This window comes from Sphingomonas sp. Leaf30 (assembly GCF_001422525.1).
Lineage (GTDB): Bacteria > Pseudomonadota > Alphaproteobacteria > Sphingomonadales > Sphingomonadaceae > Sphingomonas > Sphingomonas aerolata.
The window spans coordinates 495,971-578,280 of the sequence record NZ_LMKZ01000002.1 but is presented as its reverse complement, the minus strand read 5'-3'; the positions used below and the strand labels follow the sequence as shown (position 1 = coordinate 578,280).

Below are 82,310 nucleotides of genomic sequence, written 5' to 3'. Positions count from 1 at the left end.
TCTCTGCCGTCGCGCTCGCGGCCACCGTCATCTTCTGGCTATGACCAATGAGTCCTGACCCTAACCGAAGATTCGACCAGGGCCTTCACCATGAATGCTCGAGCAACTGCTGGGCGTCCTTGCGCCAGTTCGCGAAGTAGTTCGCTGTGGACTACGGCTGTTTCGCAATCCGTTAAAGCTCGAATATCGTGATCGGCAGCAGCCAGAAACAGGTTGGGTAGGTCCAGAGCGTCTCCGGGTATGGCGAGTGAGACGATCTGCCTCGCATTGAAGCAAGCCAACTTTTGGCAATATGCCAAGCCATCGATCAGTACCGAAAAGGTACTTGAAGCAGTTCCCTCACGAGCGATATAGCCGCCGGCTGGTATCCTTTTCTCCGACACCGGAAGTGAAAGAATGCCCTCCCGGTCGAGCTCTTCCAAGGGGGACAACATCCCCAAATGCTCGACGAAAACTGATAACGTCACGAATTCCCCTGTCCAACGCACGCACGATTCCAGGAGGAATCAGTACGGCCGTTAAATCTCAACAGGGCTGCGTTTAACGGATAATATCCTTTTTAGCGAGTGGCTTAGGAGTATTTTATAGCCGCCCTGGCGAAATGCATATGGCACAAATTGCCGTTTTTAACGGCACACCCAATGGATTAGCTTAGCTCTCGCAAGGGTCTGCCATGGCTACCGATGGTCCGAAAATCGGACGGTCTGTATTCTTTTCCTTCACGACATCCATGTCGGACGATTGTTCGCTAAGCTCAGTCAGCGCGGGGATGAACGAACGTCTGAAGCTGGGGAACGGGGAAGGGTTTGTCCGTGTGTAGGTTTGGATCGCACACGCAATTCCTATAGTCGATTTCAGGATATACCAGGGCTTTCCCGTCCCGTTCGAAGGTTCCGTTGATCAGTTTGGGGAAACAGCAACTTGGCAGGAATTTTGGGGAACCCGTTACCGGAACCCGTTACCGGAATCCGCTTACCGGACACTGGACCCGCCTGCTTAACCGGCGTCGTGGCGAGGCCATCGACGTAAGTGATTGGGGCGCCTAAACGGCCGTCATAGACCATTCGGGGTACAGGTTTATGGTGACAGGGTCCGCCAGGATACGATTTGCGACCATCGCGGCGCCGGGCGGGATGCCACCGGTGATCTGGTTAGGGATCACAATCATTCTCACGATCGTCGACGCCTTTGGCGTCTCTACGGCGTTCGGATCTGTACTCGCGCTCGCTTTTTGGGGCGCACTGGTCGGCTTAAACATGCTCGGCTGGTCCGCTTGGCGACGATCACTGCCGGGGAAGCGTGAGGGCGCAGGCCGCATGGCGCTGGGAGCCTTCGTCCTCAACTTGTTGCTCGCGATCGAGGTGCCGCTGCTCTATCGCCTGATGGGGCAGGGCGACGCCACAGTCGATTGGAAACCCTTCGCCTATGGTCTGCTGGTGACGGGTTTCGTCACGGTCCTGCTCCGCGCCACGCGAGTGCGGCACACGCCGGCCGGGCAGGACGACGACGTGTCCGACACTGCTGGCGCGCCAGCGATACCGACCACGAGTTTCGGCATCCTCGCCCGCGCCGGCATTGATCCGGCCGACCTCCTCTCGGTTCGCGCCGAAGATCATTACTGCCGCCTCGCGGTGCGCGGTGGGGGGACGGTGTTGGTGCACTATCGTTTCCGTGATGCAGTCGGCGACCTCGCCAACGTTCAGGGTGCACAGGTCCATCGCGGGGCCTGGGTCGCGGATTTCGCCGTCACGGGCAGTGAGCGCACCGGGCGACGCTGGTCGCTTCACCTCGCCGACGGGTCACGCGTGCCGGTCAGCGAGACAAGCGTCTCGCTGTGTCGAGCGCGTGGCTGGCTGGACCGCGGCGAACTCGCGTAACGCCAAACCGGTTTCGCGAAATCTGTGCCTATCCGGCGCAATCACACCTTACCGAACCGCGATCCGCCGACCATCACCGATCCTGTATCGGGGATAGGGAACGGACGATGGGTGGGATATCGGCAATCGGCGCGGCGCATGTCGCGATGGGAAGCGTAGCGCTTGTCAGCGGCGCCGTCGTGTTGATGCTGCCCAAGGGGACACGGCGGCACAGACGTGTTGGCAGGATCTATGCCGCCGCGATCCTCGCAATCAACGGCACCGCTTTGTCGATGTACGACCTCACCGGGACGCCCAACGTCTTTCACGTCATCGCGCTCGTCAATCTCGCGACGTTGGCGATGGGACTGCTGGCGCTACGCCGTTGGCGCCGGACGCGCGAGCCCGGTGATCTTGTCACTCACCAGCGACGGATGGCAATGAACTATGTCGGCCTGTGGATGGCCTTCGTCACCGAACTGCTGGTCAATCCAATGCTGGGCGTCAGCCGGATCAGCGACCCGCGGAGTCACTGGCCCCTGATGATCGCACTAAACCTCGCGCTGTTCGGCGTTGGTGGCTGGCTGGTACGGACGCGCCTAATCGCTCCGACGGTGCGGGCATGACGCCGCGGTCGTCTACCGATCCGCGCGCGCCACTCGCAGACGTCGTCGCATTGGCGGCGCTGGCGTGGGTCGCGGCGGCCTCGCTACACGAGGGGATGGGCCACGGCCTCGCCTGCACCGCGATGGGGGGCGATCCAACGAACTGGAGCACCTTCCACTTCGGCTGCAACCAAGAAGCCATGCCGCTGTGGGGCAGGCGGATCGTCGCAGGAGCGGGAACCGCGGTCAACGTCACCCTCGCCGCGCTTGGCTGGCTCGTCTGGCGAGGAAGCGGCTCGCTGAGGGGGCGGCTCGCTGGTTGGATCGTGTTCGCACTAAACGGATTGACCACCTTCGGCTATCTCGTCTTCTCCGCAGTCTTCGGCATCGGTGATTGGAACGGGCGCGGAGTGATGGCGGGGGTGACCGATCCTGTTCTCACGCGTGTTGCGCTCGCGGTCGTCGGCATCGCCGGTTACTATGCCGTCGTCCGCCTCGCTGCGGGAATGCTGTCGCGCGTGCTCAACGGTGAAGGTGTGGCGGCGCAGGCACGGCGGTGTGCGGTCATTGTGTGGATGACGACAGGGGTGATCTCGCTGACTGCGGCGCTGGCAGCGGGTAGTGATTGGCGGTCTACGATCGGCGCGTCGATTGGGGTCGCACTCGGCGGTAATGCCGGCCTGTTGAGCATGGGGCGGTTCGTTAAGCCAACGGCTGCCGCATCGGCGACCACACTTTCGCCAAGTTGGCTGCTGCGCGTGGCTGCTATCGTCGGGACGGTAGCGTTTGTTGCGATCCTCGGGCCGGGGATTGCCTTGTAACGCAACGGACTAGGGGCTTCGCTAAGCAGTCAGGGCACTGCCTGCGGCACTACCTCGCCTAGGACATGAATGAGTGTCTGAAGTTGAGAAGCGGGGAAGGGCACTCGAATGGCGGCGTATGGGTCATTAGATCGCGTCTGCTTGACGACGCCCCGGGATTAACTGGTAGCGCCAAGACCGGTTTAGGCGGCATTCAGCGACGTGATGGCTTCGTATGTCCTTCCAGATCACAATCTCGTTCGCAACGTCACACCGTATGTTGCCGGATCGCCGGGCGTGTAGGTCACTGCGCCTGTGTTCGCGGCTGAACGCGTAAGCGCGTAATGTGTATCGAACACGTTTCGTCCCCACGCCTGGATGTCGAACAGTCCGTCATGGGTGCGCAGACCGATACGAAAATTGGTCAGATCGTAAGCAGCGACACGCGAATAGGAGGAGAGGTTCGCAGTCGTGTAGAATGACGAGCGGTAGCTGTGGTCGCCACCGGCATAGAGTTCGACGTCACGTCCTGCGAACCGGCCGACACCGCCGTGCGCCTCGCCACCGGCGGACCCCGACCATTTGCTGACGCCGGGCAGGCGCGCACCGCTCAGGTCGCACAGCACCTGGCCGGTGGTTTCGATCGGGCAGGGGGAGTTCGGGTAGGAGACGTATCGCGCATCGTCATAGGTGCCCGATGCATATAGCGACAGCCAGCGGGCAGGCGTGGCACGGGTGTCGACTTCGATACCGCGAGACCGGATCGCACCGACATTGGTGAAGAAGCTGGCACCGTTGCGCTCGACGTCGACGATCGTCGACTGGTAATTGCGGTCGTCGGTCCAGAATGCTGCCAGATTGGCAATCAGATGCCCATTCGCCCAACTCGTCTTCAGGCCGATCTCATAACTGTCGATGGTCTCGGGTCGGATGACCGGATCGGCGGCAAGCGCGCCGACGACGTTGATGTTGGCAAGGTTCAGCCCGCCGAACTTGTGCCCGCGCGCGTAGGTCGCATAGCTCAGGGCGTCCGGCGTTATCTTGTAGGCCAAGGTCGCCTGCCCTGAAACGCGGCCGGCGCTCGTATGCGCGGTGTAGCTGTTGGCGACGCCGTAGCGCGCCCGGATCGCCTGCGCCGCCACCTGTTGCGCGGCGGTCAGCGTCGAGAGATCCGTCCCGCTCGCGGTCTGATCGAAATAGCCGCTTTTGTCTTCATACGTGTATCGCAGCCCGCCGGTCAGATCGAGCGACGGCGTGATATGCCAGATGCCCTGGGCAAACGCGGCGTAGCTGTTCGTAACCGGACTGGAATCGCTGACATAGGTGTAATTGTTGAGCGCGGCGGCACCGACGACCCGGTCCACCGTCGGAGCGAGGAACCAGTCGGCCGCGCGCGTTCCATAGGCATTGACCGCGTTCGCCTTGATCTCCTGCCACAAATAATACACCCCGGCGACGTAATCGACCCTCCGCTCGCCCTCGGAGGCGATGCGAAGCTCTTGGCTGAACTGCTGCTGTTCGTTGCTCTGATGGAAGTCGCGACCGGCGTCGAGCGAGGTGCTGTCGCCGTCATTATGCGGATACCAATGCCAGTAGCGCCACGCGGTCACCGAGGTCAGCGTGTTACCCGGCAGGCTTAAGTCCGCGATTGCCGATACGCCGCCCTGGTTCATTTTATACCGCGGGTCGGCATCGACATCGACCACGCGTTCGGTGGTGCTGAAGGGGGCGGGCGTATAGCCGAGCCGGGTCGCGCGATCGGTGTAGTTGTTGGCGAAGTTCGTGCCGTTGTCATAGCTCCGGACGACCCGCTCGAGCACGGCGGCTGCAGTCGTCGCATGCTGGCGCCCGTAGTCGCCGATCACGCTCAGCTTGAAGGCGTCGGTCGGTTTGAACAGCAGCTGCCCGCGCAGGCCGAGATCGTGATAATCCTGCGTCCTGCTGCCGTCGAACCGGTTGTGGTTGAAACCGTCGCGTTCGGTCTTGCTGAACGACAGCCGTGCGGCGAGCGTATCGCCGGCCAGCGGGCCACTGAGATAGGCGTGAACCTGGCGGAAATCGTAATTGCCGAGTGTCACATCGCCGCCCGCTTCCGGGGTGAAGCTCGGCGCGCGGGTCGAGATCACGACCGCGCCTGCCGACGTGTTCTTGCCGAATAGCGTTCCCTGCGGACCGCGGAGCACTTCGATCCGGTCGACGTCGACCAGATCGAACACCGTCTGACCGGGGCGCGCAAGATAGACCTGGTCCAGATACACCCCGACCGCGGGCTCGAGTCCATCATTATAGACTGATACGTTGTTGCCGAGCCCACGGATGTTGATGCTGGTGTTGCGCGGGTTGGTGGTGGTCACGACGAGGCTGGGTGTCAGTTGCTGGAGGTCGCGCAGATTATAGGTTCGGGTCGCCTCCAATTGCGCGCCGCCGAATGCGTTGACCGCGACCGGTACGTCCTGGCTGCGCTCCTCGCGACGACGTGCGGTAATGAGGATCTCGACGGATTGGCCGGGATCGTCGGTGGCCGCACCCGGGCTCGGTGTTGCGCGGGGCGTTGTGCGGGGCGGTGCGTCGTCGGCTGTCGCCGGGGCGGCGATCGCGGGAGTGGCAACCATCGCCACGCAAAGCGCGATCCAGGATAAATTCGTGTGCGTCGTCATGATGCGTCCCCGATCGTGGCCGGGTGCCGGGCTCGCTTGCGTCCGTACCGGTCCAGCGAGGGCGCGGCTTATGGACCCGACAACAGACACGCCTGATCGGAATTGATCAACGAGGCGCTAAATCCGATCTATAAAATATCCTTGCGAGTTAGCTAAGCTGCGAGTTCGTTAAGTATCTATAGGCCAATGCTTTTCAATCAACGATATCCCGGTTTAGCGTCCTTAGTCCGTAAGGCAGTCAGAAAAGTAGAAGGCCTAAAAGTGACCAATTTTTGCTTTTACCGCCGTAAGACGAGCGCATTTAAACCGGACATTGCCGACGCAAGAAGCGCGAGATAGATTCTAGCCATGTGGACATTGTTCCCTTGAAATATTGCGGCTCTGGGCATCCAGGCTTTCCGCTGCGGGCCTTCCGGGTGCGCTTCGGATTACCGGACCAGTCGGTAAGCTCTCCCGCCGTATGAGGCGGAACGGGGGCGGCTGGGGGGCAACTGACTCAAAGGATATAGATTGTTGGTGCGAGTTTCCTAACTTAAGTCTACGAAAGCTACCATCAACGGCGTTCCGTTGGCTGAGAGACGCTGGAGTGCTCCCGCTTATCTGGGGGAGTGACCAATGTTCCGTTTCGATCTGCAGCCTGCGATACCGCTTCTGACGGTCACCCAGAAAGGCGTTTGGACAGCCGCGACGGTGGCGACGTTTGAGCCGGCATTTCGGCAAGAGCTGAAACGGCTTCTGGTCTCGGGGCGGCCGACATCGCTGATTGTCGAAATCAGAGCCACGGTGCCCAGGGATCTTCTTGTCACCGAGGCGCTGCGCGCAATGGTTGCGCGACTTGGACATCTCAACGCGGACAGAACCGCCGTGGTGTCGTCGTTGGGATTTGCAGATCTGCAAGCCGGGCGCATTTCCGACCCAAATACACGGATTTTTACGTCGATCGTCCAGGCAAGGGACTGGGTGACGAACAAACCCGCGGAAAACCCAGGTATGACGTCCGGCAACGAGCCGAGCGATGCTAGCCCAAAAGGGTCTGTCGTCCATGTACGCGGTCCTGCAGACGTGGACTTTGTGCTTACCCCGGCCGCCGCGCTCGAAACGGCTAGGCGTATCAGCGATGCAGCGGTGGAAGTGCTTCTCGAAACCGCGAGCGCGACGGCTCAGCGCGTCATTCCGATGTGAGCAGTTCCAAAGCCCGGACGCTTGATTTGGTGCCAGCACTGGAGTGGCGCTGAGGATGGAAAGCCTCTGCATCGCATCATTGTTTGATCATGACACGCGCACTTGGCGCCACCGGCCTGAGGGGCGCCACGGTGAACCTCAGGCCGGGTTGTGTGCGCTGGGACCGGAAATTTCGAATGTCACCTGCCGAGCGCTTTGGCGATCGCCGCGGTCGCGAGGGGGCGCATGACGGCATAGCCCTGCGGGGTCGGGTGGACGCCGTCGGTTGCGTAGCCGGGCTTCATCGCCCCCGCCGGCGTCGAGAGTGCGGCGTGATAATCGACATAGGTAAAGCCATTGGCTTTGGCATAGCCGCGCAGCCAGTCATTGAGCGCGGCGATCTGCGGGACCGGGCGTTTGTCGGGGCTCCAGGGAAAGGCGGCGGCGGGGGGAACCGAGGCGAGGATCACCTTGATCCCGTGCGCGCGCGCGAGTTCGGCCATGCTCCGGATATTGCCTTCGACCGTCTCGATCGTCGCGGCGCCCGTGTTGCCGGCGATGTCGTTGGTCCCGGCCATGATGTGGACTGCCCGCGGTTTGAGCGCGATGACATCGCTGCGAAACCGGACGAGCATCTGCGGGGTCGTCTGTCCGCTGATCCCGCGATCGACCACGCCGTTCGAGAACAATGCGGCGTCGGCATGGACCCAGTTGTCGGTGATTGAATCGCCCATGAACACGACGCGGACCGTCTTGCCGGAGAGTGTGCGATTATCCGCCGCGTAACGGCACAACTGTCCAAAATCGCGGGTCAACATATGCCGTTTCCACGTTGCCCAGCCGGCTGCATCGGCCGGTGCCGGATGTTGCGGGCAGGGGTCGGCGACGATACCCACCGGATCGCTGGCATAGGGCGTGTCTGCGTCACTCGTCTGCGCGGCGACGGTGATTGGCAACACAACAAGTATCATTGGCAAGAGCCAGTGTTTCATCGCCATGCAGTGGATCCTTTCCAGTGTCCTGCGGCGCCCTCGACAGGCGCGATTATATAATTACCGCAATTTATCATACAAACCTTGTTACCGCTATCGGATCAGGCAATACAGCGGCGCTACGCGACCGGAGCTTATCGGTTGCGAGGCTAGAGGGGACGGGACTGGTGGGGAAGAGGGTGGTCTTGACGAGCGCGATCGCGTTGCTCGCCCTGTCGGCGCATCCCCGTCCCGCAGCGTCGCACGCCGAGGTTTCTCCGGCTCGCGCGCCCTATGCGTGGCGCAACGTCCGGGTCGGTGGCGGCGGCTTCGCGCCCGGCATCATCTTCAGCACTGTCGAGCGTGGGCTCGCCTATCTGCGTACCGACATGGGCGGCGCCTATCGCTGGGACGCGGTCCGGCGTGCGTGGCTGCCCTTGCAGGACGGCAATGCCGTCAGCAGCTATATGGGGATCGAGAGCATCGCTGCAGATCCGGTCGATGCGGATGTCGTCTATCTCGCGGCGGGCATGTCGGCGCGGGGCGAAGCGGCGATCTGGCGATCGGACGACCGTGGCGCGCGGTGGCGGATCACGCCGGTACCGTTTGCGATGGGCGGCAACGAGGATGGCCGCGGCCTTGGCGAACGGCTTGCGATCGACCCGCATCGCCCGGCGACGCTGATGTTCGGGTCACGCCATGACGGGCTGTGGCGCAGCGACGATTCGGGTGCGCATTGGCGAAAGGTCGACAGCTTTCCGGTCGCGGGGCTCGGCAAACCGGTACAGTCCCGCGCAACGCATGGCGGGCTGAGTTTCGTCTTGTTCGATCGCGCGCATCGCGGGCGGATCTTCGTCGGCCGGGCGGACTCGGGCGCGCATCTCTTCCGGTCCGATGACGGTGGTGGGTCGTGGCGCACCGTGTCCGGAGGGCCGGATGACAGCATGTGCGCGGTGAAGGCCGTGCTCGGCGCGGACGGCGTCCTGACGATGACGTTTTCCGACGCGATCGGGCCGAACGGGATCACGCGAGGCGGTGTCTGGCGATATGATCCCGCGACCAATGTCTGGACCGACGTGACCCCCGACAGGCGCCCGGATGCACCGCCGGGGGGCTATATGGGCGTGGCGGTGTCGGCGCAGGATCCGCGCGTCATCGCCGTCAGTACCGTCAATCGCTATCGCCCCGTCGACACCGTGTGGCGATCGAGCGACGCTGGCGCACATTGGGACCAGCTCTACCAGCGCAGCACGCGGGATGTGACACAGACTCCGTTCCTCGCGTTCGACGGCCCGGCGGATTTCGGGCACTGGATCGCTGGGCTTGCGATCGATCCGTTCGACCCGGGCCACGCCGCCTATGTGACCGGCGCGACGCTGTACGAGACACGCGCTTTCGACCAACACGGTGCCATGCCGTGGAAGCCCTGGACACGGGGTATCGAGCAGACCGCGATCATCACGCTGATCAGCCCGACGGGGGGCGCACCGTTGATCTCGGGGTTCGGCGATATTGCGGGGTTTCGCCACGACGATCTGACGGTTTCACCGCCCAACAGCCACCGTAATCCCTATCTGACCAACACGAACACGCTCGATTATGCAGGACTGGCGCCGGCGGTGGTCGTCCGCAGTGGCAGCAGCCATAGTCGCGAGGTCTCTGGCGCCAGTCTGGCTTGGTCGCAGGATGGGGCCCGGAGCTGGCGACCGCTCGTCACGCCGGGCAGGGGCGCGTCCGAACGGACCGGCGATGCGCCGATCATCGTGTCGGCAGACGGTGCGGCGTTTATCGTCGAGACCGAACAGCCAGTCCTGACCCGCGATCGCGGGCAGACCTGGGTCCGGATCCAAGGTCTTCCGGCGAGGCTGCGGCCGGTCGCCGACAAGGTCGACCCATCCCGGTTCTACGTCGTCGACACGCTGAACAACCGCGTGTTGCGCAGCACGGACGGCGGCGCGCATTTCATGCCCGTCGCCGCACAGGGCCTCCCCGCTGACCTTTCGAGCGCGCAGGGCCGCAACCGGGAGGCGCAGAGCCCGCTGCTCGCGACGCCGGGCACTGCGGGCCTGCTGTGGCTCAATCTCGGCGGCGACCTGTATCGCTCGGTCGACGGCGGCGTGCACTGGGTGCGGGTCGGGGCAGGGTTGCACGTCGCGCAATTCGGTCTGGGCAAGGCGGCACCCGGCGCCCGCTGGCCGGCGCTCTACGCGATCGGCCAGCAGGCCGGACAGGATGGAGTGTGGCGATCGATCGACGGCGCGACGACGTGGCAGCGGATCAACGACGACCGGCATCAGTGGGGACTGCGCTTCCGCGTGATCAGCGGCGATCCGCGGATATTTGGCCGCGTCTATATCGGCACCGACGGCCGCGGCGTCGTCTATGGCGATCCGGTCGCCCGGAACAAGAAGAGCTGAGGGGATGACGATGAAACGACAGGCTCTACTGCTTGCGTGGACGCTGTCCGCGCTGGTGACCGCCGCACATGCGCAACAGGCGACGCCGGTGCCACATGTCGAGACGAAGAACGGCCGACATGCGCTGATCGTCGACGGCGCGCCCTTCCTGATGCTCGGAGCGCAGGTCAATAATTCGAGCAACTATGCCTCCGCGCTGCCGAAGGTCTGGCCGATGCTCGAGCGGATCCATGCGAACACCGTCGAGGTCCCCGTTGCCTGGCAACAGATCGAACCGATCGAGGGGCAGTTCGATTTCTCGTTCGTCCAGACGCTGCTCGATGAGGCACGCACGCATGACAAGCGGGTCGTCCTGCTCTGGTTCGGAACGTGGAAAAACACCGCGCCGGGCTACACGCCCGACTGGGTCAAGCTCGACAATCGCCGCTTTCCCCGGATGAAAGACAAGACGGGGCAGGATCATTCCGTCCATACGCCGCTCGCCCGGTCGACGCTCGAGGCCGACAAGCGCGCCTTTGTACGCCTGATCGGCTATCTCAAGGAGCATGATCCGCAGAATACGGTCATCCTCGTCCAGCCCGAAAACGAGGTCGGCAGCTACCGCGTCCCGCGCGACTATAGCCCGGCGGCGAACGTGCTGTTCGCGAAGCCCGTGCCCGCGGCGCTGACGCGCAAGCTCGGCAAGCCCGCAGGAACGTGGACCGCGTTGTTCGGGGCGCAGGCCGACCGTGCCTTCAACACCTGGTACACGGCACGATATGTCGACGAGATCGCCGCGGCGGGCAAGGCCGTCAAGCCGATCCCAATGTACGTCAACGCATCGCTCGCCGGACCATCCAACGTGCCCGATCCGACCGGCGTCGCCAGTGGCGGGCCGCAGCAGGACGTGCTCGACATCTGGAAGGCGGCAGCGCCGTCGATCGATTTCGCCGCGCCAGACATCTATGACCGTGCGAGCGAGAACGTCGCGCAATATCTCGATAAATATGCGCGCTCCGACAATGCGCTGATGGTCCCCGAAATCGGCAATGCCCGCGAATTCGCGCGCTATTTCTACGGTGCGCTGGGTCGTGGCGCGATCGGCTACGCGCCGTTCGGGATGGATGATACCGGCTACGTCAACTATCCGCTCGGCGCGCGGTCTCTGGACGAGGCGACGCTCGATGCGATCGCCAAACCCTATGCCCTGTTCGCCGGCATGGCGCGCGAGTGGGCGAGGATCGCGTTCGAGCGTCCGACCCGGGGCGTTTTCAAACCCGACGACAATACGCCCCGGTCGACCGTGATGGGCGACTGGACGATCGCTGCGACCTGGGGCGAATGGCAGTTCGGTCAGAAGGACTGGACCTGGATCAAGACCGAGCCCGCGCCATGGGGCAACGAGCCCGTTGGCGGCGCGGCGATCGCGCACTTGTCCGCCAATGTCTTCTTGGTCGCCGGCGATCATGTCCGGCTCAACTTCGGCGCGCGATCGGGCGGCCCTGCAAACGGCCTCATCCTGCGCGTGGAGGAGGGGCATTTTCGGGACGGTGTCTGGGTGCGCGACCGGATCTGGAACGGCGACCAGACCGATTACGGGATCAACCTGATCGAGCCCGTGCTGCTTCGCGTCACGATGGGCGGATATCGCTGAAACATTACCGATCGACGCGCCGCTGGCGGCGTCGGCATTGCTGGAGAGTAAGATGACCAAGCCATTCCTGACCCTGTTGCTGGCGAGCAGCGCGATCGCCTCCGCGCACGCCGCTGCACCCGGCGGGTACGAGAAGATCGACGGCGGCGTTGCCGTGACCCCCGCGGGCGGCGCGACCGCGCGCGTAGAGGTCACGGTGCACGGCGACGGGATCATCCACGTCGTCGCCGCCCCGACGAGTTCGATCGGCGTGACCCGCACCACGAGCCTGATGGTGCCGAGCCCCCCAAAGGCGGGCGCGTATACGGTGACGGAGCGGGCAGGGCATGTCCTCATCAAGACGGCGCGGGATACGGCGGACGTCGACCTCGCGACCGGGCATGTTCGGTTCCTCGACGCTGCCGGCAAGACGGTCCTCGACGAGGCCAATACGCGCCGCTTCCTGCCGAAGACGGTCGACGGACGGCAATATGTCACGGCGTCCCAGCAGTTCAACCGCGGTACCAGCGAGGCCTTTTACGGGCTCGGCCAGCACCAGAATGCGCAGATGGATTATAACGGCGAGGACGTCGAACTCGCCCAGCATAATATGGACATCGCCGTCCCCTTCCTGGTTTCGACCGGCAAGTACGGCATCCTGTGGGACAATGACGGGATCACCCGGTTCGGTAATCCCGAGCCTTATGACCTGGTCGGCGCGGGAACCGACACGGGCCTGCGCGTGACGAGCAACGGCAAGCCGGGCTTCACCGCCAACTATTATCTCGACGGCAAGCTGGTGGTCACGCGCCAGGAAGCCACGATCAACTATCAGTATATCAAGGATCAGGCGAACTGGCCCGAGGCGGCCAAAGCCCGCACGGTGGCGGCAACCGGCGGCCAGAACACGGCCGGCAACGCGGCCCAGACGCAGCGGGTCGTATGGACCGGCCGCGTGACGCCCGAACAGACGGGCGATCATAAATTTCAGCTCTATGGCTCGAGCTATTTCAAGGTGTTCGTCGACGGGCGCGAGGTGCTCAACCGCTGGCGGCAGAACTGGAATCCCTGGTACGCCAATTTCGACCTGTCTATGACCAAAGGCAAGGCGGCCGAGATCCGCATCGAATGGGATCCGAACGCGGGATACATCGCGCTGCTCCACAATGATCCGCTGCCCCAGGCCGATCGCCACTCGGCCTGGTTCACCAGCGACGTCGCGCGGTCGGTCAATTATTGGTACGTGCCCGGCAGCGATATGGACGACGTGATTGCGGGCTATCGCAAGCTGACCGGCAAGGCCGTCATGATGCCCAAATGGGCCTATGGCTTCTGGCAGTCGCGCCAGCGCTACAATACGCAGGACGAGGTCGTCGACGTGGTCCGCAAGTATCGCGACCTCCGCATCCCGCTCGACAACATCGTGCAGGACTGGTTCTATTGGCCCGAAAACGCCTGGGGCAGCCATCAGTTCGACAAGACGCGCTTCCCGGAGCCGCAGAAGATGGTCGACCAGCTCCACGATTTGAACGCGAACTTCATGATCTCCGTCTGGCCGAAATTCTATCCGACCACGGACAATTACAAGGAGCTGGCGGCCAAGGGTTTCACCTATGACGGCAATCTGAAGATGGCGAACAAGGACTGGGTCGGGCCCGGCTATGCCAATACCGACTATGATCCCTATGCGCCCGAGGCGCGGACAATCTTCTGGCGGCAGATGCGCGACAGCCTCGCCAAGTTCGGGGTCGACGCCTGGTGGCTCGATGCGTCGGAGCCGGACATCCATTCGAACCTGTCGATCCCCGAGCGGATCGCGGCGATGGGGCCGACCGCGCGCGGGCCGGCGGAGGAATTCTTCAACAGCTTCCCACTGGTCCATGCCGGCGCGGTCTATGACGGCTGGCGCCAGTACAAGCCCGATGTCCGGCCGTTCATCCTGACGCGCTCGGGCTTTGGCGGACTGCAGCGCGAGGGGGCCGCGATCTGGTCAGGCGATGTCGCCAGCCGCTGGTATGACCTGCGCGCGCAGGTGTCCGCCGGCGTCAACGCGTCGATGTCCGGCATCCCGAACTGGACGCACGATATCGGCGGCTTTGCGCTCGAGGACCGCTATGCGAGCAAGACGCCCAAGCCGGCCGATCTTGACGAGTGGCGCGAGCTCAACCTGCGCTGGTTCCAGTTCGGCGCGTTCAGCCCGTTGTTCCGCAGCCATGGTGAGAGCCCGTACCGCGAGATTTACGAGATCGCGCCCGAGGGCACGCCGATGCGCGCCTCGATGCTCTGGTATGATCAGCTGCGCTATCGTCTGATGCCGTATATCTACACGCTGGCAGCGGAAACGTGGTTCAAGGACGGCAGCATCATGCGGGGCATGGTGATGGATTATCCCGACGACGTGAAGGCGCGCCGGATCAACGACCAGTATATGTTTGGCCATGCGTTTCTGGTCGCGCCCGTCACCGACTACAAGGCTCGGTCGCGGTCGGTCTATCTGCCCGGCGCCGCAACGCTCTGGTATGATTTCCAGTCCGGCCAGACGTATCGCGGCGGACAGACGATCACCGCGCCCGCGCTCTATACGCGCATGCCGCTGTTCGTGAAGGCGGGTGCGATCGTGCCGATGGGGCCTGTCCGCCAGCACGTCGATGACCTGCCCGACGCACCCGTGACGGTGACCGTCTATACCGGCGCCAATGGGCAGTTCAGCCTGTACGAAGATGACGGTCGGAGCGAGCAATATCGCGGCGGTGCGTTTGCGCGCATTCCGATGCGGTATGACGATGCAGCGGGCACGCTGTCGCTCGGTGCGCGCGAGGGCAAGGGCTTCAAGGGCATGGCGACATCCCGCACGATCAACGTGCGCTGGATCACGCCCGGCAAGCCGGTGACCGACGCCGATACCGCCGATGCGACGGTGACCTATGCGGGCAAGGCGATCACGGTGCAGCGCCCGCGTTGATGGCCGCGCGAGGAGGCACGGACGCGAAATCCCTTCGGGTCTGAACAGTCGCGGCGGGCATCTGGACGCCGCAACGAATGCCGGGCTAGATCGGGCGAAACGAGACTAGGCGGGACGGCATGCGCCGCCCGTCTAGAGACGGCATGTAGAGAGAGAGAAATGTGATGATGACGCGCGGTACCCGATCGCTCCTGAACGTCTTGCTGCGCAGCGCGGTGCTGGTCGGTGTAATTGGGGTTTCGCCCGCGCTGGCGCAGACGACGAACAACGCGCCCACGGCGGCGGCGGCGAAGACCGATGCGCCAGTCGCGCGGCCATGGATGGATGCGGGTCTCGATCCGTCCGCCCGCGCCGATCTCATCCTCAAGGAGATGACGCTCGACGAGAAGCTGCAACTGACCTTCGGCTATTTCTCGACCGATGCCGCCTGGCTCAAGACGCCGACCAAGAACTGGGAGTTTCCGAAGGACGGCTTGCCGGGATCTGCCGGCATCGTTCCGGGCATCGCGCGGCTGGGTATCCCGAGCCAGTGGCAGACCGATGCGGGCGTCGGTGTCGCCAGCCAGCGCAGCGCAACCCCGCGGCTGCGGACGTCGTTGCCATCGGGAATATTGACCGCGGCGACGTGGAACCCGGCGCTCGCCGAAGCCGGTGGCGCGATGATCGGCAACGAGGCGTTCCTGTCGGGCTTCAACGTGCAGCTGGCGGGCGGCATGAACCTGCTGCGCGAACCCCGGAACGGCCGCAATTTCGAATATGGTGGCGAGGATCCGCTGCTCGCGGGCGTCATGACGGGGCATGCGATCAAGGGAATCCAGTCCGAGCATGTCGTCTCGACGATGAAGCATTACGCGTTCAACGGGCAGGAGACCAACCGCTTCACGATCGATCACCGGATCGGCGAACAGGCGGCGCGCCAGTCGGATCTGCTGGCGTTCCAGATCGCCAACGAGATCGGCCAGCCGGGTTCGGTGATGTGCTCTTACAACCGCGTCAACGGCCACTACGCGTGCGAGAACAACTGGCTGCTGAACACGGTCCTGAAGAAGGACTGGGGGTTCAAGGGCTATGTGATGTCGGACTGGGGAGCTGCCCATTCGACGACGGAAGCCGCCAATGCCGGGCTCGACCAGCAGTCGGGCTGGGCGTTCGATCGGTCGCCCTATTTCTCCGAAGCGCTGCGCGAGGCGGTCAATAACGGCCATGTCAGCACGGCGCGTGCCGATGACATGGCCCGACGCGTGCTGTGGGGGATGTTCTCGGTGGGCGCATTCGACACGCCGGTCCGCGGCGATCGCGCGACGACGATCGACTATGCCGCGCACGCGGCGGTCACGCGCAGCGATGCCGAGGAGGGCATCGTCCTGCTGAAGAACGACGCCAATCTGCTGCCCCTGGCGAAAACGGCGAAGTCGATCCTGCTCATTGGTGCGCATGCCGATGTCGGCGTTTTGTCGGGCGGCGGATCGTCACAGGTCTATTCGCCCAACGCGCCGACCAGCGGCCTGATCGTGCCGGACGAGTTCAACAAGGGCTTTCCCGGCCCCAAGACCTATCACGCATCGTCGCCCATGACCGCGCTGCAGGCCCGCACCGGTGCCCGCGTCACCTATCTCGACGGCAAGGATCCGCGCGCGGCCGCAGCGGCGGCGCGCAAGGCCGATATCGTGATCGTCTTTGGCGAACAGTGGACCGGTGAGTCGATCGACGTCCCCGATCTGGCGTTGCCCGATGCGCAGAATGCCCTGATCGACGCGGTCGCCCGCGCCAACCGCAAGACCGTCGTGGTGCTCGAGACGGGCGGCCCGGTTGTCATGCCGTGGCTGTCGAAGGTCGGCGCGGTGATCGAGGCCTGGTATCCGGGCACGGCGGGCGGCGAGGCGATCGCGCGCATTCTGACCGGCGAGGTCAATCCGTCGGGTCGCCTTCCCGCGACCTTCCCCGCGTCGCTGTCGCAACTGCCGCGCCCGGTTCTGGAAGGCGACCCGAAGCTCGACCGCGACGCACATCCGATGGGCAATTACGACATCGAAGGCGCCGCCATCGGCTATAAGTGGTTCGACAAGACCGGCCGCAAGCCGCTGTTCCCGTTCGGCTACGGCCTGTCCTATACCCGGTTCGCACTCGGCGGTCTGAAGGCCGACGCAAAGGGCAAGGGCATCGCCGCGACGTTCGCGGTCCGCAACACCGGGTCTGTCGCAGGCAAGACCGTCGCTCAGGTCTATGTCGCGGCGCCGGGCTGGGAAGCGCCCAAACGGCTCGGCGCGTTCAAGAAGGTCGATCTGGCACCGGGGGCGAGCCAGTCGGTGGCGACGATGATCGACCCGCGCCTGCTCGCGACCTTCGATACGGCAACCGCGACGTGGAAGATCGCGGAGGGCGACTATCAGGTCATGCTGGCCGACTCCGCGGTGAGCATCGCGCAGACGGTCACCGTGCATCTGCCGGCGCAGACGCTCGACAGCCGGGGGAAATAGTCGACGGCGCGGGGGCTGTCGCGCGGCGGCGGACGCTGACCACGACCGCGACCAGTCCCAGCGCCGACGCCCCGGCACCCGCAAGCGCGACCATCGGATAGCCGAGGCCTGCCGCGATGACGCCGCCGCCAAGCGCTGCGCCGATCGCGTTGCCCAGGTTGAACGCACCGATGTTCATCGCCGAGGCGAGGTTCGGCGCGTCGGCGGCGGCGTGCATGACGCGGACCTGAAGCGGGGGGACGAGCGCGAAGCTGGCGACACCCCACAGGAAGATGAGGATCGCGGTCGGCACCTTGAACGGCATCAGCACGGCGAAGGCGACCAGGATCGCGGTCAGCAGCGCAAGCGTCACGACCAGCGTCCGGTCGACCGAGCGATCGGCGAACCGCCCGCCGAGCCAGTTGCCGACCGTCAGCCCCACGCCGTAGGTCACCAGCATCGCGGTGACATAGCCAAGCGACGCGTGCGTCACCTCGCGCAGGATCGGCGTGATATAGGTGAAGACGGTGAACATCGCGCTGGCGCCGACGACCGTCAGGCCGAGCGCACCCAGCACCGGCCCGCGCGTGAGGACGCGCAGTTCGGCCTTCGGGTCGGTGCCGGTCGGCGCGGGCAGCACGGGAAGCGTCAGCCGAAGCGCCGCCATCGTCGCGAAGCCGAGCACCGAAATGCCCCAGAACGATGCGCGCCAGCCGAGGTGATCGCCCGCCCATGTCGCGAGCGGGACGCCGACGACGTTGGCGATGGCCAGCCCCATGAACATCGCTGCGACCGCACCGGCCCGGCGTTCGGGCGGCACAAGACTGGCGGCGACGATCGCCCCGACCCCGAAGAACGCGCCGTGGTTGAACGACGTCAGGATCCGCGCGGCCATCAGCATGCCGTACCCCGTCGACATCGCGGCGAGCAGGTTGCCGATCGTGAAGATGCCCGCGAGCACGATCAGCAGCGTCCGGCGCGGCACGCGCCCGGTCGTCAGCGTCATCAGCGGCGCGCCGATGACCACGCCGAGCGCATAGGCACTGATGAGCAGGCCCGCGGTCGGGATCGAAACGCCAAGATCGCCGGCGATGACGGGGAGCAGGCCCATGGGGGCGAATTCGGTCACGCCGATGCCGAACGCGCCGACGGACAGGGCCAGAAGCCCAGGGTTCAATTTCATCGTTGTATTCCTGATGACGTGGGTGGGTCAGACCATCGCCGGGTTCAGCCGGGCGAAACCCTCCTGCTGACGATAGGGGGTGTGCGGATAGGGCGGCAGAACCGCGCTGGCGGCATCGAGCGCGGCGACCTGCTCGACCGACAAGGCCCAGCCGACCGCACCGATATTGTCGCGCAGCTGCGCCTCGGTACGTGCGCCGATGATGACCGACGCGACGGTCGGCCGACGGAGCAGCCAGTTGATCGCGATCTGCGGCACGGTCTTGCCCGTTTCGGCCGCGATCACCTCGAGTGCATCGACCACGCGGTAGAGCAACTCGGCGTCGACGGGCGGCGCGAATTGCTCCGTGTGGTGAAGCCGGCTGCCAGCGGGAACGGGTCGATCCCGGCCGATCTTGCCCGTCAGCCTGCCCCAGCCGAGCGGGCTCCAGACGAGCGCGCCGATGCCCTGGTCGGCGCCGACCGGCATGAGGTCTGCTTCGTACGCACGACCGACGAGCGAATAATAGACCTGATGCGCGACGAGCCGGGACCAGCCATGGCGGTCGGCCAGGTTCTGCGCCTTCATCACCTGCCACCCGGGATAATTGGATATCCCGGCATAACGAACCTTGCCCGCCGCGATGAGCTGGTCGAGCGTGGCCATCACCTCCTCGGTCGGGGTCGATGCGTCGAAGGCGTGAAGCTGCAACAGGTCGATATGGTCGGTGCCGAGACGTTGCAGCGACTCCTCGACCGCACGGATCAGCCGGGCGCGCGACGTGCCCCAGTCCTGTGGCCCGTCCCCCATCGGCAGGCCGGTCTTGGTCGAGATCAGCACCTGATCACGCCGCCCCTTGATCGCGCTGCCGAGCACCGTTTCGGACGCGCCGTGCGAATAGACATCGGCGGTGTCGAACAGGGTGATCCCGGCATCGATGCACAGGTCAACCAGTCGTCGGGCTTCGACGGCGTCGCTGCATCCCCATGCGCCGAACAGCGGACCCGTTCCGCCAAAGGTGCCAGTTCCGAAGCTCAATGCCGGCACCCGCAGGCCCGACGATCCCAATTGGCGATAGTCCATAATTTTGATCCCGATCGCGGTGTACCCGGCTGCGATTTAGACGCATAGATAGGGCGAAGTGTACGGGCCGATTAGGCGGTATCGCCACGAAGGACCTTTGACTTGAACGCAAAGACGGGAATGGGGGCTGATCGGGCCCGCGCGCTTGAGATCTTCGCCGTGGTCATGCGCGAGGGAAGCTTCTCGGGGGCGGGACGCGTGCTCGGACTGACGCCGTCTGCGGTGGCGCGGGCGATCGACCGGATCGAGGCTCGGCTCGGCGTCCGGCTGCTCCTGCGGTCGACCCGTGCGCTGACCCCGACGGCCGAAGGGCAGGCCTATCTCCAGACGGCGCGCCGGATCCTGGCCGACCTCGACGATGCCGAACAGCAGATCGCTGATCAGGGCGCGCCCCGGGGACGGCTGCGGATCAGTGCCGCTCTGTCGCACGGGCGGTTGTGCGTCGTTCCGCTGCTCGGCGATTTTGCCGAGGCCTATCCGCATATCTTCGTCGATATCGCGTTGACCGACACGATCGTCGACGTTGCGGCGGGGCAGGCGGACGTCGCGATCCGCTTCGGGCCGCTGGTCGACAGCCTGTTGACCGCCAGAAAACTCGGCGAGAGCTGTCGGGTAATTGTCGCGGCACCCGACTATCTGGCGCGGCGTGGTACCCCGACCCGGCCCGAGGACTTGCACCGGCACAATTGCCTGAACTTCAACTTCCGGCGGGTCGAACCCGTCTGGCCGTTCCGTGTCGATGGGGCGGACATGGCGCTCGTCGTGACCGGCAATATCGAAGCCAATAACGGCGAAACATTGGGGCAGCTGGCCGCCGCGGGCGTCGGGATCGCGCGCGTCGGTGCGTTCAGCGTCGTCGACGATATCGCCGCGGGCCGTCTCGTCCCGCTCTTCGAGGCGTATAATCCGGGCGACGTCGAACATATCCACGCGCTCTTCGTCGGCGGTAGCAACACGCCGGCGCGTGTCCGGGTGTTCGTCGACTTTCTCGCGGAACGCCTCCGGGGGTGATCGTCGCGCCGCCGTGTCGGGAGAGGCTATTGGTCCGCGGCCATTCTCGGTCGCGCAGCCGCATGCCGGTGGCCGCTGAGATCCGATCCGGCATCGGCGGCAAAGCGGCGGTTCCAGATCGTCGCGGCCGCCGACACCGCCGTCACGACCAAGAAGGCGAGGGTGAAATCGGCGAGCACCGGGCGTGTCGTGCCCGATCCGAGCATGCCGACATGCAACGCGGCCGCGCCGACGCAGATGCCGAGCGAGAGCATGAGCTGCTGGAACGTCGCGTAGAAACTGGTCGCGCTGCTCATCCGTGACGAGGGAATCTCGTCATATGCGATCGTGTTGTAGGCGGAGAACTGGAACGACATGAAGAAGCCGGAGAGCATCAGGACGCCGAAGATGACGGGGATGGGCCAGTCGGGGCGGAACAGCCCGCACACCGCATAGCCGCCGCTCGAACACAGGCCGCCGACGATCAGGCTGTTGCGGAATCCGAACCGTCGCAGCACGCGGGGGGCAAGGCTCTTCATCATCAGCGAACCGATCGCCCCGGCGATCGTGAACGCGCCGCTCGCCGCCGCGGTCATGCCGAACCCGAGCTGGAGCATCATCGGCAACAGGAACGGCTGGGCGCCTTGCGTGATCCGCGTCAGCGATCCGCCGATCACTGACAGGCGGAAGGTCGGGATCCGCATCAGCGACAGGTCCAGGATCGGATCGCTGCGGCGTCTGGCATGGCGGATATAGGCGGCGCCCGCGACCAGGCCGATCGCGATGAGCCCGACGGCCTGCGTCAGTTCGCCCGTGCGGCTGGTCATCTCGAACCCGAACAACAGGCAGCCGAGCGACACGCCCGACAGGATGAAGCCGGGGACGTCGAAGCGTGCTGGCCGATCCTCGCGCACATCACCGATATAGCGGGTGACGAGCATCACGCCGAGCATGCCGATCGGGATGTTGAGGTAGAAGATCCAGCGCCAGTCCAGATAGGTGACGATCGCGCCCCCGACCGGCGGCCCGAGGATCGGACCGATCAGCGCGGGCATGATCAGCCACGACATGGCCTGTACCATGTCTTCCTTGGCCACGCTGCGGAGCAGGACGAGACGCCCGATCGGGATCATCATCGCACCGCCCAGACCCTGCAGGAACCGTGCGCCCATCATGAACGACAGGCTGGTCGCCTGACCGCACAGGATCGAACCGCCGACGAAGATCAGGATCGCGGCCCGGAACACGGTGCGCGAGCCGAACCTGTCGGCAAGCCGCCCGCTCGCCGGAATGAAGATCGCCAGCGCGAGCAGATAGGAAGTGAGTGCCGATCCCATGCTCGTCGCGGGCACGCCGAAATCGCGCGCCATAGTCGGCAACGCCGTCGCGAGCACGGTGGAATCCATCTGCTCCATGAACAGCGCGCAGGCGATGATCAGCGCGGTGACGCGGTAGTTGCTCGGCGTGTGCGGGGGCGCTCCGGCGTCGCGCGGGACCCGGGCGATCGTGTCGGCGGCCGGGACGATGCCGTCGCGGACTTCGCTGTTGATCGCGGCGAGCCCCCGCCGGCGAAGCCTCATGCCTGCCACCCGCCGCCCAGCGCCCTGAAGACATCGACCTGACGATCGATCAACAACGCGTCGGACGCGGCGAGGTTGGCCTGGGCCGTGGTCAGGGCCGCCTGCGCGGTCAGCAGCGACAGGAAATCGGTTCGGCCAAAGCGATAGAGCGTGCCCGCCTGGCCGGCGGCGGTCGCAGCGCTCGCCTGCGCTCGCGACAGCGCGGCGTTGCGGTCGCCTTCGCGCGCATAGGCGGACAGCGCGGTCTCGGTTTCGCGCAACGCCTCCAGCGTCGTCGAGTCGAACTGCGCCAGTGCCTGATCCGCCGCAGCGCCGGCCTGCGCTATTCGTGCACGGACGACCGGGCGGTTCGGAAAGCTCCAGCTGATGAGCGGGCCGAGCCCCAGGTGAAACGCGCTAGTGGATCCCAGCGTCGAGACCGGCCCGGTGAACCCGGCGGATCCCCCCAGGCTGACCTGCGGATAGAGGTCTGCGGTGGCGATGCCGATCCGCGCGGTCGCTGCGGCCAGAGCGCGTTCGGCCTGACGGATATCGGGCCGGCGGCGGATCAGCGCGGCGCCGTCGCCGATCGGCAGCGGCCGGGTCAGCGCGGGGGGCTTCGCGCAGGTCGCGACTTCGGCGGGATAGGCGGCGGGTGCGCGACCCATCAGCGTCGCCAGCCGGTAGAGCGCGGCGGTGCGCGTCGCGACCTGTGACGGGATCAACGCCTCGCTCTGGTCGACCGCGGTCCTTGCCCGCGTGACGTCGAACGCCGTGCCGCGCCCGCCACGCTGCAGGCGCCGCGTGACGTCGAGCGTCTGGCGCTGCAGGGCCAGGACGCGGCTGTTCGCGGCGAGCACCATGTTTGCCGTGCACACCGCGGCATAGCTGCGTGCGGTTTCGGCAGCGACGGTCACACGGACGTCGTCGCGCGCCGCGGCGACCGCCTGCGCATCGCCCTGCGCGGCTTCGATCGCCCGCCGGATGCGCCCCGACAGGTCGAGCGGATAGGCGAGGGTGATGCCGAGATTGGCGTCAAGCGTTCCGGGCAGGTTGCCGCGGCTCGCATAGGGCCGGTCGATCGACGTACCGCCGCCGAGCGTGGTCGACAGCGTCCGCCCGGCGGCAACCTCCGCAACGACCGCGTCGGCGCGGCGGAGATTGGCATCGGCCGCGCGCAGATCGGTGTTCGCCGCCAGCGCCTCGGCGACGAACGCGTCGAGCCGGGGATCGCCATAGAGCTGCCACCAGCGATCGGGGAGGGGGGCATCGACGAACGCGGCCTCGTGACCGCTGTCGAACGCGCCCTGCGCGGCGGGCATCGCGGCGACGGCGTGGTCGGGGCGCGCATAGTCCGGGCCGGCGGTGGTGCAGGCGGCGAGGCCGAGCGCGAGGATACTCGCGGCGAGACCGCGGAGGGTGGGGGAACGGCTGATCGGCGAGAAACGCGTGCTCATCACGCCGGCGCTCCCGACTGAAGTTTGGGTTCCACCGTCACCGTCGCCGTCCGCCCGACGATAAGCGGGACACCCTTCGGCACCTGCACCAGCTTCACGCGCACCGGGATGCGCTGTGCGAGGCGGACCCAGTTGAACGTCGGGTTCACATTGGGCAGCAGGTTGGTCGTGTTCGTCCGTTCGCTGTCATTGATGCCTGCCGCGATGCTATCGACGCGGCCGTGCAACGCCTGCGCTTCGCCCATCAAATGCACGGTCACCGGGTCGCCGAGATGGATGCTGCCGAGCTTGGTTTCCTCGAAATACCCCTCGACGCGAAGCGAGTCCGTGTCGATCAGCGCCATCGCTTGTGCACCCGCCGCGATATAGTCGCCGGGATGGAGATCGAGATTGGTGACGATGCCGTGCACGGTCGCCCGCACCGTCGTCCGCGCGAGGTTCAGCGCCGCGGTCGACCGCGCGCTCCGGGCCTGCGCGAGCGTTGCCGAGGCGGTGGCGACGCGCGCGACATTCTGTTCGTGCGTTTCCTTGGCGACCAGATCACCCAGCGCGAGGTCGCGCTGGGCCTCGCGCCGTGCCTGCAGCAGCGTCGCGCGCGCACTCGCGATCGAGGCATCCGACTGGGCGAGCGTCAGTTCGAAACGCGGACGATCGACGACGAACAGCACGTCGCCGGGCTTGACCGTCTGGTTGTCCCGCACCGCGACGCGCGTGACGAGACCCGCGACATCGGGCGTGACGCGAACGATGTCGGCCCGGATATGCCCGTCGCGCGTCCACGGATCGCTCTCATAGCGTTTCCACAGCCACAGCGCGACAACCACCGCGAGCGCGACGATGACCAAGGTGACGGCGGAACGGCCGAGCGGGGCCAGCAGGGACTTGAGACGGGGCGAGGTCATGCGGAGGGTCCGGTGAGCAGGGCAAGCAGCCCGAGGATGAGGATGAACAGCGCCAGGTCGACCAGCGGACGATAGGTCACCGCGCGGTACACCCCGGCAAAGGCGAGCAGGCGGGTGGCGACGCCCGTGAGCACGACCGCCGCGACCGCAAGCAGGAGGAGGGTCGGCAGATAGACACCGCCGATCGAGATCTCGCCGGTCATGCAGGCATCTCCGGCGAGCCCGTATAGGCGGGGGCCGAGGGAAAGAGGTTGCGGCGCAACGAGGTGAGCGCGAGCACGCTGGTGCGGTGGCGCTCGGGCATGCTCGACGCGAAGCCGGTCAACGCGCGGTCGATCCCCGCGAGCAGATCGGGTTCGGGGGGCGCCGGCTGGTTGGGGCGTAGGGCGCGGTAATGCGTGCCGACCCCGCGCAGCACCGGCGTGATCATCGCTGCCTCGTCGACCGGACCGTCGATCCGGAGCTGGCGGAGTTCGCCGACCGCCACACCGACGCGCAGGTCGGTCAGCGCATCGAGCAGCGGCTTGCCGGGATCCTCGCCCTGCAGTGCAAGCCGCGGTGCGAGCAGTCCGATCCGGTCGAGCATCCGCGCGATCCAGCCCGCCGTATCGGGCCGGCCGGTCGAATCCGCGCGCGTCGCCAGTTCGCGCCAGCCGGCACGGAGCAACCGTCGCGCGCTGGTCTGCGCGCCGATCGTCTGGAACAGGCCGACCGTGACGACCGCGAACAACGTCCCGATCAATTGCGCGATCGCGCCGTTCATAAACTGGTCGAACCCGCCGCCGAACCGGTCGTTCAGCCCGACCGTGTTGAGTCCGCCAAGCAGTGCACCGAGCGTGACGAGCAAGGTTGCCGGCCGCGCGAGGAACATTCCCCCGATCAGCATCGGCGGGGCGAGCACCGCGGCGAGCGTCACGAAGTCGGTCACGCGCGGCAGGATCGCAAACGCATAGACGGCCGACACGACCAGGCCGAGGATCGTGCCATAGAAGAACGCCTTGATCGCCGGCGCCGGGTTGTCGCTGTTGCCGAACAAGGCGCAGCACACCCCTGCGATCAGCACCGCGCCCGCACCGTCGGTCCATGCGGTCCCGATCCAGAAGGCGCAGCCCAGCAGGATCGTCATCACCGTGCCCGCGGCTGCCCGCAGTGCGATGCCGCGATCGCGGTGGAGCGGTCTGCGGGCGGAGCGTGCGAGCAGTCGCGCGACGGCGGGGGTGACCGGCGCGCGCGACGGCGATCGCATCTGATCGCGCAGGTCGCGCACGTTGCGATGCGCGTCGACCAGTTCCCCGAGCCGCGCCACCAGGCTCAGCCGCAACGCGTCACGCCAGATCAGCGCGCTGCCGGGCGCGGGTTCGAGCGCGCGGGCCCGGGCGATCAGCTCATCGGCGTGAGCGCCGCGTTCCGATGCCGAAGAGGGATCGCGCAGCCATTCGCGAACGTCCTCGATCAGCGCGAGCGCCTCGGGACGCGGCATGTCGGCGCCCCGCTTGAGCTCGACGATCCGGTCGTCGATCGCACTCGCCAGCGGCAACAGCATCGACAGCTCCGCCTGGAGTGCGCGCAACGTCCGGACGCGCGGGAGCAACCGGGCGGTGTCGAACGGCAAGTGAATGGAAAGCTGGTGCAACTCGTTGATATCGAGCGCCAGCCGCCGCCGGTCCCGGTCGAGCGCGGCATCGTTTTCCCCCGCAAGCGAATCGCGCGACCAGCGTTCCGCATCGGCAAGGATCGCGTCGATCCGGCCGAGCAGCACGGCGGTGACGGTCTGCGGGAAGACGAGGCCGTGGATCAGACTGCCGCACAGGATACCGATCGTGATCTCCTGCACCCGCAGCGCAGCGATGGTGAAGACCGCGCCCGGCGCCGCAACCGACGGAAACCCGATGATGCTGGCGGTATAGCCCGCGAGCAGGAACACATAGGCCCGCGGCGTCCGGTCGAGCAGCGAGATGTAGAGGCACAGCCCAAGCCACAGCGCGAGGCCTAGCGACAGGAGTTCGGGCGCGTTGACGAGGTTCGGCACGAGCACGACCGCGGCAATCGCGCCGAGCACGGTGCCCGCGACCCGGAACACTGCCTTCGACAACACCGCGCCGGCCAGCGGCTGCGCGACGATATAGGACGTCGTCACCGCCCAATAGGGCCGGGTCAGACCGATCCGTAGCGCGATGTAATAAGCGAGGATCGCGGCGACGAAGCATTTGACCGAGAAGAGCGCCTCCTTCCCCCCGAACCGGGACAGCGTCATCGTCCACGATCTGCCACAAACCGCGCGCCAAGCCGTTCCGCAACGCGTAGCGCGGTGGCGAGATCGTCGTCCGGCACACCCTCGAGCATCGCATGGCGTAGCGTCGCGAACTTGGCCTCGATCGTGGTGACAAGCTTTCGTCCGTGCGGCGTCAGGCGGATCCGGCTGACCCGCGCATCGGCGGGATCGCGGTGGCGCTCGACAAGCCCGGCGGCGGTCATCTGGTCGATCGAGCGCACCAGCGATGCCTGTGTTACGTCGAGCTTACAGGCGAGATCGATCTGCCGTACATCGTCGCCCAGCCGCCCGACCTGAACGAGCGCCCAGCCGGTCGATGCCGACACCCCCATGTCGCGGAGCGCGTGGTCGGCCGCCTGCCGCCAGCTGCGCGCGAGCGGCAGGAGGGTTCGGGCATAGGAGGATTCGAGCACGGCGCGGGGGGAGGTCATTAGCGTGCTAAGTAATCATGTCAGCCCATGCTGCAATGCAAAATAGCGAGCCATGCAAGGAATTTGTTCGCGCCCGCCGGGCCGCGCGGCGTGCGCGACCCGGCGGCTCAGACCTAGTGGTTGTCGCGCGGCAGGCCCATCGTCTGGGCGATGCGCTGGTATTTCTCCGCACCTTCGAGGATGGCACCGGTTTCCATCTGGCCGACCGTGGCGCGCTGAATTTCCTGCCACGGCGTCTGCGAGCGCGGGAAGGCATAGCCGCCCGCCGCAGTCAGCGTGCGGCGCCGCTCGGCGAGTTCCTCATCGGAGATCAGGACATCGGCGCTGCCCTTGCCGAGATCGATGCGAACCCGGTCGCCGGTGCGGATCAGCGCGAGGCCGCCCATTGCCGCCGCCTCGGGGCTGGCATTGAGGATCGACGGCGAGCCAGACGTGCCCGACTGGCGACCGTCGCCGATGCAGGGAAGCGCGTGGACGCCTTCGCGGATGAGATAAGCGGGCGGACGCATGTTGACGACTTCGGCGGCACCCGGATAGCCGATCGGGCCGGCACCGCGCATGAACAGCAGCGTATCGGTGGTGATGCCGAGCGACGGATCGTCGATCCGGTGGTGGTAATCCTCGGGGCCGTCGAACACGACCGCGGGGCCTTCGAACGCTTCGGGATCGTCCGGATTGCTGAGATAGCGTTCGCGGAATTCCGGCGAGATGACGCTCGTCTTCATGATCGCGCTGTCGAACAGGTTACCGCGGAGCACGATGAAGCCGGCATCCTCCAGCAGCGGGGTCGCGAACGGGCGGATGACGCGCTCGTCCTCGATCGTCGCGGTGCGGCAATTGTCGCCGATGCTCTTGCCGTTGGCGGTCATCGCGTCTTCGTGGATCAGGCCCTGCTTCATCAGCTCGGCGACCACCGCTGGCACCCCGCCGGCATGGTAATAATCCTCGCCGAGATACTCGCCGGCGGGCTGAAGGTTGACCATCAGCGGGACCTTGTGACCGTGCGTCTGCCAGTCGTCGATCGGCAGGTCGACGCCGATGTGGCGCGCGATCGCGGCGAGGTGGATCGGCGCGTTGGTCGATCCGCCGATCGCCGAATTGACGACGATCGCGTTGTGGAACGCCTCCCTGGTCAGGATGTCGCTGGGCTTCAGATCCTCGGCGACCATGTCGACGATGCGCTTGCCGGTCTTGTACGCGACTTCCTGGCGGTCGCGGTAGGGCGCCGGAATCGCGGCCGAGCCGGGCAGCTGCATGCCGAGCGCCTCGGCGAGCGAATTCATCGTCGTCGCGGTGCCCATCGTGTTGCAATAGCCGGTCGAGGGCGCCGACGAAGCGACGAGCTTGATGAAGCCTTCATCGTCGATCGCGCCGGTCGCGAGCAGCTCGCGCGCCTTCCACACGATTGTCCCCGAGCCGGTCCGCTCGCCCTTGTGCCAGCCATTGAGCATCGGCCCGACCGACAGTGCGATCGCGGGAATGTTGACCGTAGCGGCGGCCATCAGGCAGGCGGGCGTCGTCTTGTCGCAGCCGATCGTCAGTACGACGCCGTCGAGCGGATAGCCGTAGAGCACCTCGACCAGCGCCAGATAGGCGAGGTTGCGGTCGAGCCCGGCGGTCGGTCGCTTGCCGGTTTCCTGGATCGGGTGGACCGGGAATTCGAGCGCGATGCCGCCCGCCTCGCGAATGCCTTCGCGCAGCCGTTCGGCGAGCACGAGGTGGTGGCGGTTGCAGGGGCTGAGGTCGCTGCCGGTCTGCGCGATGCCGATGATCGGCTTGCCCGAACGCAGTTCTTCCAGGCTCAACCCGAAGTTCAGATAGCGCTCCAGATAAAGCGCGGTCATGTCGATATTCTCGGGATTGTCGAACCACGCGCGGCTGCGGAGTTTGGGCAAGTCGGTCATGAGAGGCTTTCCGGGGTGAGCAGGTCGAATATCAGCGAGCGACGGAGACGCGGTAGATCATAGCGTGATGATAGGGCTTGCCCGGATCGACGCGCGCGGAGACGAAATTCGGCTTGTTCGGTGCGTCCGGAAATTTCTGCGGTTCCAGCGCGATACCGTCGCCCATCCGGTAAAGATGGCCGTGCTTGCCGATGAACGTCCCGTCAAGAAAATTGCCGGTGTAGAATTGCACGCCGGGCTCGGTCGACAGGACTTCGAGCACGCGTCCCGAGGCAGGATCCTCGAGCCGCGCGGCCAGCTCGGGCTTGGCGGTGACGCCCTTGTCGAGCGCGAAGTTGTGGTCGTAGCCGTGGCCGTAGCGGATCTGCTGGTCACGGCCGTCGCGAAGCCCTTCGCCGACGATCCGGCCGTTGCGGAAGTCGAACACGGTCCCCTGGACGGGCTGCAGCGCGCCGGTCGGAATCAGCTTGTCGTCGACGGGCGTGATCGCCTTGGCGGGGATCGTCAGTCTGTGGCCGTTCGCGCCCATCGCCGATCCCTCGCCACCAAGATCGAAGATCGCGTGATTGGTCATGTTCACGATCGTCGGCTTGTCGGTCCTGGCATCATAGGCGATGCCCAGATTGCCCGCTTCGTCGAGGGTGTAGGTGACGGTGACGTCGAGGTTGCCCGGATAGCCGGACTCGCCATCCGCGCTGCGGTGGCCGAGCACGAGCGTCGCGGTCGGGCCATCCTTTATCGACAGGACTTTCCACGCGACCTTGTCGAAACCCTTGCCGCCGCCGTGCAGCGAATTGACCTTGTCGTTGAGCGGAAGCTGATAGGCCTTGCCGTCGAGTGTGAAGCGGCCGCCGGCGATACGGTTTGCGAAGCGTCCGACCGTCACGCCGAAGAAATTGGGATGGTCGACATAAGAGGCGAGGTCGTCATAGCCGAGCACGACGTCGGCGACCTTGCCGGCCCGGTCGGGCGCCATCAGCGATTGCAGCGTCGCGCCATAGGACAGGATGCGCGCGGAGACGCCGTGCGCGTTGCTGAGCGTGATCGCCTCGATCGCCGTGCCGTCGCGCAGCGTACCCGCGGGGATGCGCCTGGCATCGGCCGCGTTCGCCGCTGGCGCTGCCAGAGCGGCTAAGAGAGTTGCCAAGATGATCCCCGTTTTTCCGATTCCGCTCATTCCGGTTCCTATCCTGATCCTCTGACGCCGTTGACGCGCCTTATGGGGGTATATAGTCGGACAATATATTTCTGAGCAAGCCATGCGGGAAAAGACTGATGTTCAGTCGCCGACATGGCACGGAGGATGGACGATTATGGCGATGCCGATACAGACGCACGGGACGATCGCAGGCGCTGCACCGGGGACAGGGGGCAGTGCGGAGGGGCCAAGCTACCGATCCGCGCTGACCTTGCTGGCCAGCCTGTTCTTCATGTGGGGCTTCATCACGGTCATCAACAACACGCTGCTGCCGCATCTGCGCAGCGTGTTCGACCTCAGCTACACACAGACCACGCTGATCGAGAGCGTCTGGTTCATCGCCTATTTCTTCGCGTCGATCCCCTCCGCCAAGCTGATCGAGCGTGTCGGCTATCAGCGCGCGATGGTGTTCGGGCTCGCGCTGATGGCCGCCGGTGCGCTGATGATGGTGCCCGCCGCGCGGCTGCCGTCTTATGGCGTGACGCTGTTCGCCCTGTTCGTGATCGCCAGCGGCATCACGCTGCTTCAGGTCGCGGCGAACCCCTATGTCGCGGTCGTCGGCCCGCCCGAGACCGCCTCGTCGCGACTGAACCTGGTCCAGGCGTTCAATTCGGCGGGCGCGACGCTCGCGCCCTTGTTCGGCGGCTATCTGATCCTCGGCCGCTCGACCTCGGGTACGGCGGTGGCCGGATCCACCGCAGTACTGACCCCCGCCGAGCGGCTTGCCGACGCGCAGTCGGTCGTGCTGCCCTATCTCATCGTCGCGGGCGTGCTGGTCGTGCTCGCGGTCGTCATCGCGCGCTTCCCGCTGCCGGCGATGGGGGCGGCGACGCAGCGTTCGGCAAAGGCCGATCGCAAGGGCCTGTCGCTCTGGTCGCATCGCAACCTCGTCCTCGGCATCCCGGCAATCTTCATCTATTTGATCGCCGAGATCGGCGTCGCCAACCTGTTCATCAACTTCGTCAGCCAGCCGCAGATCGGCAATCTGACGCACGAGCAGGCCTCGCACTATCTGTTCATCCTGTGGGGCGGGATGATGGTCGGGCGGCTTGTCGGCAGCGTCATTATGCGCAGCGTTCCGGCGGAGCACGTCCTGGCGCTGGCCAGCATCGGCGCGTTCGTCGTGATGCTGGTCGCCACCTTCACCACCGGGCACGTCGCGATGTGGGCGCTGATCTCGGTCGGGCTGTTCCATTCGATCATGTTCCCGACGATCTTCACGCTCGGCATCCGCGGGCTCGGACCGCTGACGGAAGAGGGATCGGGGCTGCTGATCATGGCGATCGCGGGTGGTGCGCTGGTGATCGTGCAGGGTTGGCTCGCGGACCGCTATGGCTTGCAGATCTCGTTCCTGCTGACCGCGGCGTGCGACCTCTACATCCTGTTCTACGCGATCTGGGGATCGCGCGTGACGCATGCGCTGCCCGAGCCGGTCGCGGTCGGATGATCCGGATATCGGCGGTGCGGCGCGTTCAGCGCTGCATCGCCGCCTTCGTATCTTCCAGTGCCAGGTCGACCAGCGTGCGCATCGCGGCACTTGCCGCCGCGGCATCGCCAGCCGCGATCGCGTCATAGACCAGGACATGATCGGGGATCGGGTTGCGGGGCAGCGCGCGGGCGCGTTGCTTGTACTGGGTGGTCCAGTTGACCGCCGCGCCAATACTGGCGCTCAGCACGATCAGCGCGTCGTTCCGCGTCGCGGTCAGCACGGCGTCGTGGAATTCGCGATCCGCCGCGCGGCCCGCCTCGGTCGCGAGCGTGTGGCGACGCATCGCGGTGAGCGCGTCCTTCATGATCTTCAGATCGGCGCGGTCGCGACGCTCGGCCGCCAGCGCGGCGGCGGCCGGTTCGACAATCGCGCGCAGTTCGAACAGGTCGCGCACGAACATGATGTCGGGCTCGGCGGCGAAAGCCCAGGCGAGCACGTCGGGATCGAGCAGGTTCCACCGGCTGCGGGGCAGGACGCGTGTGCCGATCTTGGGCCGGCTTTCGACCAGCCCCTTGGCGGTCAGCACCTGCACGGCCTCGCGGTACGCGCTTCGCGACACGTCGAGCGTCTTCGAGAAATCGACTTCCCCGGCCAGCGTGTCGCCGGGCGCATATTCGCCCGACAGGATCGCAGTGCCCAGCTTGTGCGCCACCGCGCCGTGAAGGCGGCGGCCGGTCCCCCGGGGGCTGCGTGCTGTTCCGGCGTCGGTCACAATCTCCTGTGGATCGTCGTCGTTGATCGTCATAGCGCCTGCTCCATCATCACGGCGTAACAGTCCGCGTGCCATCAAGGAACGCCAAAAGATTGCTAAATCGGGCGATTGCGCATAAGTCTGAGTATAAGGGAGCTACTATCCATGACTGATATCCAGACGGCCGAGACGGCCGGCCACGACGCGTTCCGTTCGATCGACGCGGCGACGGGGCTCGCGACCGGCGAGGCCTTTGCGGTCCACGGCGCTGATGACGTTGCGACGGCCTGTGCTGCCGCCGACGCGGCATTCGATGCGTATCGCGCGACCGACAATGCAGCCCGCGCGGACTTTCTCGAACGGATCGGCGAAGAGATCGTCGCGCTCGGCGACACACTGATCGTCACCGCGATGCGCGAGAGCGGCTTGCCGCGCGCGCGGCTCGAGGGCGAGCGGGGTCGTACCGTCGGCCAGCTGAAGCTGTTCGCCGGCGTCGTGCGCCGCGGCGGCTGGATGGGTGTCCGCATCGACCCGGCGCTGCCCGACCGCGCACCCTTGCCGCGTCCCGACCTGCGCCTGCGGATGATCCCGCTCGGCCCGGTCGCGGTGTTCGGCGCGAGCAATTTCCCACTCGCCTTCTCGACCGCGGGTGGTGATACCGCCTCCGCGCTCGCTGCGGGCTGCCCCGTCGTCGTCAAGGGTCATCCGGCGCACCCCGCGACCGGCGCGATGGTCGCTGGCGCGATCGAGGCGGCGGTTGCTGCGTGCGGTCTGCCAAAGGGTGTGTTCTCGCATCTGGTCGGCCCCGGCAATGATCTGGGCAGCACGCTGGTTCAGGATCCGCGGATCGCTGCGGTCGGCTTCACCGGGTCGCGCGCTGGCGGTCTGGCGCTCGTCAAGCTGGCGCAGGCGCGCGACGTCCCGATCCCGGTCTATGCCGAGATGTCGAGCATCAATCCCGTCGTGCTGCTGCCCGAGGCGCTGAAAGCGCGCGGCGCGGCGCTGGGTACGGCCTTCGTCGGTTCGCTGACGATGGGCGCGGGGCAGTTCTGCACCAATCCCGGGTTGGTCCTCGCCATCGAGGGCGACGGGCTCGATGCGTTTGTCGCCGCAGCGGCGACCGCGCTTCCCGACGCATCGGCGGCGACCATGCTCACCGGCGGCATCCATGCCGCGTACCAGAAGGGCGTCGAGGCGCTCGCGGGCCATGACGCGGTCAAGACGATCGCACAGGGCAAGGTCGGCGAAGGTGTCGCACAGGGGCAGGCGGCGTTCTTCGAAACCACCGCCGCGCAGTTCCTGAGCGACGCGGCGCTAGGGCATGAGGTGTTCGGGGCGTCGTCGCTGCTGGTGCGCTGCGCAGACGAGAACGAGCTCCATGCCGTGCTGCGCGCCGCGGAAGGTCAGCTGACCGCGACGATTCAGATGGACGCGGGCGATGCCGGGATGGCGTCGCGCCTGATCCCGCTGCTCGAGCGCAAGGCGGGGCGGATCCTGGCCAATGGCTGGCCGACGGGTGTCGAGGTCGCGCATGCGATGGTCCATGGCGGGCCGTTCCCGGCGACGTCGGACGGTCGCACGACCTCGGTCGGCAGCCTGGCGATCGACCGCTTCCTGCGGCCGGTATCTTACCAGAACTTGCTGCCGGAATTGCTGCCCGCATGCGTACGTGACGACACGGACGCGCCGCGGCTGATCGACGGCGTCGTCGCCGGCTGACCCGCCAATTCCCTGCATGATGACGTCCGGGCGAACCGTAACAGCGGCACCCGGAAAGGAGAGGATGATGAGCTTGCGCCTGTTGCAGCATGTTGGCGTCGACGGCACGCGATCGGTGATCGCGGCCACCAGCGCCGGGGCGACGTTCGTTCCCGGCATCGACAGCGTTCGCGCGCTCGCCGAACGCGCGATCGCGGAGGGTCTCGATCTTGCCGCGACGGTCGCGGCCTGCGGCACCGGCGCCAGCGTCGACATCGCGGCCGAACTGGCTGCCGGTCGGCTGATGTCGCCGATCGATCATGTCGACCCGGCGCATGTTGTCATGACGGGTACCGGGCTGACGCATCTCGGCTCGGCCGAGGGCCGCGACAAGATGCACCGTGCCGCGGCGGATGCGGAAAAGCAGACCGATTCGATGCGGATGTTCCTGGAAGGCGTCGAGCGCGGCAAGCCGGCGCCGGGCGAGTGCGGCCAGCAGCCCGAATGGTTCTACAAGGGTGACGGTTCGGGGCTCGTCGCGCCGGGCGCGGCGCTCGAGATGCCTGATTTTGCCGAAGATGGCGGCGAGGAGCCCGAGCTTGCCGGTATCTACCTGATCGGCGCTGACGGCACGCCGTTCCGGCTCGGCCTGTGTCTGGCCAACGAGTTTAGCGATCACGTGACCGAGCGGCACAATTACCTCTGGCTCGCGCATTCCAAGCTGCGCCAGGCGTCGCTCGGCCCGGAGTTGCTCGTCGGCCCACCGCCCGAGCATGTCGAGGGGATGAGCCGGATCCACCGCGACGGCGCCGTCCTGTGGGAGAAGCCGTTCCTGTCGGGCGAGGCGAACATGTCGCACAGCATCGCCAATCTCGAGGCGCATCATTTCAAATATGATCTGTTCCGCCGCCCGGGCGACATCCATGTCCATTTCTTTGGGACTGCGACGCTGTCGTTCGCCGAGGGCGTGACGACGCGTGAAGGCGACGTGTTCGAGATCGAGGCTGCGCCCTTCACGCTGCCGCTGCGCAACACGCTGACCAGGGCCGCACCGCGGTTGGTCTCGGTAAAGGCGCTTTGAGCGTGGCGGGTATCCGCATCGCCGTTGTCGGCATGGGCAAGATCGCACGCGACCAGCATCTCCCGTCGATCGCGTGCAACGCCGAATTCGAGCTCGTCGCCAGCGTCAGCCCGCGGGATCCGGGCGTCGAGGGCGTCGTCAACTTCAAGTCGCTGGAGGCGCTGCTCGCCGACGGTCCGGCGATCGACGCGATCGCGCTCTGCACGCCGCCGCAGGTGCGCTATTCGCTCGCCGCGATGGCGCTCGATAAGGGCCTGCATGTGTTCCTCGAAAAGCCGCCGGGCGCGACACTCGCCGAGGTTGATGCGCTCGAGGCTCAGGCCGCACAGACCGGCGCGACGCTCTTTGCCGGCTGGCATTCGCGGTTCGCCGCGGGTGTCGCGCCCGCCAAGGCCTGGCTGGCCGATCGTCGCATCGACCGCGTGTCGATCGTCTGGCGCGAGGACGTCCGCGTCTGGCATCCCGGTCAGGCATGGATCTGGGAGCCCGGCGGGCTCGGCGTATTCGATCCGGGCATCAACGCCTTGTCGATCGCGACCGAGATCCTGCCCGAGCCGTTCTTCCTCGAGTCCGCGACGCTGTCGACACCGGCCAATCGTGCCGCGCCCATTGCTGCCGATCTCGCTTTCCGCAGTGCGTCGGGCACACCGATCACGATGGATCTCGACTGGCGTCAGACCGGCCCGCAAAGCTGGGACATCGTCGTCGACACCGACGCCGGCACGCTCCGTCTCGCCAAAGGCGGCGCGGTGCTCACGCTGCCCGAGGGCAGCAGCGAGCATGACGATGCCGAATATGCCGGGCTCTACGCGCGTTTCGCCGCCCTGGTCCGTGACGGGCGCAGCGAGGTCGACACGACCCCCTTCACGCTCGTCGCCGACGCGTTCCTGCGTGGCACCCGCGTCTCGGTCGCGGCGTTCGACGACTAGGACCGCGGGTGCGATGGCCCGCGGTCCTGCTCGGCCGTGGGTTAAAGCCTCAGGCCGAGACCGACGCCGAAGACGAGCGGATCGAGATTGATCTTCACGGTCTGCGTACCGATTGCCGTCGTGCGCAGTCGGGCGCTCGTGTCGATGTCGATATATTTGACGTCGAGGTTGAGAAAGACCTTCGGCGTGATGTCGACATCGACCCCGGCCTGCGCCGCCCAGCCGAAGCTGTCCTTCATACGCACCCGCGTCCGCCCGACCGCCTTTTCGAGACCCGCCGAGGCATCCTCGTTCCAGAACATCGTGTAGTTCAGTCCGGCTCCAACATAGGGACGGATCGAGCCGCGCGGGTTGAGGTGATATTGCGCGGTCAGCGTCGGGGGCAGCACCCAGGTCGAGGCCAGCTTGCCGATCGATCCGGTCGTCCCGCTACGCCCGCTGGCGCTGTGCTTGGTCGTCGCGGCGATCAGTTCGAAGCCGATCTGGTCGGTGGCCATATAGGTGACGTCGACCTCGGGCATCGCGCTGTTGTCGACGCTGACGCGCTCGCCGGGGAAGGTCGGGAGGATCCCGCCCGAGCGTTCGTTCGGCGCGACGAGGATCGCGCGCAGGCGGACGAGCACGTCGCCCGCCTGGATACCGGTGCGCGGTGCCGGGTCCTGCGCCATGGCCGGCGTGGCGATGCCGAGGCCGGCGGCGGCTAGAACTACGCCGATGGAAAGATGCTTCATTGCCCGACTCCTGATTGGGATGCGTTCGGGCTAGGCGTACGGCGAGGCGGGGGCGTTGATCACGGCCAAACGCGGATTTGATGCCGATCAAAGACCAGTCGAAGGGGACATCGCACCCATCGTCGCATGTGGACCTATCACCCCGAACTGCTCGCGACACCCGTGCCGCGCTACACCAGCTATCCGACCGCTGCCGAATTCGGCAACGATGTCGGCCCGGCCGACATGGAGGAGGCGCTGGGGGGCATGGTGCCGGGGACGGTCGTTTCGCTGTATCTGCACATCCCCTATTGCCGGGACATATGCTGGTATTGCGGATGCAACACGGGGGCGGCGAACCGCGCCGCGCGGCTCGCCACCTATGTCGAACGGCTCGAACGCGAGATCGCACTCGTTGCGCAGCGGGTGACTGGCGTCCGCGTGGGACGGATCGCGTTCGGCGGCGGCAGTCCGAACGCGATTCCGCCGGCGGCGTTTCTCCGGCTCGTCGAAAGCGTCAGGACGGCGTTCGACTGCACCGATGCGATACTATCGGTCGAGGTCGATCCGCGTGGCTTCGACCGCGACTGGGCGGGGGCGATCGGGCGAGCAGGGGTGTCGCGGGTCAGCCTCGGCGTCCAGACGCTCGACCCGCAGGTCCAGGCGGCGATCGGGCGTGTGCAGCCGTCGGAGGATATTCGTCGCACGAACGCGCTTTTGCGCGATGCCGGTGTCGGGTCGATCAATTTCGATCTCATGTATGGCCTGCCGCAACAGTCCGAGCAAAGCCTGCGCGCCAGCATCGTCGAGAGCATCGCGATGGCCCCCGAGCGGCTCGCGGTGTTCGGCTATGCGCACGTCCCGCACCTCGTACCGCGCCAGAGACGTATCGTCGCGGACGGGCTGGCCGGGACGGCGGAGCGCTTTGCGCAGGCGGCCCTCGCGCATCGCATGCTGGTCGATGCCGGCTATGATCCGGTCGGGTTCGACCATTTCGCCCGACCGGGCGATGCGCTCGCGCAGGTGGCGGCGAGCGGCGGCCTGCACCGCAACTTCCAGGGATTTACCGAAGACCCGGCGGAGATCCTGATCGGTCTTGGCGCCAGCGCGATCAGCGACTTTCCCGACCGCATCCTGCAGACCGAGAAGAATACGGGGCGCTACGGCATGCGGATCGATGCCGGAACCCTGGCAACCTGTCGCGGGCTGCGGCGCAGCCCCGAAGACAGGCTGCGCGGCCGGGCGATCGAGACGATCCTGACCCGGGGCACGGCAGACCTGACCTCGCTGGATGGCGCGGCCGATATTCGCATGCGGCTGACGCCGTTCGAACGGTACGGGCTGATCGCCTGGGAGGGGAGCGTGCTCCGCCTGAGCGAAGACGCGCTTCCCTATGCGCGCGTCATTGCGAGCAGGCTGGACGCGTACCGGCAGACCGCGTCGGCACGGTTCAGCCATGCGGTCTAGTGCGGCTGGCGGGGCGATCGTGACGCTGCCGCCGCGCTGTGCCGCCTGCAACGTACGCGAGGATGCGCTGTGTGCGACGCTCGAAGACGCGGGCCTGGTCGCGCTGCACGGGATCGGCCGGCGGCGGACGATGCCGGCGGGGCAGGTGCTGGTCTGGAGCGGGGATCCGAACGCGATCTGTGCCACCGTCGTGTCGGGGGTGCTGAAGGCGATGCGCGCGGGGCCGGGGGGGCGCGAACACATTGTCGGCCTCGCCTTTGCCGGAGATTTCGTCGGCGACCTGTTTGCCGACACCGCGAACGAGACGATCCGGGTGATCACCGATGCGGAGCTGTGCGTGTACCCGCGCGCGGCGCTGCAAAAGATGCTCGACGCGCATCCGGCGATGGAACGCCTGTTGCTACACCGCGCGCTCGGTGCGCTCGACGACGCGCGGATGTGGATGCTGATGCTGGGACGCAAGGCCGCGGGCGCGCGGATCGCCACGTTCCTGCTGGAAATGGCACGGCGGATGGGTCAGCCGGGCCCGGCCCGCTTCGACCTGCCGATGAGCCGGTCGGAGGTCGGCGCACTGCTGGGGATGACGATCGAGACCGTCAGCCGGCAGATGACGTCCCTGAAGCGCCGCGAGGTCGTTGCCCTGCCGGGCGGGCGCGGCGTCATCATCCTCGATCGGGCGCTGCTCGCGCGGGCCGCGGCAGGCTGAGCGACAGCCCCCGAGATTTGGTACTAGGCGGCGCTGCGCCGGTCCGATCTTGCCTGTGTCAGGTCGAAACGCCGCGGGCAGAGGGCGACGAGCGCCGGGCGGTGGCTCACAAGGATCAGCCCCTGTCCGGTCGTGTCGAGGCGCTGCGCCAGTCGGACCGCGAGCAGCTTTTCGGTCGTGCGGTCCAGCCCTTCGCTCGGCTCGTCGAGCACGAGCCATGGCGCGAGCGAGCAATAGGCGCGCGCCACCGCGAGACGGCGCCGCTCCCCGCCCGACAGCCGTGCGCCGTTTTCACCGACCCACGCGTCGAGTCCGTTATCGAGCGCGCGAACCCGACCGTCGAGCACCGCGTCGTGCAGCGCCCGCCACAGCGTGGCATCGTCGGCATCCGGGTTGGCCAGCATTAGATTGTCGCGCACCGTTCCCGACAGCAGCGCGGCATCCTGTGGTGACCAGGCGAAGCTCCGCCGCGATATCTCTGCCGGGATCAGGCCGATATCATCTCCGTCCAGCCAGATATCGCCAGGCGCGCTCGGCCGCAACGACAGCATCTTTTCCACGAGCGTCGTCTTGCCGATCCCCGAGGGGCCGGTCAGCGCGACCCGATCGCCGTGCTGCACGTGACACGTCCCCGCCGGCAGGACGAAGTGCAGTGCGCTACGGCTAGGACCGGCCGTGTTCGGCAAAGCAAGCGAAGATGCATTCTCCAGGTAAGTCTCTGCGCTCTCGTGCGTTTCCAGGATATCGTCGAGCCGGTCGCGTGCCGCGCGCATGCGGCCCCGCTCGATCATCGCGCGCAACACCGGCGTGCCCGCATCGATCGTCATCGCCGCTGCCAGCGCCGCCAGCGCAGCCCGTGGCGCCCCCGATCCGGCCGACAGGATCGCGGCGCCGGCGGCGGCGATACCGACGGCCGTCGCGTGCAGCAGGTCCAGCCATCCGGCGGCTTCTGCCTGCGCACGCTGCGCGGCGGCGAGCGCACGGCTTCGATCGTCGACCTGCGCAGCGGCCCAGGGCTCGAGCCCGAAGCATCGCAGTTCGGGGGCGGCATCGGCAAGGCCTGCGAACGTCTCGCGAAGTGCCCCGGCAGCATATTGCACCGCCTGGCCGAGCGGCGCGCTACGACGGGCAAGCCGGTCGGCAACGATGAGGAGCACCGCCATGCAACAGGCGGTGGCGATCGAGGCTGCGACGCTGCCCAGCGATACGAGCCCAAGCCCCGTGATCAGCGCCGCGGCGACGCCCCAGGGCGCGGACTGGCGTACGAACTGCATCTCCATCGCATCGACGTCGCCGATCAGCCGGGCGGTCGCCTCGCCCGTCCCGAAGGCGAGCGCGGTCCCAGCGGGCTGTGCTGCGAGCGCCCGGAAGATGGCCGGGCGGATCCGCGCGAGCGCGCCGAACGCCGCCTCGTGGCTGGCGAGGCGCTCGCCGTAACGTGCGCCGGTCCGCAGGATGGCGAGAAGCCGGATTCCCGCGCTCGGCAACATGTAGTTGAACGCGAGCGCTGCCGCCGGGCCCGCCAGACCGGCGATCGCGGCGGCGGTGATGAACCAGCCCGACAGCCCGAGCAGCAGGACCGACGCTGCCGCGACGATTGCGGCGAGCAGCGCGGCGCGTGCGAGGATTGGGCGCTGCGCACCTCGCTCCTGCGCGAGCAACCTGTCGAGTGGACCGTTCATGCGGGGTCTCCAAGCCGGACCACATGATCGGCGATGCCGGCCAGGCGGTCGCTATGCGTCGCAATCAGCGTCGTCCGGCCGCGACAGGCCGCCGCGATCGTCGTTACCAGCGCAATCTCCGACAGTGCATCGAGATGCGCCGTCGGTTCGTCGAGCAGCAGGATCGGTGCAGGCTTGAGCATGGCGCGCGCCAGGGCAAGCCGCCGCCGTTCGCCACCGGACAGCCCGCCGCCGCGCGCATCGAGCCGCGTGTCGAGACCGGCCGCCATCCGACCGCCGCCGCGTGCCATCAGCATTGGCCGAAGACCGGCCTGCACCACCGCGCGGTCGATCGCATCGTCGGTGGCGTCGGGGCAGGCAAGGCGCAGGTTTTCGCGGATCGTGCCGGCGATGATCAACGGATGCTGGCCAGCCCAGGATGCGCGCGGCGCGAGCGAGCCGCCGGGTGGGAGTCGCTGGCCGTCGATCAGGACATCGCCCGCGACCAGCGGGGCGAGGCCGAGCAGCAGGTGCAGCGCGCTGGTCTTGCCGCTGCCCGATGGTCCGGTCAGCACGACGATGCGGCCGGGCGGGACGTCGAACGACAGGCCGGACACGGCGTCCCGTCCCGCGCCGGGATAGCGGATCGCGACCGACCTGAACGCCAGTGCGGGAAGAGCGGGTATTTCGAGCCGCAGTGCGTGCGGCGTCGATGGCAGCGACGCCGGCATGGGAGAGGCGGGCGCGGGGAGGGCGATCAGGCGATCCGCCGCCGTCTCGGCCGTCTGCTTGTCGTGATAGGCGGCGGCGAGACGTCGCATCGGTGCGTAGAATTCGGGTGCGAGCGCGAGGACGAAGAAGGCGCGGCCGAGATCGAGCTGCTCGGGCACCGGGAAGGGCAGGAGGTGGAGCAGGTTGAACCCGCAATAGACCGCGACCAGCGCGACCGAGAGCGCGGCGAAGAACTCCAGCGCGCCCGAGGACAGGAAGGCGACGCGCAGCACGCCCATCGTCCGCGCCGCCAGTTCGTCTGCTGCGATCCCCAGCGCGCGGGCCTCGCGGTCCTTGGCGCCGAACGCAAGGACGACCGGTAGTGCGCGGACCCGATCCGCGAACCGCCCTGTCAGCCGGGCCAGCGCGGTGAACTGGCGCCGGGATTTGTCCGCGGCCGCACCCCCCGCAAGCGCCATCGCGACGATGAACGGTATGAGCGTCACGACCAGGATGCCCGCGGCGACGGGGCTGGCCAACACGGTCGCGAGCAGGATCAGGAAGGGTGCGATGGCGCCCGCTTTGCGCGCGGGCAGGAAGCGCGCGATATAGCCGTCGAGCGCGTCCACCTCGTCCACCACCGCGGCCATCAGGATACCCGTGGTCGTCGGCGCACCGGGGGCGCGGTGCAGCGCCGATGCGACGATCCGGCGACGCAACGTCACCTTGGCGTCTTCGGCCTGGCGGGCGCCCGTGCGCGTCGCGAGCATGACGACGAGACCGCGAAGGCCGCCGGACAGGACGACGAGCATTGCCCAGGGCAGGACCGCGGCGGCGCCGGCCGGAACCGCGACGATCGCCCCCGCCAGGCCGCCGGCAAAGCCGATCGCGGCAATGCTGTCGAGCATGAGCCACGCCGCCGCCGCATCGCCGCGTCGACCGCCCTGGGCGATGGTCTTGAGCCACTGGCGACGCGCGCGGGGCGTCGGGTCGGTGGATGCGAGGTCGCTCGAAGATAGTGCCGTCATGGACAGGCTTGTCGCGTATTGCCGTTCGTCTGGTCTTTGACCGCGGTCAATGTTCTCACCGGCCGCGCCACTTACGCCCCGACCAAACCGGCATGTTCGCCGGGGGGGAGACCGTTCCATGGACCTCGGGGTCATCGACCTGTCGCGGCTGCAGTTTGCGCTCACCGCGCTCTATCATTTTCTCTTCGTGCCGCTGACGCTGGGCCTGTCGATGATGCTGGTCATCATGGAATCGGTCTATGTCATGACGAACCGGCCGATCTGGCGCGTGATCACGCGCTTCTGGGGGCGGATCTTCGCGATCAACTTCGTGCTGGGGGTGGCTACGGGGCTGACGATGGAATTCCAGTTCGGCACGAACTGGTCGTATTTCTCGCATTATGTCGGGGACATATTCGGCGCGCCGCTCGCGATCGAGGGGCTGATGGCGTTCTTCCTCGAAGCGACGTTCGTCGGCATCATGTTCTTCGGCTGGGGGCGGCTGTCGAAGCTCGGGCATCTGCTCGTCACGGCCATGGTGGCGCTGGGCACCAACCTGTCCGCGCTGTGGATCCTGATCGCGAACGGCTGGATGCAGAATCCGGTCGGCGCGACGTTCAATCCGGAAACGATGCGGATGGAGGTGACCGATTTCGGCGCCGTCCTGTTCAACCCGATCGCGCAGGCCAAGTTCGTCCACACGGTCAGCGCGGGCTATGTCTGCGCGGCGGTGGTCGTGCTGGGCATCAGCGCCTTCTGGTTGCTCACCGATCGCTACAAGGGCGTGGCACGGCGATCGATGACGGTGGCGGCAGCCTTTGGCCTGGCCGCATCGCTGTCGGTCGTCGTGCTGGGTGACGAGAGCGGCTATGCCCTGACCGACAACCAGAAGATGAAACTCGCCGCGATCGAGGCGGCCTGGCACACGGCACCCGCGCCGGCCGGTCTGACGCTATTCGGCGTACCCGACGTCGCCGCCCGTGAAACCCGGTATGAGGTCCAGATCCCCTGGGTCCTCGGGCTGATCGCGACGCGCAGCCTCGACGGCACCGTCACCGGCATGTCCGAACTGGTGCTCAAGGCGCAGGAGCGGATCACGTCGGGCGTGGTCGCCTATGACGCGGTCGAACGGCTCAAGACCGACCCTGCCAACGTCGTGCAGCGTGCACGGTTCGAGGCGCACAAGCGTGATCTGGGCTATGCCTTGCTGCTGAAGCAGCATGTCGCGGACCCGCGCACTGCCAGCCCAGCGCTGATCGCCACGACCGCGTGGGACGTGGTGCCGAACGTGCCGCTGATGTTCTGGAGCTTCCGGATCATGGCTGCGATCGGGGTCCTGATGATCGCGCTGTTCGGTTCGGCGTTCGTCCTGACGTCGCTCCGCCTGCACACGCAGACGCGGTGGTTCCTGAAACTCGCGGTGCTCGCGATCCCCTTGCCCTGGATCGCGATCGAGCTGGGCTGGATGCTTGCCGAGATCGGCCGCCAGCCCTGGGCGATCGAGGGCGTGCTGCCGACCTTCCTTGCCGCATCCTCGCTGACGCGCGGCGTACTGTGGACGACGATCATCGGTTTCACCGCAATCTACGGGACGCTCGCGGTCATCGAGGTCCGTCTGATCCTCGCGACGATCCGCAAGGGGCCGTTCGAGCATGACGAGGATGCCTATCCGGTGCCCGATGCCGGACCGGCAGGGCGCGGTGCCGCGCGCCCCGTTGCTGCCGATCCGATCCCCGCCTGACCCCTTCTCGCCTGATCCGAAAGGCACGATCCGATGTTTGACTATGAGACGCTGCGCATATTGTGGTGGGGGCTGATGGGAGTGTTGCTCATTGCCTTCGCGCTGACCGACGGGTTCGACCTCGGGGTCGCCACGCTTCTGCCGTTCGTCGCACGGACCGATTCCGAGCGCCGGATGGTGATCAACTCGGTCGGTCCGACCTGGGAGGGGAACCAGGTCTGGTTCATCCTGGGTGGCGGCGCGATCTTTGCCGCCTGGCCGTTCGTTTATGCGGTCAGCTTTTCCGGCTTCTACCTCGCGATGTTCCTCGTGCTCGCGGCGCTGATCCTGCGACCGGTCGGGTTCAAATACCGCTCGAAGCGGCCGGATCCGCGGTGGCGGTCCGGATGGGACTGGGCGCTGTTCATCGGGGCCGTCGTGCCGGCGCTCGTCTTCGGGGTCGCGGTCGGCAATGTCCTGTCGGGGGCGCCGTTCCGGCTGGACAGCGATCTGCGCGCCTTTTTCGACGGCAGTTTCCTCGGGCTGTTCACGCCCTTCACGCTGATCTGCGGCCTGTTGTCGGTCGCGATGCTGGTCCTGCACGGCAGCGCGTGGCTGGCGATCAAGGTCGAGCATGGCCCCGTCCATGACCGCGCGACGCGGTTCGGGACGCTGGCCGGCATGCTGTCACTGGTCCTGTTCGCGGCCGGCTGGGCGTTCGTCGCCTGGACCGATATCGGGTTCCGCATCGTCGGGACCATCGATCCGGCGGGGCCGTCCAATCCGCTGCGCACGACGAGCGAAATCGCTGCGGGCGCGTGGCTGGCGAACTATGCACTCCATCCCTGGATGATGATTGCCCCGCTGCTGGGATTCGGCGGCGCGGTGGTCGCGCTGATCGGGATACGCCGACGGATCGAGAGTGCGGCATTTGCGGGATCCTCGGCATCGGCGGTGGGGATCATTGCGACCGTCGGGCTGTCGATGTTTCCCTACATCCTGCCGTCCAGCATCGATGCGCATTCGAGCCTGACGGTCTGGAATGCGTCATCGTCCGAAAAGACACTCGGGATCATGCTGTTCGTCACTGTCGTCTTCCTGCCGATCGTCCTCGCCTACACCGCATGGGCCTTCAAGCTGATGTGGGGCCGGGTCACCGCGCACGAGGTCGCGACCAATCCCGATTTCTACTGATCACTCCATGCGCCAAGGACGATAGATAATGTGGTATTTCAGTTGGGTATTGGGCCTCGGCCTTGCGCTGGGCTTCGGAGTGCTGAACGGCATGTGGCATGAGTTTTCCCTGCCGGCCGATGACGAGATCGACGTATCGGACATGCCGTAGACAGTGACGGGCAACATATCCTGCCCGCCCCGTCCGGCGATATTGACCAGTCGGCGCCGAATTGATGCGGTCAATTCGGCGACCGGGCGCTATATCTCTCGTCATGCTTGCTGCAACCATCTGCGTCGACTGTGCGGTCCGCGATCAGTCGCTCTGCGGAAGCCTGACCAACAGCGAACTGCATGCGCTCAATACCCTGGGTCGGCGGCGGATCGTGCGGCGTGGCGAGACGCTGATCTGGGCGGGCGAGGACAATATCCTGTGCGCCAACCTGCTGTCGGGCGTGCTCAAGCTCGTCGCCTCGAGCGGTGACGGTCGCGAGCAGATTGTCGGGCTCCTATATCCCGCCGACTTTGTCGGGCAGCCCTATCCCGGGCAGGCGGATTTCAGCGTGTCGGCGCTGACCGACGCCGAAGTGTGCATCTTTCCGCGGGCGTCGTTCGAGCGCGTACTGACCGATCATGCGCGGATGGAGCGGCTATTGCTGCAACGCACGCTTGCCGCACTCGACGAAGCACGATCGCGCATGCTGACGCTCGCGCGCAAATCGGCGAGCGAGAAGGTCGCGGGGTTTCTCGTCGATATGGCGGCCCGTGCCCCGGCGACCGGTTGCAGGGGAACGCCCAGCGGGCCGGTCACGTTCGACCTCCCGCTTTCGCGGGGGCAGATCGCCGACATATTGGGGCTGACGATCGAAACCGTCAGCCGGCAGATGACGCAGCTGAAGACTCGCGGCGTCATCGGCTTGCCCGGCGGAAGAGCCATCACCATTGTCGACCGCGATGCTCTCGCGGCGCGCGCCGATCCGGCATAGCGACGCCGGGAGCGACAGCAGGCTGTGCTCAGGGTCAAGTGCTACCCGCCAGGCTGTCGGTCAGCCGCATCCTGGCGGCGCGCGTGAGGCGGGCATGTCCCAAGGTCAGGATCGCCAGTTCGGTGAAGTCGGTGGCATGCCGGCAGCCGTCGAAGAAGCATCGCAACATATAGCCGAGCATGTCGGGCGCGAACCGGTCGGCTTCGATCGAACGCGGATCGAGTGCGACGATGAGATCCTGTGCGTAGACGGCGTCGGTCGCGCGGTGTGCGGCGACATGATCGAGCAGCACGCCGATCAGCGGCTGTGACGGGGTTCGCCGGAACAGCGTGTCGAGCGTCGGCTCGAGGCCATCGTCGTGCCGTTCGGTCACCAAGGCCAGTCGCGCACAAATCCAGTCCGCATCGCGTGCCGAGGGTCTGACGGGCAAGCAGTCTGCGCAATGTTCGAGGATGCTGCACAGGCTTCGCAGATCGGCATGCGCGGACAACAGGTCCGCAAGATCGTCGTCGCGGATGACATGCCAGTGACGACACGCTGGAACCGGGGACGACTCGCCGTCGCGCGATGCCCGATCGACGCGCTGCGCCGTGCCGTCCTGCTTCGTGCCGTGCCCGTCCGTCATGCCGGCTCCTCCGGTCATCGCTCTGCCCGTCATGGCGAACCGCGGCATTGATCGTCGTCAAAGGGGCAGGGTGCCGGTTTGACGCGACCGCGGCACCAGGTCGCGCACTGATATTTGGTGACGTTTACCGATGCTTAGGCGCGCCGGCCTATCCTGAGACGGGTCGCCGGGTCGTTCCGAAGTCGCGGGATGGACGCATTTTCGCAGCTGACCATAATGGTGGAACTGCCCGTCATTATGGGTCAATATATTCGCCAATGAGCTAGGTAATAATACAGTATTGGCATATATTTGCCGGATAGCATGGAGACTTCAACGCAAGACGATTCCGTTTCGAAAATGAGCCAGCCGGGCCGTACTGTGGCCGGGTTGTGCATCGCGGCTGTCTTTGCGTGTGCGACGGTCCCGATGATCGGGTGGATGCTGCGGATTCCCGTGCTGACGACGTTCGGTTTGGTCGAGCCAATGCCGCCGTTCGGCTGCATTGCCTTTGCCTGCATGGCGGCGGCGACCCTGATATTGTCACGCGGACATTCCAGTCGCCGGGCCATGCCGCTGCTCGCCGTGCCGATCGCCATTGGTCTTGAGCGCCTGTTCGTCCAACTGGTCCTGCCGGCCGGGAGCCATGGAATCGATGGGTGGCTGTTTGCGGACGATGTCCGGACAGCCTTTGATCGCGCGATGACGGGGCCGGGCATTGTCGCCGATCTCATACTCGTCGCATTGCCCGTCGCGATCGGCGCAGCCGCGGCAAATACCCGCTCCTATGGACGGCTGGCGGCGGCACTCGCAGGCGGCAGTTTGGTGACTGCAAGCACAGCCTTATTGTTGATCCCGATGCTCCCGGCCCTGCATGCGACCGGGTGGCATCTGTCGTCGACGTCCCTGCCATCCGCGATCGGCGCGATGCTGCTGGCCCTGGCGGTACTTGCCTGGCGAAGTGATGATCTGGACGAGCCCGGTGCCTGGTCGCCCGAATGGCACATGCTGCGGCTTGTCCTGCCACTGCTGCTGGTCGTACCGGTGCTAGCGCCGCTCGTGGAAATGGCGAGCATCGAGCTTGCCGGGGTGTCAGCGGTCTGGGGCGAACTGATGACCGTTACGCTGAACTTCGTGGTGGTCAGCGCGCTCGTCACCTGGACGGTGCGGAGCGCAGCGCGGCATCGCGCCGCGTTGTCCGAGCTGACCGAGGCATTGAACGCCGCACCGATGGCGCTGGTCGATACCGATGACCGGATCATCCACTGGTCGCGCGGGTGCGAGGAATTATACGGGTGGCGTGCGCACGAGGCGCTCGGCAGGCAGAAGCATGTACTGCTCGCGTCGTGCACCGCCGACGGCAGCTTGGCGACGGGCTGCCCGCATGCCGATGGCGAGCGTGAACTGATCGAGCGCCGACGCGACGGCAGCGCGGTGCACGTGATCGAGCAGGCGCGCAGGGTCGAGAAGCTGGCCCGTGCGCCGGCCCTCGTCCTGTCGATGACCGATATCAGCACCCGGCTCGAGATCGAGGCCGCGCTGCGCAAGAGCGAGGAGCGTCTCGCGCTCGCCAGCAGTGCGCACGAGATCGGGGTCTTCGAATGGGAAATCGCAACGGGGGCGCTGACCTGGACCGCAGGGTCCGAGCAGCGTCTGGGGCTGCCCGCGGGAAGCCTGCACGATTATCCGAGCTGGGCGGCGTTGATCGACCCGGACGACCTGGCGGAGGTCGAGCGCACGATCGCCGAAACCGTCGGCATGCGCGCACCGCGCATCAGTTTCACCTATCGATTGAGACTGCCCAACGGCACGCAGCGTTTCCTCGAAGGCTCTGCGCGCTGCTTCTACGATCAGGCAGGCGCGATGGTCCGGACCACGGGGATCACGCTGGACATAACGCGGCACGAGGAGCGCGAGGCGGCGCTTCGGGTGCGCGAGGCACAGCTGCGGTCGATCCTCGAAACCGTGCCCGACGCGATGATCGTCATCGACGAGGCCGGCGCCATCCGCTCCTTCAGCGCCGCCGCCGAACTCATCTTCGGCTATAGCGCCGCCGAGGCGATCGGATTGAACGTGCAGACCCTGATCCCGGGCGAGCGTGAGGCGTGGCAGCAGGGGTATTTACGGCGTTATCCGGCCTCGGGCGATCGGCGTGGCGTTGGTCATGGCCGGCTCACCACCGCGCGGCGCGCGGACGGGAGCAGCTTCCCGGTAGAGCTGCATGTCGGCGAAGCGCTGGTCGACGGCGAACGCGTGCTGACGGGGTTCGTCCGTGACATTTCGGAACGGATCGCCGCGGAAGAGCGGCTGAGCCTCGTCCGGCGGGAATTGATGCAGGTCATCCGGTTGAACGCGGTCGGCGAAATGGCTGCGGCGCTCGCGCATGAACTCAACCAGCCGCTCGCTGCGATCGCGAACTTCGTCACGACCGCCGAATTGCTCCTCGACAGCGGCGCCGGCATGGATGGCGACCGGCTCAAGGCCACGTTGATATCAGCGAACACGCAGGCCCTGCGGGCAGGAGACATCATCCACCGGCTTCGCGAGTTCATCGCCAAGCGCGAGTCCGAGATGCGGATCGAGCCCGTGGAGGCGACACTGCGTGAGGCCGTCACGTTGCTGACGTCCGGTGGACAGCATGCCGATATCGAGCTGAGCTTCGCGCTGTCCCCCGACGCCGACTTCATGCTCGCGGATCGGATCCAGGTGCAGCAGGTGGTCGTCAACCTGCTCCGCAACGCGTTCGAAGCATTGGCGACATCGCCCGACGGCGCGCGCGGCGTCCTCATCGAGGCGCGGTTGAACAAAGCGGCGCTCGTCGAGATCAGCATCTGCGACAATGGTCCCGGCTTGCCCGATGCGATCCTGTCGCGGATGTTCACGCCCTTCACGTCATCGAAGGGGGAGGGGGGCATGGGCTTCGGCCTGTCGATCTGCCGCCGCATCGTCGAAGCGCATGGCGGGGAGCTGGTCGGCTTCAATGCCCCGGGCGGTGGCGCCTGCTTTCGCTTCACCGTGCCGCATGTCTGTTTGGAATAAGCCGTGAAAGGATGTCTGGATGCGTACCGTCTATGTCGTCGACGATGACGACGCCGTCCGTGCATCGGTGCAGGGGCTGCTGTCGACCCGTCCGAACCTGCTGATCCGCGGCTTTCGCTCCGGGGATGCGTTTCTGGACGAGCTCAGCAGCCTCGACCCGGGTATCGTGCTGCTCGACCATCATATGCCCGGAACCACCGGGCTTGAGGTGTTGCGAAAGCTTGTGCCGTTCGCACCGCATTTTGCGCCGATCATCCTGACCGGGCAGGGCGACGTGCAGCTCGCCGTCGAGGCGATGAAGGCGGGCGCGCTCGAGTTTCTGGAGAAGCCGTGCGATCCGCACATCCTGCTGCGCACGGTCGACGAAGGTTTTGCGCGGCTCGAAACCGAAACCGCGGCCGCGGACCGGACCCAGGCGGCGCGTCAGCGGATCGCGCGGCTCTCGATGCGCGAGACCGACGTGCTGATGGGACTGATCGACGGCCAGCCGAACAAGGTGATTGCGCATGCGCTGAGCTTGAGCCCGCGGACCGTCGAGATTTACCGCGCCAATCTGATGGACAAGCTCGGCGTACGCAGCCTGTCGGAGGCGCTGCGGATCGCCTTTGCCGCCGGCCTCGTGACGGTCGACTGACGATCGTGGTGTCCAAGGGGGTGTCGTTTGTGGCGTGTGCCGGTTAGGAAGGACCTGACGCCAAGCGGGAGTATCTTTTGGAAGCTGTATCGATCGTTCTGTTCCTCCTGCTCGCGGTCGTCCTGAGCGGGTCCATTTCGCGAATGCTCCCCGTGCCGGTGCCGACGCCTCTGGTGCAGATCATGCTCGGTGCGGTCATCGGTTTGTCGACGTCGTACCGGGTTGCGCTCGATCCCGAACTCTTCCTGCTGCTGTTCCTGCCACCGTTGTTGTTCCTCGATGGCTGGCGGATTCCGAAAGACGAGCTGCTGAAGGACATTTCGACCGTGGTCGAACTGGCGCTGGGGCTGGTCCTGATCACGGTGATCGGCATGGGACTGTTCATCCACTGGATGATCCCGGCGATGCCGCTCGCCGTCGCGTTCGCGCTCGCCGCGGTCGTCTCGCCGACCGATCCTATCGCAGTCTCGGCGATCGCCGCGCGCGTCCCGATCCCGAAGCGGATGATGCACATCCTCGAAGGGGAATCGCTGCTGAACGATGCGTCGGGCCTCGTCTGCCTGCGCTTCGCGATCGCCGCGGCGCTGACCGGATCCTTCTCGCCGTCCTCCGCCGCGATCAACTTCGTCTGGGTTGCCGGCGCAGGCATCGTCGTGGGCGTCGGCCTGACGCTCGCGGTTACGCGCGCCAAAGCATGGGTATCGCGGCGGTTCGGTGAGGAATCGGGGTCGCAGATCCTCGTCAGCTTGCTGATCCCATTCGGTTCCTATCTGCTCGCCGAACATCTCCACGCGTCGGGGATCCTCGCGGCCGTCGCGGCGGGCGTGACGATGACCTATGCCGAGATATCGCGTCAGGCGCTGCCCAATACGCGGATGCGGCGCAACTCGGTGTGGGACACGATCCAGTTCGCGCTCAACGGCATCATCTTCGTGCTGCTCGGCGAACAGCTGCCGGCGATCCTTGCGGGTGCCAGGACGACGGTCAAGATGACGGGGCATGACAGCACTCTCTGGCTAGCTGCCTATGTCCTCGCGATCGTCGCCGGGCTCGCCGCGCTGCGGTTCGTCTGGGTCTGGGTATCGCTGCGGCTGACGTTGCTGCGTCGACGCTATCGTGACGGGGTGACGGTCCACAGCCCGGACTGGCGGGTGGTCGCGGCGATGTCGCTGGCGGGTGTCCGCGGGGCGATCACGCTGGCAGGTGTCCTGACGATCCCGCTCGTGCTCGACGACGGCACCGCGTTTCCGGCGCGCGACCTTGCCATATTCCTCGCCGCGGGGGTGATCATCGTGTCGCTGGTGCTGGCGAGCGTCGGCTTGCCGATCCTCCTCAACGGCCTGACGATGCCGCCCGAGCCGTCGTTGCTGGCGGAAGAGGACGCGGCGCGGGTCGCGGCGGCGGAAGCGGCGATCCGCGCGGTCGAGCGGTCGCAGCATGAGCTGGCCGAACGGATGGGCGACGGCGATTTCTATGCGGCGGCGGGTGGCCGGGTGATGGACATCTATCGCGACCGGATCGACAGCCGCAGCGGTTCTGCCAAGGCGTCCGCGGCCGCGCGGGTGCAGGACCGGATCGAGCGGGACTTCAAGCTCGTCGCGCTCCAGGCCGAACGCAGCACGATCGTCGATCTCGCGCGCGATCGCCGGATCGGCAGTGCGACGATCCGCAAGCTGGTCCGTGAGCTCGACCTCGTCGAGGCCCGGTATCGCAGCTGACGGTTTGCGAGCGCCTCAGACGGGGGCTCCCGGCTTGGTCAGCGTGGAAAGCCATGCGACCACGTCATCGGGTCGTGTCACGGGGATCATGTGGCCGCCCGCGACCAGCGTGAGCGCTGCGCCGGGATAGGCGTCGGCGAGACCCTGGCCGTGCGCCAACGGATCGAGCACTGCGTCGTCGCGTCCGAAAAGGATCGCGGTTGGAACGGACAGTGAGGGATAGCGCGCGACCATGGCCGGCAGATCGGCATTTGCCGCGGCGAGATCTGCCGCTGCTCCGGCAAAGGCCGATGGGCGACCGATCAGCGCGCCGCCGCCGCGCGTGGCGAAATCGTCGGGTACCGGATCGGGTGCGAAGACCATCCGCGCGCCGCTGGGTCGCGCGAGCAGCGCCGCAGGCGTGGCGACCGTCCATGCCAGCGCGCTGCGCATCGCGCGCGTACCAATAGCGCGCGTCGCGACGATCTGCGGCACGGTGGCGAGCGGCTGGGTCAAGGGTGCGATCAGTGCGAGCCCGCCGAGCTGCTGCGGATGATCGAGCGCCAGCGCGAGCGCGATCGCGCCGCCCAGCGAGTGGCCGACGACGAGCGGCCGGTCGAGCCCCATCGCGGTGATGAACGCCGCAACATGCGCGGCTTGTGCACGGATATTGGCCTGCGCGATCGGCGCTGAATAGCCCGAGCCCGGGCGGTCGATCAGGATCACGCGGTGATCCGCACGCAGTCGGTCGAGCAACGCATAGCCGAAGTTACGCATCTGCCCGCCAAGCCCGTGGATCATCACGATCGCCGGGCCCGTTCCACTTTCGAGATAATGCACGCGTCGCCCGTCGATATCGATAAACCTGCCGTCGGCGGGCACGCGGCGTTCCACGCGGTTCGCCGCGAGCCTGGCAAACAGCACAAGACCGGCCACCACACCGAGCGCGAGGCCGGCTGCACGCGCGGCCAGATGGCGAGGCGGCGTGGAGGCCGCATGGTCGTTCTCTTTCATATGCGTCATCTGCCGACGCATAGAATGCGCCGACAGGTCACGCCAAGCCTCCGGCGCGCCTGGAATAACCGCCCGCGAGCGCCAGGTCGCGCGGACCCCATTTCAGGAAGGAGGGTGAGCCGTTCTATCATCTCGTCGATGTCGCATGGGCGGTATGCAACCCGCTTGCGAAGCGGCAGGCGCAGGCGGCATGACGCTGGTATTGGAACCGGGCCGGGCGGGTGCGCCGGATGGGAGATGGCGATGACCGACATGACGGCGATCCTGGCGGCGCAACGCGCGGCATCGATGGCGGCGATGCCCGAGCCGCTGTCGGTCCGCAAGGACCGGCTGAAACGGGCCGCGGCGATGATCCGCGAGTCCGCCACACGGTTCTGCGACGCGCTGTCGGAGGATTTCGGGCACCGGAGCCGCGAGCAATCGATGATCACCGACATCGCCGGATCGATCGGGCCGATCACCCATGCGATCAAGCATCTCGACCGCTGGGCGAAGCCGGAGCGGCGCGCGGTCCAGTTCCCACTCGGGCTGCTCGGCGCGAAGGCCTGGGTCGAATATCAGCCCAAGGGCGTGGTCGGGGTGATCGCGCCGTGGAATTTCCCGGTCAACCTTATCATGGCGCCGCTTGCGGGCATCTTCGCGGCCGGCAACCGTGCGATCGTCAAGACCAGCGAATACACCCCGGTCACGGGCGCGCTGTTCGAGGAGCTCGTCGGGCGGTATTTCGCGGCGGACGAACTGGCTTTTGTCGGGGGCGGTCCGGAGGTCGGCAAGGCGTTCGCCAGCCTGCCGTTCGACCATCTGCTCTTCACCGGCGCGACAGGGATCGGGCGCCATATCCTCCACGCTGCCGCTGACAATCTCGTCCCCGTGACATTGGAGCTGGGCGGCAAGTCGCCAGTGGTGATCGGTGACGGGACGGATATCGCACGCGCGACGGAGCGGGTGGCGCTTGGCAAGATGCTGAATGCCGGCCAGATCTGTCTCGCGCCCGATTACATGCTGGTCCGCGACGCGGACGAGGCTGCGGTGGTGGCCGGGCTGACCGCGGCGGCGAGCGCGATGTATCCGACATTGCTCGACAACCCGGACTATACGTCGCTGGTCAGCGACCGTCACATGGCGCGGTTGAACGACTGGCTCGACGATGCCCGGGCCAAGGGCGCGCGGGTCGAGATCGTCAATCCGGCGGGCGAGGACCTGAGCGGTGCGAACACGCGCAAGATGCCGCTCCACATCGTCCGCGATGCGACCGACGATATGATCGTGATGCAGGAAGAGATCTTTGGTCCGGTCCTGCCGATCCGTCGCTATGACGATATCGACGACGCAATCGGCCAGATCAATCGCCGCGACCGGCCGCTTGCCCTTTATCACTTCGGCAGCGATGCGGACGAGCGTCGCCGGTTGCTCGATCGAACCGTGTCGGGTGGCGTCAGCCTCGACGACGTGATCCTCCACGTGTCGATGGAGGATCTGCCGTTCGGCGGCATCGGCCCGTCGGGCATGGGCGCCTATCACGGCGCAGACGGGTTCCGCACGTTCAGCCATGCCCGTGCGGTCTTCCGGCAGGCGCGGTTCGACGTCGCCAAACTGGCTGGCCTGAAGCCACCCTATGGTGCGACCGCACGCAAGGCCGCCGCGCGGCTGATCAGGTGAACCGCGCGTCCATCCGGCCCGCCGCGCCCGGTGGCGGTCAGAAGTCCTTGCGCAGCAGCAGGCCAGCGTAGCGCTGGTCGTCACGCGGGACGAACCGGACCGTCCCTGCGAACGTCCCCGCGGTCAGGAATGACGAATAGGAGGTGTTCGTCAGGTTCTTCACATAGGCGCGCAACTGCCAGCCCGACTGGTCGCTGAGCAGGGCGACGCTCGCATTCCAGATCGCATAGGCGGGCTGCACGGTGCTCGGCGTCTGCGCCAGCGCATATTGCACCTTGCTGCTGAACGTCACGTCGCTCTGCAGTTCGAGTGCTAGGCTGTCGCTGAGCGCGAAGCGGTACGCCGCATTCTCATAGAGCTTAATCTTGGGTGCATAGGGGAGTGGCTGGCCGTCGATGTTGCAGCTCGTCGGCGCACCCGGCGGGCAGAGGAAATTGCGCACCGTGGCGTCGGTATAGGCGGCCGAGATGTCGAGCGTCAGCCCCTTGGTCGGGCGCAGCGTCACGTCCGCCTCCGCCCCGCGCGAGCGCACCGAGCCCGCGTTGATCAGGCGGCTCACCTGCGCGCCCGCGACGACGTCGTTGAAGCTTGCCTGATACCCGTCGAAGTTCGTCGTGAATGCGGCCAGGCTGTAGCTCAGCGCGCGGTCCGCGGTGCTGCCCTTCAACCCGACTTCATAGGAGTTTGACGTCTCCGGGCTCAGCGGGACCTCGTCGAGCGGCGTCGTGGCGTTGAGCGACCGCATGTTGAAATACACGTTATACGCCGGCCCCTTATAGCCGCGCGAATAGGTGAAATAGGTCTGCGCGTGATCGCCGATGTCATATTGGAGACCCAGCCGGTAGCTGTCGCCACGCCGATCGAGCCCGTCGCTGGCATTGTGATAGGCGCGCACCCCGGGTCGATCGAGCGCCGCTGCGCCGGTATTGAGGGGATCCGCGCTCGACGTGCGGACATGGTAAAAATCCAGGCTGTCCCAGGTCGAACGATAGCCCGCGATACCGCGGAAGCGCGGGGTGAAATTGACGTTGGCCTCGCCGAACAGCGCGAAATTGTCGTTGGTGATGCCGTAGTTCGCGACGCCCGTCGTCGTGCTGCGTGCACCACCAGCGGCGAGCGACGTCAGCGTCCGCTGATAGGTCTCGTCGGTGGTGGCGTGGAGATAATAGGCGCCGAGCACGTAATCGATCAGCCCACCCTTGGGCGATGTGAGCCGCAGCTCCTCCGAGAACTGCTTGGTGTTCACCCGCCCCGTGTCCTGGCCGGACGGGAAGGCGGTCGATAGCGCGGCGACGCTGTCATAATCCTGACGCTGCGTGTTCAACCACTGCCGCCAGCCGGTGATCGAGGTGAGGTGATAGTCGCCGAGCGTCAGGTCACCCGTGAACGAGCCGCCGTAATTTTCGTCGCGCACGTCGGTGATCGTATCGTTGTTCGTGCGGCGGTTGCTGGCGTTCGCACCGATGCCACTTGCCGTAAGCGCGGCAGCCAGGTCGGGCGAATTGGTGACGGTGCCGGTGGGGTAGGCGGTCCGGCTGGTGCTGGCATAGACGCTGGTCGGGGTGGTATCGCGCGAATTGAGATAGTCGCCGATAATCGTGAACTTGAGCGCGTCCGACGGCGTGATCACCAGCTTGCCGCGCGCACCGTAGCGTCGATAGCCGTTGACGTCGTCGTTGCGCGTGACGTTGCGGACATTGCCCTTGAAGTCGTCGTAAAGGCCGCCGATCAGCGCCTGGACCTTGCCGGGCACGAGCGCGCCCGAGATGCCGGCCTTGATCCGGTATTCCTCGTCCGACGTGACGCCCGCTTCGCCGAACATCCGGAACTCGTCGGTCGGATTGCGCGTGACGATGTTGACGACGCCCGCCGACGCGTTCTTGCCGAACAACGTGCCCTGTGGACCACGCAGCACCTCGATCCGCTCGACCTCGCCCAGGTCGAGCGTCGACTGGCCGGGGCGGGTGAGGACAACGCCGTCGAGCACGGTCGACACCGACGGCTCGACGCCCGGCGAAGTGGTGATCGTGCCGACGCCGCGAATGAAGATCGTTCGGTCCTTGTTCGACGCACCGCTGCGAAAGCCGACCGCGGGGATCGTCGCGGCGATGTTCTCGACGGTGTTCAACTGGCGTTCGGCGAGCGACTGCCCGCTGACGGCGGTGATCGCGATCGGTACGGACTGCAGGCTTTCGTTGCGAAAGCGCGCGGTGACGACGACGTCTTCGCCGGTGTCGGCGGCAGGCGTCGCCGCCTTGGGCGGCGCGACTGCCGGCGCCGCGGCCGTGTCCTGAGCGAATGCCGGCGCGGCCAGGGTCGCAAGCGCGGTGCCGGCCAGCAGCGCCACATGGCGTGGATCGATCATGATATCCCTCCCGAAGATGATGTCGTCTTTTAAATCCCATTCAGCCGATGGGTATATAGATCTGGATGCAGCCGCATCGTATCAGCTTTAGTGCCCCTCGACCGGGCGCAACCGCGGCAGCAGCAGCTGGATCCAGCCGACCGCGAGCAGATAGGAGACGCTGGCGAACAGAAACAGCGGCAGGTAGCCGAGCCCGGCGGTCAGGACGAGGCCGGCGACCTTGGCGATCACCATACCACCGACATTGCCGCTGAACGAGCCGAACGCGGTGACCCGGCCAAGCTTGTCCTGCGGGACGACGTCGGCGATCAGCGCGAACAGGTTGGTCGAGAACGCCTGGTGCGCGGCGAGCGTCAGCGCCATCAGCGCGATCGTGACGGGATAGCTGCCGACGTAAAGCACGAGCGGAACGGGCAGGACGCAAAGCGCGGCAACCAGCAATATGCCCTTGCGCACCGCGTTGACGCTGTATCCCAGGCTCAGCAACCGGGTCGCCACGCCGCCGCCGAGCAGCGAGCCGACCGCAGCGCCACCATAGGCAATCGCGAGTGGGACGCCGAGCGCGACCCCGCTCAGCCCATATTGGCGGTGGAAGAAGTCGGGCAGCCAGAAGAGCATCAGCCACCAGGTCGCGTCGGACAGGATCTTGGCGACCGCGATCGCCCAGGTCTGGCGGTTGCGCAGGATCGGGCCGTATTCGCCGACCGGTGCCGCGGCATCTGCTGGGCCCACGGGCTGCGAGGTAAAGCGCAGGCGGCGGGTTGCGATCAGCCAGACCGCCGCCCAGACGAGCCCGAGCGCGCCTGCGATGACGAACGTCCCCCGCCAGCCGACGAGCAGCGCGACCCCCGGAATGGCCAGCGGCGCCAGAATCGCACCGATGCTGTTGGCAGCATTGGTCGCGCCGAACCCGCTCGACCGCCAGTTCTTGGGCAGCACCGACGCGATCGTCTTGATCCCGGTCGGCGTGCCCATCGCCTCGGTCGCGCCCAGGCTGACGCGGATCATCACGAACTCGGTCATCGATCGTGCCCAGCCATGCGCCATCGCGGCGATGCTCCACGCCGCGACACCGATCGGGTTCGCCCATTTCACCCCGAGCTTGTCGACGATCCAGCCGGTGAACAGGAACGCGAACGCCGCGCCGCCCTGGAACCAGGCGGCGAGCGTCCCGTAATCATCGTCACTCCAGCCGAGATCGGCGGCGATCGTCGGCTTCAGCACGGCGATGATCTGGCGGTCGACGAGGTTGAGGATGCCGGCGGTGACGACCAGCGCGAACAGCAATGTGCGGCCACGGGCGCTGAGTTGCGCGACGGTCTTGATGGGCAAAGTCATAGCGGGCCAGCATGGACGAGAGGACGATGGATGCGAGCCAGTTTCTCTTGTCCGCGTCGGTTATTTGATTTCAGTCGGTCGCAGCGGCCAGGCCTGCGTCCTAGACGACCAAGGGACCATGCTCGATCCGCGGCAGCACGTGGCGGGCGAACAGGTCGGCCTCGGCGGCGTGCGGATAGCCCGACAGGATGAACGCATCGATTCCTTCGGCCCGGTAGGCGTTGAGCTTGGCGAGCACCTGATCCGGATCGCCGACGATCGCAGCCCCGCATCCCGACCGTGCGCGGCCGATCCCGGTCCACAGATTGGCTTCGGCATAGCCGTCGTCGGATCCCTCACGCAGTTCGGCCTGGCGACGGACGCCGGCGGACTGCGAATCGAGCGAACGCGCGCGGATCGCCTGGCCCTCGGCATCGTCGAGCTTTGACAGCAGACGATCGGCCGCGGCGCGGGCTTCGGCCTCGGTGTCGCGGACGACAACATGGACACGGTAGCCGAAGCGCAGCGTGCGGCCGTAACGTGCGGCGCGGGCACGCAGGTCGGCGATGATCGCACGAACGCCGTCCATCGTGTCGGGCCACATCAGATAGACGTCGGCATTGGTCGCCGCGGCTTCCCGCGCCGCCTCGGACAGGCCACCGAAATAAAGCGCGGGACAGCGCCCCGACACGGTGGTCGTCCGGGGAGGATCGAGCTTCAGCTTCCAGAAGTCGCCGTCATGGTCGAGCGGCTTGCCGTCGAGCAGCGTGCGCAGGATGTGCATCGCCTCGACGGTGCGCGCATAGCGTGGCGCGCTCGCGAGCGTTTCGCCGGGCAGGTCGCTCGAAATGATGTTGATCGCCAGCCGGCCGCCGAGCATCTGGTCGATCGTCGCAATCTGCCGGGCGAGCTGCGGCGGCCAGCTTTCGCCGATCCGTACCGCCATCAGCAACCGCAATCTCTTGAGCATCGGTGCGATGCCCGCGGCGAACGCGGTCGTGTCGATGCCGAGCGTATAGCCCGAGGGTAGCAGGATGTTGTCGTATCCCGCCGTCTCGGCCTGCATCACGATGTCGCGGCAATGCTCCCAGCTCGATTTCAGCGCAGGGTCGGGGACGCCGAGAAACTCGTAATCATCATCGCACAGCGCCGAAAACCAGCTGATCTCGCAGGGCGGGAGGCTTGCCGACGGATCGATCATGGCAACGAGACACCCATGCCGGCCTGCAGCACCGCATACCATTCGCTGCGGGTCCACGCGACCTTGTACGCATCGGCCGACGCTGCGATCCGTGCCGGGGTCTGCGAGCCGACGATCGGGATGATCCGCGCCGGATGCGCCATGATCCAGGCGAGGGTCGCGGTCGCGGCGTCGACGCCGTAGCGCGCGCCATGCTCGGCGAGCAGCGTTGCCGCCGGATGATCGCCCTGCGCCAGCCGGCCCCCGCCAAGCGGCGACCACGCCATCACCGCGACGTCGTGCGCCATCGCCTGATCGAGCGTGCCATCGAACAGGGGGGTGGTCTGGAGCGGCGAAAACTCGGGCTGGGTGCTGACGATCGGCTGGCCGAGAAACGCCTGCAACGCCGCGAATTCGTGGACGCTGTAGTTCGAGACGCCGAGGCTGCGCACCTTGCCTGCGTCGACCATGCGCGTCAGCGCCTCGGCGACCTCCTGCGGATGGGTCATGAAATCGCGGCGGTGAATCTGGTACAGGTCGACCTGGTCGATCGCCATCCGCGTCAGCGACGCATCGAGGGCGTCGGCTAGATACTCTGCACTGGAATTATACGGGATGCCGGGACGGATGCCCGCCTTGGTCGCGATCACCATGTTTGCGCGCAGGCTGCGGTCCTCGGCCAGCGCGCGACCGAACAGCGCCTCCGCCGAGCCGAAGCCCGCCGGGACGTCGCAGCCATAGATGTCGGCGGTGTCGAAGAAGTTGATCCCCGCACCCAGCGCCGCGTCGATCATCGCGCGGACCGGCGCGGTTTCTCCGGCCAGCCGCCACATGCCCCAGGCTATCGGCGAAACAAGGATTTCGCTCTTGCCGAGCGGGCGAAGGTCGTTGGAAAGGCGGATCGTCGTCATGCCGACGGCTCATGGCATAGGGATAGACAGCTTGGTAGCCACGATCAGATACGGTGTCGTCGGAACGGGCATGATGGGCGTCGAACACATCCGCAACCTGGCGATCCTGCCCGGTGCGGAGGTCGTCGCGATCGCGGATCCGGTCGCGACCTCGATCGACTGGGCGACCGAGGCGCTCGGCGACCGGGCCGATGGCGTCGCGCGGTTCGACTCGGTCGAGGCGTTTGCGAAGCGGGCCGATGTCGACGCGATCGTCATCGCGTCGCCGAACAATACGCACCGCGACGTGCTCGATCAGCTGTTCGCGATGGACGCCGCGATCCTGTGCGAGAAGCCGCTGGCGACGACGATCGACGATGCGCGGTGGATCGTCGATCGTGCCGCCGCACACGCCAAGCCGTTCTGGACCGGGATGGAGTATCGTTTCATGCCGCCCGCAGCCGCCTTTATCGAGCAGGTCCAGGCGGGCCGGGTCGGCCGGTTGCAGATGCTGTCGATCCGCGAGCACCGCTTTCCCTTCCTGCCCAAGGTCGGCGACTGGAACCGGTTTGCCCGGAACACCGGCGGCACGATGGTGGAGAAATGCTGTCACTTCTTCGATCTGATGCGGCTGATCGTCGGGTCGGAAGCGGTGCGCGTCCATTGCTCGGGCGCGATGGACGTGAACCATCTCAACGAACTTTATGACGGCGAGCGCCCGGACATCATCGACAACAGCTATACGACGGTCGATTTCGCGAACGGCGTGCGGGCGATGCTCGATCTCAGCATGTTCGCTGATGGTGCGGAGAATCAGGAGGAGATGTCGGCGACGGGCGATGCGGCGCGGCTCGACGTGCTGATTCCTGCCGGCGAGCTCGTCTATTCGCCACGGGTCGGATTTCTCAACCCCAAGGCGGTCGAGCGCAGTCATGTCTCGGTCGATCCGGCGGCCCGGGCCGCAGGCTCGCACGAAGGCGCAACCTATTATCAGCACGCCGCTTTTGCCGCCGCCGTGCGCGGCGAGGGACCGGTGCAGGTCACCGCGGAAGATGGTCTACGCGCGGTCGCGATCGGTACCGCGGCGGAGATCAGCGCGCGCGAGCACCGGGTCGTGACGATGGCGGAACTGGGCGTCTGACACGGCCGCGGGGTTGCGCGCCATCCGCCGGGCGCGCACAGGCTGTGGCGAAATCACGCCCAGGAGGTCGATATGCCCGTGAAGGTCATTGCGTTCGTTTCCGTCAAGCCCGGCCATGAGGAGGCGTTCATTGACGCCGCCCGCATCTGCGCCGCGGCGTCGCGTAATGAACCGGGGGTGCTCCACTACGATCTGTGGCGCGAGGCCGATGGCGACCGGCGTTTCGTGTTCAACGAGCTGTATGTCGACGATGCCGCGGTTCAGGCGCACATGGCGTCCGACCATTTCAAGGCACTGGGCGTGGCGTCACGCGATCTCGCCGCCGCGCGACCGACGATCATCGCCACGAATCCGGTCGACGTTGCAGGCTGAGGCAACACCGCGGCAAGGGCGCGCGCATCCGTGAGGGGCTAACGCGCGCCGCCTGCGGCCGAGCGTCCGCCATGGTCGTGACGTTTTCTCTTACGGTATAGGCGACGGATGGACACGCAGGGTCTGGAGGCCGTTTTCCTCGCCAATCGCGATACGCTGCTCCGCTTTCTGTCGGCGCATGGCGCGGGGGATGCGGCGGAAGACCTTTTGCACGAGCTCTGGATTCGTGTGCGGACGCCGCGCGGCGGACCGATCGCCGCGCCGCTGGCCTATCTGTACCGCGCGGCGCACAATCTCATGCTCGACCGTCATCGCGCGGTCCGGCAGGCCGCCAGACGCGATCATGACTGGAGCGACGCGGTCGGTGCCACGGTCGCGGGCCAGTCCGATGCACCATCGGGTGAGCGCGTGCTGATCGCGCGCGAAGAGGCGCGGATGGCAGCGCGCGCCCTGGAGGCGATCGGCGAACGCGCCGCGGCGGTGTTTCGCCGCCACCGGATCGACGGGGTCGCCCAACGTGCGATCGCGGACGAGATGGGCGTGAGCCTCAGCACCGTCGAAAGCGACCTGCGGCAGGCCTATCGTGCGATGATCGCGTTGAAAGGGCGGCTCGATGAGGTTTGAGGCGAACGTCTCCGTCAAGCCAGTCAGGAGGCCATGATGGCGCAGGACGACACCGCATTGGACGCACAGGCGCTCGACTGGATCGTGCGGACGGGCGATCCCGCATTCGACGACTGGCCCGGCTTCATGGCGTGGATGGAGGCGGACCCGGCGCATGCCCCGCGCTATCACGCGCTGAACGCCGCAATCGATGATGGCGTCGCACTGGTGTGCGCGCCGCAGGCGGGCGCGGTGGCGCCTCCGATCGCCAGCCCGTCACGACGCGCGCCGAAGCGTATCGGTCGGTGGGCCGGTGGGGCGATCGCCGCATCGCTGGCGGTCGTCGCCGGCCTTTCGGTCTATGAGCGCCGGCCCCAACCCTATGCCGTCGAGGCGGCGCCGGGGGCCGCGCGGACGATCCTGCTTGCTGAGGGAAGCCGGATCATGCTCGCGGGCGGTTCGCGTGTGACGATCGATCGACGTGATGCGCGTATCGCGACGCTCGATCGGGGCGAGGCGATGTTCGTCGTCGCGCATGATGCGGCGGATCCGTTCGAGGTCCGGGTCGGCGAGACGCGGCTGGTCGATGTCGGCACGGCCTTCGACGTCAAGCGTACTAGTGATGGCATGCGCGTTGCCGTGTCCGAAGGTGCGGTCGACTATGATCCGGGTCCGAACGCGATCCGGATGACGGCGGGGCAGGGCGTCGTGGCCACGCGCGGCGGTGTGATGCGGATCACGGTCGATGCCGCGGCGGTCGGATCGTGGCGCGAGGGGCGGCTCGCGTTCGAAAATACGCCGATGACCGAAGTCGCCGAAGACCTGTCGCGGACACTGGGCATCACGATCGCGGTGGCGCCGGACGTCGCCGATCGCCGCGTCCGTGCAACGATCGCCACGGCAGGGCTCGCGCGGGACCCCATGCCGCTCGCTGCACTGCTCGACGTGACGATGCGGCGGTCCGCCCAGGGTTGGACGATGTCGGCACGGTGATCCGGCAGGGCGGGGTCTTTGTCGTTATGGTGGCAATCGCCGGGCTGACCGCTGCGTCGGCTGCGGCGGGGCCGGTATCGCTCGACCTTCGCGCGGGCCGGCTGGGCGACTCCGTCCTGGCGCTGGGACGGCAGGCCGGGGTCAGCATCGCCGTCGACGACCCGGTCCTGTGGGCACGACCCGTCCCCGCGATCCGGGGACGCTTCACGGCGCGGCAGGCGCTCGCAAAGCTCGCACGGTCGACGGGGTCGACGATACGGTCCGCAGGGGCCGGGGGGTGGCGTCTGGTCGCGCGTGACGCGCCGCCACGTGCGGCACAGCGCCGTCTGCCGGGGGCGAGCGCGAATGCCGCGCCGGCAGTGCCGACCATCGCAGGGGCAGATATCATCGTCGCCGCGAGCAAGCGGGACACCCGGCTGCGCGATTTTGCCGGGCAGGTCGCACATCTCGACGGGATCGACTTGGCGCTTGGCGGCGCGGGGGGCAGCGACGCGGTGCTGGCGCGGCTGGCGAGCGTGTCGTCGACGCATCTCGGTGCGGGGCGCAACAAGCTGTTCATTCGCGGCATCGCGGATTCGAGCTTCACCGGACCGACGCAGACGACCGTCGGCCAGTATCTCGGTGACATCCGGCTCAGCTACAACGCGCCCGATCCCGACCTGCGGCTCTACGATATCGCCTCGGTCGAGGTGCTCGAGGGGCCACAGGGCACCCTGTACGGCGCAGGGTCGCTCGGTGGCATCATCCGCACCGTCCCCAATGCGCCGGTGATCGACGACACGACGGCCGCCATCGCGACGGGCGTGTCCGCGACGACGCATGGCGACCCCGGCGGCGACATCGGCGCGACGCTCAACCTGCCGGTATTGGAGGGCCGGATGGCGCTGCGCATCGTGGGCTATGCGGTGACGGAGGGCGGGTATATCGACAACCCGACGCTCGGGCAGAGCGACGTGAACCGCACCAGCATCGCCGGCGGGCGGGGTACGCTGCGCGTCGATCTGGGGCGCGACTGGACGCTCGATCTGGGCGGCGTGTACCAGCGGACCCGCGGCGACGACAGCCAGTATACCGATCGCGACGCACCGCCCCGCACGCGGAACAGCGCCGTCGTGCAGGGCTTCGGTGCGGACTACCGAATGGGCGACCTGGTCGTATCGGGCACGCTTGGCGGCCTGATGCTGCGATCGTCGACGGCGATTGTCGGGCAGACGCTGACGGAACGCTATGACGCCACCATGGTGGACGGTGATCCGCGGCTGTTCGTGCAGCGCAACGCGACCGCGATGGTGACCAACGAGACCCGGTTGTGGCGGCCGATGCGCGCCGGCTTCGGCTGGGTGGTGGGCGGCAGCTTCACGCACAACCGGACACGGCTGTCGCGCGCACTCGGCGCAGTCGAGGCACCGGTGCCCGTGACGGGCGTCACCAACCGGATCGACGAGGCGACGCTGTATGGCGAGGGCAGCATCGCGCTGTTCCCCGGATTGATCGCGACCGGCGGCGCGCGCGTGACACGGGCCGCGCTGTCGGGAACGGGCCAGGATCTGGCGGAGGCCCTCGCTCCGATCGCGCTGGCAAGGGCGCAGGTGACCGCCAGCCGTCGCGAAACCAGCCTGTTGCCGTCCGGATCGCTGATCGCAACGGTGCTGCCGCGGCTGTCGCTCTATGCCCGGTACCAGCAGGGGTTCCGCCCAGGCGGGCTCGCGATCGAGAGCGACTTCGTCCGGCGGTTCCGCAACGACCGGGTCCGCACGATCGAAAGCGGCATACGGTTCGGGCAGAGCGGGATCGACGCGGTATCCCTGTCGGCCGGGCTGTCACATACGCTGTGGGACGATATCCAGGCGGATTTCATCGACGGGTCGGGGTTGCCGAGTACCGCCAATATCGGCAACGGCCGGATCTGGTCGGCAAGCGCGGCAGCCGCCTGGCGACCGGTCGCCGGGCTCACGATCGACGCCGGGCTGACGTATAACGACAGCCGGGTGACCGAACCCAGCCAGGCCTATGCACTGGCGTTCGCGCGCATGAGCCAGGTTCCCAATATCGCCCGGTTCGCAGGGCGGCTGGGGCTCGACTATAGCCGGCCGCTCCGCGGTGACCTCGATCTGCGGGTCTATGGCTGGGCGCGTTATGTCGGCCGCTCCCGGCTCGGTATCGGCCCGGTGCTCGGGGAGGAGCAAGGCGATTATCTCGATACCGCGCTGACAATGCGGGTCGGCCGGCCGACCCTGGGCTTCACGCTCGGCGTGACCAATCTGACGGATGGCACCGGCAATCGCTTCGCGCTTGGCACGCCGTTCCAGATCGGCAGCGGCCAGATCACGCCGTTGCGTCCCCGCACGTTGCGCCTTGGGATAGACGCGGCATTCTGAAAAGCTGCGCAGGTCGGCAAGGCTGCGCGGCAATGGTTCCGTCCTGTGTTCGAAACATATTCGAAAAGGGACCTGGTTCATGCGTCGTATCCTGCTTGCCTCTACCTGCCTGATGGCGGTCGTTCCGGCCCATGCGCAGACCACGATCGAGACCAAGCGCACCGATGCGGTGCGGACATCGACCGTGAAGGCCGGGGCGCCGGATGCGATCCGGATCACGGCCGCGGGATCGGTGACCCCTGCCGGCGGTACGGCGGTGACGATCGACAGCGTGCACGCCGTCACCAACGAAGGCACCGTCCAGATCACCAATGCGGACAATGCGACGGGCATTCTCGCGGTGGCGGGGACGGGCGGCGGTATCACGAACAGCGGCAAGATCATCGTCGACGAGACCTATGAGGCGACCGATGTCGACAAGGATGGCGATCTCGACGGCCCCTTCGCGGCGGGCAGCGGCCGTACCGGCATCCGCACCGCGGGCGCCTATAGCGGCGCCATCGCCAATACGGGCGCGATCACGGTCGAGGGGAACGAGTCCGCAGGGATCTGGCTCGGCGGCCCGCTGTCCGGCGCGTTCAAGACCGAGGGCACGATTGCGGTGACGGGGACGAACGTGGTCGGCGTACGGACGGGCGACATTACCGGCAACGTCCGGCTCGCCGGAACGGTCGCGGCGATCGGGCAGGGGGCCGTGGCGGTCCGGTTAGACGGCGCGATCACCGGTGCGCTGGTGGTGCAGGGTTCGCTCGGCGCGACCGGCTACCGTACCACGACCGCGCCGGCGGATCCGTCGAAGCTCGATGCCGACGACCTGTTGCAGGGCGGCTCGGCGCTGGTCGTCGCGGGCAACGTGTCGGGGGGAATCGTCTTCGCAGTGCCGCCAAAGGATGCCAGCACGACCGACAATGACGAAGACAAGGACGGGATCGACGACAGCAAGGAGGGATCGGCCATGGTCACCGCCTATGGCGCGGCACCAGCGGTCCAGATCGGGTCGGCGACCAATGCGGTCGCGATCGGCGCAGTCGCGGGTAGCGGCACGAATTTCGGCCTGATCGTCGATGGCGGCATCGGTGGCAGCGGTGTCTATGCGGGTGTCACCGCGACCGGCCTGTCGATCGGCGGCCTTGGTGGCAGCGTGTCGATCGTCAACGGGATTGCGGTCAACGGCACGGTCCAGGCGCAGGCCAACGGGGCGAGTGCGACCGCGATCCGGATCGGCAGCGGCACGACGACGCCCGAACTGCGCAATGCCGGGACGATCGCGGCGGCGGGCGGCGGCACGACCGCGTCGCTGTCGAGCGCGGTCCTGATCGAGGCGGGCGCGACGGTCGGCACGATCCGCAACAGCGGTACGATCAAGGCGAGCGCACAGGCGGCCGATGGCAGCGCCACCGCGATCCTCGACCGGTCCGGCCGGGTGACGCTGGTGGAGAATAGCGGGGCGATCACCGCAAGTGGTGCACTGGCTACGTCAGAGCGCAACGTCGCGATCGACCTGTCCGCAGCGACGGCGGGCGCCACCGTCCGCCAGACCGCGGTCGCGGCGGGCGTCACGGCGCCGAGCATCGTCGGTGACGTTCGGTTCGGTTCGGGGAACGACGTGTTCGAGATCGCCGATGGCACCGTGTCGGGCACGACCCGGTTCGGCGGCGGCGCGAACCGTCTCGCGCTGTCGGGCGACGCAGCCTATGCGGGGGCTGCGCTCTTCGGCGCCGGCAATGACGCGATGGCGCTTGCCGGTACCGCGGTGTTCAGCGGCGCGGCGGATTTCGGTGGCGGGGCGGACACGCTGACCATCGGCGGGACATCGCGCTTTTCGGGCACGCTCGCCAACAGCGGCGGGCTGGCCGTGACGGTCGCGGGCGGTACGCTCGACCTGACCAAGGCTGCAACGATCGCGTCGCTGGCGATGGGCTCGGGCAGCGTGCTGGCGGTGACGCTGGACAAGACCGGGGGGACGGGGACGTCGATCACCGTCGCCGGGGTGGCGTCGTTCGAGAAGGACACCAAGCTCGCGCTCAAGCTCGCCAGCATCACCGGTGCGGAAGGACGGTACACGGTCCTGCGCGCGGGGAGCCTGACCGGCGCGGCAAACCTGACCGCCTCGACCACGCTGTTGCCGTTCCTTTACAAGGGGAACGTCGCGACGGGCACGGGCAACGACGTTGCGATCGACATCGTCCGCAAGACCACGGTCGAACTCGGCCTCAACCGCTCGCAGACCTCCGCCTACAACGCAGTCTATGCGGCGCTCGGCACCGACGCCAAGGTCGGCCAGGCGTTCCTGAACATCAATGACGGCGACGCATTTCGCGGATCGCTGCGCCAGATGCTTCCGGATCATGCCGGCGGGACGTTCGAGACCGTGACGATGGGCTCGCGCGCGACGGCCCGGGTGATCGCCGACCCGCACGGCCCGTTCAAGGATGAGGGCCAGTGGGGCTACTGGGTCAGCCAGGTCGGCTGGGGCACGTCGAAGAGCATCGGCGATACCGGCGGCTATGACGTGACCGGCTGGGGCGTCTCCGGCGGGGCCGAATACAAGACCGGGCTGGGCAATATCGGTGCGTCGCTAGCCTATCTCAGCGGCCGCGATGCCGATGAGGGGACCAGCAATGAGGTCAGCTCCAACCAGTATGAGCTCGCGGCCTATTGGCGTGGGCACTGGGGTGGGCTGAACGCCAATGCCCGCGCCTCGGGTGCGCGGATCGGGTTCGACGGCGTGCGGCGCTTCGCCGGCACCGCGGGGACCGAGGCGGTCCAGCGCGTGTCGAGCGCGGACTGGAACGGCACGCTCTACTCGGCGTCGGGCGGCCTGTCCTATGATGCCGATCTGGGCAATATCTCGTTCCGGCCGATCATCGCGGTCGATTATTACAAGCTGAAGGAGGACGGCTACAGCGAAACCGGGGGCGGCACCGCGATCGATCTGGTCGTCCAGTCACGCAGCAGCGACGAACTGGCCGTGACCGGTAGCGCGGCGCTGGGTCTCGATCTCGGGGGACAGAACCAGGACGCAGGCTGGTTCCGCTTCGAGCTCGAGGGCGGGCGGCGCGAGCTCGTTGGCGGGGGGCTGGGTGCGACGACCGCGGCCTTTGCCGGCGGGACCGCGTTCACGCTGACACCCGAGGAGCGGACCAGCGGCTGGGTCGGCAAGCTGCGCGCGGTCGGCGGCAATGCGGCGTTCCGCTTCGGCGGCGAATTCAACGCCGAGGAGCAGCAGGGACGCGCCGCGTTGTCGCTACGCGCAAGCCTGCAGATCGGGCTGTAACGACGGAAGACTGGTCTGCCCGCGTCAGCGCGGTGCGGACCAGTCCCCGGACTTTCCGCCGCGCTTTTCGAGCAGGCGGATCCCGTCGATCTCCATCGCCTTGTCGATCGCCTTGGCCATGTCGTAGACCGTGAGCAGCGCGACCCCGACCGCGGTGAGCGCTTCCATCTCGACGCCGGTCTTGCCGTCGGTCGCGACGGTTGCGGTCGCGGTGACGCCGCTGGCGTCGACGTCGAGGTCGAGCGTGATCTTGGTCAGCGGCAGCGGATGGCAGAGCGGGATCAGATCACTGGTCCGCTTCGCGGCCATGATCCCCGCGACGCGGGCGACGGCGATGACGTCGCCCTTCTTTGCCGATCCCTCGGCGATCGCGCGCGCGGCCTCGACCGACATCGTGATCCGGCCGGTCGCGACGGCCTCGCGTGCGGTCGGGGTCTTGCCGCCGACATCGACCATCCGTGCGGCACCCGTCGCATCGACATGCGTCAGCTGGCTCATCCGACCAGTGCCCGCGTCGCGGCCTCGACATCGTCCTGGCGCATCAGCGCTTCCCCGATCAGGAAGCACCGGATCCCGCGCTCGGCCATCGCGTCGAGGTCGGCGCGCGTCGTCAGCCCGCTTTCGGCGACGAAGGTGCAGTCGCGCGGGGCCTTGTCGACCAGGTCGTAGGTCCGCTGAAAATCGACCGTGAAGTCGCGCAGGTCGCGGTTGTTGACCCCGATCAGCCGCGACTTGAGCTTGAGCGCGCGATCGAGTTCGTGCGCGTCGTGGATCTCGACGAGTACGTCCATCCCGCATTCGAGCGCGGAGGCCTCGATCTCCGCCATCTGGATATCGTCGAGCGCGGCGACGATGATCAGGATCGCATCGGCACCGATCGCGCGCGCCTCGGTCGCCTGCCAGGGGTCGACCATGAAGTCCTTGCGCAGCACCGGTATCGACACGGCGTCACGCGCGGCGGACAGATAGGCGTCAGCGCCCTGGAACCATTTTTCGTCGGTCAGCACCGAGAGGCAGGCGGCACCGCCAGCTTCATAAGCGCGGGCATGCGCGGGGGGATCGAAATCGGCGCGGATCAGCCCCTTGGACGGGCTGGCCTTCTTGACCTCGGCGACCAGCGCATAGCCCGACTTCGCATCGAGCGCGGCGCGGAAGCCGCGTGGCGCGGACATGCGGGCGATGCCGGCGTCGATGTCCGACAGCGAGGTGGTGGCCTTGCGCGCGGCGACTTCGGCGCGCTTGGTCTCGAGGATACGGTCGAGCATGGTCATGTCAGTAGGCGATCCAGCGGTCGAGCAGCGCGTCGGCGCTGCCGGTGTCGAGGGCGGTGGCGGCGAGCGCGGCGCCTGCGACAAGGGTGGGGACGGTCCCGGCGACCATCAAGGCCGCGGCGGCGTTGAGCAGGACGGCGTCGCGATAGGCGCCCGCCTCGCCCTTCAGCAGGCGGCGGAGCGCCTCTGCATTATGGGCGGCATCACCGCCGCGAATTGCCGTGATCGCATGCCGCGGCAACGCTGCATCGTCGGGCGTGACGCGCGCGGGAAGCGCGACGTTGCCGATGGACGCAACGACGCTGGGGCCCGCGCCGGACAGTTCGTCGAGCCCTTCCTCGCCGGAAACGACGAGTGCGGCCTGGGTACCGAGCTGGGCGAGGGCATCGGCGTAGAGCGGGACATAATCGGGCCGCGCGATGCCGATGAGCTGACGCGTCGTTCGCGCGGGATTGGCGAGCGGCCCCATCAGGTTGAAGATCGTCCGCCTGGCGATACGCTGACGGATCGGGGTGATCCGCTTCATCGCCGGATGGTGATTGGCGGCGAACAGGAAGGCGATGCCGATGTCGCGCAGGCTGGCCTCGGCGGTTGAGCCGACGCGGTCCATGTCGAGGCCGAGGACTTCGAGCGTGTCGGCGGCGCCGGCCTTGCTCGAGGCGGCGCGGTTGCCATGCTTGGCAACCGGCACGCCGCAGGCCGCGACGACGAGCGCGACGGCGGTCGAGACGTTGAGCGTGTGGTGGCCATCGCCGCCGGTGCCGCAGACGTCGATTGCGCCCGGCGGCGCATCGATCGGGATCATCCGCTCACGCAGCGCACGCGCGGCCTCGGCGATCTCGATACTAGTTTCGCCACGCTCGGACATGGCGATCAGGAATGCGGCGATCGCGTCCTCGCTGGCGCGCGCGTCGAGGATGTCGGCAAACGCCTCGCGCGCGGTCTCGCGCAACAGCGGCGTCGTCGGATCCGGCAGGAGCACGGTGGTCGTCATCGATCGAGCCCCTCGCGCAGGCGGTCGGGCAGCTGATGCGCAATCCCCGCCAGCGTCAGGAAATTGGCGAGCATCGCATGACCGTGTTCGGTCGCGATGCTCTCGGGATGGAACTGCACCCCGTGGATCGGCAGCGTCGTGTGGCGGAACCCCATCACGCTGCCATCCTGCGCGGTCGCGTTGACGACCAGCGTATCGGGGACCGCGTTGACGATCAGCGAATGATAGCGCGTCGCGAGAAACGGCGAAGGGAGGCCGGCGTAGAGGCCGGTGTCGTCATGGACGACCGGCGACGTCTTGCCGTGCATCAGCCCGCCACGTTCGACCTTGCCGCCGAAATGCTGCCCGATCGCCTGATGGCCGAGGCAGACGCCGAGCAGCGGCCTGCCGGCATCTGCGCAGGCGGCGACGAGGTCGAGGCTGACGCCCGCTTCGGTCGGCGTGCAGGGGCCGGGGGAAATGAGAAACGCCTCCGCGCCGGACGACAGGGCCTGTCCAGCGGAGATCGCATCGTTGCGGACGACCTCCACCTCGACACCCAGTTCCATCAGATAATGGACGAGGTTCCAGGTGAAGCTGTCGTAATTGTCGACGACCAGGATCATGCGTTCGCCATAGACGAAGTCGAAGACGGTGCAACGGGGATGCGCATCGGGCGACGCTGCACATTATGTCGGCCATAATCGGTGCAGGGCAAAGCGCGGGGCATGCTATTCAGCACGGAGCAACCTGCGGCGGCAGACGTTGTGCGTATGCAAGGAGTTTCCCACCAATGTTCCGTCTCACCGTCCTCGCCGCGCTGATCGCGCTTCCCGCCCTCGCTTCGGCGCAGGAGCAGACGGCCGAACAAGGCCAGCCTCCGCAGCGGATCCGCAGCGTCACGCTGGGGGCTGGCCAAAAGTGCCCGACATCGACCAGTGGCGAGATCGTCGTCTGCTCGACGCTCGACCAACCCTATCGTATCCCCAAGGAACTGCGCGATACCGCACCGATCGCCGCGCAGAATCAGAGCTGGGTCAACCGCGCCGCGACCGTCGACCAGGTCGGCCGCGTCGCGGGCGGGCTACCCGACACCTGTTCGCCGGTCGGCACGGGCGGACAGTCGGGATGTGCGCTCGCGCGTGCCCGCGCCTATTCGGCCGAGCGTCGTGCGCAGGCTGCGGGGCAGGCGATCGATCCCTGACGCCACGGCGAGCTCTATCCGGATCCTAGGCCGCGGTCGTCACCTGACGCCCGCGGCCTTTTACTGTGTTTGTCGAACGATGGCGGGATTACTGCCCGTAGGACGTCCCGCCGGCGCGCGCGACCGCTTCGCGGGCGGCGGCGAGGATCGCCCCGGCCTTGGCCTCGCATTCGCGCTGTTCGGACACGGGATCGCTGTCGGCGACGATTCCCGCCCCGGCCTGTGCATGGATCATCCCGTCCTTCACGACGGCGGTCCGCAACACGATGCACGAGTCCATCGATCCGTCGGGGGAGAAATAGCCGACGCCGCCGGCATAGGCGCCACGCCGTTCGGGTTCGAGTTCGGCAATGATCTGGCACGCCCGGACCTTGGGGGCGCCGCTGACCGTGCCGGCCGGGAACCCCGCGAACAGCGCATCGAGCGCGTCGCTGCCGGGCGCGAGCGACCCGACGACGTTCGAGACAATGTGCATGACATGACTGTAGAATTCGACGCCGTAGCTCGCCGTGACGCGGACCGATCCCGGCGCCGATGCCCGTCCGACATCGTTGCGGCCGAGGTCGAGCAGCATCAGATGCTCCGCGCGTTCCTTCGGATCGGCCAGCAGGCTGGTCCGGTTCGCCTCGTCTTCCGCAGCACTGCGGCCCCGCGGGCGGGTCCCGGCGATCGGGCGGATCGTCACCTCGTCGTCGCGGACGCGGACGAGGATCTCGGGTGAGGATCCGATCAGCGCGAAGCCGGGAAGATCGAGGTGATAGAGGAAAGGCGACGGATTAATCCGCCGGAGCGAGCGATAGAGCTCGAACGGCGGGAGCGTGAACGGCGTGCTGAAGCGCTGGGCCAGGACGACCTGGAAGATGTCCCCGGCCACGATATAGTCCTTCGCGCGCGCGACCATCGCGCCGTAGCGATCCGGCGACAGCGCCGGCGTGTAGGACGGCTCTGGTGAGACCGCCCGGACCGGCGCCGGTACCGGCGTGGTCATGAGCTTCGCGGCGACGGCGTCGAGTCGCTCTTCGGCACGCGCGACGATCGTGGCGGGATCCATCGCGGGATCCGGCCAGGCGGGGGCGACAAGAAACAGCGCATCGGCGAGCCGGTCGAAGACGAGAACCACCGAGGGACGCACGAAGATCATGTCGGGCAGGCCGAGCGGATCGCTGTCGGGTTGCGGCAGGGTCTCGACCAGACCGACCGTCTCATAGCCGAAATAGCCGACCAGACTGGCGAGCGCGCGTGGCAGCTCCTCCGGGACGTCGCTGCGGCATTCGGCGACCAGAGCGCGCAGGGCATCGAGTGTGGGCAGCGCACAGGGCTCGAACGCCTCGCGATCCGTCGACCAGTGACGGTTGATCTCGGCACGATGACCCGCGGCACGGAACAGCAGGTCGGGCGCAAGGCCGATCAGACTGTGCCGTCCGCGTGTTGCGCCGCCCTCGACCGACTCGAGCAGGAAGTCGCCACGCCCCGGCTCGATGAGCTTGAGGGCGGCGGCGACCGGCGTCTCCGTGTCGGCGACCTGCCGCCGCCAGACGAGGGCAGGGCGTCCGGCGGCGAGCGCCGCGCGTGCGAGCTCAGTTATTGGAACCACCCTGTGCCAGCAGTTCGGCCCGGACGCGGGCGACGGCCTTCGGATCGGTCTTCACGCCGACCTGCGCGCGGACGGCCTTGACGAACTGGTCGACATATTCGCGGCCGACACTGCGCGCGATCGAACCGCGAGCGGCCTGGATCGCCGCCTGGTTACCGGTCGCATTGCCGCGATCGATCTTGTCGAGCTTGACCACGAACCAGCCATCGGGACCGGCGATCGTCTTGGCGGTACCCTGCGCCATGCTGAACATCAGGCGCAGCACGGGCGGGGTGTTTTCGGGGTTCTGCATGATCTGCGCGCGCGACGCCGTGACGGGGCGCGCGGGCGGGACCGGGAAGCCCGACTGCCCCAGCGCCTGCTGCAGCGGCATACCCTTGTTGATCCGTGCAAGCGCGGCATTGGCATATTTACGGGCGGCCTGGCTGGCGCGGTCGGCCATGAGGTCGCGCATCACGGCAGGACGAACCTGTGCGAGCGGACGGGGTGCGGCACGAACGACGCGGCCGAGCGCGACAACTGCGAAGCTGCCGTCCGACCCGGTCTGGACCATCTGCGGTGCATCGCCTTCCGCGGCCTGGAATGCGGCGCTGACGATCGGCGCGAGCGCGGCGTCGGGCTGGGTGGCGGGCGCGTCGGGGTTGGTGCCGTTGGCGACGAGGCCGGGCGTAGTGATCCCGGTCAGCTTACGGTCTGCGATGATCTCGTCGAACGTTGCATTGTCCGACAGGCCATCGTCGATCGCGTCATGGATCTTGCCGAGCGCTGCCTGCGCCTTTTGCGCGCTGAGTGCTGTGGCGATCTCGGCACGTGCCTGGTCGAGGGTCTTGGCGGGGACGTTCTGGATCGAATCGATGCGAGCGATCGTCCAGCCGAGCGGCGTACGAACGGGGCCGACGACCGCGGCATTCGCTGCCGCGAACACGGCATCCGCGACCTGCGGGCTGGTTGTGCCGGCATAGGCGGCCTTCTCGACACCCGTCTGGGTCGATGCTTCGAGACCGGCGGCGCGGGCGGCGTCGGCGATCGCGGTTCCGGCCTTCACCTTGGCAGCGATCGCGGCTGCTCCCGCCTGATCGGCGACGACGACCTGCGTGATCGTGCGCTTCTCCGTCGGGGCGTAGCGCGCGCGATCCTGCTGATATTGCGCGGCGATTTCGGCGTCGGTCGGGACGGCCTGCGCCTTCACCTGCGCTGCGTCGACGACGGCGTAGCGGATGACGCGGCGTTCGGGGATCGTGTAGCGCGCGACGTTGCGACGATAGAAGGCGTTCAGTTCGGCGTCGGTCGGCGCAGGGCCGGCGGGCACCGCGGCGGTCGGGATGAAGCCGACCAGACCGCTGCGCTTCTCGAGCAGCAACGAGGCGAAGGGGAGGGCGAGCTGGCTCGGGACCTGCGACGCGCCGCGCGTCGGCAGGATCAGCTGCTGCGCATAGGTGTCGCGGACGATATCGGCGCGGATCTGCGCGTCGGTCAGCTTCCGTTCGACCAGCACGCGCTGATACAGGGACGGATCAAACTTGCCGGTCGGGCCCTGCAGTGCGGGGATACTGGCAATCTGCCCGTCGACCGCGCGCTTGCTGACGACCATGCCCTGCTGCCGGCCGAACTGCTCGAGCGCGAGGCTCGCCGTGATGCGGTCGAGCGTGCCGTCGAAGCCTCCCTGCTGGACATAGCTCGCCATGTCGAGCGTCGGCTGCTGCTGGCGGAAGCCTTCCATCTCGGTCTGGACACGCGTGCGAAGCTCGTTCGCTGTCACGTCCGCCTTGCCGACCGTGGCAACGTCGTCGGCGGCGATGCCGCTTGTTCCGCCGCCCAACCCGGTCATGTCACCCGCCGCGAAGGCGAGTGCGATGACGCCGAGGAGGCCGAAGGTGATGATCACGCCGAACCTCGACTGGGTGAGGCGGCGGAAGAAACTGAGCATGAATGGCCGATCGACAGGGACTGAGTTCCTTCCGCTTTACGGTGCGCATCGGCGCGCTTCAAGCTTGTGCCGTTCGGTGTCGGCGCTATCCGGGACCGATGATGATCGGGAGAGTGCGATGCGGCGCAAGTTGGTAGCGGGAAACTGGAAGATGAACGGGTCGCGCGCGGCGCTGGCCGAACTCGACGCGATCGCGGCGGCGGCGGCGGCAGCGCCGGACGTCGATGTGGAAATTGCCGTGCCCTTCACGCTGATCGCCGCGGCGGCTGATCGCGCGCCGGCGCTCGCGATCGGTGCCGAGGATGTGCACGAGGCCGATTCGGGCGCGCATACGGGTTGCGTGTCGGCGGGGATGGTGAAGGAAGCGGGTGCGTGCTTCACGATCGTCGGTCATTCCGAACGCCGTGCTGACCAGCACGAAACCAGCCACGACGCCTGGGCGAAGGCGGCGGCGGCGCGGCGGCAGGGGCTGCGCGTCATCCTGTGCTGCGGCGAGACCGAGGCGGAACGCGATGCCGACCGTGCCGAACGTGTCGTGCAGGCGCAGATCGAGAAATCGGTACCCGACAATGCGGACGGAAGCTGGTTTACGCTGGCCTATGAGCCGCGCTGGGCGATTGGTACCGGGCGTACGCCGACCCTCGACGAGATCGCCGCGATCCATGCGATCGCGCGGGCGAAGCTGCGCATGCTGATCGGCGATGCGGCAGCGGGGGTGCGGATCCTCTATGGCGGGTCGGTGACCGGCAGCAACGCAGCCGCCATTCTGGCGACCGCGAATGTCGACGGCGCTCTGGTCGGTGGCGCCAGCCTGACTGCGGACAAGTTCGTCCCGATCATTGAGGCCGCGGCGGGCTGCAACGACGCCCGCTGACGCGCGGTCCGGCCGCCGGCCTCAGCCGGCGCCGTACCGCGTGCTCAGCATCGCGAAGGCGGCGCGCAAGGCATAGGCCTCGCCCCCCTTGGGGCGGCCGGGCTTCGCAACCGGGCGCCAGGCGAAGACGTCGAGATGCGCCCAGGCGATGCCGGGCGGTACGAAGCGGCGCAGGAACAGCGCCGCGGTGATCGCGCCGGCAAAACCGCCATCGGGCGCGTTGACCAGATCGGCGATGTCCGACTTGAGCATGTCGTCATACCCGTTCCACAACGGCATCCGCCAGAGCGGGTCGGCTTGGTCATGGCTGGCGGCGATCAGCTCGGCCGCGAGCGTCTCGTCGTCGGTGAACAGCGGCGGAAGATCGGGGCCGAGCGCGACACGCGCCGCGCCCGTCAGCGTCGCGAAGTCGAGGATCAGCGCGGGCCGGTGCTCGACCGCGCGCGTCAGTGCGTCGCCGAGGACAAGCCGCCCCTCGGCATCGGTATTGGTATTCTCGACCGTCATGCCCTGTCGCGTGTCGAGCACGTCGCCCGGGCGGAAGGCGTTGCCGGCGATCGCGTTCTCGACCGCGGGGATGAGCAGGTGGAGTCGGACGGGGAGCTTCGCCCCCATCACCAGCCCGGCCAGGGCGAGCGTGTGCGCAGCGCCGCCCATGTCCTTCTTCATCAGCCGCATGCCGGCCGATGGCTTGATGTCGAGGCCGCCCGAGTCGAAGCAGACGCCTTTTCCGACCAGCGCGACGCGCGGGTGCGTCGGGTTGCCCCATTCGAGCTCGATCAGTCGGGGCGCGCGTGCCTCCGATGCTGCCTGGCCGACCGCGTGGATCATCGGATAGCCGCTGGCGAGCGCGTCGCCGCGCGTCGTCGTCACGGTCGCGCCATGCCGTGCGGCGAGCGCTTCGACCGCTGCCTCGAGCTCGGCGGGACCGAGATCCGATGCGCCGGTGTTGACGAGGTCGCGGACCATCGCGGTCGCCTCGGCAAGACGGATCGTCGGCTCGATCGCCGCGACTTCGCTCGTCAGCAACACGCGTGCGGGCTTGCCGGCGGGCTTGCGATAGCGATCGAACTGATGCTGTGCGAGCATCCAGCCAAGTCCGGCACCCCCCACGTCGCCCTGCGCGAGGCGGTAAGTGCCTGCGGGAAGCGAGGCACCGAGCGAGGCAATCCGCCACGGCGACGACATCGCCTCGTCACACACTAGCAGCATCGACCATGTGTCAGGGGCGTCGCCGGGCAGCACGGCGCGGTCGCCCGGCTTGCCAGTCAGGCCATGCGCCGCGACCGCGGTGCGGATGCGCGGCGGCTGAGCACCGAGCCAGCCCGCAAACCCCTCCGGACGGACGACGTGGATCGGCGTGGCGGGTTGGCCGCGGTCGGGCTGAAGCAGGGAAGCGAAATCGGTCATTGCATGCCAGTTACTGAGAGGGGGCCACGAGGAATTGTTCGTACCGGCCGTTCGTGCCGGGTTCGGCATAGGTGCTGAGCGACAGCGTACGGTCGGGATAGGTGATGCGATAGGTGCGGTTGACGAAGCCGCCGCGCAAGCGGGCGCGGCCGGTTTGCGCAAAACCGGTCGGTTCGCCAAGCGCGCCGAGGCTCGACTTATAGTCCGCGAGCGCCACCGGCTTGAAATAGAAATTGGCGTCCTCGGTCAGGCGGCTGCGGTCGAGCGTGCCGGTGCGGAGCTGATCGTAGACTGCGCGTGCCCTGGGCAGGGCGGCGGTATCCTCTGCGTTCGCGGCGGGGGGTGGCAGGACGATCTTCGCGATCCCGCTCGAGATGCGGCCGACCGCATCGCTGAACCAGCTGTTGGTCAGCACGACGATCGCCGCCTGATCGTCGGGATACACGATGTTCTCCGAGAGGAACCCGACCGCCTCGCCGCTATGCTCGACATAGCGACGCCCGTTGGCGGTGCCGGTCGAGACGCCGAGGCCATAGCCATTGGTCGATCCGTCGACGAGCCTGACCGGGGTCTCCTGCGCCGCCCAGTCGTCCGCGGGCAGCGTGGTTCGGGTAAGGCGCGCGACGTCCCATTTGGCGAGGTCCCGCGCACTCATCGACAGCTCGCCCGCGGCGTACAGCCAGCCGGGCGCACTCGGCGTCTCGGGACGGACGGGCCCGAGCGCGAAACGGCCATAGCCTTGCGGGAATGCCTTGCCGATCGCCTTGTCCTGATCGAGCGCGCGAATGTCGAGCGGCTTAAAGATGCGCTGCTGCAGGAAGTCGAGCAGCGGTTGTTTCGCGATCTTCTCGACGATCAGGCCCGCGACGACATAGCCGGTGTTGGAATATTGCCACTGCGTGCCCGGCTGGAAATCGAGCGGCTTCTTCCCCCAGCGATCGACGATCTGCTGCGGCGTGACGGGGGTCGCCATTGCCGCAAAGCTGTAATCCTGCGGCCAATAGTCCTGCAGGCCCGAGGTGTGGCTGAGCAACTGGCGGATCGTGATGCGGTCGCCGCCGGTCACGCCGGGGACATATTTTGCCACCGTATCGTCGAGGCTCAGCCGGCCCTCATCCTCGAGCAGCAGGATCGCGGCGGCGGTGAATTGCTTCGAAATCGACGCGATCTGGTAGGGCAACGCCGGATCCGCCACGGCGATCGTTTCCGACGGCTTGCCATAGGCCTTGGCGAATATGATCCGCCCGCCGCGCACGATCGCGATCGATGCGGACGGGACGCCTGTATCGCGGAGCGAACCGGCGACGAGCGTATCGATCTGCGCGCTTTCCGCAGGCGTGAGCGACTGGGCGATGGCGGGCAAGGGAAGCGCGAGCGCGGCGAGCGTGAATAGGCGAAACAGCATGGCGACATCGAAGCAGAAGGCGGGTGGCGGTGCAACGCCGCAACTTAATGTCGAGCCAGCTGAGGAGCTTAACCCATATCAGGTTAAACGGCGGAACACGCTCGAGCGCGGGGACGTTTCAGCGGCATCGATCACGTCATCACAACAGATTGGGAACTGCCATGCTTTGGACCATCGCCGTCATCTTGCTCGTCCTCTGGCTTGCCGGTTTCGCCTTTCACGTCGCGGGCGGGTTGATCCACATCCTGCTCGTTATTGCAGTGATCGTGGTGCTCGTGAAGCTGTTCACCGGTCGCAACGTCGTCTGAACGTGTGAGCCCTAAGGTGCAGGCGTTTTCGCGTGCACCTTGGGGTAGTATCGTTGCGTCAAGACCGACGCAGGCGCTTCAGACCGGCACGCCGTACAGATCATGGTCGTCGGCATCTTCGATCGTCACGGGTACGATATCGCCGACCGTCAGGTGGCCCGCGTCGCGCAGGAAGACCTCGCCGTCGATCTCGGGCGCATCCGCCTGTGAGCGACCCGTCGCCCCCTCGTCGTCGACCACGTCGATGATCACGTCGAGCGTCCGGCCGATCTTGGCCTGCAACTTCGCTGCCGAGATCGCCGCAGTCTTTTCCATGATCCGGGCGTAGCGCTCTTCCTTAAGTGCCTCGGGCACGTGGTCCGGCAGCAGGTTGGCGGCCGCGCCCTCGACCGGTTCGAACCGGAACGCGCCGACACGGTCGAGCTGCGCCTCGTCGAGCCAGTCGAGCAGATATTGGAAATCCTCCTCGGTCTCGCCGGGGAAGCCGACGACGAAGGTCGAGCGGATCGTGATGTCGGGCGCGATCTCACGCCATTTGTGAATGCGCTGGAGCACTTTGGCGTCGTTGCCGGGGCGTTTCATGCGGCGCAGCACCGCTGGCGCGGCATGCTGGAACGGGATGTCGAGATAGGGCAGCACCAGGCCCTCAGCCATCAACGGTATGACGTGGTCGACGTGCGGATAGGGGTAAACGTAATGCAGCCGCACCCACGGCGCGATCTTGCCGAGTTCGCGCGCGAGGTCGGTCATGTGTGCACGAACCTCGCCGCCACCCTTCAATGGCCAGACCGAGTGGCGCAGGTCGACGCCATAGGCCGACGTGTCCTGGCTGATGACCAGCAGCTCCTTCGTGCCCGCGGCGACGAGCTTTTCGGCTTCGCGCAGGATCGCGTCGGGACGACGGCTGACGAGATCGCCGCGCAGGCTCGGGATGATGCAGAAGGAGCAGCGATGGTTGCAGCCTTCCGAGATCTTCAGATAGCTGTAGTGGCGCGGCGTCAGCTTGAGCCCGGCATCCGGAATCAGGTTAAGGAATGCGGAGGGCGGCATCGGAGCGGCTTCGTGGACCGCGCCGACGACCTGCTCATATTCATGCGCACCGGTGATCGCGAGCACCTGCGGAAAGCGCGCGCGAATCGCCTCGGCTTCCTTGCCCATGCAGCCGGTGACGATGACACGGCCGTTCTCGGCGATGGCTTCGCCGATCGCCTCGAGGCTTTCTTCCTTCGCCGAATCAAGAAAGCCGCAGGTGTTGACGAGGACAACGTCGGCACCGGCATAGTCGGGCGACATCTGATAGCCGTCGCCGCGCAGCTGCGTGAGGATCCGCTCGCTGTCGACGAGGTTCTTCGGACAGCCGAGCGAGACCATGCCGATCTTGGGCGGAGTGGGGAGTATGGTTGCCATGGGAGCCGCGCACATAGGCGCAAAGTTCGGTTTTTTCTAGGCGGTCGAGATTCGATCCGTCATGGCCGGGTCTGAGGACAGGGAAAGGGACCCAAAATGCTGGCGATTGGATTGATGTCGGGGACGTCGCTCGACGGGATCGACGCCGCGCTGATCGAGACCGATGGCGAGGCGATGGTCCGCCCCATCGCGTTCCGTGGGGAGCCCTATTCGGATGCGGCGCGCGCGGAACTGTCCGACGCGACACGGATGGCGCTGACGTTCGATCGGCCGCGCGCCAGTCCGCCGAT

The 82,310-nt window shown here is 66.9% G+C and carries 66 protein-coding genes (1 of these 66 cut by a window edge); 33 read left to right on the top strand and 33 right to left on the bottom strand.

Annotated elements, in window-relative coordinates; genetic code table 11:
• Window positions 1–38: 38 nt before the first annotated feature.
• Window positions 39–467 (bottom strand): Crp/Fnr family transcriptional regulator, encoded by a 429-nt coding sequence (locus ASE89_RS20305; protein ID WP_156363375.1) that lies wholly within the window; start codon window positions 465–467, stop codon window positions 39–41.
• A 666-nt stretch (window positions 468–1,133) separates the two neighbouring features.
• Here ASE89_RS20305 and ASE89_RS09220 point away from each other — a divergent pair.
• The 3 genes from ASE89_RS09220 to ASE89_RS09210 all read left to right on the top strand — a co-directional run bounded on the left by ASE89_RS09220 (window position 1,134) and on the right by ASE89_RS09210 (window position 3,282).
• Complete coding sequence (locus ASE89_RS09220) at window positions 1,134–1,877, top strand: LytTR family transcriptional regulator DNA-binding domain-containing protein (protein WP_168427605.1); 744 nt, start codon at window positions 1,134–1,136, stop codon at window positions 1,875–1,877.
• Between the two features lie 107 nt (window positions 1,878–1,984).
• Complete coding sequence (locus tag ASE89_RS09215; protein ID WP_056676340.1) at window positions 1,985–2,482, top strand: DUF2306 domain-containing protein; 498 nt, start codon at window positions 1,985–1,987, stop codon at window positions 2,480–2,482.
• 50 nt (window positions 2,483–2,532) lie between these two features.
• Entirely contained in the window at window positions 2,533–3,282 is a 750-nt protein-coding gene (locus ASE89_RS09210) for a hypothetical protein (RefSeq protein ID WP_192003204.1), read from the top strand.
• A gap of 227 nt (window positions 3,283–3,509) precedes the next feature.
• On the opposite strand, the gene ASE89_RS09205 is transcribed toward ASE89_RS09210, so the two are convergent.
• On the bottom strand, window positions 3,510–5,918 hold the full coding sequence (locus ASE89_RS09205) for a TonB-dependent receptor (protein WP_056676336.1): 2,409 nt from the start codon (window positions 5,916–5,918) through the stop codon (window positions 3,510–3,512).
• A gap of 615 nt (window positions 5,919–6,533) precedes the next feature.
• Between ASE89_RS09205 and ASE89_RS09200 the strand changes: the two genes are divergently transcribed.
• Window positions 6,534–7,100, top strand: a complete 567-nt coding sequence (locus ASE89_RS09200) for a hypothetical protein (RefSeq protein WP_056676335.1) — start codon at window positions 6,534–6,536, stop codon at window positions 7,098–7,100.
• A 179-nt stretch (window positions 7,101–7,279) separates the two neighbouring features.
• Here the strand turns inward: ASE89_RS09200 and ASE89_RS09195 are convergent, their stop codons facing one another.
• Entirely contained in the window at window positions 7,280–8,050 is a 771-nt protein-coding gene (locus ASE89_RS09195) for an SGNH/GDSL hydrolase family protein (protein ID WP_236701687.1), read from the bottom strand.
• Between the two features lie 206 nt (window positions 8,051–8,256).
• Between ASE89_RS09195 and ASE89_RS09190 the strand changes: the two genes are divergently transcribed.
• The 4 genes from ASE89_RS09190 (at window position 8,257) to ASE89_RS09175 (ending at window position 17,518) form a co-directional block, all read left to right on the top strand.
• Window positions 8,257–10,467: a hypothetical protein gene (locus ASE89_RS09190; RefSeq protein WP_056676545.1), complete on the top strand. Its 2,211-nt coding sequence runs from the start codon at window positions 8,257–8,259 to the stop codon at window positions 10,465–10,467.
• Between the two features lie 10 nt (window positions 10,468–10,477).
• Window positions 10,478–12,100, top strand: a complete 1,623-nt coding sequence (locus ASE89_RS09185) for a DUF5597 domain-containing protein (protein ID WP_056676542.1) — start codon at window positions 10,478–10,480, stop codon at window positions 12,098–12,100.
• 52 nt (window positions 12,101–12,152) lie between these two features.
• Window positions 12,153–15,041 (top strand): glycoside hydrolase family 31 protein, encoded by a 2,889-nt coding sequence (locus tag ASE89_RS09180; protein ID WP_056676334.1) that lies wholly within the window; start codon window positions 12,153–12,155, stop codon window positions 15,039–15,041.
• A 167-nt stretch (window positions 15,042–15,208) separates the two neighbouring features.
• Window positions 15,209–17,518 carry a glycoside hydrolase family 3 C-terminal domain-containing protein gene (locus tag ASE89_RS09175; RefSeq protein WP_056676539.1) on the top strand — a complete coding sequence of 770 codons (2,310 nt, stop codon included), beginning with the start codon at window positions 15,209–15,211 and terminating at the stop codon, window positions 17,516–17,518.
• Here ASE89_RS09175 and ASE89_RS09170 read toward each other — a convergent pair.
• Both ASE89_RS09170 and ASE89_RS09165 read right to left on the bottom strand, forming a co-directional pair.
• Window positions 17,472–18,680 (bottom strand): MFS transporter, encoded by a 1,209-nt coding sequence (locus ASE89_RS09170; protein ID WP_056676332.1) that lies wholly within the window; start codon window positions 18,678–18,680, stop codon window positions 17,472–17,474. The genes ASE89_RS09175 and ASE89_RS09170 overlap by 47 nt on opposite strands.
• 27 nt (window positions 18,681–18,707) lie before the next feature.
• The gene (locus tag ASE89_RS09165) at window positions 18,708–19,742 is read right to left on the bottom strand and encodes an aldo/keto reductase (protein ID WP_056676329.1); all 1,035 of its coding nucleotides are present in this window, start codon (window positions 19,740–19,742) and stop codon (window positions 18,708–18,710) included.
• A gap of 120 nt (window positions 19,743–19,862) precedes the next feature.
• On the opposite strand from ASE89_RS09165, the gene ASE89_RS09160 reads away from it, so the two are divergent.
• Window positions 19,863–20,753, top strand: coding sequence for a LysR family transcriptional regulator (locus ASE89_RS09160; RefSeq protein ID WP_156363385.1), 891 nt, complete (start codon window positions 19,863–19,865; stop codon window positions 20,751–20,753).
• A gap of 26 nt (window positions 20,754–20,779) precedes the next feature.
• On the opposite strand, the gene ASE89_RS09155 is transcribed toward ASE89_RS09160, so the two are convergent.
• The 8 genes from ASE89_RS09155 to ASE89_RS09120 all read right to left on the bottom strand — a co-directional run bounded on the left by ASE89_RS09155 (window position 20,780) and on the right by ASE89_RS09120 (window position 30,434).
• Complete coding sequence (locus ASE89_RS09155) at window positions 20,780–22,312, bottom strand: MFS transporter (protein WP_201781525.1); 1,533 nt, start codon at window positions 22,310–22,312, stop codon at window positions 20,780–20,782.
• On the bottom strand, window positions 22,309–23,748 hold the full coding sequence (locus ASE89_RS09150; protein ID WP_056676319.1) for an efflux transporter outer membrane subunit: 1,440 nt from the start codon (window positions 23,746–23,748) through the stop codon (window positions 22,309–22,311). The genes ASE89_RS09155 and ASE89_RS09150 overlap by 4 nt, the downstream gene beginning before the upstream one ends.
• A complete protein-coding gene (locus ASE89_RS09145) occupies window positions 23,748–24,650 on the bottom strand; it encodes an efflux RND transporter periplasmic adaptor subunit (RefSeq protein ID WP_056407578.1) in 903 nt (300 codons plus the stop codon). Before ASE89_RS09145 ends, ASE89_RS09150 begins: the two co-directional genes overlap by 1 nt.
• The gene (locus tag ASE89_RS09140; protein ID WP_031394920.1) at window positions 24,647–24,853 is read right to left on the bottom strand and encodes a DUF1656 domain-containing protein; all 207 of its coding nucleotides are present in this window, start codon (window positions 24,851–24,853) and stop codon (window positions 24,647–24,649) included. Before ASE89_RS09140 ends, ASE89_RS09145 begins: the two co-directional genes overlap by 4 nt.
• Window positions 24,850–26,904, bottom strand: a complete 2,055-nt coding sequence (locus tag ASE89_RS09135) for an FUSC family protein (RefSeq protein ID WP_056676316.1) — start codon at window positions 26,902–26,904, stop codon at window positions 24,850–24,852. The genes ASE89_RS09140 and ASE89_RS09135 overlap by 4 nt, the downstream gene beginning before the upstream one ends.
• Window positions 26,901–27,353, bottom strand: a complete 453-nt coding sequence (locus ASE89_RS09130) for a MarR family winged helix-turn-helix transcriptional regulator (RefSeq protein ID WP_056676312.1) — start codon at window positions 27,351–27,353, stop codon at window positions 26,901–26,903. The genes ASE89_RS09135 and ASE89_RS09130 overlap by 4 nt, the downstream gene beginning before the upstream one ends.
• A 113-nt stretch (window positions 27,354–27,466) precedes the next feature.
• On the bottom strand, window positions 27,467–29,257 hold the full coding sequence (locus tag ASE89_RS09125) for an IlvD/Edd family dehydratase (protein WP_056676310.1): 1,791 nt from the start codon (window positions 29,255–29,257) through the stop codon (window positions 27,467–27,469).
• Window positions 29,258–29,288: 31 nt separating this feature from the next.
• Entirely contained in the window at window positions 29,289–30,434 is a 1,146-nt protein-coding gene (locus ASE89_RS09120; RefSeq protein ID WP_056676306.1) for an aldose epimerase family protein, read from the bottom strand.
• 136 nt (window positions 30,435–30,570) lie between these two features.
• On the opposite strand from ASE89_RS09120, the gene ASE89_RS09115 reads away from it, so the two are divergent.
• Entirely contained in the window at window positions 30,571–31,902 is a 1,332-nt protein-coding gene (locus ASE89_RS09115; RefSeq protein ID WP_082451353.1) for a sugar MFS transporter, read from the top strand.
• A gap of 25 nt (window positions 31,903–31,927) precedes the next feature.
• On the opposite strand, the gene ASE89_RS09110 is transcribed toward ASE89_RS09115, so the two are convergent.
• The gene (locus tag ASE89_RS09110; protein WP_056407587.1) at window positions 31,928–32,689 is read right to left on the bottom strand and encodes a FadR/GntR family transcriptional regulator; all 762 of its coding nucleotides are present in this window, start codon (window positions 32,687–32,689) and stop codon (window positions 31,928–31,930) included.
• A 111-nt stretch (window positions 32,690–32,800) separates the two neighbouring features.
• On the opposite strand from ASE89_RS09110, the gene ASE89_RS09105 reads away from it, so the two are divergent.
• From ASE89_RS09105 to ASE89_RS09095, 3 genes are all read left to right on the top strand, one after another.
• Window positions 32,801–34,354 (top strand): aldehyde dehydrogenase (NADP(+)), encoded by a 1,554-nt coding sequence (locus tag ASE89_RS09105; RefSeq protein ID WP_056676303.1) that lies wholly within the window; start codon window positions 32,801–32,803, stop codon window positions 34,352–34,354.
• Between the two features lie 67 nt (window positions 34,355–34,421).
• Entirely contained in the window at window positions 34,422–35,414 is a 993-nt protein-coding gene (gene araD1, locus ASE89_RS09100) for an AraD1 family protein (RefSeq protein ID WP_056676299.1), read from the top strand.
• Window positions 35,415–35,416: 2 nt separating this feature from the next.
• Window positions 35,417–36,343 carry a Gfo/Idh/MocA family protein gene (locus tag ASE89_RS09095; protein WP_156363372.1) on the top strand — a complete coding sequence of 309 codons (927 nt, stop codon included), beginning with the start codon at window positions 35,417–35,419 and terminating at the stop codon, window positions 36,341–36,343.
• Between the two features lie 41 nt (window positions 36,344–36,384).
• Here the strand turns inward: ASE89_RS09095 and ASE89_RS09090 are convergent, their stop codons facing one another.
• On the bottom strand, window positions 36,385–37,074 hold the full coding sequence (locus ASE89_RS09090) for an OmpW/AlkL family protein (protein ID WP_082451352.1): 690 nt from the start codon (window positions 37,072–37,074) through the stop codon (window positions 36,385–36,387).
• A gap of 126 nt (window positions 37,075–37,200) precedes the next feature.
• Here ASE89_RS09090 and ASE89_RS09085 point away from each other — a divergent pair, with 126 nt between their 5' ends.
• Both ASE89_RS09085 and ASE89_RS09080 read left to right on the top strand, forming a co-directional pair.
• Complete coding sequence (locus ASE89_RS09085) at window positions 37,201–38,520, top strand: radical SAM protein (RefSeq protein WP_056676297.1); 1,320 nt, start codon at window positions 37,201–37,203, stop codon at window positions 38,518–38,520.
• Complete coding sequence (locus ASE89_RS09080) at window positions 38,510–39,226, top strand: Crp/Fnr family transcriptional regulator (RefSeq protein ID WP_056676293.1); 717 nt, start codon at window positions 38,510–38,512, stop codon at window positions 39,224–39,226. Before ASE89_RS09085 ends, ASE89_RS09080 begins: the two co-directional genes overlap by 11 nt.
• 23 nt (window positions 39,227–39,249) lie before the next feature.
• Here ASE89_RS09080 and ASE89_RS09075 read toward each other — a convergent pair whose 3' ends face one another.
• Window positions 39,250–40,908 carry an amino acid ABC transporter ATP-binding/permease protein gene (locus ASE89_RS09075; protein WP_056676291.1) on the bottom strand — a complete coding sequence of 553 codons (1,659 nt, stop codon included), beginning with the start codon at window positions 40,906–40,908 and terminating at the stop codon, window positions 39,250–39,252.
• Entirely contained in the window at window positions 40,905–42,626 is a 1,722-nt protein-coding gene (gene cydD / locus ASE89_RS09070) for a thiol reductant ABC exporter subunit CydD (protein WP_056676289.1), read from the bottom strand. The genes ASE89_RS09075 and cydD overlap by 4 nt, the downstream gene beginning before the upstream one ends.
• Window positions 42,627–42,744: 118 nt before the next feature.
• On the opposite strand from cydD, the gene ASE89_RS09065 reads away from it, so the two are divergent.
• From ASE89_RS09065 to ASE89_RS09055, 4 genes are all read left to right on the top strand, one after another.
• A complete protein-coding gene (locus ASE89_RS09065) occupies window positions 42,745–44,346 on the top strand; it encodes a cytochrome ubiquinol oxidase subunit I (protein WP_056676288.1) in 1,602 nt (533 codons plus the stop codon).
• 33 nt (window positions 44,347–44,379) lie between these two features.
• Window positions 44,380–45,519, top strand: a complete 1,140-nt coding sequence (cydB, locus tag ASE89_RS09060; RefSeq protein ID WP_056676286.1) for a cytochrome d ubiquinol oxidase subunit II — start codon at window positions 44,380–44,382, stop codon at window positions 45,517–45,519.
• A gap of 28 nt (window positions 45,520–45,547) precedes the next feature.
• A complete protein-coding gene (gene cydX, locus ASE89_RS19700) occupies window positions 45,548–45,670 on the top strand; it encodes a cytochrome bd-I oxidase subunit CydX (RefSeq protein ID WP_082451351.1) in 123 nt (40 codons plus the stop codon).
• Window positions 45,671–45,773: 103 nt separating this feature from the next.
• A complete protein-coding gene (locus tag ASE89_RS09055) occupies window positions 45,774–46,484 on the top strand; it encodes a Crp/Fnr family transcriptional regulator (protein ID WP_056676280.1) in 711 nt (236 codons plus the stop codon).
• Between the two features lie 34 nt (window positions 46,485–46,518).
• Here ASE89_RS09055 and ASE89_RS09050 read toward each other — a convergent pair whose 3' ends face one another.
• Together ASE89_RS09050 and ASE89_RS20765 are read right to left on the bottom strand one after the other, a co-directional pair.
• Entirely contained in the window at window positions 46,519–47,109 is a 591-nt protein-coding gene (locus ASE89_RS09050; protein WP_056676277.1) for a hypothetical protein, read from the bottom strand.
• A gap of 242 nt (window positions 47,110–47,351) precedes the next feature.
• Window positions 47,352–47,687, bottom strand: a complete 336-nt coding sequence (locus tag ASE89_RS20765; RefSeq protein ID WP_168427603.1) for a hypothetical protein — start codon at window positions 47,685–47,687, stop codon at window positions 47,352–47,354.
• Here ASE89_RS20765 and ASE89_RS19695 point away from each other — a divergent pair.
• The 3 genes from ASE89_RS19695 to ASE89_RS09035 all read left to right on the top strand — a co-directional run bounded on the left by ASE89_RS19695 (window position 47,659) and on the right by ASE89_RS09035 (window position 52,479).
• Entirely contained in the window at window positions 47,659–50,127 is a 2,469-nt protein-coding gene (locus ASE89_RS19695; protein WP_168427601.1) for a PAS domain S-box protein, read from the top strand. The two genes, ASE89_RS20765 and ASE89_RS19695, sit on opposite strands and share 29 nt — an antisense overlap.
• Window positions 50,128–50,146: 19 nt before the next feature.
• Entirely contained in the window at window positions 50,147–50,761 is a 615-nt protein-coding gene (locus ASE89_RS09040) for a response regulator transcription factor (protein ID WP_031394397.1), read from the top strand.
• Between the two features lie 77 nt (window positions 50,762–50,838).
• Entirely contained in the window at window positions 50,839–52,479 is a 1,641-nt protein-coding gene (locus tag ASE89_RS09035) for a Na+/H+ antiporter (RefSeq protein ID WP_192003193.1), read from the top strand.
• A 15-nt stretch (window positions 52,480–52,494) separates the two neighbouring features.
• Here the strand turns inward: ASE89_RS09035 and ASE89_RS09030 are convergent, their stop codons facing one another.
• Window positions 52,495–53,481, bottom strand: coding sequence for an alpha/beta fold hydrolase (locus ASE89_RS09030; protein WP_236701683.1), 987 nt, complete (start codon window positions 53,479–53,481; stop codon window positions 52,495–52,497).
• A 243-nt stretch (window positions 53,482–53,724) separates the two neighbouring features.
• On the opposite strand from ASE89_RS09030, the gene ASE89_RS09025 reads away from it, so the two are divergent.
• Entirely contained in the window at window positions 53,725–55,131 is a 1,407-nt protein-coding gene (locus tag ASE89_RS09025) for a coniferyl aldehyde dehydrogenase (RefSeq protein WP_443024342.1), read from the top strand.
• Window positions 55,132–55,168: 37 nt separating this feature from the next.
• On the opposite strand, the gene ASE89_RS09020 is transcribed toward ASE89_RS09025, so the two are convergent.
• From ASE89_RS09020 to ASE89_RS09005, 4 genes are all read right to left on the bottom strand, one after another.
• The gene (locus tag ASE89_RS09020) at window positions 55,169–57,496 is read right to left on the bottom strand and encodes a TonB-dependent receptor (RefSeq protein WP_056676271.1); all 2,328 of its coding nucleotides are present in this window, start codon (window positions 57,494–57,496) and stop codon (window positions 55,169–55,171) included.
• An 87-nt stretch (window positions 57,497–57,583) separates the two neighbouring features.
• Window positions 57,584–58,834 carry an MFS transporter gene (locus ASE89_RS09015; RefSeq protein ID WP_056676270.1) on the bottom strand — a complete coding sequence of 417 codons (1,251 nt, stop codon included), beginning with the start codon at window positions 58,832–58,834 and terminating at the stop codon, window positions 57,584–57,586.
• A 100-nt stretch (window positions 58,835–58,934) separates the two neighbouring features.
• Entirely contained in the window at window positions 58,935–60,014 is a 1,080-nt protein-coding gene (locus ASE89_RS09010) for an LLM class flavin-dependent oxidoreductase (RefSeq protein WP_056676269.1), read from the bottom strand.
• Window positions 60,011–60,904, bottom strand: a complete 894-nt coding sequence (locus ASE89_RS09005; RefSeq protein WP_056676266.1) for an aldo/keto reductase — start codon at window positions 60,902–60,904, stop codon at window positions 60,011–60,013. The genes ASE89_RS09010 and ASE89_RS09005 overlap by 4 nt, the downstream gene beginning before the upstream one ends.
• A 43-nt stretch (window positions 60,905–60,947) precedes the next feature.
• Between ASE89_RS09005 and ASE89_RS09000 the strand changes: the two genes are divergently transcribed.
• The 6 genes from ASE89_RS09000 to ASE89_RS08975 all read left to right on the top strand — a co-directional run bounded on the left by ASE89_RS09000 (window position 60,948) and on the right by ASE89_RS08975 (window position 69,647).
• A complete protein-coding gene (locus tag ASE89_RS09000; protein ID WP_056676512.1) occupies window positions 60,948–62,024 on the top strand; it encodes a Gfo/Idh/MocA family protein in 1,077 nt (358 codons plus the stop codon).
• A 72-nt stretch (window positions 62,025–62,096) separates the two neighbouring features.
• On the top strand, window positions 62,097–62,396 hold the full coding sequence (locus ASE89_RS08995) for a putative quinol monooxygenase (RefSeq protein ID WP_056676264.1): 300 nt from the start codon (window positions 62,097–62,099) through the stop codon (window positions 62,394–62,396).
• Window positions 62,397–62,504: 108 nt separating this feature from the next.
• Window positions 62,505–63,020: an RNA polymerase sigma factor gene (locus ASE89_RS08990; RefSeq protein ID WP_056676261.1), complete on the top strand. Its 516-nt coding sequence runs from the start codon at window positions 62,505–62,507 to the stop codon at window positions 63,018–63,020.
• Between the two features lie 36 nt (window positions 63,021–63,056).
• Window positions 63,057–63,992 (top strand): FecR family protein, encoded by a 936-nt coding sequence (locus ASE89_RS08985; protein WP_056676254.1) that lies wholly within the window; start codon window positions 63,057–63,059, stop codon window positions 63,990–63,992.
• The gene (locus tag ASE89_RS08980) at window positions 63,971–66,370 is read left to right on the top strand and encodes a TonB-dependent receptor (RefSeq protein ID WP_330219050.1); all 2,400 of its coding nucleotides are present in this window, start codon (window positions 63,971–63,973) and stop codon (window positions 66,368–66,370) included. The genes ASE89_RS08985 and ASE89_RS08980 overlap by 22 nt, the downstream gene beginning before the upstream one ends.
• 79 nt (window positions 66,371–66,449) lie before the next feature.
• Window positions 66,450–69,647: an autotransporter outer membrane beta-barrel domain-containing protein gene (locus ASE89_RS08975; RefSeq protein WP_056676250.1), complete on the top strand. Its 3,198-nt coding sequence runs from the start codon at window positions 66,450–66,452 to the stop codon at window positions 69,645–69,647.
• 24 nt (window positions 69,648–69,671) lie between these two features.
• On the opposite strand, the gene moaC is transcribed toward ASE89_RS08975, so the two are convergent.
• The 4 genes from moaC to ASE89_RS08955 are packed head-to-tail and all read right to left on the bottom strand — an operon-like array spanning window position 69,672 to window position 72,517.
• Entirely contained in the window at window positions 69,672–70,145 is a 474-nt protein-coding gene (moaC, locus tag ASE89_RS08970) for a cyclic pyranopterin monophosphate synthase MoaC (RefSeq protein WP_056676247.1), read from the bottom strand.
• On the bottom strand, window positions 70,142–70,918 hold the full coding sequence (gene trpC / locus ASE89_RS08965) for an indole-3-glycerol phosphate synthase TrpC (protein WP_031440383.1): 777 nt from the start codon (window positions 70,916–70,918) through the stop codon (window positions 70,142–70,144). Before trpC ends, moaC begins: the two co-directional genes overlap by 4 nt.
• Before the next feature lies 1 nt (window position 70,919).
• A complete protein-coding gene (trpD, locus tag ASE89_RS08960; protein WP_056676244.1) occupies window positions 70,920–71,912 on the bottom strand; it encodes an anthranilate phosphoribosyltransferase in 993 nt (330 codons plus the stop codon).
• A complete protein-coding gene (locus ASE89_RS08955) occupies window positions 71,909–72,517 on the bottom strand; it encodes an anthranilate synthase component II (RefSeq protein ID WP_056676242.1) in 609 nt (202 codons plus the stop codon). The genes trpD and ASE89_RS08955 overlap by 4 nt, the downstream gene beginning before the upstream one ends.
• 167 nt (window positions 72,518–72,684) lie before the next feature.
• Between ASE89_RS08955 and ASE89_RS08950 the strand changes: the two genes are divergently transcribed.
• A complete protein-coding gene (locus ASE89_RS08950; protein ID WP_056676239.1) occupies window positions 72,685–73,095 on the top strand; it encodes a hypothetical protein in 411 nt (136 codons plus the stop codon).
• Between the two features lie 88 nt (window positions 73,096–73,183).
• Here ASE89_RS08950 and ASE89_RS08945 read toward each other — a convergent pair whose 3' ends face one another.
• Together ASE89_RS08945 and ASE89_RS08940 are read right to left on the bottom strand one after the other, a co-directional pair.
• Complete coding sequence (locus ASE89_RS08945; RefSeq protein WP_056676234.1) at window positions 73,184–74,689, bottom strand: anthranilate synthase component I family protein; 1,506 nt, start codon at window positions 74,687–74,689, stop codon at window positions 73,184–73,186.
• On the bottom strand, window positions 74,673–76,616 hold the full coding sequence (locus tag ASE89_RS08940) for a peptidylprolyl isomerase (RefSeq protein ID WP_056676232.1): 1,944 nt from the start codon (window positions 76,614–76,616) through the stop codon (window positions 74,673–74,675). Before ASE89_RS08940 ends, ASE89_RS08945 begins: the two co-directional genes overlap by 17 nt.
• A gap of 118 nt (window positions 76,617–76,734) precedes the next feature.
• On the opposite strand from ASE89_RS08940, the gene tpiA reads away from it, so the two are divergent.
• Window positions 76,735–77,490, top strand: a complete 756-nt coding sequence (gene tpiA, locus ASE89_RS08935) for a triose-phosphate isomerase (protein ID WP_082451348.1) — start codon at window positions 76,735–76,737, stop codon at window positions 77,488–77,490.
• 21 nt (window positions 77,491–77,511) lie between these two features.
• Here the strand turns inward: tpiA and ASE89_RS08930 are convergent, their stop codons facing one another.
• Both ASE89_RS08930 and ASE89_RS08925 read right to left on the bottom strand, forming a co-directional pair.
• Window positions 77,512–78,900 (bottom strand): leucyl aminopeptidase family protein, encoded by a 1,389-nt coding sequence (locus tag ASE89_RS08930; protein ID WP_056676229.1) that lies wholly within the window; start codon window positions 78,898–78,900, stop codon window positions 77,512–77,514.
• A 10-nt stretch (window positions 78,901–78,910) separates the two neighbouring features.
• On the bottom strand, window positions 78,911–80,305 hold the full coding sequence (locus tag ASE89_RS08925; RefSeq protein WP_082451347.1) for a serine hydrolase domain-containing protein: 1,395 nt from the start codon (window positions 80,303–80,305) through the stop codon (window positions 78,911–78,913).
• A 161-nt stretch (window positions 80,306–80,466) separates the two neighbouring features.
• On the opposite strand from ASE89_RS08925, the gene ASE89_RS20300 reads away from it, so the two are divergent.
• Window positions 80,467–80,613: a lmo0937 family membrane protein gene (locus ASE89_RS20300; protein WP_107045915.1), complete on the top strand. Its 147-nt coding sequence runs from the start codon at window positions 80,467–80,469 to the stop codon at window positions 80,611–80,613.
• Between the two features lie 78 nt (window positions 80,614–80,691).
• Here ASE89_RS20300 and rimO read toward each other — a convergent pair whose 3' ends face one another.
• Window positions 80,692–82,020 (bottom strand): 30S ribosomal protein S12 methylthiotransferase RimO, encoded by a 1,329-nt coding sequence (gene rimO / locus ASE89_RS08920; protein WP_056676227.1) that lies wholly within the window; start codon window positions 82,018–82,020, stop codon window positions 80,692–80,694.
• A 96-nt stretch (window positions 82,021–82,116) separates the two neighbouring features.
• On the opposite strand from rimO, the gene ASE89_RS08915 reads away from it, so the two are divergent.
• A protein-coding gene (locus ASE89_RS08915) for an anhydro-N-acetylmuramic acid kinase (RefSeq protein WP_056676220.1) crosses the window boundary here: on the top strand, window positions 82,117–82,310 show its 5' end (the start). It continues 904 nt past the right edge of the window; 194 of the gene's 1,098 nt are visible here — the first part of the coding sequence; its start codon is at window positions 82,117–82,119; its stop codon lies off the right edge, out of view.

Bases quoted from the DNA above. Each gene is read 5' to 3' on its own strand.
- ASE89_RS09180 (WP_056676334.1), top strand. From the start codon at position 12,153: ATGACCAAGCCATTCCTGACCCTGTTGCTGGCGAGCAGCGCGATCGCC.
- ASE89_RS09090 (WP_082451352.1), bottom strand. From the start codon at position 37,074: ATGAAGCATCTTTCCATCGGCGTAGTTCTAGCCGCCGCCGGCCTCGGC.
- ASE89_RS09140 (WP_031394920.1), bottom strand. From the start codon at position 24,853: ATGACCGGCGAGATCTCGATCGGCGGTGTCTATCTGCCGACCCTCCTC.
- ASE89_RS08950 (WP_056676239.1), top strand. From the start codon at position 72,685: ATGTTCCGTCTCACCGTCCTCGCCGCGCTGATCGCGCTTCCCGCCCTC.
- cydX (WP_082451351.1), top strand. From the start codon at position 45,548: ATGTGGTATTTCAGTTGGGTATTGGGCCTCGGCCTTGCGCTGGGCTTC.
- ASE89_RS09125 (WP_056676310.1), bottom strand. From the start codon at position 29,257: ATGACCGACTTGCCCAAACTCCGCAGCCGCGCGTGGTTCGACAATCCC.
- ASE89_RS09030 (WP_236701683.1), bottom strand. From the start codon at position 53,481: ATGACGCATATGAAAGAGAACGACCATGCGGCCTCCACGCCGCCTCGC.
- ASE89_RS09150 (WP_056676319.1), bottom strand. From the start codon at position 23,748: ATGAGCACGCGTTTCTCGCCGATCAGCCGTTCCCCCACCCTCCGCGGT.
- ASE89_RS09080 (WP_056676293.1), top strand. From the start codon at position 38,510: ATGCGGTCTAGTGCGGCTGGCGGGGCGATCGTGACGCTGCCGCCGCGC.
- ASE89_RS09085 (WP_056676297.1), top strand. From the start codon at position 37,201: ATGTGGACCTATCACCCCGAACTGCTCGCGACACCCGTGCCGCGCTAC.
- ASE89_RS08925 (WP_082451347.1), bottom strand. From the start codon at position 80,305: ATGCTGTTTCGCCTATTCACGCTCGCCGCGCTCGCGCTTCCCTTGCCC.
- ASE89_RS09200 (WP_056676335.1), top strand. From the start codon at position 6,534: ATGTTCCGTTTCGATCTGCAGCCTGCGATACCGCTTCTGACGGTCACC.
- ASE89_RS08990 (WP_056676261.1), top strand. From the start codon at position 62,505: ATGGACACGCAGGGTCTGGAGGCCGTTTTCCTCGCCAATCGCGATACG.
- cydB (WP_056676286.1), top strand. From the start codon at position 44,380: ATGTTTGACTATGAGACGCTGCGCATATTGTGGTGGGGGCTGATGGGA.
- ASE89_RS09040 (WP_031394397.1), top strand. From the start codon at position 50,147: ATGCGTACCGTCTATGTCGTCGACGATGACGACGCCGTCCGTGCATCG.
- ASE89_RS08930 (WP_056676229.1), bottom strand. From the start codon at position 78,900: ATGACCGATTTCGCTTCCCTGCTTCAGCCCGACCGCGGCCAACCCGCC.
- ASE89_RS09160 (WP_156363385.1), top strand. From the start codon at position 19,863: ATGGGGGCTGATCGGGCCCGCGCGCTTGAGATCTTCGCCGTGGTCATG.
- ASE89_RS20300 (WP_107045915.1), top strand. From the start codon at position 80,467: ATGCTTTGGACCATCGCCGTCATCTTGCTCGTCCTCTGGCTTGCCGGT.
- ASE89_RS09175 (WP_056676539.1), top strand. From the start codon at position 15,209: ATGACGCGCGGTACCCGATCGCTCCTGAACGTCTTGCTGCGCAGCGCG.
- tpiA (WP_082451348.1), top strand. From the start codon at position 76,735: ATGCGGCGCAAGTTGGTAGCGGGAAACTGGAAGATGAACGGGTCGCGC.
- ASE89_RS09220 (WP_168427605.1), top strand. From the start codon at position 1,134: ATGCCACCGGTGATCTGGTTAGGGATCACAATCATTCTCACGATCGTC.
- trpD (WP_056676244.1), bottom strand. From the start codon at position 71,912: ATGACGACCACCGTGCTCCTGCCGGATCCGACGACGCCGCTGTTGCGC.
- ASE89_RS09115 (WP_082451353.1), top strand. From the start codon at position 30,571: ATGGCGATGCCGATACAGACGCACGGGACGATCGCAGGCGCTGCACCG.
- rimO (WP_056676227.1), bottom strand. From the start codon at position 82,020: ATGGCAACCATACTCCCCACTCCGCCCAAGATCGGCATGGTCTCGCTC.
- ASE89_RS08955 (WP_056676242.1), bottom strand. From the start codon at position 72,517: ATGATCCTGGTCGTCGACAATTACGACAGCTTCACCTGGAACCTCGTC.
- ASE89_RS09145 (WP_056407578.1), bottom strand. From the start codon at position 24,650: ATGACCTCGCCCCGTCTCAAGTCCCTGCTGGCCCCGCTCGGCCGTTCC.
- ASE89_RS09005 (WP_056676266.1), bottom strand. From the start codon at position 60,904: ATGACGACGATCCGCCTTTCCAACGACCTTCGCCCGCTCGGCAAGAGC.
- ASE89_RS08975 (WP_056676250.1), top strand. From the start codon at position 66,450: ATGCGTCGTATCCTGCTTGCCTCTACCTGCCTGATGGCGGTCGTTCCG.
- ASE89_RS09120 (WP_056676306.1), bottom strand. From the start codon at position 30,434: ATGAGCGGAATCGGAAAAACGGGGATCATCTTGGCAACTCTCTTAGCC.
- ASE89_RS09215 (WP_056676340.1), top strand. From the start codon at position 1,985: ATGGGTGGGATATCGGCAATCGGCGCGGCGCATGTCGCGATGGGAAGC.
- moaC (WP_056676247.1), bottom strand. From the start codon at position 70,145: ATGAGCCAGCTGACGCATGTCGATGCGACGGGTGCCGCACGGATGGTC.
- ASE89_RS09155 (WP_201781525.1), bottom strand. From the start codon at position 22,312: ATGAGGCTTCGCCGGCGGGGGCTCGCCGCGATCAACAGCGAAGTCCGC.
- ASE89_RS08995 (WP_056676264.1), top strand. From the start codon at position 62,097: ATGCCCGTGAAGGTCATTGCGTTCGTTTCCGTCAAGCCCGGCCATGAG.
- ASE89_RS09170 (WP_056676332.1), bottom strand. From the start codon at position 18,680: ATGAAATTGAACCCTGGGCTTCTGGCCCTGTCCGTCGGCGCGTTCGGC.
- araD1 (WP_056676299.1), top strand. From the start codon at position 34,422: ATGAGCTTGCGCCTGTTGCAGCATGTTGGCGTCGACGGCACGCGATCG.
- ASE89_RS09105 (WP_056676303.1), top strand. From the start codon at position 32,801: ATGACTGATATCCAGACGGCCGAGACGGCCGGCCACGACGCGTTCCGT.
- ASE89_RS09165 (WP_056676329.1), bottom strand. From the start codon at position 19,742: ATGGACTATCGCCAATTGGGATCGTCGGGCCTGCGGGTGCCGGCATTG.
- ASE89_RS09055 (WP_056676280.1), top strand. From the start codon at position 45,774: ATGCTTGCTGCAACCATCTGCGTCGACTGTGCGGTCCGCGATCAGTCG.
- ASE89_RS19695 (WP_168427601.1), top strand. From the start codon at position 47,659: ATGCCGCTGCTCGCCGTGCCGATCGCCATTGGTCTTGAGCGCCTGTTC.
- ASE89_RS09130 (WP_056676312.1), bottom strand. From the start codon at position 27,353: ATGACCTCCCCCCGCGCCGTGCTCGAATCCTCCTATGCCCGAACCCTC.
- ASE89_RS09065 (WP_056676288.1), top strand. From the start codon at position 42,745: ATGGACCTCGGGGTCATCGACCTGTCGCGGCTGCAGTTTGCGCTCACC.
- ASE89_RS09205 (WP_056676336.1), bottom strand. From the start codon at position 5,918: ATGACGACGCACACGAATTTATCCTGGATCGCGCTTTGCGTGGCGATG.
- ASE89_RS09185 (WP_056676542.1), top strand. From the start codon at position 10,478: ATGAAACGACAGGCTCTACTGCTTGCGTGGACGCTGTCCGCGCTGGTG.
- ASE89_RS09135 (WP_056676316.1), bottom strand. From the start codon at position 26,904: ATGACGCTGTCCCGGTTCGGGGGGAAGGAGGCGCTCTTCTCGGTCAAA.
- ASE89_RS08985 (WP_056676254.1), top strand. From the start codon at position 63,057: ATGGCGCAGGACGACACCGCATTGGACGCACAGGCGCTCGACTGGATC.
- ASE89_RS09020 (WP_056676271.1), bottom strand. From the start codon at position 57,496: ATGATCGATCCACGCCATGTGGCGCTGCTGGCCGGCACCGCGCTTGCG.
- ASE89_RS20765 (WP_168427603.1), bottom strand. From the start codon at position 47,687: ATGGCGATCGGCACGGCGAGCAGCGGCATGGCCCGGCGACTGGAATGT.
- ASE89_RS09015 (WP_056676270.1), bottom strand. From the start codon at position 58,834: ATGACTTTGCCCATCAAGACCGTCGCGCAACTCAGCGCCCGTGGCCGC.
- ASE89_RS09195 (WP_236701687.1), bottom strand. From the start codon at position 8,050: ATGATACTTGTTGTGTTGCCAATCACCGTCGCCGCGCAGACGAGTGAC.
- ASE89_RS09010 (WP_056676269.1), bottom strand. From the start codon at position 60,014: ATGATCGATCCGTCGGCAAGCCTCCCGCCCTGCGAGATCAGCTGGTTT.
- cydD (WP_056676289.1), bottom strand. From the start codon at position 42,626: ATGACGGCACTATCTTCGAGCGACCTCGCATCCACCGACCCGACGCCC.
- trpC (WP_031440383.1), bottom strand. From the start codon at position 70,918: ATGACCATGCTCGACCGTATCCTCGAGACCAAGCGCGCCGAAGTCGCC.
- ASE89_RS08940 (WP_056676232.1), bottom strand. From the start codon at position 76,616: ATGCTCAGTTTCTTCCGCCGCCTCACCCAGTCGAGGTTCGGCGTGATC.
- ASE89_RS09025 (WP_443024342.1), top strand. From the start codon at position 53,725: ATGACGGCGATCCTGGCGGCGCAACGCGCGGCATCGATGGCGGCGATG.
- ASE89_RS09075 (WP_056676291.1), bottom strand. From the start codon at position 40,908: ATGAACGGTCCACTCGACAGGTTGCTCGCGCAGGAGCGAGGTGCGCAG.
- ASE89_RS09110 (WP_056407587.1), bottom strand. From the start codon at position 32,689: ATGACGATCAACGACGACGATCCACAGGAGATTGTGACCGACGCCGGA.
- ASE89_RS09050 (WP_056676277.1), bottom strand. From the start codon at position 47,109: ATGACGGACGGGCACGGCACGAAGCAGGACGGCACGGCGCAGCGCGTC.